General features: G+C 69.5%; 104 protein-coding genes and 2 pseudogenes (2 of these 106 cut by a window edge). 54 read left to right on the forward strand and 52 right to left on the reverse strand.

Annotated elements, in window-relative coordinates; all coding sequences use genetic code 11:
- The 3 genes in view from JNUCC0626_RS19020 to JNUCC0626_RS19030 are tightly spaced (at most 54 nt apart) and all read right to left on the reverse strand, a layout consistent with a single transcriptional unit that may run on beyond the window.
- Window positions 1-114 carry the beginning of an SLATT domain-containing protein gene (locus JNUCC0626_RS19020; protein WP_394621103.1) on the reverse strand. 303 nt of this gene lie to the left of the window's left edge, so 114 of the gene's 417 nt are visible here — the first part of the coding sequence; it begins with the start codon at window positions 112-114; its stop codon lies beyond the left edge, outside the window.
- Window positions 111-1,313: a DUF4231 domain-containing protein gene (locus JNUCC0626_RS19025; protein ID WP_394621104.1), complete on the reverse strand. Its 1,203-nt coding sequence runs from the start codon at window positions 1,311-1,313 to the stop codon at window positions 111-113. Before JNUCC0626_RS19025 ends, JNUCC0626_RS19020 begins: the two co-directional genes overlap by 4 nt.
- Before the next feature lie 54 nt (window positions 1,314-1,367).
- Window positions 1,368-2,063 carry an HAD family hydrolase gene (locus tag JNUCC0626_RS19030; RefSeq protein ID WP_394621105.1) on the reverse strand — a complete coding sequence of 232 codons (696 nt, stop codon included), beginning with the start codon at window positions 2,061-2,063 and terminating at the stop codon, window positions 1,368-1,370.
- Between the two features lie 35 nt (window positions 2,064-2,098).
- Here JNUCC0626_RS19030 and JNUCC0626_RS19035 point away from each other — a divergent pair, with 35 nt between their 5' ends.
- The 4 genes from JNUCC0626_RS19035 (at window position 2,099) to JNUCC0626_RS19050 (ending at window position 7,955) form a co-directional block, all read left to right on the forward strand.
- Window positions 2,099-3,484, forward strand: coding sequence for an SDR family NAD(P)-dependent oxidoreductase (locus tag JNUCC0626_RS19035; RefSeq protein WP_394621106.1), 1,386 nt, complete (start codon window positions 2,099-2,101; stop codon window positions 3,482-3,484).
- A 118-nt stretch (window positions 3,485-3,602) separates the two neighbouring features.
- Window positions 3,603-4,265 carry a Ku protein gene (locus JNUCC0626_RS19040; protein ID WP_394621107.1) on the forward strand — a complete coding sequence of 221 codons (663 nt, stop codon included), beginning with the start codon at window positions 3,603-3,605 and terminating at the stop codon, window positions 4,263-4,265.
- Between the two features lie 63 nt (window positions 4,266-4,328).
- Window positions 4,329-7,199: a bifunctional RecB family nuclease/DEAD/DEAH box helicase gene (locus tag JNUCC0626_RS19045; protein WP_394621108.1), complete on the forward strand. Its 2,871-nt coding sequence runs from the start codon at window positions 4,329-4,331 to the stop codon at window positions 7,197-7,199.
- Between the two features lie 135 nt (window positions 7,200-7,334).
- The gene (locus JNUCC0626_RS19050) at window positions 7,335-7,955 is read left to right on the forward strand and encodes an LPXTG cell wall anchor domain-containing protein (protein WP_394621109.1); all 621 of its coding nucleotides are present in this window, start codon (window positions 7,335-7,337) and stop codon (window positions 7,953-7,955) included.
- Window positions 7,956-8,021: 66 nt separating this feature from the next.
- Here JNUCC0626_RS19050 and JNUCC0626_RS19055 read toward each other — a convergent pair whose 3' ends face one another.
- Window positions 8,022-8,771, reverse strand: a complete 750-nt coding sequence (locus JNUCC0626_RS19055; protein ID WP_394621110.1) for a PIG-L family deacetylase — start codon at window positions 8,769-8,771, stop codon at window positions 8,022-8,024.
- 106 nt (window positions 8,772-8,877) lie between these two features.
- On the opposite strand from JNUCC0626_RS19055, the gene JNUCC0626_RS19060 reads away from it, so the two are divergent.
- Complete coding sequence (locus tag JNUCC0626_RS19060; RefSeq protein WP_394621111.1) at window positions 8,878-10,110, forward strand: glycosyltransferase; 1,233 nt, start codon at window positions 8,878-8,880, stop codon at window positions 10,108-10,110.
- Between the two features lie 51 nt (window positions 10,111-10,161).
- Here JNUCC0626_RS19060 and JNUCC0626_RS19065 read toward each other — a convergent pair whose 3' ends face one another.
- The gene (locus JNUCC0626_RS19065; RefSeq protein WP_394621112.1) at window positions 10,162-11,958 is read right to left on the reverse strand and encodes a S8 family peptidase; all 1,797 of its coding nucleotides are present in this window, start codon (window positions 11,956-11,958) and stop codon (window positions 10,162-10,164) included.
- Window positions 11,959-12,140: 182 nt separating this feature from the next.
- Between JNUCC0626_RS19065 and JNUCC0626_RS19070 the strand changes: the two genes are divergently transcribed.
- Both JNUCC0626_RS19070 and JNUCC0626_RS19075 read left to right on the forward strand, forming a co-directional pair.
- Window positions 12,141-13,067, forward strand: coding sequence for a LuxR C-terminal-related transcriptional regulator (locus JNUCC0626_RS19070; RefSeq protein ID WP_394621113.1), 927 nt, complete (start codon window positions 12,141-12,143; stop codon window positions 13,065-13,067).
- A 73-nt stretch (window positions 13,068-13,140) separates the two neighbouring features.
- Complete coding sequence (locus JNUCC0626_RS19075; RefSeq protein ID WP_394621114.1) at window positions 13,141-13,710, forward strand: hypothetical protein; 570 nt, start codon at window positions 13,141-13,143, stop codon at window positions 13,708-13,710.
- Between the two features lie 55 nt (window positions 13,711-13,765).
- On the opposite strand, the gene JNUCC0626_RS19080 is transcribed toward JNUCC0626_RS19075, so the two are convergent.
- On the reverse strand, window positions 13,766-15,643 hold the full coding sequence (locus JNUCC0626_RS19080; protein ID WP_394621115.1) for a S41 family peptidase: 1,878 nt from the start codon (window positions 15,641-15,643) through the stop codon (window positions 13,766-13,768).
- Between the two features lie 118 nt (window positions 15,644-15,761).
- Here JNUCC0626_RS19080 and JNUCC0626_RS19085 point away from each other — a divergent pair, with 118 nt between their 5' ends.
- Complete coding sequence (locus tag JNUCC0626_RS19085) at window positions 15,762-18,164, forward strand: hypothetical protein (protein ID WP_394621116.1); 2,403 nt, start codon at window positions 15,762-15,764, stop codon at window positions 18,162-18,164.
- Window positions 18,165-18,177: 13 nt separating this feature from the next.
- The gene (locus JNUCC0626_RS19090) at window positions 18,178-18,777 is read left to right on the forward strand and encodes a superoxide dismutase family protein (RefSeq protein WP_394621117.1); all 600 of its coding nucleotides are present in this window, start codon (window positions 18,178-18,180) and stop codon (window positions 18,775-18,777) included.
- Here JNUCC0626_RS19090 and JNUCC0626_RS19095 read toward each other — a convergent pair.
- On the reverse strand, window positions 18,774-20,027 hold the full coding sequence (locus JNUCC0626_RS19095) for a helix-turn-helix domain-containing protein (RefSeq protein ID WP_394621118.1): 1,254 nt from the start codon (window positions 20,025-20,027) through the stop codon (window positions 18,774-18,776). The two genes, JNUCC0626_RS19090 and JNUCC0626_RS19095, sit on opposite strands and share 4 nt — an antisense overlap.
- A 142-nt stretch (window positions 20,028-20,169) precedes the next feature.
- Here JNUCC0626_RS19095 and JNUCC0626_RS19100 point away from each other — a divergent pair, with 142 nt between their 5' ends.
- The 6 genes from JNUCC0626_RS19100 (at window position 20,170) to JNUCC0626_RS19125 (ending at window position 29,132) form a co-directional block, all read left to right on the forward strand.
- On the forward strand, window positions 20,170-22,776 hold the full coding sequence (locus tag JNUCC0626_RS19100) for a type 2 lanthipeptide synthetase LanM family protein (protein ID WP_394621119.1): 2,607 nt from the start codon (window positions 20,170-20,172) through the stop codon (window positions 22,774-22,776).
- Entirely contained in the window at window positions 22,773-22,961 is a 189-nt protein-coding gene (locus tag JNUCC0626_RS19105; protein ID WP_394621120.1) for a hypothetical protein, read from the forward strand. The genes JNUCC0626_RS19100 and JNUCC0626_RS19105 overlap by 4 nt, the downstream gene beginning before the upstream one ends.
- 69 nt (window positions 22,962-23,030) lie before the next feature.
- Window positions 23,031-25,898, forward strand: a complete 2,868-nt coding sequence (locus tag JNUCC0626_RS19110; protein ID WP_394621121.1) for a helix-turn-helix transcriptional regulator — start codon at window positions 23,031-23,033, stop codon at window positions 25,896-25,898.
- A 194-nt stretch (window positions 25,899-26,092) separates the two neighbouring features.
- On the forward strand, window positions 26,093-27,085 hold the full coding sequence (locus tag JNUCC0626_RS19115; protein WP_394621122.1) for an efflux RND transporter periplasmic adaptor subunit: 993 nt from the start codon (window positions 26,093-26,095) through the stop codon (window positions 27,083-27,085).
- Entirely contained in the window at window positions 27,085-27,804 is a 720-nt protein-coding gene (locus JNUCC0626_RS19120; RefSeq protein ID WP_394621123.1) for an ABC transporter ATP-binding protein, read from the forward strand. The genes JNUCC0626_RS19115 and JNUCC0626_RS19120 overlap by 1 nt, the downstream gene beginning before the upstream one ends.
- On the forward strand, window positions 27,804-29,132 hold the full coding sequence (locus tag JNUCC0626_RS19125; RefSeq protein ID WP_394621124.1) for an ABC transporter permease: 1,329 nt from the start codon (window positions 27,804-27,806) through the stop codon (window positions 29,130-29,132). Before JNUCC0626_RS19120 ends, JNUCC0626_RS19125 begins: the two co-directional genes overlap by 1 nt.
- A gap of 102 nt (window positions 29,133-29,234) precedes the next feature.
- On the opposite strand, the gene JNUCC0626_RS19130 is transcribed toward JNUCC0626_RS19125, so the two are convergent.
- The 3 genes from JNUCC0626_RS19130 to JNUCC0626_RS19140 form a co-directional block, all read right to left on the reverse strand.
- Window positions 29,235-30,182 (reverse strand): TIR domain-containing protein, encoded by a 948-nt coding sequence (locus JNUCC0626_RS19130; protein WP_394621125.1) that lies wholly within the window; start codon window positions 30,180-30,182, stop codon window positions 29,235-29,237.
- Between the two features lie 66 nt (window positions 30,183-30,248).
- A complete protein-coding gene (locus JNUCC0626_RS19135) occupies window positions 30,249-31,034 on the reverse strand; it encodes an aldo/keto reductase (protein WP_394622062.1) in 786 nt (261 codons plus the stop codon).
- Window positions 31,035-31,086: 52 nt separating this feature from the next.
- Window positions 31,087-31,851: an SDR family NAD(P)-dependent oxidoreductase gene (locus tag JNUCC0626_RS19140; protein ID WP_394621126.1), complete on the reverse strand. Its 765-nt coding sequence runs from the start codon at window positions 31,849-31,851 to the stop codon at window positions 31,087-31,089.
- Window positions 31,852-31,934: 83 nt separating this feature from the next.
- Here JNUCC0626_RS19140 and JNUCC0626_RS19145 point away from each other — a divergent pair, with 83 nt between their 5' ends.
- Genes JNUCC0626_RS19145 through JNUCC0626_RS19180 form a run of 8 tightly spaced genes read left to right on the forward strand, consistent with a single transcriptional unit; the run spans window position 31,935 to window position 37,549 of the window.
- Window positions 31,935-32,372, forward strand: a complete 438-nt coding sequence (locus tag JNUCC0626_RS19145) for a MarR family winged helix-turn-helix transcriptional regulator (protein WP_382443335.1) — start codon at window positions 31,935-31,937, stop codon at window positions 32,370-32,372.
- A gap of 22 nt (window positions 32,373-32,394) precedes the next feature.
- A complete protein-coding gene (locus tag JNUCC0626_RS19150) occupies window positions 32,395-33,486 on the forward strand; it encodes an acyl-CoA dehydrogenase family protein (protein WP_394621127.1) in 1,092 nt (363 codons plus the stop codon).
- On the forward strand, window positions 33,486-34,091 hold the full coding sequence (locus JNUCC0626_RS19155) for a nitroreductase family protein (RefSeq protein WP_394621128.1): 606 nt from the start codon (window positions 33,486-33,488) through the stop codon (window positions 34,089-34,091). The genes JNUCC0626_RS19150 and JNUCC0626_RS19155 overlap by 1 nt, the downstream gene beginning before the upstream one ends.
- A 10-nt stretch (window positions 34,092-34,101) precedes the next feature.
- Window positions 34,102-34,899, forward strand: a complete 798-nt coding sequence (locus JNUCC0626_RS19160; protein WP_394621129.1) for a thymidylate synthase — start codon at window positions 34,102-34,104, stop codon at window positions 34,897-34,899.
- The gene (locus JNUCC0626_RS19165) at window positions 34,896-35,351 is read left to right on the forward strand and encodes a dihydrofolate reductase (RefSeq protein ID WP_394621130.1); all 456 of its coding nucleotides are present in this window, start codon (window positions 34,896-34,898) and stop codon (window positions 35,349-35,351) included. The genes JNUCC0626_RS19160 and JNUCC0626_RS19165 overlap by 4 nt, the downstream gene beginning before the upstream one ends.
- 40 nt (window positions 35,352-35,391) lie before the next feature.
- On the forward strand, window positions 35,392-35,820 hold the full coding sequence (locus tag JNUCC0626_RS19170) for a MarR family winged helix-turn-helix transcriptional regulator (RefSeq protein WP_394621131.1): 429 nt from the start codon (window positions 35,392-35,394) through the stop codon (window positions 35,818-35,820).
- Window positions 35,817-37,004, forward strand: a complete 1,188-nt coding sequence (locus JNUCC0626_RS19175; RefSeq protein ID WP_394621132.1) for an MFS transporter — start codon at window positions 35,817-35,819, stop codon at window positions 37,002-37,004. Before JNUCC0626_RS19170 ends, JNUCC0626_RS19175 begins: the two co-directional genes overlap by 4 nt.
- The gene (locus JNUCC0626_RS19180; RefSeq protein ID WP_394621133.1) at window positions 37,001-37,549 is read left to right on the forward strand and encodes a cysteine hydrolase family protein; all 549 of its coding nucleotides are present in this window, start codon (window positions 37,001-37,003) and stop codon (window positions 37,547-37,549) included. Before JNUCC0626_RS19175 ends, JNUCC0626_RS19180 begins: the two co-directional genes overlap by 4 nt.
- Before the next feature lie 27 nt (window positions 37,550-37,576).
- Here JNUCC0626_RS19180 and JNUCC0626_RS19185 read toward each other — a convergent pair whose 3' ends face one another.
- From JNUCC0626_RS19185 to JNUCC0626_RS19195, 3 genes and pseudogenes are all read right to left on the reverse strand, one after another.
- Window positions 37,577-38,089 carry a YciI family protein gene (locus tag JNUCC0626_RS19185; RefSeq protein ID WP_394621134.1) on the reverse strand — a complete coding sequence of 171 codons (513 nt, stop codon included), beginning with the start codon at window positions 38,087-38,089 and terminating at the stop codon, window positions 37,577-37,579.
- Entirely contained in the window at window positions 38,090-38,449 is a 360-nt protein-coding gene (locus tag JNUCC0626_RS19190) for an MmcQ/YjbR family DNA-binding protein (protein WP_394621135.1), read from the reverse strand.
- A gap of 11 nt (window positions 38,450-38,460) precedes the next feature.
- Window positions 38,461-39,346 (reverse strand): annotated as a pseudogene (locus JNUCC0626_RS19195) (proteasome assembly chaperone family protein).
- Between the two features lie 213 nt (window positions 39,347-39,559).
- On the opposite strand from JNUCC0626_RS19195, the gene JNUCC0626_RS19200 reads away from it, so the two are divergent.
- The 3 genes from JNUCC0626_RS19200 to JNUCC0626_RS19210 all read left to right on the forward strand — a co-directional run bounded on the left by JNUCC0626_RS19200 (window position 39,560) and on the right by JNUCC0626_RS19210 (window position 42,359).
- Complete coding sequence (locus tag JNUCC0626_RS19200) at window positions 39,560-40,087, forward strand: DUF4230 domain-containing protein (protein WP_394621136.1); 528 nt, start codon at window positions 39,560-39,562, stop codon at window positions 40,085-40,087.
- Between the two features lie 65 nt (window positions 40,088-40,152).
- A complete protein-coding gene (locus JNUCC0626_RS19205; RefSeq protein ID WP_394621137.1) occupies window positions 40,153-41,784 on the forward strand; it encodes a serine/threonine-protein kinase in 1,632 nt (543 codons plus the stop codon).
- 53 nt (window positions 41,785-41,837) lie between these two features.
- Complete coding sequence (locus tag JNUCC0626_RS19210) at window positions 41,838-42,359, forward strand: hypothetical protein (RefSeq protein ID WP_394621138.1); 522 nt, start codon at window positions 41,838-41,840, stop codon at window positions 42,357-42,359.
- Between the two features lie 7 nt (window positions 42,360-42,366).
- Here JNUCC0626_RS19210 and JNUCC0626_RS19215 read toward each other — a convergent pair whose 3' ends face one another.
- From JNUCC0626_RS19215 to JNUCC0626_RS19230, 4 genes are read right to left on the reverse strand one after another with little or no spacing between them, the layout of a single operon-like run.
- Window positions 42,367-44,379 (reverse strand): transglutaminase domain-containing protein, encoded by a 2,013-nt coding sequence (locus JNUCC0626_RS19215; RefSeq protein WP_394621139.1) that lies wholly within the window; start codon window positions 44,377-44,379, stop codon window positions 42,367-42,369.
- A complete protein-coding gene (locus JNUCC0626_RS19220) occupies window positions 44,376-45,482 on the reverse strand; it encodes a DUF58 domain-containing protein (protein WP_394621140.1) in 1,107 nt (368 codons plus the stop codon). Before JNUCC0626_RS19220 ends, JNUCC0626_RS19215 begins: the two co-directional genes overlap by 4 nt.
- Window positions 45,479-46,444: an AAA family ATPase gene (locus tag JNUCC0626_RS19225; RefSeq protein WP_394621141.1), complete on the reverse strand. Its 966-nt coding sequence runs from the start codon at window positions 46,442-46,444 to the stop codon at window positions 45,479-45,481. Before JNUCC0626_RS19225 ends, JNUCC0626_RS19220 begins: the two co-directional genes overlap by 4 nt.
- Window positions 46,441-48,516, reverse strand: a complete 2,076-nt coding sequence (locus JNUCC0626_RS19230) for a hypothetical protein (RefSeq protein WP_394621142.1) — start codon at window positions 48,514-48,516, stop codon at window positions 46,441-46,443. The genes JNUCC0626_RS19225 and JNUCC0626_RS19230 overlap by 4 nt, the downstream gene beginning before the upstream one ends.
- A gap of 258 nt (window positions 48,517-48,774) precedes the next feature.
- Between JNUCC0626_RS19230 and JNUCC0626_RS19235 the strand changes: the two genes are divergently transcribed.
- Window positions 48,775-49,428 carry a hypothetical protein gene (locus tag JNUCC0626_RS19235; RefSeq protein ID WP_394621143.1) on the forward strand — a complete coding sequence of 218 codons (654 nt, stop codon included), beginning with the start codon at window positions 48,775-48,777 and terminating at the stop codon, window positions 49,426-49,428.
- A 179-nt stretch (window positions 49,429-49,607) separates the two neighbouring features.
- Here the strand turns inward: JNUCC0626_RS19235 and JNUCC0626_RS19240 are convergent, their stop codons facing one another.
- A complete protein-coding gene (locus tag JNUCC0626_RS19240) occupies window positions 49,608-50,279 on the reverse strand; it encodes a fibronectin type III domain-containing protein (protein WP_394621144.1) in 672 nt (223 codons plus the stop codon).
- Window positions 50,276-50,878 (reverse strand): hypothetical protein, encoded by a 603-nt coding sequence (locus JNUCC0626_RS19245; protein WP_394621145.1) that lies wholly within the window; start codon window positions 50,876-50,878, stop codon window positions 50,276-50,278. Before JNUCC0626_RS19245 ends, JNUCC0626_RS19240 begins: the two co-directional genes overlap by 4 nt.
- 80 nt (window positions 50,879-50,958) lie before the next feature.
- Here JNUCC0626_RS19245 and JNUCC0626_RS19250 point away from each other — a divergent pair, with 80 nt between their 5' ends.
- The gene (locus tag JNUCC0626_RS19250; protein WP_394621146.1) at window positions 50,959-51,846 is read left to right on the forward strand and encodes a LysR family transcriptional regulator; all 888 of its coding nucleotides are present in this window, start codon (window positions 50,959-50,961) and stop codon (window positions 51,844-51,846) included.
- Here the strand turns inward: JNUCC0626_RS19250 and JNUCC0626_RS19255 are convergent.
- On the reverse strand, window positions 51,749-52,612 hold the full coding sequence (locus tag JNUCC0626_RS19255; protein ID WP_394621147.1) for an EamA family transporter: 864 nt from the start codon (window positions 52,610-52,612) through the stop codon (window positions 51,749-51,751). The two genes, JNUCC0626_RS19250 and JNUCC0626_RS19255, sit on opposite strands and share 98 nt — an antisense overlap.
- Window positions 52,613-52,705: 93 nt before the next feature.
- Here JNUCC0626_RS19255 and JNUCC0626_RS19260 point away from each other — a divergent pair, with 93 nt between their 5' ends.
- On the forward strand, window positions 52,706-53,614 hold the full coding sequence (locus JNUCC0626_RS19260) for an RluA family pseudouridine synthase (RefSeq protein WP_394621148.1): 909 nt from the start codon (window positions 52,706-52,708) through the stop codon (window positions 53,612-53,614).
- On the opposite strand, the gene JNUCC0626_RS19265 is transcribed toward JNUCC0626_RS19260, so the two are convergent.
- Window positions 53,609-54,502 (reverse strand): phosphotransferase, encoded by an 894-nt coding sequence (locus tag JNUCC0626_RS19265; protein WP_394621149.1) that lies wholly within the window; start codon window positions 54,500-54,502, stop codon window positions 53,609-53,611. The genes JNUCC0626_RS19260 and JNUCC0626_RS19265 overlap by 6 nt on opposite strands.
- A 124-nt stretch (window positions 54,503-54,626) precedes the next feature.
- Here JNUCC0626_RS19265 and JNUCC0626_RS19270 point away from each other — a divergent pair.
- Window positions 54,627-55,523 (forward strand): annotated as a pseudogene (locus JNUCC0626_RS19270) (acyltransferase family protein); the annotation flags it as partial.
- Between the two features lie 64 nt (window positions 55,524-55,587).
- On the opposite strand, the gene JNUCC0626_RS19275 reads toward JNUCC0626_RS19270, so the two are convergent.
- Window positions 55,588-58,794: a GH92 family glycosyl hydrolase gene (locus JNUCC0626_RS19275; protein ID WP_394622063.1), complete on the reverse strand. Its 3,207-nt coding sequence runs from the start codon at window positions 58,792-58,794 to the stop codon at window positions 55,588-55,590.
- A 41-nt stretch (window positions 58,795-58,835) separates the two neighbouring features.
- On the opposite strand from JNUCC0626_RS19275, the gene JNUCC0626_RS19280 reads away from it, so the two are divergent.
- The 5 genes from JNUCC0626_RS19280 (at window position 58,836) to JNUCC0626_RS19300 (ending at window position 63,112) form a co-directional block, all read left to right on the forward strand.
- Window positions 58,836-60,098, forward strand: a complete 1,263-nt coding sequence (locus tag JNUCC0626_RS19280; RefSeq protein WP_394621150.1) for a BNR-4 repeat-containing protein — start codon at window positions 58,836-58,838, stop codon at window positions 60,096-60,098.
- Between the two features lie 40 nt (window positions 60,099-60,138).
- The gene (locus JNUCC0626_RS19285; protein WP_394621151.1) at window positions 60,139-60,522 is read left to right on the forward strand and encodes a VOC family protein; all 384 of its coding nucleotides are present in this window, start codon (window positions 60,139-60,141) and stop codon (window positions 60,520-60,522) included.
- 120 nt (window positions 60,523-60,642) lie between these two features.
- Window positions 60,643-61,335, forward strand: coding sequence for a chitinase (locus tag JNUCC0626_RS19290; protein ID WP_394621152.1), 693 nt, complete (start codon window positions 60,643-60,645; stop codon window positions 61,333-61,335).
- A gap of 209 nt (window positions 61,336-61,544) precedes the next feature.
- The gene (locus JNUCC0626_RS19295; RefSeq protein ID WP_394621153.1) at window positions 61,545-62,570 is read left to right on the forward strand and encodes a glycoside hydrolase family 19 protein; all 1,026 of its coding nucleotides are present in this window, start codon (window positions 61,545-61,547) and stop codon (window positions 62,568-62,570) included.
- A gap of 53 nt (window positions 62,571-62,623) precedes the next feature.
- Complete coding sequence (locus JNUCC0626_RS19300; RefSeq protein WP_394621154.1) at window positions 62,624-63,112, forward strand: DinB family protein; 489 nt, start codon at window positions 62,624-62,626, stop codon at window positions 63,110-63,112.
- A 4-nt stretch (window positions 63,113-63,116) separates the two neighbouring features.
- On the opposite strand, the gene JNUCC0626_RS19305 is transcribed toward JNUCC0626_RS19300, so the two are convergent.
- The 3 genes from JNUCC0626_RS19305 to JNUCC0626_RS19315 all read right to left on the reverse strand — a co-directional run bounded on the left by JNUCC0626_RS19305 (window position 63,117) and on the right by JNUCC0626_RS19315 (window position 64,560).
- The gene (locus JNUCC0626_RS19305; protein WP_394621155.1) at window positions 63,117-63,362 is read right to left on the reverse strand and encodes a mycoredoxin; all 246 of its coding nucleotides are present in this window, start codon (window positions 63,360-63,362) and stop codon (window positions 63,117-63,119) included.
- 83 nt (window positions 63,363-63,445) lie between these two features.
- Window positions 63,446-63,934 (reverse strand): LamG domain-containing protein, encoded by a 489-nt coding sequence (locus JNUCC0626_RS19310; RefSeq protein ID WP_394621156.1) that lies wholly within the window; start codon window positions 63,932-63,934, stop codon window positions 63,446-63,448.
- 68 nt (window positions 63,935-64,002) lie between these two features.
- Window positions 64,003-64,560, reverse strand: a complete 558-nt coding sequence (locus JNUCC0626_RS19315) for a DUF2341 domain-containing protein (RefSeq protein ID WP_394621157.1) — start codon at window positions 64,558-64,560, stop codon at window positions 64,003-64,005.
- Between the two features lie 305 nt (window positions 64,561-64,865).
- On the opposite strand from JNUCC0626_RS19315, the gene JNUCC0626_RS19320 reads away from it, so the two are divergent.
- From JNUCC0626_RS19320 to JNUCC0626_RS19330, 3 genes are all read left to right on the forward strand, one after another.
- Window positions 64,866-65,489 (forward strand): DUF4360 domain-containing protein, encoded by a 624-nt coding sequence (locus JNUCC0626_RS19320; RefSeq protein ID WP_394621158.1) that lies wholly within the window; start codon window positions 64,866-64,868, stop codon window positions 65,487-65,489.
- Between the two features lie 51 nt (window positions 65,490-65,540).
- On the forward strand, window positions 65,541-66,182 hold the full coding sequence (locus JNUCC0626_RS19325) for a DUF4360 domain-containing protein (protein WP_394621159.1): 642 nt from the start codon (window positions 65,541-65,543) through the stop codon (window positions 66,180-66,182).
- A gap of 92 nt (window positions 66,183-66,274) precedes the next feature.
- Window positions 66,275-67,507 carry a hypothetical protein gene (locus JNUCC0626_RS19330; RefSeq protein WP_394621160.1) on the forward strand — a complete coding sequence of 411 codons (1,233 nt, stop codon included), beginning with the start codon at window positions 66,275-66,277 and terminating at the stop codon, window positions 67,505-67,507.
- Here JNUCC0626_RS19330 and ilvA read toward each other — a convergent pair.
- Window positions 67,504-68,739: a threonine ammonia-lyase IlvA gene (gene ilvA / locus JNUCC0626_RS19335; RefSeq protein ID WP_394621161.1), complete on the reverse strand. Its 1,236-nt coding sequence runs from the start codon at window positions 68,737-68,739 to the stop codon at window positions 67,504-67,506. The genes JNUCC0626_RS19330 and ilvA overlap by 4 nt on opposite strands.
- 104 nt (window positions 68,740-68,843) lie before the next feature.
- On the opposite strand from ilvA, the gene JNUCC0626_RS19340 reads away from it, so the two are divergent.
- From JNUCC0626_RS19340 to JNUCC0626_RS19350, 3 genes are all read left to right on the forward strand, one after another.
- Window positions 68,844-69,671: a lytic polysaccharide monooxygenase gene (locus JNUCC0626_RS19340; RefSeq protein ID WP_394622064.1), complete on the forward strand. Its 828-nt coding sequence runs from the start codon at window positions 68,844-68,846 to the stop codon at window positions 69,669-69,671.
- An 84-nt stretch (window positions 69,672-69,755) separates the two neighbouring features.
- Window positions 69,756-70,997 (forward strand): RICIN domain-containing protein, encoded by a 1,242-nt coding sequence (locus JNUCC0626_RS19345; RefSeq protein ID WP_394621162.1) that lies wholly within the window; start codon window positions 69,756-69,758, stop codon window positions 70,995-70,997.
- 218 nt (window positions 70,998-71,215) lie between these two features.
- On the forward strand, window positions 71,216-71,623 hold the full coding sequence (locus JNUCC0626_RS19350; protein WP_394621163.1) for a DUF3574 domain-containing protein: 408 nt from the start codon (window positions 71,216-71,218) through the stop codon (window positions 71,621-71,623).
- A 159-nt stretch (window positions 71,624-71,782) separates the two neighbouring features.
- Here JNUCC0626_RS19350 and JNUCC0626_RS19355 read toward each other — a convergent pair whose 3' ends face one another.
- Window positions 71,783-72,172, reverse strand: a complete 390-nt coding sequence (locus JNUCC0626_RS19355; RefSeq protein ID WP_394621164.1) for a hypothetical protein — start codon at window positions 72,170-72,172, stop codon at window positions 71,783-71,785.
- A 200-nt stretch (window positions 72,173-72,372) separates the two neighbouring features.
- Here JNUCC0626_RS19355 and JNUCC0626_RS19360 point away from each other — a divergent pair, with 200 nt between their 5' ends.
- From JNUCC0626_RS19360 to JNUCC0626_RS19380, 5 genes are read left to right on the forward strand one after another with little or no spacing between them, the layout of a single operon-like run.
- A complete protein-coding gene (locus JNUCC0626_RS19360; RefSeq protein WP_394621165.1) occupies window positions 72,373-72,810 on the forward strand; it encodes an XRE family transcriptional regulator in 438 nt (145 codons plus the stop codon).
- A gap of 3 nt (window positions 72,811-72,813) precedes the next feature.
- Window positions 72,814-73,326, forward strand: coding sequence for a hypothetical protein (locus JNUCC0626_RS19365; protein ID WP_394621166.1), 513 nt, complete (start codon window positions 72,814-72,816; stop codon window positions 73,324-73,326).
- A complete protein-coding gene (locus JNUCC0626_RS19370) occupies window positions 73,327-74,436 on the forward strand; it encodes an MAB_1171c family putative transporter (protein ID WP_394621167.1) in 1,110 nt (369 codons plus the stop codon).
- A gap of 15 nt (window positions 74,437-74,451) precedes the next feature.
- Entirely contained in the window at window positions 74,452-75,516 is a 1,065-nt protein-coding gene (locus tag JNUCC0626_RS19375; RefSeq protein WP_394621168.1) for an ATP-dependent DNA ligase, read from the forward strand.
- A complete protein-coding gene (locus JNUCC0626_RS19380; RefSeq protein ID WP_394621169.1) occupies window positions 75,513-76,121 on the forward strand; it encodes a YigZ family protein in 609 nt (202 codons plus the stop codon). The genes JNUCC0626_RS19375 and JNUCC0626_RS19380 overlap by 4 nt, the downstream gene beginning before the upstream one ends.
- 4 nt (window positions 76,122-76,125) lie before the next feature.
- Here the strand turns inward: JNUCC0626_RS19380 and JNUCC0626_RS19385 are convergent, their stop codons facing one another.
- The gene (locus JNUCC0626_RS19385; RefSeq protein ID WP_394621170.1) at window positions 76,126-76,905 is read right to left on the reverse strand and encodes an alpha/beta hydrolase; all 780 of its coding nucleotides are present in this window, start codon (window positions 76,903-76,905) and stop codon (window positions 76,126-76,128) included.
- Window positions 76,906-76,996: 91 nt separating this feature from the next.
- Between JNUCC0626_RS19385 and JNUCC0626_RS19390 the strand changes: the two genes are divergently transcribed.
- Window positions 76,997-77,566: a TetR/AcrR family transcriptional regulator gene (locus JNUCC0626_RS19390; RefSeq protein WP_394621171.1), complete on the forward strand. Its 570-nt coding sequence runs from the start codon at window positions 76,997-76,999 to the stop codon at window positions 77,564-77,566.
- A 50-nt stretch (window positions 77,567-77,616) separates the two neighbouring features.
- Here JNUCC0626_RS19390 and JNUCC0626_RS19395 read toward each other — a convergent pair whose 3' ends face one another.
- A complete protein-coding gene (locus tag JNUCC0626_RS19395; protein WP_394621172.1) occupies window positions 77,617-80,229 on the reverse strand; it encodes a glycoside hydrolase family 3 protein in 2,613 nt (870 codons plus the stop codon).
- An 855-nt stretch (window positions 80,230-81,084) separates the two neighbouring features.
- Entirely contained in the window at window positions 81,085-82,731 is a 1,647-nt protein-coding gene (locus JNUCC0626_RS19400) for a glutamate--tRNA ligase (protein ID WP_394621173.1), read from the reverse strand.
- Window positions 82,732-82,834: 103 nt separating this feature from the next.
- Between JNUCC0626_RS19400 and JNUCC0626_RS19405 the strand changes: the two genes are divergently transcribed.
- Window positions 82,835-83,455 carry an L-threonylcarbamoyladenylate synthase gene (locus JNUCC0626_RS19405; RefSeq protein WP_394621174.1) on the forward strand — a complete coding sequence of 207 codons (621 nt, stop codon included), beginning with the start codon at window positions 82,835-82,837 and terminating at the stop codon, window positions 83,453-83,455.
- On the opposite strand, the gene JNUCC0626_RS19410 is transcribed toward JNUCC0626_RS19405, so the two are convergent.
- The gene (locus JNUCC0626_RS19410) at window positions 83,456-85,276 is read right to left on the reverse strand and encodes a S8 family serine peptidase (protein ID WP_394621175.1); all 1,821 of its coding nucleotides are present in this window, start codon (window positions 85,274-85,276) and stop codon (window positions 83,456-83,458) included.
- A gap of 238 nt (window positions 85,277-85,514) precedes the next feature.
- On the opposite strand from JNUCC0626_RS19410, the gene JNUCC0626_RS19415 reads away from it, so the two are divergent.
- Window positions 85,515-86,474, forward strand: a complete 960-nt coding sequence (locus tag JNUCC0626_RS19415; RefSeq protein ID WP_394621176.1) for a hypothetical protein — start codon at window positions 85,515-85,517, stop codon at window positions 86,472-86,474.
- 92 nt (window positions 86,475-86,566) lie between these two features.
- Here JNUCC0626_RS19415 and JNUCC0626_RS19420 read toward each other — a convergent pair whose 3' ends face one another.
- Both JNUCC0626_RS19420 and JNUCC0626_RS19425 read right to left on the reverse strand, forming a co-directional pair.
- Window positions 86,567-86,773, reverse strand: coding sequence for a hypothetical protein (locus JNUCC0626_RS19420; protein WP_394621177.1), 207 nt, complete (start codon window positions 86,771-86,773; stop codon window positions 86,567-86,569).
- 28 nt (window positions 86,774-86,801) lie between these two features.
- Entirely contained in the window at window positions 86,802-87,383 is a 582-nt protein-coding gene (locus JNUCC0626_RS19425) for an NUDIX domain-containing protein (protein WP_394621178.1), read from the reverse strand.
- Between the two features lie 120 nt (window positions 87,384-87,503).
- On the opposite strand from JNUCC0626_RS19425, the gene JNUCC0626_RS19430 reads away from it, so the two are divergent.
- Window positions 87,504-88,607 (forward strand): helix-turn-helix domain-containing protein, encoded by a 1,104-nt coding sequence (locus JNUCC0626_RS19430; RefSeq protein WP_394621179.1) that lies wholly within the window; start codon window positions 87,504-87,506, stop codon window positions 88,605-88,607.
- On the opposite strand, the gene JNUCC0626_RS19435 is transcribed toward JNUCC0626_RS19430, so the two are convergent.
- From JNUCC0626_RS19435 to JNUCC0626_RS19460, 6 genes are all read right to left on the reverse strand, one after another.
- On the reverse strand, window positions 88,604-89,071 hold the full coding sequence (locus JNUCC0626_RS19435; RefSeq protein ID WP_394621180.1) for a DUF6346 domain-containing protein: 468 nt from the start codon (window positions 89,069-89,071) through the stop codon (window positions 88,604-88,606). The genes JNUCC0626_RS19430 and JNUCC0626_RS19435 overlap by 4 nt on opposite strands.
- Window positions 89,071-90,123, reverse strand: a complete 1,053-nt coding sequence (locus JNUCC0626_RS19440) for a hypothetical protein (RefSeq protein WP_394621181.1) — start codon at window positions 90,121-90,123, stop codon at window positions 89,071-89,073. Before JNUCC0626_RS19440 ends, JNUCC0626_RS19435 begins: the two co-directional genes overlap by 1 nt.
- Window positions 90,123-90,419, reverse strand: a complete 297-nt coding sequence (locus tag JNUCC0626_RS19445) for a hypothetical protein (protein WP_394621182.1) — start codon at window positions 90,417-90,419, stop codon at window positions 90,123-90,125. Before JNUCC0626_RS19445 ends, JNUCC0626_RS19440 begins: the two co-directional genes overlap by 1 nt.
- Window positions 90,416-90,928, reverse strand: a complete 513-nt coding sequence (locus JNUCC0626_RS19450) for a YbaB/EbfC family nucleoid-associated protein (RefSeq protein ID WP_394621183.1) — start codon at window positions 90,926-90,928, stop codon at window positions 90,416-90,418. Before JNUCC0626_RS19450 ends, JNUCC0626_RS19445 begins: the two co-directional genes overlap by 4 nt.
- A gap of 128 nt (window positions 90,929-91,056) precedes the next feature.
- The gene (locus JNUCC0626_RS19455) at window positions 91,057-91,950 is read right to left on the reverse strand and encodes a ParB/RepB/Spo0J family partition protein (protein WP_394621184.1); all 894 of its coding nucleotides are present in this window, start codon (window positions 91,948-91,950) and stop codon (window positions 91,057-91,059) included.
- A 79-nt stretch (window positions 91,951-92,029) separates the two neighbouring features.
- Window positions 92,030-92,422: a CoA-binding protein gene (locus tag JNUCC0626_RS19460; RefSeq protein ID WP_394621185.1), complete on the reverse strand. Its 393-nt coding sequence runs from the start codon at window positions 92,420-92,422 to the stop codon at window positions 92,030-92,032.
- 112 nt (window positions 92,423-92,534) lie between these two features.
- Here JNUCC0626_RS19460 and JNUCC0626_RS19465 point away from each other — a divergent pair, with 112 nt between their 5' ends.
- Window positions 92,535-92,960: a YciI family protein gene (locus tag JNUCC0626_RS19465; RefSeq protein ID WP_394621186.1), complete on the forward strand. Its 426-nt coding sequence runs from the start codon at window positions 92,535-92,537 to the stop codon at window positions 92,958-92,960.
- Here the strand turns inward: JNUCC0626_RS19465 and JNUCC0626_RS19470 are convergent.
- Together JNUCC0626_RS19470 and JNUCC0626_RS19475 are read right to left on the reverse strand one after the other, a co-directional pair.
- Window positions 92,954-93,733, reverse strand: a complete 780-nt coding sequence (locus JNUCC0626_RS19470) for a PucR family transcriptional regulator (protein WP_394621187.1) — start codon at window positions 93,731-93,733, stop codon at window positions 92,954-92,956. The genes JNUCC0626_RS19465 and JNUCC0626_RS19470 overlap by 7 nt on opposite strands.
- Window positions 93,734-93,848: 115 nt before the next feature.
- Window positions 93,849-94,769, reverse strand: a complete 921-nt coding sequence (locus tag JNUCC0626_RS19475) for a PucR family transcriptional regulator (RefSeq protein ID WP_394621188.1) — start codon at window positions 94,767-94,769, stop codon at window positions 93,849-93,851.
- A gap of 106 nt (window positions 94,770-94,875) precedes the next feature.
- On the opposite strand from JNUCC0626_RS19475, the gene JNUCC0626_RS19480 reads away from it, so the two are divergent.
- The gene (locus tag JNUCC0626_RS19480; protein ID WP_394621189.1) at window positions 94,876-95,586 is read left to right on the forward strand and encodes a Crp/Fnr family transcriptional regulator; all 711 of its coding nucleotides are present in this window, start codon (window positions 94,876-94,878) and stop codon (window positions 95,584-95,586) included.
- 68 nt (window positions 95,587-95,654) lie between these two features.
- On the opposite strand, the gene JNUCC0626_RS19485 is transcribed toward JNUCC0626_RS19480, so the two are convergent.
- The 7 genes from JNUCC0626_RS19485 to JNUCC0626_RS19515 all read right to left on the reverse strand — a co-directional run bounded on the left by JNUCC0626_RS19485 (window position 95,655) and on the right by JNUCC0626_RS19515 (window position 108,004).
- The gene (locus JNUCC0626_RS19485; RefSeq protein WP_394621190.1) at window positions 95,655-96,659 is read right to left on the reverse strand and encodes a beta-ketoacyl-ACP synthase III; all 1,005 of its coding nucleotides are present in this window, start codon (window positions 96,657-96,659) and stop codon (window positions 95,655-95,657) included.
- A 74-nt stretch (window positions 96,660-96,733) separates the two neighbouring features.
- Window positions 96,734-97,408 carry a helix-turn-helix transcriptional regulator gene (locus tag JNUCC0626_RS19490; protein ID WP_394621191.1) on the reverse strand — a complete coding sequence of 225 codons (675 nt, stop codon included), beginning with the start codon at window positions 97,406-97,408 and terminating at the stop codon, window positions 96,734-96,736.
- A 396-nt stretch (window positions 97,409-97,804) separates the two neighbouring features.
- Window positions 97,805-100,477 (reverse strand): ATP-binding protein, encoded by a 2,673-nt coding sequence (locus tag JNUCC0626_RS19495; protein ID WP_394622065.1) that lies wholly within the window; start codon window positions 100,475-100,477, stop codon window positions 97,805-97,807.
- Window positions 100,477-103,074: a LuxR C-terminal-related transcriptional regulator gene (locus tag JNUCC0626_RS19500; RefSeq protein ID WP_394621192.1), complete on the reverse strand. Its 2,598-nt coding sequence runs from the start codon at window positions 103,072-103,074 to the stop codon at window positions 100,477-100,479. Before JNUCC0626_RS19500 ends, JNUCC0626_RS19495 begins: the two co-directional genes overlap by 1 nt.
- Before the next feature lie 152 nt (window positions 103,075-103,226).
- Window positions 103,227-103,676 (reverse strand): hypothetical protein, encoded by a 450-nt coding sequence (locus tag JNUCC0626_RS19505; protein ID WP_394621193.1) that lies wholly within the window; start codon window positions 103,674-103,676, stop codon window positions 103,227-103,229.
- Window positions 103,677-104,358: 682 nt separating this feature from the next.
- Complete coding sequence (locus JNUCC0626_RS19510) at window positions 104,359-107,097, reverse strand: helix-turn-helix transcriptional regulator (protein ID WP_394621194.1); 2,739 nt, start codon at window positions 107,095-107,097, stop codon at window positions 104,359-104,361.
- Window positions 107,098-107,284: 187 nt separating this feature from the next.
- Window positions 107,285-108,004: a LysR family transcriptional regulator substrate-binding protein gene (locus JNUCC0626_RS19515; RefSeq protein ID WP_394621195.1), complete on the reverse strand. Its 720-nt coding sequence runs from the start codon at window positions 108,002-108,004 to the stop codon at window positions 107,285-107,287.
- A gap of 73 nt (window positions 108,005-108,077) precedes the next feature.
- On the opposite strand from JNUCC0626_RS19515, the gene JNUCC0626_RS19520 reads away from it, so the two are divergent.
- Window positions 108,078-108,440: a DUF5997 family protein gene (locus JNUCC0626_RS19520; protein WP_394622066.1), complete on the forward strand. Its 363-nt coding sequence runs from the start codon at window positions 108,078-108,080 to the stop codon at window positions 108,438-108,440.
- 26 nt (window positions 108,441-108,466) lie between these two features.
- Here JNUCC0626_RS19520 and ccrA read toward each other — a convergent pair whose 3' ends face one another.
- From ccrA to JNUCC0626_RS19540, 4 genes are read right to left on the reverse strand one after another with little or no spacing between them, the layout of a single operon-like run.
- Window positions 108,467-109,789: a crotonyl-CoA carboxylase/reductase gene (ccrA, locus tag JNUCC0626_RS19525; protein WP_394621196.1), complete on the reverse strand. Its 1,323-nt coding sequence runs from the start codon at window positions 109,787-109,789 to the stop codon at window positions 108,467-108,469.
- A 59-nt stretch (window positions 109,790-109,848) separates the two neighbouring features.
- A complete protein-coding gene (locus JNUCC0626_RS19530) occupies window positions 109,849-110,481 on the reverse strand; it encodes a hypothetical protein (RefSeq protein ID WP_394621197.1) in 633 nt (210 codons plus the stop codon).
- A 22-nt stretch (window positions 110,482-110,503) separates the two neighbouring features.
- Window positions 110,504-111,148: a maleylpyruvate isomerase N-terminal domain-containing protein gene (locus JNUCC0626_RS19535; RefSeq protein WP_394621198.1), complete on the reverse strand. Its 645-nt coding sequence runs from the start codon at window positions 111,146-111,148 to the stop codon at window positions 110,504-110,506.
- 10 nt (window positions 111,149-111,158) lie between these two features.
- Window positions 111,159-111,878 (reverse strand): thioesterase II family protein, encoded by a 720-nt coding sequence (locus JNUCC0626_RS19540; protein WP_394621199.1) that lies wholly within the window; start codon window positions 111,876-111,878, stop codon window positions 111,159-111,161.
- A gap of 60 nt (window positions 111,879-111,938) precedes the next feature.
- Between JNUCC0626_RS19540 and ligD the strand changes: the two genes are divergently transcribed.
- On the forward strand, window positions 111,939-112,349 hold the start of the coding sequence (ligD, locus tag JNUCC0626_RS19545; protein WP_394621200.1) for a non-homologous end-joining DNA ligase. It continues 534 nt past the right edge of the window; 411 of the gene's 945 nt are visible here — the first part of the coding sequence; it begins with the start codon at window positions 111,939-111,941; its stop codon lies beyond the right edge, outside the window.

The following is a 112,349-nucleotide window of genomic DNA, read 5'->3' on the forward strand; positions in this document are numbered from 1 at the left end:
CGTGCGAGCGCGGGAGTAGCGCTTGCGGGCCCGTTCGAAGTGGTCGAGCCGGTCCTGGAAGCGGTGGCGCAGATAGGCATCCACGAACTGGGCTTGGCGCAGCTTGTCGCTCATGTCCTGACCACCTCGTGCTTGCGGTTGCTGACCGCGGCTTCCAGATCGGCGACCTTGTCCTGACGCTCCTCAACGGAGGCTGGAGCGACGGACGCGAGGTGCGCGAAGTACAAGGCGCGCAAGCGTTCCGCCCGGGAGCGCGCGGTGAGGTACTTGTCGAGCGACTCGCGCTTGCGCGCGACGATCGTGATGGCCGCGGCGAACGCGCCGCCCGCCACGACGAGCACGCCGGGCCATGGCGTGTCCTTCAGCCAGATCTGCAACGCGGCGAACACCGTCGTCGTCAGGCCGCCCGCGATGGCGAGCACGGCCGTGAGCCGGTAGCGGTTCTGCTCGACGTCGGCTTCGGCGTCGAGTTCCTGGAACGTCGGCGCGACGACCTGGTTCGCGTCGTGGATGGCGTCGGCGAGCGTCGGGTACGCGACGACGAAACCGGGGTCGACCAACGGCCGCGCTTCGGGGGCCTTGTACCGGACCTTGGGCCAGATCCTCGGCGGCTTGACGGGCTTCTCCTTGCCCAGCAACCGTTCCAGGGCGGTGACGGCCTTACCGGCGCCCTCGTCCACGTGGATGATGAAGATCTTGCCGCTGCGCACCAGCACCGCGAGGTCGCCGGTGAGGTCACCGGTCGCGATGCGGTCGGCGAGCCCGCCCGTGCCGGCGAGCACCAGCAACGGGTTGTCGCCGCTGAGGTGGTCGATCACCTCGCGTTCGTTCTCGCCGCCGACAACGAGCGCGACGACGGGCTTCTTGTGGCGCACGGCGTCGATCGTGCGGAACAGCACCGGGGTCGCGTCCGTCCACTCCGAACCGGGGACGATGACGGCGACGCTGTGGTGGGGTTCCAGCGCGACCTGACCGTTGGTGGAGCTCTCGGTGAGGTCGTGGACCTTGCTGCTCGGCGCGACGCCGATCACGACGGGCCAGCGCTGTTCGCACGCCTGCAAAGCCATGCCCAGCAAGTGGACAACGCCTCGGTCGGTGCCTTCGGTGACGAACACGGCGCCGTTGCGGGCCGCGGTCACGACGACGGATCTCAGCACCGGCAACAACTTCGCGGCGAGATCCGTCTCGATGTCTTGGGTGGAGCCGAAGACCGAGATCACCGTTCGACCTCGGGGCAGGCCGAGGGCTTTGGGTTTGATGTCGGCGTCCGGCTGGGACAGCCGTTTGACTGTCGGGCCGCCTGCTGTGGGCATGCCGGGCACCATAACGGTGTGATCGAGGCCTGACCAGGGCCGAACAGCGGCGTGTCAGCCGGTGTGCACGCTCCTGATCAGCAGTTCGAGGTCGCTCAGGTCGTCGATCACGATCTGGGCTCCAGCTCGGTGGAGATCCTGTCTCGAACTGCGGCCGGTGGCGACGGCGATGAGCCGCACCCCCGCCTTCGTCGCCGCGCGCACGTCGTGCGGGGTGTCGCCGATGATGACGATCTCGTGGTCCGCGAACCGGCGGATGTGCCCGGCGCGTTCGCGGGCGACCGCGACGAGGTCGGCGCGGTCCAGGTGGTCGTCGCCGAACGCGCTGACGTCCCAGTCGACGAGGTGCGCGAGGCCGAACTCCTCCAGCTTGACCAGCGCGACGCTGGCGAGGTTCGCGGTCAGCACGGCCTGGTGCACGCGCGGGTCGTCCGCGAAGTGCTCGAGCGCCTTGAGCGCCCCGGGCAGCACCTCGCCGTGGTCCGGCAGTTCGGTGCGGCGGTGCTCGAACGACGTGCTGAGGGCGTTGCTGAGCAGCTCGCGCGCTTCGGCCGTGGTGTCGATGTCGTGCTGCCGCAGGATCTCCTCGATCACGTCCCGCTCGGTGCGCCCGCCGAGGTCGACGGGCCCTTCGAGCGGCCTGCCGAACGCGCTGTGGAAGGCGTGGCTGTACATCAGCCCGCCGAATCCGCGCGCCGAGATCAGCGTGTTGTCGATGTCCCACAGCACCAGCACCTCCGGCCCGGTCACCGGACCACCCCCCAACTCCCGTAAAATGCCTGTTCATGACCTCGATCGACCCCGCAGAGCTGGAAGTCTGCCTGCGCGTGCTTGCCCAGGTCGAGGACCTGCCGGCGGAACACGACGACGCCGTGCGCGTCCGCCGGGCCACCGCGAAGATCTTCAAGGCCGCGAAGAAGTTCCGGAAGTCCGAGCGCAAGGCCGCCATCGTGGCCAACGACCGCGCCGTGACCGCGCTCACCGCCACCGGCTCGCCCGACCGCATCGACGACGAGACGCAGGGCCTGCCCCTCGTGTCGACGGCGTCCGGCGCCACGGCCGGCACGTTGCTGCGCGCGCGTTCCTGCTACACGTGCCGCAAGAGGTTCGTCGAGGTGGACGCCTTCTACCACAACCTCTGCCCGGACTGCGCCGCGTTCAACCACGGCAAGCGCGACGCCCGCACCGACCTGACCGGCCGCAACGCCCTGCTGACCGGCGGCCGCGCCAAGATCGGCATGTACATCGCGCTGCGCCTGCTGCGTGACGGCGCGCACACCACGATCACCACCCGCTTCCCGAAGGACGCGGCCCGCCGCTTCGCCACGATGCCGGACGCCGACGAGTGGATCGACCGCCTCAAGATCGTGGGCATCGACCTGCGCGACCCGTCCCAGGTCCTCGCGCTGGCCGACGAGGTCGCGTCGCGCGGGCCTTTGGACGTCCTGATCAACAACGCCGCGCAGACCGTGCGCCGGTCCGCCAACGCCTACGCGCCTCTCGCGCACGCCGAGCACTCCGAGCTGACCGGCGACGCTCGGCGCCCCGAGCTGATCTCGTTCGGCGGCCACGGCCAGCTCGCGCTGCCGGGCACCGCCGTGCCCGAGGCGCACTCGGTGACGACCCTGGCGTTGATGGCGGGCTCGAAGGACATCGACGCCGGTGGCCTCGTGCCGGACACCGCTCACACCAACTCGTGGATCCAGAACGTCGACGAGGTCGACCCGGTGGAGCTGCTGGAAGTCCAGCTCTGCAACTCGACGGCGCCGTTCCTGCTGATCTCGCGGCTGCGCGCGTCGATGGCGAAGTCGTCGTACCGGCGCAAGTACGTGGTGAACGTGTCGGCGATGGAGGGCCAGTTCTCGCGCGCCTACAAGGGTTCCGGGCACCCGCACACCAACATGGCCAAGGCCGCGCTGAACATGTTGACGCGCACCAGCGCCGAGGAGATGCTGCAGGCGGACGGCATCCTGATGACCGCCGTCGACACGGGCTGGATCACCGACGAGCGCCCGCACCCGATGAAGCTGCGGCTGGCCGAGGAGGGCTTCCACGCCCCGTTGGACCTGGTCGACGGCGCGGCTCGGGTGTACGACCCGATCGTGCGCGGCGAGGCGGGCGAGGACCTCTACGGGTGCTTCTTGAAGGACTACGCGCCTTCGCCCTGGTAGGCCTTTGAGGTGACTTTTGTCGGATACACGCGTCCGAGACACCTTTCGGACGCGTCCTTCCGAGGGCTTTGAGCTGGCCTTATGACTACTAGAACATCTGTTCGAGTAGTCATTTGTCATGAGAACTGTGTGGCGGGGAGCACTCCGGTTCGGGATGACGACCATGACGGTGCGGCTGGTCTCGGCGGCCACCGAGCACCGCAGCAAGGTGCACCTCGTGCACCGCGAGGACAGCGGCCGCGTGCGCCATCAACAGGTGTGCGGTGAATGCTCGCTCCGGCTGACCCCGGAGGACATCGGCCGCGGCTACGAACTCGACGACGGCCGCATCGTGCAGATCGACCCGGGCGACCTGCCGGCGCCGGAGGACGGCGTGATCGACGTGCAGCAGTTCGCGCCGCAGACCGACGTGGACCCGGTCGCGTTGCATCGCAGCTACTACGTGGAGCCGGACGACCTGGCTGTGCGCTCGTACGTGCTGCTGCGGGAGACCCTGGAGCGTACGAAGGCCGCTGCCATCGTGAAGTTCGCCTTGCGGGGCAAGGAGACTTTGGCGGCGTTGCGGCCCCAGGCCGGGGTGCTCGTGCTGCACACGTTGTTGTGGCCGGACGAGGTGCGGGAGCCGCACTTCGCGTTCCTGCACCGCGACACCGAGGTGCGGACCGGTGAGCTGGCGGCTGCGGCGGCTTTGGTGCGGGCGCAGACGCGTCCGTTCCGGCCGCACGACTACCCGAACACGCGGCACGAGGCCTTGCTGCACCTGGTGGAGGCGAACGTCTAGTCACCGGCTCGCCGGGGCCTGGGTTCCCAGGACTGTCGGTGTGGCTGACTAGCATCACGTCCCATGCTCGCCAGCCCGTCCGATCTCGTCGACCTGCTCGAGTGCGAACACCGCAGCTACCTGGCGCGGGACGAGCGGCGAGGTGATCCCGCCGAGCTGGCCAGGGCCGCCGAACGCACCGCGGCGTCGATGCGGTCCGGGGCCGATCTGATCGAGAACGCCGTGTTCTTCGACGGCGTGTTCCACTGCTCCGCCCAGACCCTCGTGCGCACGGCCGACGGGTACGAGCCGTGCGACGAGGCCGCGGACGCCACTCCCCTGGCGGTGTTGTCGCTGGTGACGGCGGCGGAGGCGCTGGGGGCCGAGCGGGCGCACCTGGTCGTGGACGGGCGGCGCAGCACGTTCCGGGTGGCCGACTTCCTGCCGTTGGTGGCGCGGTTGCGGATGCGGCTCGCGAAGCCCGGACCTGCGCCGACGCGGTCGTGGGGTGACGTGCGGGCGGCGTGCGTGGGGTGTCGGTTCGCCCGTCATTGCGCTTCTGGTCGTGAGGAGGCGCGGGACCTGTCGCTGGTGGCCGGGTTGCGGGCGGATCAGCGGCGGAAGCTGGTTTCGGTCGGCATTGACACCATCGACGCGCTTGCGGCGACCGAGGAGCGGCCTGCCACGCTGTCGCCGGCGTCGTTCACGGCGCTGACCGCGCAGGCCCGGCTTCAAGTGGAGCAGGAACGCACCGGCGTCATCCGGTACGAGGTGGTGGCGCCCGAGGCGTTGGCGAACCTGCCGGAACCGGCCGAGGACGACGTGTTCCTGGAGGTCGACGGCGACACGTTCCGCACGCCGGGCTGGGAAGGCACGTTCGCGGAGTTCGTGGCGCGCACGCCGGAGGGCACGGTCTACCACTTCACGCCGCACGACCTGGCCGGGCGGGCCGCCAGGAGCGCCACGCTGGAGTCCGAAGTGGACGAACTCGTGCGGCGGACGGTCGACCTCGGGGCGTTGACGCGGCGGGTGTTGCGGGTGTCCACGCGGGAGTACACGTTGCCCGCGCTGAAACCGTTGGTGGACGACGAGAACCCGACTCGCGGGCTGCGGGATCTGTTGCACCGCGTCAAGGTCGAGCGCGAGATCGAGACCGCGGTGCGGGAGGAACGGGACGAGGCGGCGCTCGAGAAGGCCGCCGAGCGGGCCCGGCGGATGGCGGCGTTGACCGAGCCGTTGCTGGCCGAGGGGCACGCGTTGTTCGCGGCGACCGTCGGATATCACCGGCGGGAGGCCAGTCCGGCGTGGGGTGACTTCTTCCGGCAGGCGCTGGCGCCGATCTCCGACCTGGAGACCGATTCCAACTGCGCGGTGCCGATCACGGTGCGGGCGGAGGACTGGGTGCCGCCGTCGGGGCGGATCCGGACGCACAAGCGGCAGGTGCACGCGCGGATCGATCCTGAGCGGCCACACCCGTTCGGGGCGGGGGAACAGGTCCGGCTGCTCTACCCCGGCAACGTCACGCGGAACGCCGCGGTGTCCGACGACAACCCGTACGAGCTGGTGCTGACCGAGAGCAACGCCGTCGAGCACGGGGACGTGCCGATCGCGGTGCTGCCGGGGAGTCCGGTGCCCGCGTCGCCCAAGGACGAGGCCGTCGCGGAACTGGCCGAGCAGGCGGTGCAGATCCTGCCGTTGCTACCGCGCAACCCCGGTATCGACCTGATGCTGCGCACGCCGCCCGCGCAGCCGTTGCCGCAGCACGACGACGTGGTGCAGGCGGTGATCAAGGCCGTCGACCAGCTCGACGGCGGGACTCTCGCCGTGCAGGGGCCGCCCGGCGCGGGCAAGACCTACCTCGCCACCAAGCTCATCCGGCACCTCATCGACCAGGGCAAGACGGTCGCGGTCACGTCCACCTCGCACAAGGCCGTGGAGAACGTGCTGTCGAGCGTCGACCCGGACGTGCCGATGGCCAAGCGGTCCAAGGAGAAGAAGCCGGAGGAGGGGCTGGCGTGGGACCAGCCCAAGGACAACGGCGCACTGGCGCGGTGGCGGGAGGAGCACCCGCAGGGTCACCTCGTCGGAGGCACGGCGTGGACGTTCTCCAACAACGTCATCAAGGCGCAGCCGTTCGACGTGATGATCATCGACGAGGCCGGGCAATTCGCACTCGCGGACGCGGTGGCGGTGGCCACGGCGGCACGCAACCTCGTGTTGCTGGGCGATCCCCAGCAACTCCCCCAGGTCGTGCAGGGCGTGCACCCGCCGGGGTCGGACGCGTCGGCGCTGGGCCATTTGCTCGGCGACGCCGACGTGATTCCGCCGCATCTGGGCTATTTCCTGGCGGAGACCCGGCGAATGCACCCGGCGGTGTGCCGGCCCGTGTCCGAACTTTCTTATGCCGGACTGCTCCATTCGCACGAATCGGCGGCCAACAGGTCGATCTCCGGCGTCGAGCCCGGGATCTACCTGCGCGAGGTGGATCATCGCCACAACATCACGTCGTCCCCCGAGGAAGCCGACGCCGTGGTGGACACGGTGCGCCAGATCGTGGGTCGCACGTGGACGGACAACGGCAAAACGCGCGAACTGACCGATGCGGACGTTCTCGTTGTGGCGCCGTACAACCTGCAGGTGCGCGTGATCCGGCGGCGGCTGGCTGATGCGGGGTTCAGCGAAACTCGCGTGGGCACCGTGGACCGGTTCCAGGGACAGGAGGCACCGGCCGTCATCATGTCCATGACGTCGTCGTCCACCGTGGACCTGCCGCGTGGCCTGGACTTTCTTTTGTCACGCAACAGATTGAACGTGGCGTTGTCGCGTGCGCAGGTGCTCGCGGTGATGATCTGCTCCCCCCGTTTGCTGGACGCGGACGTACGCGGAGTGGAGCAGATGCGGTTGGTCGCGGGCACGATCGGCCTAACAGAAAACATGAGGATCTATCCGTGGTGACACCAAGGCGTTGTCATACGGTGACCTTCTGACCTCTCTGTGTTGTTAGCGTGACGCGGTTCACCCAGTCGGGTGATTCAGATCATGAATGATCGCTCGATCCGCCACGCATCAATGCAGAGCAGGAGAGATTCGTTGGCAAGGAGAGTTCTGGGCGCGTTCGCGGTGACGGTCACCGCGGCGCTGACAACGTTGGCGCTGACGGGCACGGCGCAGGCGCACACGCCCACCCTGAACAAGGGTTGTGACGAGAAGACCGGGAAGTCCTGGTTCACGGTGTCGCTGAAGGACTACGGCCGCGAGAAGGACAACTTCCTCGAGGTCACGATCGACGGCAAGGCACAGCCGAAGATCTCCTTCAAGGGCAAGCTCGACGAGAAGAAGTACGAAGAAGACGGCAGCGCCAAGCACACCTACGAGGTCAAGGTCACCGCGTACGACGACCCGAACTTCGAGAAGAAGTGGAGCTTCACGGCGAGCCGCACGACTGAGGCGTGCGTGAAGACGCCGCCGACCACGACGACGAAGCCGACGACGACCACCACGACGCCGCCCGCCACGTCTCCGGAGGTGCCCTCGTCCTCCGAGGTCCCGCCGACGACCACCACCACCGAGGTCGCCCCCGGTGGCAGCGCTCCGGAACCGCCCCTCGCGGCGACCGGCGCGTCCCCGATGTGGCTGCTGCTCTCGGGCCTCGGCCTGGTGGGCGCCGGTGCCGGCACCCTGCTGTTCCTGCGCCGCCGCCGCAGCGCGTGAAGTAGCTGAACGAAAGAAGAGGGGACGGTCCGAAGTGGACCGTCCCCTCTTCCGCGTCCACAGGGTCTACAGGTCCAGGGAAGTAGCCGGACCGTGGCCGGCGCGGATGAACGTCTCGGTGCCGAACGCGTGCGCGAACGTGGGTTCGTCGAGCGCCAGGAAGAACGACTCCTCGGTGATCTGCGAGGCGTGCGCGCGCATCGCCTTCCGCTTGAGCCCCAGGTACTCGGTGACGTCGACGCCGACGTTGATCTCCGACTCCGGCACCGCGCCGTCGCCGAGCGGCGGCGGTTCCCCGATGCCGCCCATCCGGAACGCCTCGCGGAACTTCGACTCCCGCACTATCGCCTGGTAGACGACGGGGGTGCCGGCGATCTCCGCCGCGCGCATGCCGACGCGGTGCACCTGGATGTGGTCCGGGTGGCCGTAGCCGCCGAAGCTGTCGTACGTGGTGAGCACCCGCGCGTCTTCCTCGCGCAGGATCGCCGCGAGCTTCTGGGCCGCTTCCTCGACGTCCGCGGTCCAGAACGAACCGGGCTGGTCGTTGAGCTCGTCGCCCATCATCCCGGAGTCGCGGTAGCCCAGGAACTCCACGCGCGCGACGCCCAGCAGGTCCGCTGACGCGTGCGTCTCCACGACGCGGCGCTGCCACAGCTCCTCGCCCTCGGCCAGGTCGTCCGGCACCTCCCCGGCCTCGCCGCGGGTCGCGACGACGAGCACGACCCGGTGCCCCTCGTCGTGCGCCTTGCGCATCACGCCGCCCGTCACGATGCACTCGTCGTCGGGGTGGGCGTGGAACGTCACCAATGTGGCCATGGCTTCGACGTTACCCGGCGGTGGAACTGCGCCATTCCCCCGCGCGCCCGTGGTTTCTTAGGGTGGATACGAAACTTGGGACGCACAGAGGCACGAGGAGGAAATCGTGCGCGTGCTGTGCACTGTCGCGTTCTCGGCCGCCCACGCCCGGACCGCGCTGCCCCTCACCGCCATGCTCTCCTCGCTCGGTCACGAGGTTCTGGTGGCGGGCCCGGGGTCGGTGTTGCGGGGCTTCGCCGACGAGCCGGTGAGCGTCGCCCCCGTCTTCCCCGACGTCGCCGACCAACTCGCCGACCTGTTGCAGGGCGAGGTCCTGACGCTGCCGCCGGACTACGACCCGTTCTCCGACGAGATGATCGTCGAGCTGGCGGCGGGCCCGCACATCGCGGCGGCCGTCGAGGCGTTGCTGCCGGTGGCCGCGGAGTTCCGGCCGCACCTGGTGCTGCGGGAGGGCATCGAGTTCGCGGGGCTGCTCGTCGCCGAACGACTGGGCATCCCGCACGTGACGGCGCCGACGGGGGTCGGGCAGTACGTGGACCGCATGACGTTGCTGAACGCTCTGAACGAACGCCGCGCGGAACTGCGGCAGCCGCTGCACGAGTCCCTCGACTCGGCGCACCGGTACGGGCGGCTCGACTCGGTGCCGCCGGGCTACTCGTTCGCCCGCCAGCCGATGCCGCCCGCGTTCGCGTTCCAGCAACCCGCCCAGCGCAGCCCCGGCGAACGGCTGCCGCAGTGGCTCGCCGACCTCGACCCGGCGCGGCCGCTGGTGGTGGCCTCGACCTGCACTTCGGGCGGGGTGTTCGAGTCCGAGACGGCGCTGGGGCTGTTCGACTTCGACGCGTTGCCCGTCCAGGCCCTGGAACGCTCGCCGCTCGCGCACCTGGAGGCGCTGACGCAGGGCTTGTCCACTGTGGATTGCGAGGCGGTGGTGCTGACGGGCGGACTGCCGGTCGAGTCGGCGGCGCCGAACGTTCATCTGGTGGAGGAGCTGCCCCAGGCGTTGCTGTTGCAGGGCGCGGATCTGCTGGTGTCGCACGGCGGGTACGGCTCGGTCCGCGAGGCCATGCGGGCGGGCGTGCCGATCGCGGTCCTGCCGGTGCTGCACGACCAGATGCACAACGCTCATCGCGTCAACGACCTCAAACTCGGTGTCAGGGTTCAGGACTTCCAGGCCTCGGCGGTCGCCAGGGCGTGCGAACACGCGTTGCACAGCGCCGACATCCGGGCCGGGGTGCGGCGCGCGCAACGGCACGTGCTCGGCCTGCCGTCGATCCGCGAGGTGGCGGGTTATCTCGAACGGATCGTGCAGCGCAACCACAGGAAGGTCCGGACGTGAAAGGGCGGCGCCCCCGCAGGGAAGGCGCCGCCCCTCGGCGAACTCGTGGAGCTATCGCAGGGTCAGGTTCCAGGAGTTGATGTACCCGGTGTCACCGGAGTACACGTCCTGGACCCGCAGCTTCCACGTGCCCGCCGCGACCTCGGACGAGGCGTTGACCGTGTAGGTCGCCACCACGTTGTCGGCACTGTCCGAAGAGGACGAGTTCTTCAGCCGGTAGGCGGTGCCGTCCGGCGCGATCAGGTCGATCACGAGGTCACCGCGGTAGGTGTGGACGATGTCCACGCCGACCTTGGTGGCGGAGGAGGCGTTGCCGGTCAGCGTCGAGGTGATCGACGACGTCACGGCCGCGCCGCGGTCCGGGATGGCCACGTCGGTCGTGTTCTCCAGGCCACCGGAGGGCGGCGGCGTGGTGTCGACGGCGGCGACGGTCTTGGCCGCGTCCGCGAGGCCCGCGCCACACCCACCGGAGCAGGTGCCCGGCAGCGGACGGGAGTTCGTCTTGATCAGGTCCTTGATCTGGGCCGGCGTCAGCGAGGGCTTCTTGGCGACGAGCAGCGCCGCGAGGCCCGCGATGTGCGGGGCCGCCATCGAGGTGCCCTGGTAGGGCTTGTAGTTCTCGGCACCGGGGGTGGTGGTGCCCGCGTTCAGCGTGGACCAGATGCCGTTCTCCGGCGTGGTGATGGTGCCGGGGGTGTCGGTGCCGCGACGGGTCTCGCCACCGGGGGCGGCGACGTCGATGCGGGTGCCGAAGTTCGAGTAGAACGCCTTGTTGCCCTCACGGCCGGTCGCCGCGACGGTGATGACACCGCTGCAGTTGGCCGGGGTGAAGTTGGCGACGTTGGCGTTCGAGTTGCCCGCCGCGACGACGACCGTGGTGCCGCGGTTGATGGCGCCGTTGATCGCGTTCTGGTAGGTCGTGGAGCAGGAGGACTGACCGCCCAGCGACATGTTGATGACCTTGGCGACGTTCTGGTTCGCGGGCACGCCGCTCACCGTTCCGCCGGACGCCCAGGTGATCGCGTCGGCGATGTCCGAGGTGGCGCCACCGCACTTGGCGAGCACGCGCAACGGCTGGATCTTGGCGTCGTAGGCGATGCCCGCGATGCCCTTGCCGTTGTTGGTGGCCGCGGCGATGGTGCCCGCGACGTGCGTGCCGTGCCAGGACGAACCCTGGTCGGACGGCGGCACCGGCTGGCCGTTGGCGTCCGTGCCGCACTCACCGCGCGCGGTCCAGTCGCCCTCGTCGGCCGGGTTGGAGTCACGGCCGTTGTTGTCGCGTGCACGAGCCGAGTCGGAAACAAAGTCGTACCCCGCGACGACTTTGGATGCCAGATCGCTGTGCGCGACGTAGCCGGTGTCGATGACCGCGACGGTCACGCCCGCACCGGTGGAGCTGGACCACGCGCCGGGCACGTTCATGCCCGCGGTGGCCTCGAACAGGTCCCACTGCCGGGAGTACTCGGTGTCGTTCGGGTCGGCGAACGGCTGCATCAGCAGGTCCGGCTCGACGTAGGCGACCTTCGGGTCGTTCTTGAACGCCTGGATCGTGTTGTCCGCGTTCGTGGTCTTCGATCCGAGATCGACGACGACCGCGCCGCTCGACATGCGGCGGTGCACGGACTTGCCCTTCTTGCGGGCGTCGTCCGTGGCAGCGGAGTCGGACGAAGCCTCGGCGGTGCCCGGCTTGTAGCCGACGATCAGCCGCTCGAAGGGACGGTTCACCTGGGTCGAGTCCGGTTGGGACTGGATCTGGGCGGGGGCAGCGGTCGCCGATGGGGCGACAACGCTGAGCACGGCGGCGGAAACTGCCGCGGCGCACACACTCGTGCGTCGCAATCCGTTCACGTGAGGTCCTTCCACGCAGGGCCTTCGCGTGCCGTTGAGGGCGTCAGTGTTCTGAACCGGCTGCGGAGGTGGAGGGACCGTAAGTCGCGTCACACCTGCGAAAACAGGTCTAGCCGAGTCCGATAAACGACACTGGCGTGTTCACGACAGGGGTACTGCGCTGAATGGCGCACAATATGGCCGTGTTCGGACACCTGGGCGTTCCGCCGGAGCTGACCACCGTTTACGAGCTTCTGGTAACGGGCGGAAGCCGCACGACGGAAGAAATCGGCGTTTCCTCCGTCGTGCTGGAGCAGATGCGGGAGCTCGGGCTCGTGCGGCACCTGCCCGGCGACGTCTGGCAGGCCGTGGCGCCCGACCTCGCCGTCGAGGCGCTGATCGCGGCGCGGGACGAGGCTCATCGCCGGGCGCGCGCCGACGTCGGCCCGATGATGGAGCTGTACCTGCGCAACCGCGACGAGGAACTGGCGGACAACGCGTTCGTCGAGGTGATCTCCGGCGTGGGCGCGGTCCGCGAGCTGTGGCACACGTTGCTGCGCGGCGCCCGCGAGGAGGTCTGCGTCCTGGACCAACCGCCCTACGTGACGCCGCTGGGCCAGCACGTGGCGCTGGAGGACGAGACGCGGTCCCGCGACGTGCAGTGGCGCGTGGTCTACGACCGCTCGGCCGTCGACCTCCCCGGCCGCGTCACGGAGATCATCGAACTGGTCGCGGCCGGCGAACGCGCGCGCGTCACGCCGACCCTGCCGTTCAAGCTGGCCGTGATCGACACGCACGCCGCCGTGCTGCCGGTGGTGAACGGCGACGTGGTCGACAAGGTGCTGCTGATCCGGCCGTCGGCGTTGCTCGACGTGCTGCGGTCGACGTTCGAGCTGTACTGGGACAAGGGAATCCCGTTCAGTCCCGGCGGGATCTACGCGGCGGCGGCCGACGTGGACCCGAACCTGCTGGGGTTGCTGGCGGCGGGCCTGACCGACGAGTCGATCGCGCGGCAGCTCGGGCTGGCGCCGCGGACCGTGCAGCGGCGGGTGCGGCAGCTGATGGACCGGTGCGGGGCGCAGACGCGGTTCCAGGCCGGGGTGCAGGCGATGCGGCGGGGTTGGTTGTAGATCGTTGGCAACCTTGGGTGATCTTGCGGCGTCTCACTCTCTGCAAGCAAGTACTCACCAGGGGGATTCAACAATGCGCATGCGCAAGGTGATGGCGGCTGCCCTGACGGGCCTCGCGTTGATCGGGCTCGCGGGGACGGCGTCCGCGTCGGACGAGCTCACGTGGCCGCCGAAGGACGTCACGCCGGTCGTCAAGACCAAGGCGGAGCTGGAGAAGCAGGCGGCCGGGTTCATCGCACGTCAGCAGGAGACCTACCCGAGGATCTTCCGCTCCTCGAACGTCACGCTCTCGCCGTGGGGTGGCGAGTCGCCCGGCTCCATCAGCGACGGGCAGCAGTATCTGACCAGCAACGGCTACTACACCCGCAAGGGTGTGGAGACCCAGGTGTTCGTGCAGGTCAACGCGCCGGGCTTCTTCCAGTCGTCGCCGGAGCAGCTGTGCGAGCGCAACGCCTGCACCGGCAAGGTCCGCGACGGCCGGGGTGGTCTGACGGTGTTCACCGAGGACACCGTGCACGGCATCACCATCGCGTGGAACTACCGCCGCAACGGTGAGGTCGTCTGGGCGCAGAGCTGGGCGCAGGACTCGAAGGCGCAGGTGGCCGCCGTGGCCTCCGACCGCGCCTACACCTTCACCAAGTAGTCGGTGAGAGAGCGGGCGCTTCCGGTCGTGGAAGCTACCGGAAGCGCCCGCTCGGTCAGCTGGCGACCTTGCGCGCGGCCACCAGCCGTCCGTCCGCGAAGCCCTCGACGCGCACCTCCTGCCCGGTCGCGGCCAACGTCGCGGTGTGCGCGCCGTCGGTCACGTCCAGCGAGGTCATCGGGCGGCCGTCGACGTAGACGTCCACCCGGTCGAGGTTCACGGTGTCCAGGGAGACGGTCGTACCCGCGACCGCCACGCCGAGCCGCCGCACCGGCAGCTCTCCCAACAGCTCGCCCGCGCGGGCGAGCAGATCCTTGTTGCCCTCCAACAGGTCTGTGCGCGTCACCTTGTGCTGGTGGGTCGGGCGCACGCCCAGGTCCTCCACCGGCGTGCCGGCGAGCTTGCCGACGCGCAACGTGCGGCGGATCGACACGCGCATGTTCGCCTTGTTGGGCAACGGTTTGTACGGCGACTCGGCGTCGACGGGCGCCGGGATCCGCAGCAGGGTCATGAGAAGCCCGTGCGTCCACACGTTCGCGCCGCCCGCGCCGGTGTTGTCGTCCACGCCGAGGATCGGGCCCAGTTCGTGGTCGGCCCAGCCCGCGGCGAAGATGTCGGTGGCCGAGTAGCAGCGCGCGTCCGTGATCAGCACGACCGGGCCGTGGTAGGTCTGGCCCACCGCGTTCGCGCCCTCGATCGGCGTGATGGTGTGCGAGCAGGAGAACGCCTGGCCCGTTTCCGTTGAGCTGTCGAGGGACGGGAACCACGGGCCGAGGTCGATCTGGCCGGTCGGGTCCTCCGCGTGACGGCGGCAGATGCGCAGGTTCAGCGGCGTGCTGAGGAACTGCACGGGTTCCGGCTGGATCGGGCGCGGCGTCATCGTCTGGAGCAGGAACTCCGACGCGAAGATGTGGCCGCCGCCGTTGTCGCGCACGTCGACGATGAGTCCGTTCTGCGGCAACAAGGACGCGAGGCGGACGAACTCCGCGAGGAACGCGTCCGGGTCGTCGACGCTGAACGTGAAGATCCGCAGGTGCCCGAACGTGCCGGACGGCGTCACGACGGGACGGGCGCGGAACACGCCGGGCATCGTCGTCGGCACGTCCTGCGCGGCCATCGCGACCGCTCCCCCGGCGGCCTCCGCCTGCACGACCTTGGGCGCGTGCAACAACTTCTTCGCGCGGGCCTTCTCGTCGGAGTCGAGGTCGACGCCCTGCGCGGCCGCCGCCGGGCTGAGCGAGTCGACGTCCGTCATCGGCGGCAGGTTCTCGGTGACCTGCCAGTCGACCCGGATCTCCTCCGCCGCACCGGCCTCGGTGCGGTAGCTGACGACGACCCAGTCCTCGTCCGGCGGCAGCTGGATCACCAAGGGGCGCAACGTGAGCGACTCCAGGCCGCGGGCGAGGTTCGCCGCCGTGTTGCTGCCCGCGAAGATCGAGCCGTTCAACGCGACCGCCCGCGCGATCGGCGTGCCGTTCCAGTGCGTCACCTCGGCGCCGACCGCGAGCCCGTCGAACCCCGCGACCGTGCGGGCGATGACGTACTGCTCGGTGCCGTCGGCGGCGAAGCAGCGCTCCAACTGGAACGGCAGGAAGGCGATCTTGCCCGCGAACGGCGCGGGCAGCAGGTAGTTCGTGTGCAGGTCGCGCACCGAGTGGAAGGTGCTCGACAGCTCGCGGTGGAACTGCCACTCGGGCTCGGCCGTCGCGTCGGTCTGCCGTTCGAGTCTGGCTCTGAGCACTCTGAGTCTCTGCACGGGATTCACGGCGTGCATCGCGACTTTCAGAGGCAGGTGCGCGTAGTTCTGCTCCAGCAGGACCAGCGCCTGGTCGACGATGAGCTTGCGCTGCGCCAGCGTGAGCGTGCCCGCGGTGGCGAGGAACTCGGCCAGGCCGACGGAGTTTGCGACGTTCGGGTGAGCGGTTGCGGTCATGGTGGGGCCTCCTTGCTCAGTAGAGGCTTCGAAGGGCTTCTGGATACACCTTTTTCACCCGTTCGGCCGCTAACTGGAGCAGTTTTCGGGACGACAACTGGAGTAAAGGGGAGGCACAGTGACATCCCTGAGCGACCGGTCCTTGGAACTGCGCATCCACGGGGTCAACAACACACCCCCGGACGCGATGCTGGGCCTTCCCGATCATGCCGTGGAACAGTTCCGCGGGGACCGGTTCGGCAGCTTTTGGCGGCCGAAACCGGACAAACTCGCCGAGCTGCCACCGGATCACGCCGGTCAGGTGCCCGCAGACGTGCGGCGCGAGGCGTACTCGTGGGGTGGCATGGCGCGCAGCACCCCTGGAGTGCCGGGCAGCGGGGTGCCGTCGGTGCTCGCGAACGCGCTGGGGCGCGTGGGATGGGCGTTGCTGCTGCCGTTCGGGCTGGCCAACGTCGCTTACTGGTCCCGGAAACTCCCCGACGGCTCGTACACCGGGGCGCGCCGGATGGCGTGGTGGAACGCGGGGCGCGGGGCGGCGTCGACGCGGCTGTTCGGGCTGGGGCTGACGGTGTTGCTGGTGCTCGCCGTGTGCGAGGTGGCCATCGACGTCTTCGCGATCCAGTGCTCGCTGCCGGGCGTCACGTGCAAGCGGGTGCCGGAGTTCCTGGACGTGCTCGGAGATCCCGCGCCGCACGTCCGGGTGCTGGCCGCGTCCGCCGTGCCGGTGTTGCTGTTGCTCGGGTTGCTGGCACTGACGTCGTTGTCGCGCAGCAGGTACGAGTCGGCGCCGGCGCGGATGGAGCCGGAGCGGCGGGACGGCGTGATGCTGAGTCGCAGGTCGATGTGGGAGGGCAGTCCGCGGATCCGGCGGCTGTCGCGGCTGCACATCTCGGCCGGGTGCTGCGTGGTGGTGCTGGTGACCGGCACCTCGTTGTGGCAGCACGGGTTCTTCCTGGTGATGAGCGTGCTGGCCGGTGGAGTGCTCGCGATCGTGATGGCGCGGGTCGTGGTGACGACGGCCGACTGCCCGGACGTGCCGACCCGCGAGAAGGGCGGGCTGTGGTCGTGGCTGCTGATGGTCGCGGCCGTGGTCGTGCTGGTGGCACACGGGTTCGGGTTGTACCTGGCCGAGCCGGTGTTCACCGGACCGCTGTGGCTCACGTCGTGGGGACCGCCGGTGGTCGTCGTGGCGTTGCTCGGGTCGGTGATGGCGGCGTGGTCGTGGCGGCGCAACGACGCCAAGGGGCCGTTGGTGCTGCTGGTGTTGTTCGTGGCGTTCATGGTTGCCACGTACTGGGTTTCGCCGGCCTGGGTCGGTGCCCTGGTGTTCGGCGGGGCGTTGGTGTGGCGGGCACGGCCGCGGGCCGGGGACGAGTGGCAGGCGTGGCGCGGGGCCGGGCCCGGTGTGCTGCTGGGGTTGTCGTTGTTGTCGTCGGTGATGCTGTCCTCGGTGCTGGTGTTGACTTTCCGGGGTTGGGTGGGCACCGGGCTGGTCGTGCCGTCGTTCTACTCGTGGTTCTCCGCCGCTTTCGCGTGTGCGTTGGTGCCGTTGGTCTTGCTGGTGCTGGCGCAGGCCTTTGTGTTGCTGTCACGGCTGATCACGCCCGCGGTGCTGGACGGCGAGGCCGACGCTTTGGTCGTGCGGGTGCGGCACGTGGTGGCGGTGACGCACCGGGCCGAGAACGTGGCGGGCGCGTTGTCCGTGCTGGGCGTGCTTTCCTTGCTGCTGACGACCTATCTGACGTTCGCCGCGCCGTCGTGGGCGTCGTGGTGGGGCGTCGCGTGGGTGGTCGGCAAGGGCGACTGGGTGACCGGGCTCGCGGGTGTGGCGGTGGTCGGGTCGTTCGTCGGGGCCGGGATGCTGACGAACCGGCGGCCGCTCGGGCTGGTGTGGGACCTGATGTGCTTCCTGCCGCGCACGGCACATCCGTTCGCGCCGCCCTGCTACGCGGAACGCGCGGTGCCGGAGATCGCCGATCGGTCGCGGGAGTTCCTGGACGAGTCGCCGGACAACCGGGTCGTGCTGTCGGCGCACAGCCTGGGCGCGGTGCTCGCGGTCGCGGCCCTGTACGCGTTGCCCAGCGGCTACTTGCGACGGATGCAGCTGCTGACGTACGGCGTGCAGCTGCGGCCCTACTTCGGGCGGATCTTCCCGGAACTGCTGGGACCGGCGGTGCTCGGCGTGCCTTCTGTGCGGGCGGGCGCGATGTTCTCGTGCGACCCGTGGGGACGCGCCCCCGGGGCGTCGGTGGAGGGCGGGCTCTCGGAGTTGCTGGGGCCGAGCTGGCTCAACCTGTGGCGCCGCACCGACTACCTCGGGTTCCCGGTGCACGGCTGGGCCGACAACCCGCGCGACCGCCGGGCCGGTGAGACCGACGGAGCACCGGACACAGTGGAGACTCACGGCGGCTACCACCTGTGCGCGGCCTACCGGCAGGCGTTCGCGGACCTCGTCTCAATTGATCTGAACCAGTCGCCCGATCGTGGACGTGGAGGGGGTGGGAACCTGGAACGCAGTTGAACCAAGGAGAGACATGCGCACGTCTGTGGCGACCCTCGCGGGTGCCGTTCTGCTCATCGGCGGGCTGGCCGCCTGCTCGTCACCCGCCACTCCCCCGTCCGCGCCGTCCGGCCAGACGGCTCCAGCGATCAAGCCGATCGCCGAGACGGCGGTGGCCGCACCCGCCGCGACCGGGAACCAGCCGACCGGCGTGACCTACGACGTGGCGCGCATCCCGTTGGGCGCCAAGCTCTCCACCGGCTCGTCCGTCACGAATGGACAGACCGCCGTCGAGCTGACGGTCTCCGGCCTGCTGCCGAACACCCAGTACGGCGCGCACGTGCACACCAAGCCGTGCGGCGCCAAGGGAGCCGACGCGGGCCCGCACTACCAGAACGAGAAGGACCCGGTGTCGCCGAGCGTCGACTCGAAGTACGCCAACGCGGAGAACGAGATCTGGCTCGACTTCACCACCGACGGCTCGGGTGCCGCGACCGGCAAGGCGAGCGTGAAGTGGGAGTTCCGCAAGGGCGAGGCGAACTCCGTCATCGTGCACGCCACGCACTCCAGCACCGAACACGGCAAGGCGGGCACCGCCGGTGACCGCCTCGCCTGCCTCACGGCTGCTTTCTAAACGGGCCAGGTCAGGGCCACTCCTGCGGTGAGGTGCGGCCCTGACACCGGTTCCCGCACCGCCGCGCGGACGAGGTTCAGCACCTCGTATCGGGGCCCGGCACGGCGGACGAGTCCTCGCAGGCACAGCTCCCGCATGGGCCCGCTGTGCCCGGCGTCCTCCCCGTCGGCCAGCCGCGCCAGCAGCGCGCGCCCGTCTTCGTCCAAAGTGGACAGCGAGCGGCGCAGCGAGTCGCGCAGGTGGGCCGAGGTGGGGTCGAGCGGGTTGGTCCGCAGGCGTTCCAGCAGGTGCTGCGGCGAGTAGACCATGAACCACCCGGCCGCGAACTCCAGTGCCGACGGCAGGCCGTCCAGCTCGTGCACCAGTCCCGTGAGGGCAGCCTGGTTGGCGGGTTCCGGCCGGAACGCGGGCCGCACCCGGTGCACGTGCGTGAGCAGCAGCTTGACGGCGGCGTCGTCGCCGAGCGCGCCCAGCGGGAACAGGTGCTCGCCGGGCAGGCCGGTGGGTTCCAGGGCCGTCACGACGATCCGGAGTCGCGGGTGCGCCTCCAGCAGGCGCGGGTCGGGCCGCTGGTCGGTGACGAGGACGGTGTTCTGCTCGTCGTCGACGGACGGGGTCGCCTGCGCGGGATGCCACAGCACGGACCAGCCGTGCCGGAAGTGCAGTTCGCCCGCGACCTCCAGGGCGAGCCGGGTCTTGCCCACGCCGCTGACGCCGGTGATGGTGATCAGCCGCCGCGAGACGTCGAAGGGCGCGCCGAACACGACCCCGGCGACGTTCCGCAGGTCGCCCTGGCCACGCTCACCGGCCCGCGCACCACCGACCCCGGCCACACCCCGAACCCCGTCCGCACCACCGCCCGCAACGCGAACGCCGCCCGCGCCACCGCTCACGTCCCGGCCGCCAGGAGCCCCCACCCCTGGCCGTCCCTCCGTGAGCAGCGCCATCAGCGCCGCCGTCTCCGCCTCACGGCCCACGACCACCCCGGACGACCCGGCCGGCGCGGGCGGTGCCACGGCGGTGCGGCCCGCGGCCCGTCCTCCCGCCTGCTGCAGGTCCGCGCGGCTGCCCTCGTCGAGCCTCAGGCCGTCGGCGAGCAGTCTCACCGTCTCCGCCCTGGGCGAGCGGGTGCGTCCGCACTCCAGGTCCCGGATCGCCCGCACGCTCACCATCGCGAAGTCAGCCAGCTGCTGCTGGGTGAGGCCCGCGCCGATGCGATGCGTGCGCAGCAGTTCTCCGAACTCCCTCATCCCGTTCCCCTCCCTCGACATTGAGTCTCGGGCCGATCGGGCGGCAATACATGGGTGGCGATCCCCCATATTCACCTCGCCCACCTGAATCTGGGGGGTTGGTCCCCATGTGCCGCACGCCCGCGCGTGCGAGGTTGGCCGGGTGACCTCCGCGGCCGAGACCAGCACCGGCGAAAGCTGGACAGCGGCTTTCGCGCACGCCCTGCGCCCGCTGATCGACGCGTCCCGCTCCGAGGTCGCGCCGCCGTTCGACGCCGCGTTCGCCGAGCAGCTCGGCAGGCGGTTGGTGGGCATCGCGGCGCGCACGCTCGTGCTCGAACTGCACCGCGCGAAACCGGGGCTCACGAGTCCTACCAGCGCGGAACGGTTCACCGAGTTCACCCGCACGCTGAGCCTGTCGGCGATCTTCACCCGCTACCCGGTGCTCGCGCGGCTCCTCGCGCAGGCCTGCGAGCAGGCCGTGTCGACCCATCACGAGCTGGCGTCGCGGTTCACCCGTGACCGCGCGCGGATCGTGCGCACGATCTTCGCGGGGCTCGACCCCGGCGCGCTGGTGTCCGTCGAGTCGGGGCAGGGCGACGCGCACCAGCAGGGCCGGACCGTGGCGATCCTGACGTTCGAGACCGGCGCGAAGCTCGTGTACCGGCCGCGGCCGGTCGGGCTGCACACGCGGTTCGAGGACCAACTCGACTGGCTTTCCGCGCGGACTGGAATCACGTTCCGGACCCCGAAGCTGCTCCCCCGCGACGGCTACGGCTGGCTGGAACACATCCCGCACGAGCCGTGCGCGGACGTGGCCGGGGTCGCCGAGTTCTACCAACGGCTCGGCGCGCTGCTGGCGTTGCTCTACGCGGTCGACGGCACGGACATGCACTACGAGAACCTCATCGCGTGTGGTGACCAGCCGGTGCTCGTGGACGTCGAAACGCTCTTCCACCCCACGCTCACGCCCGACACCGATCCGGCCGCACGGGCGTTGGTCGACTCTGTGCACCGCACGGCTCTGTTGCCGCACGTGTTGTTGGGCGACAACGGCATCGCGGACGTGTCGGGAGTCGGCGGCGATCGCGGTGTGCTGTCACCGACCGACGGCGTCGACTGGGCCGACCCCGGCACCGATCGGATGCGCCTGGTCCGGCGTCCCAAGACGGCGAGCGGCGCGGCCAACCGGCCACTCCTCGACGGCGTACCGGCCGAGCCCGCCGACTACCAGGACTCGCTGCTGGCCGGGTTCCAGACGGCCTACGACGCGATAGTCGCGCATAGGGACGAGTTGTTGCGGCTCGTCCGGAAGTGCGCCAACGAGGAAGTACGGTTCATTGCGCGCGCGACACGGCAGTACGCGCGACTGCTCGACGAGTCCACGCATCCGTCCGTGCTCGCCGACGCGCTCGACCGCGACCTGGCGTTCGGCGTGCTGGTGGTGGACGATCCACTGCTCGACCGGCTGGTGCCGTTCGAGGTGTCCGATCTGTGGCGCGGGGACGTGCCGCTGTTCACGTGCAGGCCGGGTTCGACCGACCTGTGGACCGCGTCCGGGCTCCGGCTGCCGGGGATGCTGCCGGAGCCCGGGCTGCACGCGGTCACCCGCAAGATCCTCGCGATGAGCGAGATCGACCGGCACGACCAGCAGTGGGTGATCACGGCGTTGCTGGCCTCGCGGCCGCGGCCGGTGTCGCACCACAGCGGCGTCCCGGTCACGGCGCACGCCGCGCCCGTCGACCCCGACCCGGCGCGGCTGCTGTCCGCCGCGTGCGGGATCGCGGACCAGATCCTCGCGCACGCCGTCACCGGTAGGGACCGGGTCAACTGGCTCGGCCTCGAACTCGTCGACGACCGGCACTGGACGGTGCAGCCGCTCGGCGCGAGCCTCACCAACGGCTACACGGGTGTGGCGTTGTTCCTCGCCGAACTGGGCGCGCTCACCGGCGCCGCGCGGTACGTCGACTTCGCCCGCGACGCGCTGCGGCCGCTGCCCGCGCTGCTGGAGGTGTTCGCGGCGGAACCGGAACTCGTCACGGCCGCGGGGGGCGGAATCCACGGCCTGGGCGGCATCTCCTACGGCCTCGCGCGCCTCACGCCGTTGCTCGGCCTCGACCCGGACCTGCTGACGCGAGCGGTGCGGCTGATGCCCAAAGAGGATTCGTCGTGCACGGTCGTGGACGGCGTCGCGGGTTCGCTGGCCGCCATGCTCGCCGTCGGAACGCCCGAAGCGCTCCAACTCGCCGATCACTACGCCTCTACTTTGCGTAGGTCCTTCACCACCGCAAGCGGTTTCGCACGCGGCCGTGCGGGTGTCGGATGGGCGTTGAAACGTTACGCGGCAACGGTTCGTGACGAACCGTCTCAACTGGCCGCTCGAGATTTCCTGGAGTGCGACGCCCTCGATCCGACCGACATCGGCTGGTGCACGGGCCTCGCCGGCGTCGCCCTCGCGCGTCAGGACGAACGCCTGGCCGGGCTGCTCGCGTCCCGGGAACCGTTGCGGGACATGAGTCTTTGCCACGGCGAGCTGGGCGTGGTCGAGGCGCTGGCCGTGCACCACCCGAGCGCCGCGACCCGCCGCACGGCGTTGCTGCTGGGTACGTTGGAAGAAAACGGCCCGCATTGCGCGACACCCGGTGGTGTCCCCTCACCCGGACTGCTGACAGGCCTGGCCGGCATCGGTCACGGCCTGCTGCGGCAAGGGTTCCCGATCCCGTCAGTGTTGTTGCCCCACTCACCCCCAGAAGAGGAGCAATCCCGATGAACGAGTCCCTGCACCGCACCGCCGACCAGCACGAACCGGCCGAGCACGCGATCGGGGAGATGGAGCTCGCACCCAAGACGTTCGCGGGTGCGCGTGCCCGTGCGCTGATGGGTGTGACGATGGCGATGAGCGCGTTCGTCGCGCTCACCCCGGCCATGACGGACACCACGGTGAGCGCCAAGTAAGAAAGTTTCACCCCGAATACGCCTGGGCAGCCGATACGGATCCCGTCCCGGGAACGTTAGGGTCCAGACATGCAGACCCGAGCGCCCCACGTGGTCGGCCGTGATCGTGAGGTCACGGCCGTCACGGGGGCACTCGCCGCCACGCGCGAGTCGCGTGGCGGCGCCGTCTTCCTCACCGGGGAGGCGGGCATCGGCAAGTCACGCCTGGCTCGCCACGCTGCGGGCCAGGCGTACGACGCGGGCATGCGGGTGCTCAAAGGACGCGGCACGACCATCGGCCCGATGGTGCCGTTTCGTCCAATCGCGGAAGCCTTGCTGGGCCTGTTCCGCGGCGATCCGCCGGACGACTCGGCGCTCGGGCCGTACAAACCGGTGCTGGGCACGCTGATCCCCGACTGGCACGACCACAGGTCCACGACCGAGTCGGTCGTCGTGCTCGCCGAGGCGGTGCTGCGGCTGCTCGCGTCGGTGGCGCGCAAGACGCCGTGCCTGCTGGTCCTGGAGGACCTGCACGAGGCCGACGCGGAGACGCTCGCCGTGGTCGAGTACCTCGCGGACAATCTGGAGGACCAGCCGGTCCTGCTGCTGGCGACGATCCGCACCGAGCCCGGCAACGCGCTGGAGCTCGTGCATCGCATGGTGCAGCGCGGGTCCGGCTCGCTGGTCGAGCTGCACCGGCTCTCGCAGGACGAGGTCGGGCAGATGACTTCCGCCTGTCTGGACAGCGAGCTGGTGCCGGCCGAGCTGGTCGATCGCCTGTGGACGGACAGCGCCGGGAACCCGTTCGTCATCGAGGAACTGCTGCACGGCATGGTCAGCGGCGGCCTGCTGGTCGCGGGCGCGCACGGCTGGCAGGTGCTGGGCTCGTTGAAACTCCCCGTGCCGGCGGCGTTCGTGCGCAGCGTCGCGCACCGCACGGACCGGCTGGGGCCGCAGGGCCGTGAGGTGCTGTCGATCGCGGCCGTGCTGGGGCACCGGTTCCCGCTGTCGGTGGTGCAGAAGGTGACCGGCACGGACGACCGGGCATTGCTCAGCCACCTGCACGCCGGAGTGGCCGCGCAGCTAGTGACGCCGGACGAGCCCGCACCGGACTGGTACGCGTTCCGGCATCCGCTGACCGCCGACGCGTTGCTGGCGCAGCTGACCCTGGCTGAACGCGTGGACCTCTCGGCGCGCACGGCGGACTCGATCGAGGACCTGCATCCCGGCCTGCCCGGTGACTGGTGCCCGCTGGTCGCGAAGCTGCGGTTCGACGCCGGTTCCCAGACGCAGGCGGGACTTCTGTTCGCGGAGGCGGGTAGACGCGCGCTGGCCGGCGGCGCCGCCGAGTCGGCCGTGGCGCTGCTCGACCGCGCGCAGGACCTGCTGCACTCCGAGTGCGGCGCGCGGGCCGAGGTGCTCGACACGTTGCTGCCCGCGCTGGCCGACACCGGCGACTTCGAACGCGCGTTCGCCCTCGATGTCAGTGACCTGCAAGGAACTCTGCGCGCGAAGCTCCACACGCGACTGTCCAGGGTGGCCTATCTCGCCGGTTGGTTCACCGAGGGCGTCGAACAGGTGCGGATCGCGCGGACGTTGCTCGGGCCGGATGCCCCGGACGAGCTCGCCGCGCAGCTGGACGTCAACTCCGCTTATCTGGCGCTGAACATCCCGAGCGCGGACCGGATCTCGTCGGCGGCGGGCCTCGCCCGGCAGGCGGCGCTCGCGGCCGACCGCGCCGGGTTGCCGATGGTCGCGTGCGAGGCGTGGCAGCTGCTCGGGATCATCGCGCGCGAGCAGGACATCGACGAGGCGAACGCGTGCTTCAGCAAGGCGCTCGCACTGGCCGACGAGCACCAGCTGCCGATCCAGCACGTCTACGCGCTGGTTCGATTGGCGGGCAACGACTGGCTGCGGCACGGCAGCACGGCGGCACTGGACCGCACACACGCGCAGGCGTGCCGGGTGGGCGCGATCACGGTGGCGCACAACGTGGACGCGATCCTCGCGTTGCAGTCGGTGCTGACCGGTGACTACGCGGTGGCCGCCGGGGAGATCGACCGATGCCTGCGCACGACGACGCGCCTGCGGTTCCACGCCCTGACCCGCTACCTGCTGATGACGAAGGCCGTGCTGGCCGCGCACCAGGGCAACCGGACCGCGACCGACGACGCCATCAGCGAGTTCGAGACCGTGGCGAAGAGCGGCGCGCAGGAGTACCCGCTGTGCTTCGGTCTCGCCCGCGCGTTCTGCGCGTTGCTGGAGGAGAACCACGGCCTGGCGATGACGGAACTCGACCGCGCGCTCGACCTGGAGTCGCAGCACCCCACGACGTTCCACCTGTCCGGCACGCACGGGCTGCGCGTGCTGCTGGGCGTGCTGGACGGCCGGTTCGACTGGCCGGAGTACACGTCGCTGACGGCGCCGTCCGCGTCCGCCATGCGCTGGAACCGTCAGTTCACCGAACTCGCGCACGCGGTGCTGCTGGGCCGCTGCGGCCGGTTCGACGAGGCCCTGGAGGCGTTCGAGCGCGCCCAGGAGGCCGCCGCGCCGTACCCGCTGGCCCGGCACCTCGGGCTGCGGCTGGTGGCGGGATCGGCGGCCGGGTGGGGAGATCCGGTGGCGTGGCTGCGGTCGGCCGAGGAGTTCTTCCACCAGGCGACGGTGCCCGCGGTCGCGTCGGCGTGCCGGGGGTTGTTGCGGCAGGCCGGAGTGCCGGTGCAGCAACGGCGCAGCGGCACCGACTCGGTGCCGGCCCAGCTGCGCGGGCACGGCGTGACGGTGCGCGAGTTCGAGGTGTTCGTGCTGCTGGCTGACCGAATGGGCAACAAGGCGATCGGCACGCGCCTGCACATCTCGCCGCGCACGGTGGAAAAGCACGTGGCGTCCCTCATCGCGAAGACGGGACATCCCGACCGGGAATCCCTTTCCGCGTACGCCGCCGCACTGGGCCGCTGAGGTCAACCCTTTCGTCCAGGGCCAAACCTCGAAGACGTTACCGTGCACCGCGGCAAGCGCATTCACCGGTGCCGGGCTGCCGGAAACCCCTGACCACCAGGTCGATGCGACATCGGCCGAAAGTCCGATGCAACCTCCCCGAGGTATCAGGTGTCCTTATCGGTAGGTTGGCCGAAACGACATGGGGGACATTCGTGCGCAAATTCGTTCTCGCGCCGCTGTGCGCGCTGGTCACGGTGAGCGTGGCTGCGTGCAGTCCGTCAGGTCCGGACCAGGCCAATCCGGAGCTGGCGCCACGCGGCACGCAGATGACCAAGGTCAAGCCCACCAAGCAGGACCTGACGACGAAGCTCAGCATCGCGGGCAAGGTCGAGATGAACCCGACGTTCGGGCTCGTCGCGCCGGCCGACGGCGAGGTCAGGTACTTCGACGTCCCGACCCCGAACGGCACGCCGACCAGGCCGATCCGGGTCGCGACGGTGTGGAAGGGCCAGACGCCGAACTACGTCGAGGCCCCGGCGGGGTCGACGTTCAGCGGCAGGCTGGTGGACGACAAGGCGACGGTGAAGGCGGGCATGCCGATCGCGTCGGCCAAGCACGTCGGCTACGCGATCGTCGGCGACATCGACGGGCAGCAGGCGTACAAGATCAACGGCGCGCTGACCGACGTGACGGTGCAGATCAAGAACGGCCCCGGCCCGTTCCCGTGCACGGTGCTCGGCACGATCGCCGCGCTGCCGTCCGGCACCATCCCGGAGAAGCCTCCGGTGACGCCGGACAACAAGGACGGCGAGAAGAAGGACCAGCCGCAGCAGCCGCAACAACCCCAGCAACCGCAGCAGCAGCCCAGTTCCTCGACGGGTCTTCGGATCGTGTGCACGGCGCCGGCGGACGTGCAGATGATCAACGGCGCCACCGCGTCGATCGAGGTCACCACGGGCAAGTCGGCGCAGGCGCTGGTCGTGCCGGTCGAAGCGGTGGCGGGCCAGCAGGGCAAGGGCAAGGTCGACGTGATCGCGCAGGACGGCTCGCGCCGCACCACGGACGTGACACTGGGCCTGACCGACGGCAAGGTCATCGAGGTCAAGTCGGGTCTCACCGGTGACGAGGAACTGGCCGTGCCGGGTCCGAACCTGCCGGAGGGCCAGCAGCAGGGCGGCGACCAGAGCAAGCCGACGGGACCGTGATGACGCAGTCCTTCGACCAGCCGACCGTGCAGGTGCAGCCCGCCCAACCGGCGCTGCTGCAACTCAGCGGGATCACGAAAGTCCTGAAGGGCCAAGGGGAACCGCGGACCATCCTGTCCGGTGTGGACTTCACCGTGCACGCGGGACAGAGCGTCGCGATCCTCGGCCGCTCGGGCTCGGGCAAGTCGACGCTGCTGTCGTTGATCGGCCTGTTCGACAAGGCCGACGAGGGCCAGTACCTCTTGCACGGCAACGACATCACGAAGCTCGCCGAACGCAGGGCGGCGGCGTTGCGCAGCGCGGAGTTCGGGTTCGTCTTCCAGCGATTCTTCCTGCTCAAGCATCTCACCGCGGCGCAGAACGTGGCGATGGCGCTGGTGAACGGCCAGGGCTGGTCGTCGCGGAGCAAGCGCAAGAAGCAGGTGATGGAGGCACTGGAGCAGGTCGGCATCGCGCACCTGTCGAAGTCCAAGCCCAGCAGGCTTTCCGGTGGTGAGCAGCAGCGCGTCGCGATCGCCCGCGCTCTGGTGCGGCAGCCGCGCATCATCCTCGCCGACGAGCCCACGGGCGCGCTCGACACCGAGACCGGCAACCTCGTCGTCGAGGTGCTGCTCAACACGACCAGGCAGGGCTGCGGCCTCGTGCTGGTCACGCACGACCACGACCACGCCGCCAAGATGGGCCGCGTGATGGAGCTGCGCGACGGGCGGTTCAACTGATGCTTTCCGGCAAGTTCCGGTCCGCCGTGGTCATCGGTGGACAGGGCATCCGCGCCCGCAAACTGCGCACGTTCCTGTCGATGGTGTCGCTGTTCCTCGGCGTCCTCGCGGTCGTGGCGGTACAGGCGGGCTCCGAGATCGCCGAACGGGCGATGCTCACCAACATCGAGCTCCAGGCGGGCAAAGACGGCACGATCATGGGCTACGTCCCCGGCGAGAAGGGCGCGCCCGGCATCGTCGAGTCGACCCTGAAGGGCCGCACCGACGCCGTGGCGATGATCCAGTCGCGGGCCATCATCGGCGAGCCGGGCGTGCGTCCGGTCAACGAGGGCGGCATGCCGTTCGAGTACGCGGGCCGCGGCGGCGACTACGGCGGCCCGATGGTCTACTGCGACGCCAACGGCACCTGCACCGAGCAGAAGCAGCAGGAGAAGAAGCCGGACGGCCAGGCCATCGAGGTCGGCCTGGTGGCGCTGACCGGCGACATCCGCCCGTTCAAGCCGTTCCGCCCGGTCTCCGGCAGCTGGCTCGACTTCAACACCGCCCCGTCGCTGGCCCCGCGGATCGTGCTGAACGAGGAGGCCGCCAAGGGCCTCAACCAGTACCGCGTCCCGGGCGAGATGATGATCGACGGCGCCACGCACCACATGACGCCACAGATCGTCGGCGTCGTCACCGACGGCTACGGCCAGCCGCGCGCCTACATGCGCCTCGACGAACTCCGCACCTGGATGCCGTCCAGCGTCGAACCCAGTGAGGTGGACAAGTTCCGCGGCGGCGGCACGAGCCTCGAGCTCTACCTCAAGCCCGGCACCGACGACCTCCAGCAGCTGCTGAAGTCGAAGATCGTGGCCGCGGGCGTGCCGCAGGAGCAGCTGCACTTCCAGGTCGTGAAGTCCAAGGAGAACATGGAGTCCGAGCTGAGGATCATGCGCCTGATCTTCCTCGGCATGGCCTTCATGGTGCTGCTGATCGGCGTCGCCGGCATCCTCAACGTCGGCCTCGCCACCGTCGGCGAACGCGTCGAGGAGTTCGCGTTGCGCCGCGCGGTCGGCATGTCCCGACTTTTGTTGGCGGGCATCGTGCTCGCTGAGACGTTGCTGACCGGGTTGCTGACAGCGGGGCTCGCGATCGGCACCGGCGTGGCCGGGCTGCACGTGGCGCTGATGATGTTCGGCAGCCGGTTCCCGTCGCTGGAGGGGACGACCTTTCCTTGGGAGGCCGGGGTTGCCGGGGTGATCGCGGGTCTGGTCGCCGGTGTGCTCGGCGGGTTGATCCCGGCGATCCGGGCGGCGCGGATTCCCATCGCCACAGTCATGCGGGCCTGAGTGCTGTGGCCGTCGAACCGGGGGTTCGACGGCCACAGTGCTGTTCGGCTCGTTGCCGGCGAAGCCCCGGACCGCGGAGATGCGGTCCGGGGTTTCGTGTTTCTAGGCTTGTTCCAGGCAGTGGATGATCCTGGCCCAGAGCTTGTCGAAGAGCTCGTCTTTGGTGAGGTTCCACTCCGTCGGCTTGTGGTGTCCGAGGACGCCGGGCGCGGACCGGTCGGTCACCTTCACTCTCGCCTGGCGTGCGTTCACGTCGAAGAACGGGACCGCTGTGGCTACATCGGGTGCGTAGGCATTTCCGACCCGCAGGGTCAGCCACGTGTCGAAAATGTCCTCGTCCACAGAGAGGTGGAGCGAATACACGTTGGCTTGCCAACGCATCACTTCAAACGTCATGAACTGCTTGGACTTCCCGTCGCGGGTAGCCAGGTCGTACTCTCGCACGCTCGCGGGGAATCCGGCCGTTTCCAACTGAGGCGCCGCGTCCCTGAACCGCTCCAGCAGGTAAGCGTAGATCGACTGCAGTTCCTCGCGTTTGTCGTAGTCGCGCGGAATCCGCGGCATCGGCAGCTTCAAGGCCGACCGCACCACCGAACTCACGTCACGCGGCTCCTGACCGGAGTCGGCCGCGGCGCCGACCTTCCTCCGCAGCACCTCGGCGAGCTCTTCCGGCGTGTAGTCGTGCGACTTCAGGTACGCCACGTGCGGATGCAGCAACTCGGCGGGCACCACGACATCGCCCACCAGCACCGGAAGGATGTAGCCGTCTCCCTGCTTCACTGCGGTCAACATCGCCGCGTCGAACTCGTCGCGCGGATAGGGCTTGTTGAAGTACTCGTTCGAGATGAACGGCACGAAGTAGCGCGTACGCGACCCGTACATCTTCCGCTGCTCGACGAGGATGTCCTTCCCCCACCACTCAACGGTCATGTCGCGGTCGTAGAACACCCGGATCCCGGCGGCCTTCGCGGCTGCCACGGTTCGTTCGACGTAGTCGCGGTGCTCGCCTGCGAACGAGACGGCGATGTCGTAATCCTGCTCGTCCGGCATCAAACCATCATACGAGCGCACCGGCCCGCGTCGCCGATGCGACGCGGGCCAGGTGAGAATGCGGAACTAGTTCAGCTCGTCCGGGTTCGGACCGATGCGGCCACCCCGGTCCAGCCCCGCGATCGCCTCCACCTCGGCGTCCGGCAGCTCGAAGCCGAACACGTCGAAGTTCTCCTGAATCCGCGACGGCGTAACAGACTTCGGGATCACGACGTTGCCGATCTGCAGGTGCCAGCGCAGCACGACCTGCGCCGCGGACTTGCCGTGCGCCAGCGCGATCTTCTGCACGACCGGGTCGGTCAGCAGGTCGCCGCCCTGGCCGAGCGGGGACCAGGCCTCGGTCTGAATGCCGTGCTGAGCGTTGAACGCGCGCACCTCGGCCTGCTGGAAGTACGGGTGCAGCTCGATCTGGTTGACCGCCGGCACGACGCCGGTCTCGTCGATCAGGCGCTGCAGGTGTGCGGGCTGGAAGTTGGAGACGCCGATCGCGCGGACCCGGCCCTCCTTCTGCAGTTCGACGAACGCCTTCCAGGTGTCGACGTACAGCGAACGCGCCGGGGTCGGCCAGTGGATCAGGTACAGGTCGAGGACGTCGAGGCCCAGCTTGGACATCGAGGTGTCGAAGGCGCGCAGCGTCGCGTCGTAGCCGTGGTCGTCGTTCCACAGCTTGGTGGTGACGAAGACGTCGTCACGGTCCACACCGGACTGCGCGATGGCCGCGCCGGTGCCCGCCTCGTTGCCGTAGGCGGCGGCCGTGTCGATGCTGCGGTAGCCGGCCTTCAGCGCCTCAGCGACGGCCGGGGTGGCCTCCGCGTCGGGCACCTGCCAGACGCCGTAGCCGAGCTGGGGCATGACGACGCCGTTGTTGAGCTTCACGGTGTTCAAAGCGAAATCCTTACTGTGATCAGGGAATCAGCGTCGGTGCGGTGCCGCCGTCGACGCGCAACGCGGCTCCGGTCGTCGCGGACGACAGGTCCGACGCGACGTAGGTGATGAGGTTCGCGACCTCGTGGGGGCGGATCAGGCGGCCCAGCAGCAGCGTGGGGCGTTCGGTGCGGACGAACTCCGCTTCGCCGCCGTCGCCGACGCGGTCGCGGATGAACTCCTCGACGCCCGGCGTCAGGGTCGGGCCGGGCAGCACCGAGTTCACGGTGACGCCGGTGCCCTTGACCTCCTGGGCCATGCCGCGCGAGATGGCGATCTGCGCGGTCTTCGTCATGCCGTAGTGGACCATCTCGGTCGGCGTGAAGACGCCGGACTCGCTGCTGACGAAGATCACCCGGCCCCAGCCGCGGTCGACCATGCGGGGCGTGTAGTGCCGGGCCAGGCGGACGCCGGACATGATGTTGGTGTCGAAGTAGCGCTGCCACTCGGCGTCGTCGATCTCGAAGACCGGCTTCGCGCCGTAGATGCCCAGGTTGTTGACGAGCACGTCGACGTCGGGCACCTGCTCGACCAGCGTCGCGGCACCGGCCGCGGTGGCGAGGTCCGTCGCGACCCCGCGCACGTCACCGTGCCCGCTGAGCTTGCCGACCGCCTCGGCGACGGTCTCCTCGCTGCGGCCCGTGACGACGACGGCGGCACCCGCCTTGAGCAGGCCTTCCGCCGTGGCGAAGCCGATGCCCGCGGTGGAGCCCGTCACAAGTGCCGTGCGTCCCGACAGATCCATGTCTCTCCCCGGTAGACTTGTTGAAGACGATTACGAGCGTACGCAATAGTTGCACACGCTGTCTATTCGAGAAGGGTTGACCTATGTCACTGGACGACGACGCCGTCCAGGCGCGTGCACAGGGTTGGCGCACACTCGCGGCGCTGCACGCCCGCATCGAGGACCGCCTCGAACGCGCGCTGCAGAAGGCCCACGAGCTCTCCGTCAGCGAGTACACCGTTCTGGACGTCCTCAACCGCCAGGACGGCTTCCACCTTCGGATGAACCAGCTGTCGAACGCCGTCGTGCTCAGCCAGTCAGCCACAACGCGGCTGGTCACGCGACTCGAGGACCGCGGTCTGCTCGCCCGCTACCTCTGCCCCACCGACCGGCGCGGCATCTACACCGAGGTCACCGAGAAGGGCCACGCGCTGCTCGCCGACGCCCGCCCCACGCACGACGAGGTGCTGAGCCAGTCGCTGTCGGAGGCCGGGGACGTCCCCGAGCTGAAGCCACTCGTTGAGGCGCTCGCCAAGCTGTAGTGCCAGGGGCAAGATCGCCCGCATGGATCTCCACGCCCTGATCCGCGCCGAGGCACCCCGGGCCGAGCAGCAGCGCGCCCTCACCGAGCCGGTGCTCACCGCGCTCGTCGACCACGGCGTGCACCGCCTGATCGCCCCGAAGCGCTACGGCGGCGCCGAAACCGGCCTGCCCGAGTGGAGCCGGACTGTCCAGGAGCTGGCCAGGGCGGACGCCTCGACCGGCTGGACCGCGATGACGACCACCACCTCGTCGTCGCTCGCCTGGTACCTGCCGACGGACGCCGCCGACGAGGTGTTCGGCGACCCGCGCGCGTTGATCGCGGGCACCGCCGCGCCGCTGGGCAAGGCGGTCGAGACCGGCGAGGGCTACCGCGTCACCGGCCGTTGGGGCTGGGGCAGCGGCGTCGCGTACTCGTCGTGGGTCATCGGTGGCACGATCACGCCCGTTGGCCCGCGTCTGGCCGTGTACCCGCGTGAGGACGTCACGATCCATGACACCTGGCACGCCGCTGGCCTGCGTGCCACCGCCTCGCACGAGTTCTCGGTGCAGGACGCGTTCCTGCCCCCGAACCGCGCCATCTGGCCGATCGGCATCACGCCCGGCATCGAAGGCCCGATCACGGTCTTCCCGTACTTCAGCTTCCTCGCCGCGGGCGTCGCATCCGTGTGCCTCGGCGTGGCCCGGCGCGCGATCGACGAGATCGAGGCGCTCGCCACCGAGAAGACCCCGCAGCACGCGACCACCCGGCTCGCCGAGCAGACGGGCGTCCAGATCGAACTCGCCCTGATGGAGGCCCGGCTCTCGGCCTCGGCGGCGTTCCTGCACGAGGCTCTCAGCACCGCGTGGGAGTCCGCTCTGAACGGCGATGCCGCCCCCGACTCGGTGAAGGCACGGCTGCGGCTCGCCTGCTCGTTCGTCACCGGCGAGGCGGTCGAGGTGACGCAACGGGCGTTCGCGGCGGGCGGCGGCAGCTCGGTGTTCGAGTCGTCGGCCCTGCAACGCTGCCTGCGCGACGTGAACGTGGCCGCACAACACACGGTCGTGTCACGCCGGATGCTGGAGACCTACTCGATGCTCAAGCTGGGCCTCGAGCCGGACATGACGAGGTTCTGATGGACGCCCTCGAAGCGATCATGACCACGCGCGCCATCCGCCGGTTCACCGACGAACCGGTGTCGGACGACGCCGTGTGGACGTGCCTGCGCGCCGCCCAGCAGGCCCCGTCGGGCGGCAACGTCCAGCCCACCCGCTACCTCGTCGTCACCGACCCCGAGGTGCGCGCGGAGGTCGGCAAGCTCTACCGCCGGGCGTTCACCAAGTACACCGAGATCGCGCCGCCGCTGAAGGACGACGCGGTCGGCACACGCGTCAGGCAGTCCGCGAACCACCTCGCCGACACCCTCGCGTCCGTCCCGGTCATCGTGTTCTTCCTCATGCCGCGACTGCCGTCGCTGGTGGAGGGCATCGACATCGGGCCTGTGCACGCGTCGGTCTACCCGGCCGTCCAGAACTTCTGCCTGGCCGCCCGCGCACTGGGCCTCGGCACCACGCTGACCACGGTGATCAGGGTCCACCAGGCCGAGACGCTGGAGTTGCTGGGCGTACCGGACAAGTGGGAGATCGCCGCGATGGTCCCGCTCGGACACCCGGCGGAGAAGTTCTCGGTGGCGAAACGACGGGACGTGTCACGGCTGACTTCGTTCAACCGCTGGAGCTAGGGTTCGGGGCATGCCCGACACGCAGTACGAAGACCTGCTCCGCCACGTCCTGAAGGAGGGCGTGCGCAAGGAGGACCGCACCGGCACCGGCACGCGGTCGATCTTCGGCCACCAGCTGCGCTACCCGCTCGCCGCCGGGTTCCCGCTGATCACCACCAAGAAGGTGCACTTCAAGTCGATCGCGTACGAACTGCTGTGGTTCCTGCGCGGCGACAGCAACGTGAAGTGGTTGCAGGAGCACGGCGTGTCCATCTGGGACGAGTGGGCGTCTCCCGAAGGCGAGCTCGGCCCCGTCTACGGCGTGCAGTGGCGTTCCTGGCCCACGCCCGATGGCGGGCACGTCGACCAGATCGCCGAGGTCCTGAAGACGTTGAAGACGAACCCGGACTCGCGCCGGATCATCGTCTCCGCCTGGAACGTCGGCGAGATCTCGAACATGGCGTTGCCACCGTGCCACGCGTTCTTCCAGTTCTACGTCGCCGACGGCAAGCTGTCGTGCCAGCTCTACCAGCGCAGCGCGGACCTGTTCCTCGGCGTGCCGTTCAACATCGCCTCCTACGCACTGCTGACGCACATGATCGCCGCGCAGACCGGCCTCGGCGTCGGTGACTTCATCTGGACCGGCGGCGACTGCCACATCTACGACAACCACCTCGAGCAGGTCGAACTCCAGCTCAGCCGCGACGCGCGCGAGTTCCCGACGCTCCAGATGGCCCCGGCCGCGTCCCTGTTCGACTACCGGTACGAGGACTTCACGATCGAGGGCTACGACCCGCACCCCGGCATCAAGGCGCCGGTGGCGGTGTGATCGGGCTGATCTGGGCGCAGGCCGCGAACGGTGTCATCGGCCGCGACAACGCCATTCCGTGGCACATCCCGGAGGACATGAAGCACTTCCGGGAGACCACCTCCGGGGCGGCCGTCCTCATGGGACGCCTGACCTGGGAGTCGCTGCCGCCGCGCTTCCGCCCCCTGCCCGGCCGCCGCAACCTGGTGCTGTCGCGCACGCCCCAGGACGGCGCGGAAACCTTCGACAGCCTGGAAAAGGCCCTCGCCGACGTCACCGGTGACCTGTGGGTGATCGGCGGGTCGGCGGTGTACGCGGCCGCGCTGCAGTTCGCCGACCGGATCGAGGTGACCGAGATCCGCGAGGAGTTCGAGGGCGACACCCACGCGCCGGCCGTCGACCGCGAGCCGGTCGACGTCGGCGAGTGGCTGGAGTCGAGCAGCGGCCTGCACTACCGGTTCGTGAGCTACTGACAGATCGACAGCCCAGACTGTTCAGTCTAGGCTGTCTATCATGGGTGAACCTGCCGCCATCAACCAGCGGCTGCGCGTGCTCGTCGGACGGTTGCGCCGCAGGCTGCAGGACGAGTCGTCGGTGGACGACCTGACCGCGCCACAGGCATCGGCGCTGGCCAGGCTGTTGCTGCTGGACGAGCCGTCGACCGCGAGTCAGCTCGCAGGCGCCGAACGCGTCAAGCCGCAGTCGATGGCCAAGACGCTGACCGCGCTGCACGAGCAGGGCCTCATCCAGCGCGCCGCCGACCCGTCCGACGGCCGCCGCCAGCTCATCACGCTCACCCCCGACGGCCGCGACGCTGCTCAGGGTGCCCGCGCCACCCGGATCGAGTGGCTGACCGACGCGTTGACGCAGCGACTGAGCGAGTCCGAACGGCAGGTGATCGCCGAGGCGCTGACGCTGCTGGAGCGCGTGGTGGAGGAATGACCGCCGCCACGGGGTTCGACCGGCGGCTCATCACGCCGCTGGTCGCGGGCGCCGTGCTGAACCCGATCAACACCACGATCCTGTCGGTGGCGCTGGTGCCGATCGGCGCGTCGTTCGGCGAACCGCCGTCCGCGACCGCCTGGCTGATCACCTCGTTGTACGTGGCCACCGCCATCGGGCAACCCGTGGCGGGCCGCCTGATCGACACGTACGGCCCGCGTCTGCTCTTCCTGCCCGCCACCGCGCTCGTGGGCGTGGCAGGAGTGTTGGGAGCGCTGGCCCCGAACCTGGTCGTGCTCGTCGTCGCGCGCGTGTTGCTGGGCCTCGGCACGTGCGCCGGCTATCCGGCCGCGATGCGCCTGTTGCGAGACGAGGCCGACCGCACCGGCGAGGACAGTCCCGGTGGCGTGCTGACGATCCTCGCGATCGCCACCCAGACGGTCTCGGTGATCGGCCCGCCGCTCGGCGGTCTGCTGGTCGACTTCGGCGGCTGGCGCAGCACCCTGGCGATCAACGTCCCGCTGGCGCTGGCCGCGTTCCTCCTGGGGTGGCGCTACTTCCCGCGCACCCGGCCCGCTGTCACCGAGCGGAAACCGCTGCTGGACCTCAGCGGCCTGAACCGGCCGTTGCTGATCACCTACGGCCGCGCGCTGCTCGCGTACCTGGTGTCGTACAGCTTCGTCTACGGCTTCACCCAGTGGCTGGAGGCGGGCCGCGGCCTCACGGCGGGCCAGGCGGGTCTGGTGATGCTGCCGATGTTCGGCGTGGGCATTCTGGTCTCCGCTCTCACCGGCCGCAGCGAGGCCGTGCGCGGCAAGCTGATCGTGTCGTCGTTCGCCCAGCTCGCCGCCTGCGTCCTGTTGTTCTGGCTTGGTCCTTCGAGTCCACTGTGGATTCTGCTGCTCGTCGTGGTGATCACCGGTGTCCCGCAGGGCCTCAGCAGCCTCGCACTCCAGAACTCCGTGTACCGCCAGGCAGATCCGGCTTCGGTCGGTGCCGCGGCGGGTCTGCTGCGCACGTTCGGCTACGTCGGCGCGATCGTCTCGTCCACCGTGCAGGGACTCGTGTTCGGCGAGAGCGCCGACACCGGCGGCCTGCACGAGCTCGCGGCGTTCCTGGTCGTCGCGTGCGTCCTGTTCCTGCTCGTCAACGTGCTCGACCGTTCCCTGAAAGGTGTTCGATGACCACCGCACTGCTCGTCATGGACTTCCAGAACGGCCTCGTCGGCCGCATCCCGGGCGCGGAAGCGTTGCTGGGCACCGTCTCCACCGCCGTCGAGAAGGTCCGCGCCGACGGCGGCCACGTCGGCTGGGTGCGCGTGGCGTTCACCGACGAGGACTTCGAGGCCATCCCGTCCACGAGCGTGATGGCCCGCATGGCGACGTCCGTGGTGCGCGACTCGATGCACGCCGACGCCGCCAGCACCCAGTTCCACGAGAAGCTCGCCCCGCAGCCGGACGACATCGTCGTGCGCAAGACGCGCATCGGCTCGTTCACCACCACAGACCTCGATGCCCAGCTGACCAACCGTGGCGTCACCTCGCTCGTGTTGGCGGGCATCAGCACGAGCGGCGTCGTCCTCAGCACCGCGCGCGAGGCGATGGACCGCGACTACGCCCTCACCGTCCTGGCCGACGCGTGTGCCGACCCGGACCCGGCCACCCACGAGTTCCTGGTGAACACGCTCTACCCGCGCTATGGCAAGGTGATCACCGTTTCAGAGCTCTAGTGGTGTGGCACGTTCCGAGACGCGCCACTAGCGACGTCCGCCCGGCTCCCACTCGTGCACCTCGACGGCGTCATAGCGGTCCACGCTCAACACCGACGCCGGATCAGCCGACCGCACCAACGCCGCCGTCCCGAGCCAGGCCGTGCCGTCGTCGGACAGCAACGGCCCGTACGCGACCACCCCTTCAGATCGGGACGGCGCGAGGTCGACGGCCTCCCCGGCGCCGAACCCGAGCACCAGGTGCCCACCGCCACCGGGCGAGTCCCACATCGTGCGCCCGAGGACGTTGCGCCACCGCCGCACCAGCACGTCGCGGTAGCCACCGGCCTGGTAGACGGGCTCCTCGAAGGCGAACGCCCGCGCGGCCGCCGCGTCCGGCACCTCGACGACGTGCACGCTGCCGGTCAGGACGCCGGAGGTGAACGTCGGCCCGCGCGCGATGAGCTCGAACCCGTCCATGTACGACCAGTGCGCTTCGAGCAACTGTTGCCGCAACGGCATCGAGCCGGGCCGGTCCCGGTGGTGGCAGAAGAACAGCACCTAACGCCGCCGCGCCCGCGCATGCCAAGCCTCCACGATCAGCTCCTCCAACTCCCCCACCTCGATGTGCTCCAGCAGCACGAGGATCGCCGGGTACCCGTTGAAGTGCGGCGTCGTGAAGTACACCGAGTGGTCCGAGGCCAGCAACGCCTCCTTGGCCCCCAGATCCGGCACCCGAGCAGCCAGAATCGGCCCGGACGGCGCGGCAGAACCCAACGCCGACAGGTCCGTCTTGCGCAGCGGCCGTTCCCAGACGAAGAGCTTCTCCTTGACCCGCCAGTCGACGACGCCCTCCCGGACGCGCTCGGTCACGTCGGGCATGGAGGTGGCGATCCTGCGCACGTCGTCCCAGGTGGCCATGGCGGAAGCTCCTACAGGTGGTCCGGCGGACGCTGCTGCTCGGCGAGGAACCGTTCGAACTCGGCCCCCAGTTCGTCCGCGCTGGGGAGGTCGGTGTTCCCCACAGTCTGGATGAAGGCGTCGTACTGCCGCTCGAGCGCTTCCACGACCTGGGCTACCTCCTCCGACTCCGCCACCTGGCGGTGGATCTCGGCGTCGGCGGCCTGGGCGGCGTCGACCAGCGAACCGATGGGCAGCGCGAGGCCGGACGCGCGCGCCACGGCGTCGAGCAGGGTCACGGCGGCGGTCGGGTACTGCGACTGCGCGAGGTAGTGCGGGACCTGCGCGGCGAAGCCCATCGCGTCGTGGCCCGCCTGGCCGAGGCGGAACTCCAGCAGGCCGGAGACGTTGCCGGGGACCTGGACGCGGTTGAAGAACGGCTGGTACTCCGACACGAGTTCGGGGCGCGTGGCGTGGCCGATGACGGTCAACGGCCGTGTGCGGCACGCCCATCGGGATGCCGTGGTAGCCCACGGTCAGACGCACGCCCCAGCGGTCGATCAGCGACTTCACGGCCTCGACGAACGCCTCCCAGCTGCGGTCCGGCTCGGGGCCGGTGAGCAGCAGGAACGGGTGCCCGGCGCTGTCCCAGAGCAGGTGCACGACCAGTTCGGGGGCGGCGTAGTCCTCCCAGTGGTCGGTCGCGTAGGTCATCAGGGGGCGGCGCGAGCGGTAGTCGATCAGTCCGTCCACGTCGAAACGGGCGACGACGCGGCTCTCCAGCGTCTCCAGCAGGTGTTCGGTCAGCAGACGGCCCGCGGCGCCGGCGTCCATGAAGCCCTCGAAGTGGTGCAGCAGCACCGCACCTGTCAGGTCCGGCACCTCCGAGTCCACCTCGTACAGGTTCTCCGGGTCCACCGCACGCCTCCTGGATCAATCGCTTTCGTCTCGTCCAAGCCAACCACGTGGAGGCGGAACTGATTCCGCTCGGGTCGATTAGCCCATACGGACCGTGTGTGCGCATCACCTCACGGGTACACCAACGCGGTGTACAGGCGCTGGGTGACGCGTGGAGCATTGGTCGCAGCCGTGGTGATTCTCCTCGGCGCGGCGGTTTTCGCCTTCGGTCCAATGACTCCTTTTGGCAACGAATCGATCGACCGCAGCCAGCCCGCGATGCTCAAGTCCGTCCGGGACCTGAGCCAGTACCACGCGGCGGCGGGCGAGTTCCAGGTCGTGCTGGACATCGAGGACGACGTGAAGTGGGTGCCGGCGGCGCTGGCGGGCCAACGCACGTTGTTCGTCGCGGCCGGGTCGGTCAACGCGTACGTCGACTTCGGGACGCTCGCCGACGACGGGCTGGTCGTCTCGCCGGACGGCAAGACCGTGGAACTGCGGCTGCCGAAGCCGCAACTGGACAAGCCGAACCTGCACAACGACCGTTCGTACGTCTACAGCCAGGAACGCGGTCTCATCGACGACTTCCAGGCGTTGGCCGGACCTCCTGACCTGCAACGGTTCTACGTCGCGGCCGAGCAGAAGCTCGCGGAGGCGGCGGACAAGTCCGAGCTGCGCAAGCGCGCCGAGGACAACACGCGCGTGATGCTCACCGGAATGTTGCAGGCACTCGGCTTCCAGGTGAAAGTTCTCGCCGACTGAACCGATGACCCCGATCCGCCCGAACGTCCAGCGGTGACCCCATCACTCCGGGTTAGGATCCGCTGGTGGAAGACGATCTGATGGCCTGGGCCCCCGCTCCGGGGGCCGCTCCGGCGACCGGGATCGCGTTGCCCGGGTTCAGCAACTTCCGCGTGATCGCGCAGGGCGGCGAGGGCACGATCTACCGGGCGCGGCAGGACGGCCTCGGCCGTGACGTCGCGGTCAAGGTCCTGCAGGTGACGGATCCGGCCACGGTGGCGCGGTTCCGCCGCGAACTCGCCATCACCGTCGAACTGGGCCGCCAGCACCCCCACATCGTCACGGTGCTCGACACCGGCACGGTGCCGGACGGCCGCCCGTGCATCGTCATGGAGTTCTACGAGCGCGGGTCGCTGTACGACCGGTTGCGCGCCATGGGGCCGTTGCCGGTCGCCGACGTCGTGGCGGCGGGTGTCGCGGTGGCGGACGCGCTGGCGTTCGCGCACGGCCAGGGCATCCTGCACCGGGATGTGAAGCCGCAGAACGTCCTGGTCCTCCCGACTTCCTACGTGCTGGCCGATTTCGGCATCGCCCGGGGCGCCGACGCGGGGCATTCCGCGTCACTGCAGATGATCAGCTACCGGCACGCTGCGCCGCAGATGCTGGAGGGCGCCGCGCCGTCGTTCGCGGACGACCTCTGGTCGCTCGGCTCGACGCTGTTCACGTTGCTGGAGGGCAAGCCCCCGTTCGCCTCGGACAACCCGGACGAGGACACGATGCTGTCCTACATCGGGCGGGTGAGCAGTGCCGAACCTCGTGCGCTGACCCGGTTCGACGTGCCGGCGTGGCTGGTCGCGGTGATCAACCGCTGTCTGCGCAAGGACCGCGCCGAACGCCACGGGTCGGCGTTGGAACTGCGGGACGCCCTGATGGCGGCCAACTCCGGCACCGCACTGTCCTCTGTGGACCCCGACGCGACGGCGATGCTGGGCGAGCGCCCGGACTTCTACCCGGAGGGCCCGACGGAGGCGCCGGGGTTCGGCCCGCGCGGCTTCCAGCCCGAACCCGAGCGGGCACCGGAACCCGAACCGGAGCCCGACGACTCGTGGCGCGGCCGGTTGGAAGACCTGACGTACCGGCAGCACGACCTGGCCCCGCCGCCTCCGCCGCAGCCGCGCCAGGTACCGCAGTTGCCGAACATCCAGCTGCCGGCCGTGCCGCCGTTGACCGCGGACCTGCCCGTCGAACCGATGACAGGTCCGGTCCGCAAGAGCAAACGCGGTGGTGTGCTGGCGTTGCTGGCCGTGATCGCGGTGACCGGCGGGCTCGCTGCGGGCATCTTCCTCAACCGCGGTGACGGTCAGCAGGCCCAGGCGCCCGTGACGACCACGACCACGCTCCCGGTGCCGACGTCGGACTCGGCCGACCTGGGGCCGTCGCCGAACACCGATCCCCGGTTCGTGCCGGTGCTCAAACGCGCCGAGTACCAGGGCAAGGCGATCGAACTGGAGTGGAGCGACCCGAGCGACGGCCAGGCCGACTTCGTGGTGATCGACGTGACGGCCGAGCAGGGGAACGCTCTCGCGCGCGTGACCGGTGGCGGCACGAAGTACGTCATCGAGGACGGTGGCGGCGACCGGCGGTGTTTCCAGATCGCGGCGTTCGGCTACAGCGGTGAGCGCGGCAGCTCGGCAAAGGTCTGTGCCAACAAGAACTGAACGTTCTGGCCCCCTTGTTGTTGCGGGCGCACGAACTGGCGTACGGTCCCCCGGTGCAAAGCGCTCGTTATGCCGGCCCACCGATGTTCGCTCGTGGACGAAAGCGCCGCACACTCGTTCTGCTGGCGGTGGTTCCGCTCGTCGTCGGCATCGGGATCGGTGTGCTGATCGGCGGCAACCTCCAGTCGCAGTCCACCCAGAACACCGGTGCCACACCGACGTCACCCGCTGTGCCCGATCAGCTCGAATACACGGACATGCCGTGCGATCCCGGTTCGTCCGTTCTCGTCCTGCACTCGCTGGAGGGCGCGATGCGGGAGTCGGACGTCCGCGTGCTGCTCGACTACGAGACGATGTGGGTGCAGCATCGTGAGAGCGCGAACCCGGCGCTGGTCGGCCAGACCGCGCAACTGAGTCGGCGCGACGACGTGTGCCCGGTGATCGTGCCCGAGGACCCGCGCTTCACCCAGTTCATCTGGCTCGGCCCGTTCCCCTCGGACACCGCGCCGGCGTTGTGCGAGGCGCTGCTCAAGGTGACCGGCAGGAACTGCATTCCGGCGCAGGTCGTCCGCTAGTCGTTCGCTAGCGCCGGAACAACGGCCTCGGGTCGACCGACCACACCAGCTTGCGCCACCAGGAAGCCTTGCGCCGCACCGCTTTCTTCACCTGCCGGGCGAGCCGCCAGCTGTGCTCGTCCGGCGCGGGCTGAGGCGCGAACGCGGCCTGGTCGACCACGACCGCGAGCCGTGCGCCCGCTTCTCCCCACTCGCGCCCGACGTCCGGGACGGTGCGGCTGGGTTTCGGCTTCAGCCCGGCGAGCTGCAACGCGTCGAGCACCTCGTTCCACGCTCCCACCGGCCCGGCCGCGCGGAGTCTCACGCGCCGTGACGTGCGGGCGACGTAGAGCGCGAACAGCAGCACGATCGGCGTGAACACCCACAACGGGAACGACTTCGGCGCCGGCTGCGCCGCCACCGCGTCACCCGCGACGGCACTCGGCTGCACCAGCGGCGGCACCGACGCGAGCGAGGTCGGCGTGGGCTTCGCGGTGGTGGACGCGAGCCGGTTCAGCACCTCGCGCTTCGACGCGGCGCTCGGCCCGCTTCCGTTGCCGGACACGGGATCGAACGCCACCCAGCCCCACCCGCTGAAGTACACCTCCGGCCACGCGGTGGCGTCCGCGGCACGCACGATGCGTTCGCCGTTCTGCTCGGGCACCGGCTGGAACCCGACCACCACCCGCGTCGGCAACCCGACGGCCCGCGCGAGCACCGCGTAGGCCGACGCGAACTGCTCGGCTGTGCCGGCGTTCGCCCCGGATTCGCCTTCCGCGCCGAACAGGAACGTCTCCAGCCGCGCGTACGACGACCCGACCGGCGCCTCCGCGTCCGGCCTGCGGTTGAGCCGCACGACCTGTTCCAGCGCAACGGCCTTCTCGTACGGCGTGCGTGCGTTCTGCGTGGCCTGCCGCGCGTAGTCCGCCAACGTGAACGGCAACCGCGGCAACGCCGTGTACTTGGTGACGTCGACGGGCACCTGCGCCTCGGCGAGGTCGTTGTCCGCAGGTGTCTCCACCACCCCGCGCACCGTGTAGCTCAACCCGGTCTTCAGCCCGTCCGCCACCACGAGCGACCCGGTGTCCGGATCCACCATGGCGTTGCTCAACGACACCGCCTGCGGCTTCCCGACCCCCGGCAACCACTCCCCCTGCAACCCGGTGATCTGCAGGTCCACACTCGCGTCCTGGAACTTCCCGCCCAACGGCAGATCCGGCGCCTCCACGACACCGAGCGGCCCGTAGGTAGAGGCCGCCTCCCACGAGGCCCCGGAGTACCGGCTCAACGTCACCAGCCGCACCGGCACCTCGGGCCCGCGCATCCGGAACAACTCGGCCTCCCCCTGCGCCGCCCACGAGGCCAGCTGCGGCAAGGGATTCGAGATGGCGATGTCGGTCACCGGCGGCGTCACGAGCTTGCGCGGCTCGAACCCGTTGGTGGGCAACACGAACGCCAGCAAAGTCAAGGCCGCCAACGTGGTCGCCAACACCGCGGGCGGCACCACGGGCCCACGCCGGTCGATGATCAGCCAGCCCAGCGCCAGCACCACCACCAACGTCAGCGCCACCAGCCCGTAGCTGTCCGCCCGCCCCGTCGTCAGCAACGCGGCCGCCACGTACAGGGTGGCGGCACCGAGAGCGGGCACGAACAACGCCGTCCCGCGCTTGGTCACCGACAACACCGCGCCGGTGGAGATGCCGATGATGAGCAACAGACCCGGTACCAGCAACTCCGGTGTGGCGGGGGCGGGCCGGGCGGCGGTGAGCAGCCGGGGCACGGTGTCGAGCAGGACCCACGTGGGGTCGCGGTCAGGGGACGCGCCGCGAGCCAGGAAGAAGCCGCCGGTCATCGCGACGACCATCACGGCCAGGGCGGCGAGACCCGCCGGGACGAACTTCTTGAGCAGCAGAGCCAGGAAACCAGAGAAGGCGGCGAGTCCGAAGTAGACGAACGCGCCGTCCCAGGCCTGGGCCAGTTGCAGGGAACCGACGAGCAGCAGTGCGGACACCCACGCGAACTTCATCACTTCGCGCTTCACCGCGACACCACCGCGTTCCACGAGTCCACCAGGTCCTCGGCCCTGGCCCCGCTGATCACCAGCACGGACCCGGCAGCGCTCACCGGCTTCTTCTCGTCCACCACCAGCAAGGTCCCGAACGCCGCCCGCCCCGCCTCCAGCACCAGAGCCGGCACCGTCCGCCCGCTGATCACCGCGACCACGTCGAGGTCCCGCACCGGCACGGTCGGGCGGCCGTCCACGTCCTGCAGCTCCAGGTCCGCCAGGGCCGACAGGATCGGCGCCGAGTCCTGCTGTTCCTCCAGGTCCGTGCTGCCCGACGAGGTCAGCAGCCGCACCGGGTGCCCCTGCTCAAGAGCCGAGGTGATCAGAGATGCCGCCACCTCGACGGCTTCCTCGAAGCGTTGCGGGTCGTCATAAGAAGAGGCGCTGTCGTCCAGCAGCACGGCCAGGTGCGGGCGGGCCGGGTCGGCGTCCTCGCGGATCATCAGCGTGCCGGTGCGGGCGGACGTCGCCCAGTGCAGGCGGCGCAGGTCGTCGCCCGGCACGTACTCGCGCAGGCCCACCAGGTCCGTGCCGCCGCGCTCCACTCGTTCGTCGGCTCCCACCTGGCCTCGGCGGGCTCCGGAGGGCAGGCCCCGGACCGGGAGGACGCGCGGGATCACACGCACCTGGACCACCTCGCCCAGCACCGTGCGGGCCTGGGCCAGACCGGCGAGTCCCTTGCGGCGCAACGTCAGCGGGCCCACGTCGAACACGCCTCGGCGTTCGGTCGGGATCGCGTAGTCGGCCGCCTCCACCACGCCGGGCTTGAGCAGCGGCACGTCCACGTCCATGGCGGCACCCGCCACCATGTCCACCGCGTCCAGCGCCACGGGCCAGCGGCCCGACGACGAGAGTTCGAGGCGGCCGGTGCAGCGGGCCAGGCGTGGCACGGTGCGAGGGCGGACCGTGCGGGACACCGTCAGGGGTGAGGCCACCAGGACGGAGATGATCGAGGCGATCACCAGTGCGGTCAGGGCCAGGCCGAACGCCGCCATGCCCGCGTAGCGCCACCACAGGCCCACCCCGAGCATGAGCAGGCCCAGCACCGCCGTTCCGGTGCCGCGCGCGGTGAGTCTCATTGCGCGGCGGGCTTGGGCACCGGCACACGGGAGAGCACGTCTGCCAGCACTTCCGACGTCGTCACGCCCGACAGCACGCTCTCGCGCGTGAGCACCAGGCGGTGCGCCAGCACGGGGTCGGCGATGTCCTGGACGTCCTGCGGCACCACGAAGTGCCTGCCCTTGGACGCCGCGTACACCTGCGCGCACCGCACCAAAGTCCGCAGACCACGCGTCGAGGTGCCCAGACGCAGGCGCTCGTCGGAGCGGGTGCCCACGCCCAGAGCCGAGATGTACTGCAGGATCGGGTCGGCCACGTGCAGCAGGGACAGGCGTGCGCTGAACGAGCTGACCTCGCGCGGTGACGACACCGTGCGCACGTCGGCGATCCTGCCCGCGCCGCTGCCCGGACGCAGCACGTCCAGCTCGTCCTCGACCGACGGGTAGCCGATCGAAGTGCGCAGCATGAACCTGTCGAGCTGCGCCTCGGGCAGGCGGTAGGTGCCGTCGAGGTCGATCGGGTTCTGCGTCGCCACCACGAGGAACGGGTCGGGCACCGTGTGCCCGATGCCGTCGATCGTGACCGTGCGCTCCTCCATGACCTCGAGCAACGCGGACTGCGTCTTCGCGGCCGCGCGGTTGATCTCGTCCGCCAGCACGATGTTCGCGAACACCGGGCCCGGCCGGAACCGGATCTGACCCGTCTGCGGGTCGTAGACCGACGTGCCGGTCACGTCCGACGGCAGCAGGTCCGGCGTGAACTGCACGCGCCGCGACACCCCGCCCAGCGCGCCCGCGACGGCACGGGCCAGCGTCGTCTTGCCCGTGCCCGGCACGTCCTCCAGGAGCACGTGGCCGCCCGCGAACATGGCCACCAGCACCAGGTCGACCACGTCGCGCTTGCCGCGCACCGCGCCCTCGACCGCGTCGCCGAGCCGCGTGTGCAGGTCGCGGAAGGCGGAAACCTCACCGGTGTCGATCACTTGTCCTCATCTCCACGGCGAGTACCGACGCGCAACAGGAACGCGCACGCCAGCAGACCCAGGCCGCCCACGCCCATCGGCGCGGTCCCGGCCCCTGCGGGCGCCATCTTCGGGATGCAGCCCGGCTTGCCCTGGCACTCGTCCAGGATGTAGCTCGCGTTCTTGCCCGCCGACTCGACCTGACCGCCACCCGTCGCCGCGTAGGCGCGCACGACGATGCGGTTCGGCCCTTCCTCCAACGAGATCCGCGCGGTCGTCGCGTTGCACGGGATGCCCACCGCGTACTCCCACGTGGTGTTCACGACCTCGCACCGGCCGGTGTGGTTCGCCCAGTCAGCGGGCGGAGCCATGTTCACCGTGCGCGTCGGAATGCGCGGCCCACCGATGATCGACGTGATCACCGCGGCACCCGCCGAAGGCAGCGAGGGCGGGGGTGGCGGGGGCGTCGTGGTCGTCACCGGGGGTGGCGGCTCGGTGGTCGGCGGAGGCGTGTTGGGAGGCGGAGTGTTCGGGGGCGGGGTGTTGGGCGGAGGCGTGTTCGGCGGCGGCGACACCGTGAACGCGCCCATGCCCGCGGCACCGGCGGTCGACGCCGTGGAGGCGCGCACCGTCACGTCCAGGCGCCCACCGGAGCAGAAAGTCGTTCCCGCACAAGGCACCGAAAGGTCGGCGGACGTCGCGGCCGTCTGCGCGGACACCGACCCACCGCTGAACGATCCGGACCCGGCCACGGTGTACCCGACGATCGGCTCGGCCGACTGCGCCGCACTCCAGCTCACCGTCACGACGAGGGCGGACGCGGTGCGCGACTTCTCCCGCACCGTCACGCCGGCGGGTGCACCAGGAGCCGCACCACCGACCGAAGGCGGGGGCGACTGCGGCGTGGACGACGTTCCCGTCTCCGGCGGGGTGCCGTTGCCGGTGTTGCCAGGGTTGCGCGGCGGCTTCTGCGGCTCGTTCGGGTTCGGCGGCGGAGGCGGCGGCACCGACGGCGGCGGCGAGCGGTCCGGGTCCTTCACCGGCAGCTCGGGGCTGCGGATCGTCAACGACCGGGTCGCGCCGTCGGCGTCCACCAGGACACCGGTCGACGACCCCGGCACGTTCACGAACAACCGGCCGTCGTCGAACACCAGCTCGGGGTCGGCCCCGCCGGACGTCCGCACGTCGTCGCCGCCGCGGCTGCCACCGCGATCCAGCACGACGACCTTGCCCGATCCCTTGCAGGGCACGTAGACCTTGTCGCGGAACACCGCGGGACGCCCCGGCTTCGGGCACCCCATGGCACCGACGTCGACGCGCAGGACCTCACGCCCGACGACCAGCACCACGGTCGAGGACGAAGGAACCGACGCGGGCACCAGGTCGAGCGGCGAGGTCTGGGCGGCGATCACCTCGGCGTCCGAGCGGTCCGTCGACGAGTCGACGTCCTCCCCCGTGCCGTCGCGCACCACGACACCGCCGTCGAGACCGATCAGCGTCACGCCCTGGTCGTGCGGCACCAGAACAGTGCGCGGCCCGGCACCCGTGACCTGCCGCTGCGACCGTTCCTGGAACCGCTCGTCACCATCCGACCAGTCCAGCGACCTCAACGTGCCGCCGTGATCGACCAGCCACAGCACTCCGCGCTCGTCCACGACGGCGTCGGCCAACGGCTGCCCGGCCTGCCACGTCTGTCCGACGTCGGCCAGGGTCAAAGGGTCGGCGGTGTGCACCGTGCCGGCCGCGCGGTCGACGACGAACACCATCCCGTTCGCCACCAGCACCTTGCTCGACGCACCGGGCGGTGCCTGCCGGCGGCCGGAGGCGAGCAACGTGGCCAGGTCGATGACCGTGATCTCGCCGGTGCGGCGGTTCAGCACGATCAACCGGCCGTCTTCCTGAGCGATCTCCAGCTGCGAGTCGGGCCCGCTGACCTGCAACCGGGTCTGCGGCCTGCCCGACACGGGGTTGACCTGCACGACCTCACCGCGCTGGTCGTCTCCCAGCCAGGTGAGCCCGTCCGACACCGCGACCGACGTCCGGGAGATGCCCTGCCCGAGCGCGGCGCCCGCGAGCACCAGCACGCCGAGCAACGCCGCGACGAAACTCGCCGACTCCCGCCCTCCACCGGAGATAATGCGTCTGATCCGGTGCCACCACGACATAAAGCGCCCTCCCTCGCCGCCGGGGATGCTAACCCTCGACTCTGACAACTTCGGACCGGCTCCGGTTCCCGGTTCGGCCCGTCAGCCGCTTGGCAGACATCAGAAACGGTAATCAGAAGGTCTGACAGTTTTGAAAACCGAATGGCGTTCCCCCAAACCGACCAACGCGTAAGGCAGAGTGGACGCATGGAAATCCCCGGCATGGGACTTGCCAAGCAGGCGCTCAACACCGCGCTCGACACGACAGCGGCCGTGGCGGCCGTCCCGAGCCGCGTGCTCGACCTGATCGGCGAGGTCGAACAGCTCGTGCGCAAGGTCAGCAGCACCATCGACGCCGTCGACGGCATCGTCGTGAAGGCGGACGCACTGGTCGACCGCACGGCCAACGTGGTCGCCGACGCCGAGAAGGCCGTGGACGAGGTCCGCGCGATCACCGCGAGCGCCGCCGACGTCTCCGAACGGGCCGCGCAGGTCGTCGTCACGGCGGACCAGACCGCCCACACGGCCAACGAGCTGATCGGCATCTACGAGCCGCTCGCGAAGAAGGCCCAGCCGCTCGCGCAGCGGTTCGTCGACGAGCTCTCCCCGCACGAGGTCGAGGCCGCGATCAAGCTCGTGGACGAGCTGCCGGTCCTCACCGAGCACCTGACCAGCGACATCCTCCCGATCCTCGCCACCCTCGACAAGGTCGGCCCCGAGGTCCACCAGCTGCTCGAGGTCACCAGCGACATGCGCCAGGCGATCCTCGGCATCCCCGGTTTCGGGTTCATGCGCCGCCGCGGCGAGAAAAAAGAAGAAAAAGAGGAAGAAGAAGGTGTGAAGGCGGTCGAGAACGGGTAACCGGGCCGCCATGACGGCCCGCCTGCACGACACCCAACTGACCTGGTGGCTCATCAGCAGCGTGTTCGGACTCCTGTCCGCGACGAACGTCCTGCTGGCGCTCACCGAACGCGCGACCTGGCCCTACGCGCTCGCGGCGTTACTTCTCGCCGCGAGCGCGTGGAGTGCCAAACAGGCGCTCAGACCTTCCCCGTCGTCTGATGAGTCAGGTTCGACGGAGCCCCGAACCGAAACGCCCGCACCCGATAGGTCGCGGTTTTCTCGTCTGGAAGTGTGATCACCCCGTACGAGGTGGTGTCCGGGTCGAGTTGCACGGCGACGCGGTAGTCCGCCGCGCCGGCCGGTTTGACCTCGATCAGGTAGCCGTCCTCGTCCGCCGCCCGGTCCTCCCACGTGAAGAGGATCCCGTTGGCGTGCTTGACCTCCGCCCTCAGTCCGGCCGCGGCCGACTCGGGCGACGACACGGCGTGCGTGCCCCCGCCGCCCTTGACGGCAGCCGTCCAGTCCGGCCCCTCGATCTCCGGCACCTCGTCACCCGGAGGCAACGTGACGTCCACAGTGGCCGACGGAGGCCCCGTGAACGGCCGGACCCGGTAGTAGAACTGGGTTTCCGGGATCAGGTCAGGGTGTTTGTAGGTGTCGCGGGACGAGGGACTGAACTCCAGGATCGTGTACTCGCCGTCCGCCGCGTTCGCGTACTCGACGACCTGTCCGGCCGCCCCCGCCTCTGGACGCCAGTGCAGCGTCACGTCCACGGGCGAGGTCAGCTCGGACGTCAGCACGGGGTCCTGCTGTTCTTGGCCGCAGGCAGCCAAGAACAGCAGGAGCACCAAACCGAAGCGCTTGATCACTTGCGCCAGAAGCGGACGTTGCTCCAGACGACCGTGGCAGGTCCCTGGCCGCTGGACGTCCGGTAGGCGCCGAACTTGTCGTAGAAGCTCGAACCCGAACTCGCGTAGGTGTGCGCACGCGAGCCGTTGATGTACGTGCGGTGTTCCGTGGCCGTGTTGTGCACGGTGTTCACGCGAACAGTCGCCCCCACGGTCGCGCCGGTGGCGATGGTGGCGCCCCCGTGCACGGCGTAGAGCCGGCCGCCGCGTTCCACGGCGAGCATCCAGAACGGTCCCGCGCTGGGAGCTTCCCGGAACGTCTGCTTGAGACTGATGCGGGTGCCGCCGAGACTCGTGATCCGGAAGCTCCCCTCGAACTGGCGCGTGCCGCCGGTGTAAGTGGCGTAACGCCGCTCGGCACGCTGGTCACCGCTCGCGGTGGAGCAGGTGAGCTGGAACGTCAGGTTGTTGACGTTGCCACAGCCGCGTTCCTGAACGGTGAACGACGGCGAGTAGCTGGTCCACGGACCCGTCTCGACCTGAGCCTGTGCCGGAGAGACCGACACGAGCAGACCGGTCGCCAGAGCGATCCCCGCGGCGATGCGGAGTCGTTTGGACATACCGATACCTCCTCAAAACGTGCTGAGGGCAGCACGTTCTCTCAGGGGGCGGTAGCCGGAGACTAGCGGATACTGATCGAATGTTCGACCTCCACCGTCTGCGACTTCTGCGCGAACTTTCCCAAAGGGGGACGCTCGCCGCGGTCGCGCAGGCGTTGAACTACAGCCCGTCGTCGGTCTCGCAGCAGCTCTCCCTGCTGGAGACCGAGGTCGGGGTGCCGTTGCTGGAACCGGTCGGCCGGCGGGTCAAGCTCACCCCGCAGGCCGAAATTCTGGTGCGGCACACCGAAGAGGTGCTCGCCCGGCTGGACCAGGCCGAGTCGGAGGTCGCCGCGTCGCTGCACGAGATCACCGGCACGCTGCGCGTGGCGACGTTCCAGACCGCGGCGCTCGCGTTGATCCCGGCGACGTTGGCACGCATGAGAGATGAGCATCCGTCACTTCGGATCGAGTTCCAGGTGCTCGACCCCGCGGAAGCGCTCTCCGCGTTGCACGCCAGGGACTTCGACCTCGTCTTCGTGGAGGAGTGGCCGGACCAGCCGGAGGCGCGCCTGCCCGGCCTCGAGTACCGGGAACTGACCCGGGACCCGATCCGGTTGGCCGTCCCGCGCGGACTGCCGGTCGAGGAGATCGGCTCCCACCCGTGGATCATGGAGACCGAGGGCTTCCCGCAGCGGATCTTCAACGTGAACTGGTGCCGCCACAACGGGTTCGAGCCGGACGTGCGGTTCTCCTCGACCGACGTGCTGGTGAAGCTGCGGTTCGTGGAGCGGGGTCTCGCGGTCGCGCTGCTGCCCGACCTGGTCTGGTACGACCGCGAGATCACCGTCGACCTGCACGAGCTGCCGGTGCCGCAGTCCCGGCTGCTGTTCACTGCGGCACGGGCAGGACGAGGTCAGCATCCCGCTGTGCGGGCGTTTCGCGAGACTTTGGCACATTCCGTAGCGCCGCTCCGACCCCGGCCGTGATCACGAGCGCCATGCCGCACAACGAGATCACGCTCAGGTGCTGGCCGAGCAGCAACGCCCCGGCGAGCGCCGCCGCGGCCGGTTCCAGGGCCAGCACCACGCCGAACGTGCTGGCCTGCAACGTCTTCAGCGCGCGGATCTCCAGCGTGTACGGGATCGCGGACGCCAGCAGCGCCACCAGCGTGCCGAGCAACAGCATCTTGGGCTCGAACAACGCGGCCCCGGCCGTCGACAACCCGTACGGCAACGTCAGCGCCGCCGCGATCAGGCTCGCCCCCGCCAACCCACCGGTGCCGAGACCGGCCGTCGCGAGCTTGCGCCCGGCCAGCACGTAACAGGCCCAGAACACAGCCGCGATCAACGCCAGCGCCACACCGATCAGATCGAGCTTCGCGCCCGTGTACTCCCGCACGCCCAGGACGACGACGCCCGCGAGCGCCAACCCGACCCACACGAAGTCGCGGGCCCGCCTGCTGAGCACCGCCGCGAGCCCGAGCGGCCCGAGGAACTCGATCGTCACCGCGACGCCGAGCGGGATCCGGTCGAGCGCGAGGTAGAACGTGCCGTTCATGCCGGCCACGGTCATGCCGAGCACGAGGGTCTCCTGGCGGAACTTCGGCCGCACGACCACCGCGAGCATCAGCGCCGCGATGCCGAGCCTCAACGCCGTGGCGCCGGGCGCGCCGATCTGGCCGAAGAGCTGGTTCGCGAACGCCGCGCCGAACTGCAGTGAGATGACCGAGCCGAGGACGAGGAAGACCGACATGCGCTCAGTCTCAGGTCCGCGCTCCGTTCAGTACAGCGAACGTTTCCGAGCGATATCGTTCGGTTTTCCCGAACCTTTAGACTGACTGGTGCGATGAGACGCAAACCCTCCTCCCCTCTCCCCCAGCGCGCGGGCCTGGACGCGGCACGGCTGAAGCTGCCCTCCGAGGGCCCGTGGCTGTCGTTGCGCGACCACCTCGTGGAACGCCTGCCGCGCGTCGCCGCCGACCGCATCGACGAGATGCTGGCGGAGGAGCGGATCTGGGGCGTCTCCGGGCCGCTGGGCCTCGACACGCCGTTCGTGCCGGACTCCTACATCTGGTTCCACCGCGACCTGCCGGTCGAGGTGCCCGTGCCGTTCGAGGTCGGGGTGGTCTACCAGGACGACGACATCGTGGTCGCCGACAAGCCGCACTTCCTCGCGACGATCCCGCGTGGCCAGCACATCATGCAGACCGCGCTGGTGAAGCTGCGCGACTCGCTCGGGCTGCCGGACCTCTCGCCCGCGCACCGGCTGGACCGCGTCACGGCCGGACTGGTGCTGTTCGTCGTGCGCCGCGAGCTGCGCGGCAAGTACCAGACGATGTTCCGGGATCGCCTGGTGTCCAAGGAGTACGAGGCGATCGCGCCGTACGACCCGGAGCTGGAACTGCCCAGGGTCGTGCGGTCGCGGATCATCAAGGAACGCGGCATCATCACCGCGTTCGAGGTCGACGGCGAACCCAACGCAGAGACCCACGTGTCCCTTGTGGAGCATCGCGACGGACTCGGCCGCTACCACCTGAAGCCGGTGACCGGACGCACGCACCAGTTGCGGCTGCACATGTCCGGCCTCGGCGTGCCGATCGTCAACGACGACTTCTACCCCGTGTTGCAGGAGCGTCCGCTCGACGACTTCTCGTCGCCGTTGCAGCTGCTGGCCCGCACGTTGTCCTTTGTGGACCCCGTGTCGGGCGTGGGCCGGTCGTTCACCTCGGAACTGAAGCTCGCCGCCTGGTCATGAGATGTGCGTGCGGCGGGTGTCGATCGGCTGCGGCTCCCACACCTGGTTCATCCGGTCGAGCAACCGCCGGGCCAGCGCGCTCGTCTCGGGATGGGTCTCGGTGAACGTCGCCACGATCGCCGCGCGGAACATCAACCGGCCGCGCGCCGTCGTGCTGTACCAGAACCAGTCAGCCTCGACTGCCCGCGCGAGGTGGTCGGTGCCGTCCCGTTCGGCCCGCTGCACCAGCGCGTCGCCGTTCACGAACCACCGCACGCAGGCGTCCTCGAGCGGCGCGGTGAACCCGCGTTCCTCGAAGTACGCCGCTTCCGCCGCCTCCCGCAGCGCGCGGGGCGTCTCGGAGACGGTCGCGCAGGTCGGGAACCCGATGCGGAGGTAGACGACCTCGGCCAGGCCGTCGCCGAGCGCCGCGCCCTCGAAGTCGACGAACTTCGCGCCGTCGGGTGAGTACATGTCGTTGCCGGGGCAGGGATCGCCGTGCACGAGGTCGAACTTCCCGGTGTCCTCGAACACGAGTTCCTGCTCCGCGCCACCGATCTCGACGCCCAGCGCGTGCACGAACCGCAGGAACGGCTCGGGGTCCGGCACGGGCTGGCGCGGCAGCAGTCCGGCGTGCTCCGGTCCGGTGGCCTGGTGCAGCTTGGCCAGGCCGCGGGCGTAGGCGATCACCCAGTCCTCGCCGAACGGGTCCGAGCGCAGCCGTTCGAGCACCACGGTCCGCTGTTCGTGGTCGACCTCGATGATCCGCGGCACCACTCCGGTGTGCTGGGCGAGCCGCAGCGCGGTGATCTCCCGTTCGAACGCCACCAGGTCCCCCACCACCTGCTTGACGATCCGATCGCCGTCCGCCCAGACCCGCGACCGCACACCACTCTTCAGGCGTTCCATGCAAAACATCATATTCCATGTCCATAACGAATTCTGTAACAATGGACATGAACCACGCGAATCCACCGTCGTGCAGAATCAGGGGACGGAAGCGAAGCTGGGGCGTTTGCCTTCGCTGACCGGCATGAGATTCATCGCGGCGTTCATCGTGTTCGGATTCCACATCAACTCGGCCGGACTCTGGCCGTATCTGGACATACCGTTCCGTCAAGGCGCCACCGGGGTGAGTTTTTTCTTCATTTTGTCCGGTTTCGTGCTCACGTGGTCCGCGAAGCCGGACACCACCGCACGCACCTCGTGGCGCCGCCGAGCTGCGAAGATCTACCCCAACCACGTCGCCACCTGGCTACTGGTTCTATTGGTGGACGCAGTCACTCCGGGCACCGCGATCGCGAACTTCTCGCTGATCCAGGCGTGGTTTCCGGACGAGTCCGTCTACTTCAGCCTGAACACCCCGGCGTGGTCGCTCTCGTGCGAGATGGCGTTCTACCTCGCTTTTCCGCTGCTGATCAAGTGGCAGATGCGCACACCGTGGCTGATTGCAAGTGGAACGGTGCTCGCGATTTTGACAGTTCCGTTGATCGCGCTGTCAATGCCAGGCCCGCTCGAATACTGGTTCGTATTCGTGTTCCCGCCCGTGCGCGCGTTGGAGTTCCTGCTCGGCATCGCGATGGCGCGGGTCGTGCAGCAGGGCAGGTGGATCGGGCTCGGGTTGTGGCCCGCGACCGCGCTGTTCGCCGTCGCCTACGTCGGGTCGTGGTACCTGCCGGCGTCGTTCCTATACGTCGCGGGCACGGTCATCCCGCTGGCCCTGCTGATCCCGGCGGCCGCCGTCGCCGACCTGAGCGGCAAGTGGTCGCCGTGGCGGTCCAGGGCGATGGTGTGGCTCGGCACGGTGTCGTTCGCGTTCTACATGGTCCACCAGATCGTCATCCGGGTCGCCGAGAAGTTCCTCGACGTGCACGCGTTCCCGCTGGCCGCGGCGTTCGGCATGTTCGCGGTGTCGATGGTGGCCGCCTGGTTGCTGTACCGGGTGGTCGAGGTGCCCGCGGAACGGTTCCTGCGGGCACCCCGGCCAGCGCGGATCAGGCGAGCGTCAACGCGTACAGCTCCACCCGCGGATCGTTCGGCAGCGTCACCGAGCGGACCGTCTTCGCGGGGTCCAGCCGCAGCGACTGACCGAACAGCCGGACCGGCGGCCCGTCAACGCCCTGCCCTGCCTTGATGCGGTGCGGCATCTCGAGCACCGTCGGGCCGCCGCCCGCCCAGTCGGGCACGGTGGCGGCCACCTCGGCCGAGGTGCCGTCGGTGTACCAGACGGTGAACGCGGCGGACACCGGTCCGTTGTGCGACGAGCCCACGACGTGCAGCCACGAGAACTGGCCGGTGGGCAGCAACATGCCCTGGCCGCGTGCCTCCACGAAGTTCGGCGCCGTGCCCGTCGGATCCGGTGCCTGGTAGGTGATGCCGCCCCACGTCACGGGTCCGGCGGGCGGCAGCAGCGCGGCGTCGTAGCTCCAGCCGCCGCCGTCGAAGTTGCCCGCCGCCGAGTCCGCGACCGTGGCCGTGCCGTCGTGGTTGAGCTCCGGCGTCACGTCCACCGAACACGTCGAGAACGCGCACAGGGCCGCCGGTTTGACCTCGACGACGGCCTTCAGCGTCGTCTCCCCGACCTTCACCGAGACGTCGTAGCTGCCGGGAGCCACCCCGGCGGGCACGGTGAACGTCAGCGGCACCGTCTTCTGCGTCGGCTGGTGCCTCGACACGATCACGAACGGCTTGGCACCGCTCACCTTCCAGCCCGCCGGTGCGGTCACCTCCGGCCGCACCGAGGTGGCGGCCGGCGACTGCGCCAGCACGTCGAGCTGCACGGTCAGCGACTGCGCGGTCTCCGAGGTCGGCAGCACGATCTCGGTGCTGCGCAACGAGGCCGACAACGCCCGGCGCGAGTCCGGGTTGCCGTCGTTGAGCGACGGCGGGGCGTCGGACCGTCCGGTGCCCCACGACGACGGCTTCGAGCCCACCTCGTGGGTGAGGTTTCCACCGCGCTGCAACGAGGTCCACGACAGCCAGGTCTTGCGGACGTCCCGGCCGCCGAACGACACGTTCTTGATGTACCGGTTGGTGTCCGAAACGCCACGCGCCGAGACGTTCAGGACACCGCCCTGCGTGCCGTACTGTCCGATTCGGACGGTCGCGGTCTCGAACTGCGGCGACGACAGGGCGAGGAAGTCCGCGCCGTTGAACGTCGGGTAGAGCCCCAGCGACGAGAAGACGTACCAGGCCGACATCGTGCCCAGGTCGTCGTTGCCGGTCATGCCGTCCGGACCGGTGGTGAACAACGTCATCGCCGCCCGCACGACCGTCGCGGTCTTCGACGGCGTGCCCGCCCACAGGTACATGTACGGCGCGAGCAGGTCCGGTTCGTTGTTCGGGTTGTAGGTCGGCTTGCCGTAGTAGTCGTACGGCTCGGTGATCCAGTCGCGCTTCGCGGTACCGGCCGGGTCCATCAGCAGCTTGTCGTAGACGAAGAACGAGTCGAGCCGCTTCTCCGTCTCCTTGCGGCCACCCATCAACGACACCAGGCCGTCCGGGTCCTGCGGCACGAGCCACTGGTACTGGTAGGCGCCGCCCTCGTGGAACTGGTGCGCGGCGTCGACCGGGTTGTACGGCGAGAGCCAGGTGCCCGCGGCGGTGCGCGGCCGGAACTGGCCGATCGAGGAATCCCACAGGTTGCGGTACCACTGGCCGCGATCAGCGAACATCCTCGCGTCCGAACGCTTGCCGAGTCCCTTGGCCATCAGGGCGAGTGACGCGTCGGCCGCCGAGTACTCCAGGGTCGCGGACGCCGGGTGCACGCAGTCGTTGTCGCCGCCCTTGTGCGCGCAGTCCTTGCCTAGTTCGAGACCGGACGGGATGTAGCCGCGGTCCTGGTAGTAGGTGACACCCGACCGTCCGTTGTACGGCGATTCGGCCGGTGGCAACGACGTCGCGTTGGTGCGCAGAAGTTGGTACGTCTCTTCCTCGTACCCCTTCAGCAGCCCCTTCGACCAGGCCTCCACGAGGAACGGCGTGACCGGGTCACCCGTCATGATGTTGGTCTCGGACGACGCCAACGCCCAGCGCGGCAACCATCCCCCGTCCCGCCCACTGGCCACAACGGACAGTGCGACGTCCCGGGCCACCTTGGGTTCGAGGATCTGCAACAGCTGGTTCTGCGGCCGGTACGTGTCCCACAACGAGAAGTTCTGGTACGGCGTGTAACCCGAGGCCGTGCGCACCTGGCCGTCGAAGCCCATGTACTTGCCGTCGACGTCCCCGGCGAGGTTGGGGTGCAGCACCGAGTGGTAGAGCGCGGTGTAGAACGCGACCTGCCGGTCCCTCGTCCCGCCCGTGACTCTCACGGCGTCGAGCTGCTTCTTCCACACGTCCTTGGCAGCGCTGACGGTGGCGTCGAAGTCGAAGGCGGGAGCCTCCGCCGCGAGGTTCTTCCGCGCGCCCTCGATGCCGGTGTACGACAGGCCGAGCTTCAGCACGACGTCACGGTCGGCGGTCGCGTCGAACGTGACCCACGCGCCGTTCCCACCCGTGCCGGCCGCGTCCCGGACCCCCGCCGTCGGAACGCTCCCTCGCCACGCACCGAAGGAGGCGAACGGCCGGTCGAACGTCGCGGTGAAGTAGACGGTGTGCTCGTCCTTGCCCGCGCAGAACCGGCCGTTGCGCACCCGGCCCTCGATCGTGCGGTCACCGACGACGTGGATCTCCGAGTCCAGCACCGTCTGGTTCGACCGTCCGGTGTTGAACAGGACGTTCGCCGCGCCGCTCGAAGGGAACGTGTAGCGCTGCCACCCGGTCCGCTGCGTGGCCGTGAGCTCGGCGTTCACCCCGTACTTCGACAGCCCGACTCTGTAGTACCCGGGCTGGGCGGCCTCGTCCGAATGGCTGAACTCGGACTTGTAGGCGTTGATGTCAACGTTGTCGACGGACCCGACCGTGGGCATCACGGGCAGCTCGCCCATCACGCCGCAGCCGACGCCCGACAGGTGCGTCTGCGAGAATCCGTAGATCGAGTTCGCCTTGTAGTCGTACCCGCCCTGTCCTCCCGTGTCGGGGCTGACCTGCACCATTCCGAACGGCACCGAGGCGCCGGGGAACGTGTTGCCGAAGTTCTGCGTCCCCACGAAGGGGTTCACGAGGGACGAGGGATCTTCCTGCGCCTGTGCTGTCTGGGCAGGAACTGTTAAGGCCAGTAACAGTCCGACTACAACCAGTGTCCGCATGGAAGGCAGTATTGTCTGATCGTCGCCGCCCCGACACCCATCGGAGGTCGGCGATGCGCGTTTTCTTAGCGGTGTTGCTGATTCTTGTCGCATTTTGTCAGCCGGCGCAGGCCGCGCCCGCTCTCGACACGGTCACCACGGCGAGCGTCTACGGGTGCCTGCGCACCAACGGCGCGGGTGTGTACGACGCGACGGTCAACAAGACGTTCGTGACGTACTCGGGGACCCGGCACGACATCTACGTCAAGGCGTTCGACCACGGCGCGAACTCGTGGTCGGCGGCGGTCAAGGTCGCCACACTGAACCTCACGCACGACAACGCCTACCACGACTACCCGGTGCTGACGCAGCTCGGCGACGGCCGGCTCGCGATCTTCCGCGCCACGCACACGGCGTCGATGCAGCTCTACACCGCGCCGACCCCGCGCTCGATCACCGGCACGTGGTCCGCGCGGACGATCAGCACCGACAAGAACACCTACCCCGAGCCGATCGTCACGGGCAACACGATCCACCTCTTCTACAGCCACAACACTGATCTCTCGTACCCGTACCGCACGTTCAAGGTGATCAAGTCGACGGACAACGGTGCCACGTGGTCCGCGCCGCGCACGATCATCGATTCCGGCCGCACCGCCGACAAGTACTCCGAGGTGTACGCGTTCGGCGTGACGCAACGCAACGGCCGCATCTACCTGACCTGGTCGCTGCACGGCGGACCCAAGGGCCACAACGGAGGCGGCAAGAACATCTACGTCGCCTACTTCGACACGGCGTCCGGGAACCTGTTCACGGTCGGCGGCGCGTCACTCGGCACGGTGATCGACTCGGGTGACACCGACAAGACCCGGGTGGTGACCACGAGTCCGACGGACCTGCCCGCCGACAAGGCGTTGCCGGAGGAGAACCCCGTGACGGTGCCGTTGAACGACGGCTCGCTCGTGCTGGGCTACGGCGTGCACACCAGCACCACCAACCGGATCGTGCTCGCCCGGTTCGCCTCCGGCGCCTGGACCTCGACGACGGTGGACAGCTCCACGTCGTTGTTCAAGGACCTCGTCGCGACGGGCAACAGCGTCGACTTCTCCTATGCGAGCAAGGACCGCAAGCGGTTGCTGGTGAAGTCGTGGACGCCGGGCGGATCCGTTGTGGCGAAACACGATCTGACCGTTCCGTATGCGGCCGGCGCCGACACGACGTTCTACGCGAACTTCGTGGAGAACCGGCCGAGCGACCTCGTGGCCAACACGATCGACTACGAGACCCGCAAGACCAACCACACCGGGACCTGGCCGGTGTTCTCCATCCGGGGTTAATGGTGCTGCGCGGGCATGACACCTGCACTAGACAGGTGTCATGCCCGTACAGCTCAACCACACCATCGTCCACTGCTCCGACCAGAACGTCTCCGCCCACTTCCTGACCGAACTCCTCGGCCTGCCGGACGCCGTGCGCTTCGGCCCGTTCCTCGTCGTCGAGGTCGCGAACGGCGTGTCTCTCGACTACATGACCGCGTCCGGCCCGATCACCGGGCAGCACTACGCGTTCCTCGTGACCGAGGAGGAGTTCGACGAGATCTTCGGCCGCATCCAGGAACGCGGCCTCGACTTCTGGGCCGACCCGTTCCACTCCCAGCCCGGCCAGATCAACCGCAACGACGGTGGCCGCGGCGTCTACTGGAACGACCCGGACGGCCACGCCCTGGAGATCATCACCCGCCCGTACGGTTCCGGTTCCTGACGAACCGGTTCACGTATCTAAAAGGTATAGACCACCTCTTGTGCTCGGACTGTCAGGCCTGCCACCGTGAGAGCGGTAACACGCAGTGGCCGCCCTGACACTCCGAGGAGTTGGTCCCCCATGCTCAGGACCCGCGCCGCCGCCCTGCTCGTCGCGCTGATCGGCGTCTTCACGCTCGTTCAGCCGGCGACGGCGGCGCCCTACATCATCAGCGACGCCCAGTTCAACCAGATGTTCCCGTCGCGCAACAGCTTCTACACGCTCGCGGGTCTGCGCAACGCGATCAACTGGTCGGGCCGGTTCGCCAACGAGGGCAGCGACACGATCAAGAAGCAGGAGCTCGCGGCGTTCCTCGCCAACGTCTCGCACGAGACCGGCGGCCTGTACTACATCCGCGAGATCAACCAGAGCGGCGACTACTGCGACGAGTCGAAGCCCTACGGCTGCCCCGCGGGCACCCGGCAGTACTACGGCCGCGGCCCGATCCAGCTGTCGTGGAACTACAACTACAAGGCCGCGGGCGACTACCTCGGCATCTCCGACCTGTTGCAGCGGCCGGACCAGGTGGCCACCAACGCCACCACGGCGTGGAAGACCGCCATTTGGTACTGGATGACGCAGAACGGTCCTGGCACCATGACCCCGCACGCCGCGATGACCGGCTCGCGCGGCTTCGGCCAGACGATCCGCAGCATCAACGGTTCGCTGGAGTGCGGCGGCCGCAACCCGGGCGCGGTGGAGTCCCGCGTGTCGAAGTACCGCCAGTTCACCGGCATCATCGGCGTCGCCCAGGGGTCGAACCTCTACTGCTAGGAAATGAGAGCGCTCCCCCAGGTCGTTCGGCACCGCCTGGGGGAGCCTCTCTACTGTTAGTGATGAAAAAGGTCTAGACCCTTGACTGGTCTGGACCACCGGTGCCAATCTCAGCACTGTTCACATCCTTGATTCCTAGGGCGCGCAGACTCCAGGAGTGGGTGACCTTGCTGAAAAAACGCATCTTGGCGTCTATCGCGGCAGGTGTGATGGCGGCGACCGTGGCCGTCATCGCTCCGACCGCATCCTCACAGGCGGAAGTCTCCGCGCAGGCCTGCACGTTCACCGACTGGGTGCAGGGCGCGTGGTACACGACCGGCTCGATCGTGAGATTCGAAGGCAATTACTACGTCGCGGAGCACGACAACCCGGGCTACAGCCCGACGGTTTCCACCTGGTACTGGGAGCCGACGAGCTGTGACGGCGGTGGTGGAGGTGGCGGCGGCGGTACCTGCACCAGCGCCAGCGACTGGGTGGCGGGCCGTCAGTACTACACCGGCAACATCGTGCGGTACAACGGTTCCTACTACATCGCCGAGCACGACAACCCCGGCTACGACCCGACGGTCTCGACGTGGTTCTGGGAGCCGCACAACTGCGGTGGCGGCGGCGGAGGCGGCGGTGGCAACATCGTCTCCGAGGCCCAGTTCAACCAGATGTTCCCGGGCCGCAACAGCTTCTACACGTACCAGGGCTTCATCGACGCGACGAAGACGATTCCCGCGTTCGGCACGGTCGGCAGTGACACCGTGAAGAAGCAGGAGTTCGCGGCGTTCCTCGCGAACGCCTCGCACGAGACCGGTGGCCTCGTCTACATCGAAGAGATCAACAAGAACAACGACCTCTGCGACGAGAGCCAGCCCTACGGCTGCCCGGCCGGTACCTACGCCTACTACGGCCGCGGTCCGATCCAGCTGTCGTGGAACTTCAACTACAAGGCCGCGGGCGACTACCTCGGCCTGAACCTGCTGCAGAACCCGTACCAGGTGGCGCAGAACTCCACCACCGCGTGGCGCACGGCGATCTGGTACTGGATGACGCAGACCGGCCCCGGCTCCATGACCGCGCACAACGCGATGGTCAACAGCGCCGGCTTCGGTCAGACGATCCGCAGCATCAACGGTTCCCTGGAGTGCGACGGCCGCAACCCGGCGCAGGTCCAGAGCCGCGTGTCGAAGTACCAGCAGTTCACCGGCATCCTCGGCGTGACCCCTGGCGGCAACCTGTACTGCTAGTGGTCCTCCTGACTAGGACTTGAGTGGTCCTAGTTCGGTCATAGCTTCACTGCATGACCATGGAGCTCACCGATCTGCTGCACGAGCTGAACGATCAGCGCAGGACGTTCCGCGTCACGATGAACGGCTTGTCGGAGGCGGACGCCAAGAAGCGCACGACCGTCAGCGAGCTCACGCTGGGTGGGTTGCTCAAGCACCTCGCCCAGTGTGAGCGCGGCTGGACACACATCCTGACCGAGCAGCCCCTCCCGCCGCCCGGGATGCTGGACTTCGACCAGTACACCTGGACGGGCACGGACTTCGAGGACCTGCTCACGTCGTACGACGAGGCGGTGCGCGCGACCGATGAGGCCCTGCGCACCGCCTCGCTCGACAAACTCGTCCCGCTGCCTTCCGCGCCCTGGGACCAGAACCCGCAACCCATGTCGGTCCGGCGGATCGCGCTGCACCTGATCCGGGAGACCGCGCAGCACGCGGGCCACGCGGACATCATCCGCGAGATGCTCGACGGCCAGTCGACGACGGCGTTCCTCTACGAGTAGCCGTTCAGGCCGCGAGCTGTGCCTTGACCTGGGCCAGCGACGGGTTCGTCAGCGCCTGGCCGTTCGGGAAGTGGACGGTCGGCACCGTGCGGTTGCCGCCGTTCACCTCCATCACGAAGTCGGCCGCGCCCGGCGTCTCCTCGATGTTGATCTCGACGTACTCGATGCCTTCGCGGTCGAGCGAGCTCTTCAGGATCCGGCAGTAGCCGCACCACGAGGTCGAGTAGACGGTCAGCTGGTCGGGAGCCATCAGGCGCACTCCTCATCGGGGTTGGACGTGTGTCACCAGTATCAACACCCGGTTCCAGACGCTTCTTCCCAGGGCGGCACAGCTCACTTCGCGTGCCGGACGAGCTTCGACCCGGGCCGTTGTGACTCGAAGTCGAGCTTCGCCCAGTTCTTGTCCTTCGGCACCGAGAGCACCCGCGCCTCGTCCAGCAGGCCGTCGAACGACCGCTTGCGGCTGTTGCCGCCGGCCGTCTTCTCGTTGTTGCCGATGGTCACCGGTTCGGTGCCGGTGGTCTTCCACGCGTTGGTGTCGGTCTTGCCCACTTCGAGCTTGCCGTTGATGTAGTAGTAGGCGTTCGGCTTGTCGAGGACGAAGACGAAGTGGTACCAGGTGTTGTTCTTGACCCTGGTGTAGGCACCGGACGGCAGCGGGCACCAGTCGTAGTTGGCGACGTCGATGCACGGCTCGGTCTGGTCGCCCTCGCCGAAGTAGTGGATGCGGAAGCCCGTCTCCCCCTTGGCGAACATCGCGATGTACGCGGCCGGGTGGGCCTTCGCGTTCGACCAGATCGAGAACGTTCCCTTCGACGGCAAGGGGTTGAACAGCCCGCTGGTCTCGCTGGCGGGCAGCAGGACGTACTCGCTCTTCGCCCGGTTGAGGTTCAGCGCGTTGCCGACGACGCCGGCGCCGGTCGCGTCGCCGGTGATGTTGACGCCCTTGCCGTCGAGGTTGCCGCCGAGTCGCGGTAGCCGTTCGCGGCACCCTTCTCGTCGAGGTGGTGGGCGGTGATCCAGCCGTCGGCCCTCGGGAACACCTTGGCGCCGTCGCTTTCCGATGACGCCTCGGGATTGCCCCACTTCAGCGTGACGGTCTGGGTCGCGTTGCCCCGCACGTCCGCGCGGACCCAGATCGCGGCCTGCTTCGCGGCGGCGTCCCACTTCTCGATCTCGTACGACAACGGCCTGCCCGCCGCGTCGTCGAACCGGAGGTCGGCGCCGCCCGGCTTCGCCTGGGCGAAGTCGAAGTTCGTCGCGTCCAGCCTCACCGGCAGCGGAAAGCCCTTCACATCGCCGGAAACGTGTGCACCTTGGGCCGTCGTGTCGATGGTGATCTTGCGTTGGTGTGCCCAGCCCGCCTGCGCCTCCGACGCCGCGGTCGGCGCCAGAATGCCTGCGAGCAAGGTGGCGGAGAGGGTGAGAGTGCGCCCTGTCGTCTTCATGCGGTCCCTTTTGTCCAGGGCGGCGGACATACTTCGTCTTACTGTAAACCTTGTTACCTGTCATCCTCGCTCACTCGATCGGACCAGCCCGCGGCGATCGTCAGGTAATCGTCAGGTCAATTCTCTGCACGGTGGGTGAGCATAGTTCGCGCACGACCGAAGATTTCGGCCGTGCAATTGGTCGTGCATTCCCCAGAACGCCACCGACTATTTCCGTCACCCAATCGGCGGCCCGTCACCACGCAGGGTTTCCGATATCGTCGTAATTCCGCCGCCACAAACGAAAGCAACCAGAAAGGCTGGCCATGCTGAAAAAGGTGGCGGCTGCTGCCCTCGCGCTGTCCGCGGTCTTCACCGCGCCGGCCGCACACGCAGCACCCGACGTCCCCGATTTCGTGACGATCGACGTCGTCACCGTCAACGGATCCGGTTGCCCCGCAGGCACCGCGGCCGTCGCGGCGGCGGACGACCGCACGGCGTTCACGGTCACGTACAGCCAGTACCTGGCCCAAGCCGGTCAGGGCTCCGGCCCCACCGACTTCCGCAAGAACTGCCAGCTCAACATCAGAGTGTCCTATCCGCAGGGCTTCACGTTCGGCATCGCCCAGGCCGACTACCGCGGATTCGCCCACCTGCAGCAGGGCGCGACGGGCACGGAAAAGGGCAACTACTACTTCCAGGGAATGTCGCAGGGCGCGAGCCGCTCGCACACGTTCAACGGACCGAAGAGCGACAACTGGCAGGCCACCGACCGGGCACAGGTCTCGGAAATCATCTACGCGCCGTGCGGTGAGGTGCGCCACCTGAACATCAACACCGAACTGCGCGTGAACGCGGGAACGGCGTCGAAGGCGAACAGCTTCATGACGATGGATTCCACCGACAGCAGTGTCAGCACGAAGTACCAGTTCTCCTGGAAGCGCTGCTGATCGCAGGCACCGACCGCCGCCGCACGTTCATTCCGACTGGAAAGGTGCCCGATGCTCACCACACTGGCCGCGGCCGCGCTCGCGATGTCGACGATCATCGTCCCGCCCGGCGGCGCCCCCGGTGACACTCCCCCGCCGGACCACATCACCATCGACGTCGTGACGATCAACGGCTCCGGCTGCCGGGCGGGAACGGCCGCCGTGGCCGTCAGCCCGGACAACAAGGCGTTCACCGTCACCTACAGCGAGTTCATGGCGCAGGTCGGCCCGCAGGCCCTGCCCACCGACTTCCGCAAGAACTGCCAGCTGAACCTGCGCGTCAACGTGCCGTCGGGCTTCACCTACGGCATCGCGTCCACCGACTACCGCGGCTTCGCGCACCTCGAACGCGGCGCCACAGCCCTGGAGAAGGCCAACTACTACTTCCAGGGCATGTCGCAGACCGAGTACAAGCAGCACAACTACAAGGGCCCGTTCAGCGACGACTGGCAGGCGACGGACACGACCGACGTGGCCGCCATCGTCTACCACCCGTGCGGCGAGAAGCGGAACTTCAACATCAACACGGAGTTGCGGGTCATGGCCGGCACCTCCGACAAGAAGCTCACGAGCTTCATCGCGATGGACTCGACGGACGGGTCGATCGAGACGACCTACCACTTCGCGTGGAAGGTCTGTCCCCCGAGGCCGTAGTACCTCTCTAGGTGCCGGGCATTCCGCGAACGGGGTGCCCGGCACGCCCTTTTCCTGAGACGATCGTTCCCAGGCGACCGTCTGGGGGGACGATGTCAGCACTGCACGCACTGTCCGGAGTGAACCTGGGACCGGCCTTTCACGCGGTGGTGGACGAGATCGCCGTCGCACTCCCGCTCACGCCCCGCAGGAACCGCTCGGTGTTCCTCGACGACCTGCCGGACTCGTCGGCCCGCGTCGACCTGATGCGGCTGGCCCTGATCGTGGCGCTGGAACGGGCGGGAAGCCTGTACGCGGTCTCCGTCACCGGACACTCCGGCTACCGGCCCGACGACGCTTGGCTGATCTCCCGCGAGCACCCCTCCCCCGGCTTGACGTTCCTCCGGGACGAGGAACAGCCCCCGGAGCGCATCGCGACCGTGACGGAAGACCCGGACGGCGTGCGCGTGACGGCCGGTGCGCTCGAATTCCTGTTCCAGCCCCCGCCCGAGGACGAGTGCCGGCGGCTGCTGAACGCCGGTGTGCGGGGAACGCCGGTGAGGTTCCCGAACTTCCCGAGCCCCGGCCCGTTCCTGCTCGCCCGCGGCGACGGACCGGACGAGGTGCTGCTGTGGCGGCTGGGGCTGCCCACCGCCCGGTTCCGGCTGCCCGGCCCGGTGCTGGCCGCCACCTTCGTGGCGAACCACGTGATGACCGCGCTGGTCACGTTGATCGAGGTCGGCGGCGAACTCCTGGCCCACGTCACCGGCGACGAGTTCGAGAGCATGCTCAAGCTGCACGTCCCGATCGACTTCGGCGTCGAGACGGAGAGCGACCTGTCTCCGCTCTACTTCGACATGGACGAGCCGTGGGACTACGGCGTCTACTTCCGCCGCGGCGCGACGTGGTGGACCCTGCGCTGGTGGCCGAGCAGGGCACTGCTGCGGCCGTCGACCTCGAAGGTCCACCACCCCACGAGCTACCCCTTCCACACCCAGCTCGACGGGGCCGGGCACGTCCTGTTCGGACCGCACTGGACCTACGGGCGGCGCGAGGCGGGGTGGACGGCGTGGGGCTCCAAGGGTGACGACGTGGTCATCCCGATCCCGCCCGGTGAGGACGTGCTGGGCGTGACGGAGATCGGCGACCGGCCGGTGATGCTGACCGGGGAAGGCCCCGTCATCCGGGCCAGGACGCCGGACACCGCGCACACGGTGATCGAGTTCGACGGTCCCGTCGCCCGCCACCACCAGCTGCCGTGGCTGGCGGTGCAGCGCTCACCCCACCTGGTCGAGATCATCGACATCGCGACCGGCGACGTGCTGCACCGCCTCGACACCCGTTAGATGAGGAAGCGGTACGCGGTCGACCCCGGCTCCACGTGCTGGATCTTGAGCGGGGACTCCTTCATCCGGCCCCACAGCTGGTCGTAGTCCTCGCGGCGGCCGAGTTCGATGCAGACGAGCGCGGCGCCGGTCTCCCGGTTGTCGCGCTTCATGTACTCGAACTGCACGATGTCGTCGTCCTTGCCGAGGACGTCGTCGAGGAACCGCCGCAGCGCGCCGGGCTCCTGCGGGAACTCGACCAGGAACCAGTGCTTGAGGCCGCGGTGGATCATCGAGCGCTCGACGATCTCGGCGTAGCGCGACACGTCGTTGTTGCCGCCGGACAGCAGGCACACGACCGTCGAGTCGGGCGCGACCGAGATCTCCTCGATCAACGCGGCCGATGCCAGCGCGCCGGCGGGTTCCGCGATGATGCCGTCGATCTGGTACAGCTCCAGCATCTCCGTGCACACCGCGCCCTCGGACACGGTCAGCAGTTCGGCGCCGGAGTCGCGGACCATCGGGAACGTCACGTCCCCGGCCCGGCGCACGGCCGCGCCGTCGACGAACGAGTCGACGTTCGGCAGCGTCACCGGCTCGCCCGCCTCCATGGCGGCGATCATCGACGCGGCACCGGCTGGTTCCACGCCGATGATCCGGGTCTTCGGGAAGCGCTCGCGGAACCACGTGCCGACGCCGGACAGCAGTCCGCCGCCGCCGATCGGCACGATGACCACGTCGGGTGCGCCGCCGAGCTGCTGGACGATCTCCAGGCCCACGGTGCCCTGACCGGCCACGGTGCGGCGGTCGTCGAAGGCCGGGACCAGGGTCGCGCCGGTCGCCACCGCGTACTCCTTGGCGAGGGCGGCCGCGTCGTCGTAGGTGTCGCCGTCGACGATCAGCTGCACCATGCCCTGGCCCAGGGCGTGGATGCGATCGCGCTTCTGGCGGGGGGTGGTCCGCGGCACGTGCACGCGGCCCTCGATGCCCAGGCGGCGACAGGCGTACGCCATGCCCTGGCCGTGGTTGCCGGCCGACGCGCAGACGGCGCCGCCGAACGCGAACTCGGTCTGGCAGAGCAGGTTGAACGCTCCGCGCAGCTTGTAGGAGCGGCCGACCTGGAGGTCCTCGCGCTTGAACCACACGCGGGCGCCGGTCTTCTCGGACAACCGCTGGTTGACCTCTAGCGGCGTGGTGCGCGCGACTCCACCGAGCCGGGCAGCGGCCGCGGACACCTCATCAGCGAAGGACATGACAGTACATCTTCCGTGAACGACTCGGGTCTGGCACGCGTACCCCTAGAAAGACAGGGGAGGTGCCCGTGTTTCGCCTTTTGGGCGTGCTAACGCTGCTCATGATGCTCTCTGTGGTTCCCGCGCACGCCCATGGTGCGCCCACTGACCCGCCGAGCAGGGCTTTCCTGTGTTCGCCAGGTCAGCCCACAGCATCATCCCCGCCTTGCCGCAGCGCCATCTCAGCGGGGCTGCCGTCCAAGGAGTGGGACAACATCCGGCTGGCGAACGTGCGCGGCCAGGACCAGCAGAAGGTCCCCGACGGCCGTCTGTGCAGCGCGGGGCTCGCGAAGTACACCGGCCTCGACGCGCCCAGCGCCGAGTGGCCTGTGACGAAGGTCAAGGACACCGGCTTCACCTATCGGGCGACCATTCCGCACCAAGGCTCGTTCCGGTTCTACGTCACCCGCGCGGGCTACCAGCCGACCAGATCGCTGACATGGGCCGACCTCGACCTGTTCCAGAACGTGCCCTCTCCCCCGCTCGTGAACGGCGCGTACGAGTTCAAGGTCCAGCTGCCGAAGAACCTCACCGGACGGCACCTGATCTACACGGTCTGGCAGAACACGGACACGCCCGACACCTACTACTCGTGCACGGACGTCGAGCTCGCCGCACCCGCGCCGCCGGTCCAGGCCCAGGCTCAGCAGGTGCCCGCCGCCGCACCACCTGCACGGGTCGCGCCGAAGACCACGCAGTCCGCACCGCCGTCGAAGCCGTCCGCACCCGCCACCACGGCGAAGCAGAGCACGCCCCGGCCCGTTCCCGTTGCGTCGAGCGCCGAACAACCACCGAGCGACGCCACCAGGTTCGGCATGGCGGCCGTGGTCGCAGCGCTGGGCGGGCTGGCGGTCCTCGGCGGCTTCATGTTGTGGCGCAAAAGAATTCTGTGAACGTACCGGTCCCCAGAAGGTCTAGACCTTCTCTACGATGATCTTCGGGCGCGCAACCCCTGCTACACGAAGGTGTGTACCCGAATGGCCAGAAAACTGTTGGCGTTGCTGGCAATGCTCGCCGCCACACTCGTCCCGGTTTCCCTCTCGGCATCGAACACGGCACAAGCGGCACCCTTCAAGGTGCTGGCGTTCTACAACGGCACCTGGGACGCGGCGCACATCGCGTTCGTGAACGAGGCCAACCCGTGGCTGACCCGCGCGGGTCAGGAGAACGGCTTCACCTACGAGTCGACCCGTGACTGGAACCGGCTCAACAACCTCACCCCGGCCCAGGCCCAGGTCGTGATCTTCCTCGACGACGCGCCCACCGGTGCCGCCGCGCGGTCCGGCTTCCAGCGCTACATCGAGGCGGGCGGCGGTTTCTTCGGCTTCCACGTCAGCGCGTTCACCCAGAACGCGAACGAATGGCCCTGGTACCACAACACGTTCCTGGCCAAGGGCAACTTCGTCAGCAACACGTGGGGCCCGACCGTCGCGACGCTGAAGGTCGAGACCCGCACCCACCCGTCCACCGTGCGTCTGCCCGACCGGTTCGTCTCGGCGGTCAGCGAGTGGTACAGCTGGGACCGCGACCTGCGGCAGAACTCGAACATCCAGATCCTGGCGAGCGTCGACCCGGTGAGCTTCCCGCTCGGCACCGACCCGAACCAGCAGTGGCGTTCGGGTTACTACCCGATCATGTGGACGAACAAGAACTACAAGATGATCTACGCGAACTTCGGCCACAACGCCATGGACTACGCGGCGAACCGGCCGTTGTCGTCCACGTTCGCGAGCGCCACCCAGAACAACTTCCTCATCGACAGTCTGCTCTGGCTGGGCGGTGGCGGCACCCCGCCGCCGCAGGGCGAGTGGAAGACGATCACCAACCGCGGCAACGGCAAGTGCGTCGACGCGGCGGGGGCGGGCCTGAACAACGGCACCGTCATCCAGCAGTACGCGTGCAACGGCACCACGGCGCAGAACTTCCGCGTCGTGGCGACGACCGACGGGTTCTCGCGGATCGAGTACCGCAACGACCCGAACAAGGTGCTGGACGTGAGCGGCCCGTCCACCGCGGACAACACCGGCATCCACCTGTGGGACAACTTCGGCTCGACCAACCAGCAGTGGCGGGTCACGACCGGGTCCGACGGCTACTCGACGCTGACGGCACGGCACTCGAACAAGTGCCTGGCGGCGAACGGCGGCAGCGCTGACGGCGTTCAACTCGTGCAGATGACCTGCAACGGGTCGGCGGCGCAGAGCTTCAAGATCGGCTAGTGGTGTGGCTCGGAACGGTGCCGGGGGAATGCGCGGTCAGACGGGTGCGTCGTGGTGCCGCCCCCACGTCCTCGTACTGGTTGTACGGGGGTGTGGGGCGGTGCCGCGAGGCGCCCTGCTGAGCGTGGATTACCTCGCCGCCGTTCCGAGACGCGCCACTGGATCCCAGAGAGCGAAACACGTCCAACCGGCCGGGCTCCGGCCGGTTGGATGTGCTCATGACGACACGACGCGGAACCGTGGCATTGCTGGCCGGCGCTCTCCTGCTGGGCCTCACCTCGGCGGGCACGGCCGCTCCGGCCGCCCCCTCCCCCGGCGAGCAGTACAAGCGCACCGAGCTGTACTTCGGCGGCAACCTGCAGAACGGCACGCCCATCACCCCGGCGCATTTCGAGTCGTTCCTCGACGCGGAGGTGACGCCGGCCTTCCCCGACGGGCTCACCTGGATCCAGGCGCACGGTCAGTGGAAGGGCGGCAAGGAGGACTCCTACGTCCTGATCCTGCTGTACCCGCAGTCCGACCGCGCCGCGAACCGCGAGATCGAGGAGATCCGGCGCGACTACAAGTCCCAGTTCGGCCAGCAGTCGGTGCTCCGCGCCGACAGCACGGACAAGGTGTCGTTCTAGCGGCGTGGCTCGGAAGGTTGCTGGGGGAATTCGCGGTCAGACGGGTGCATCGTGGTGCCGCCCCCACGTCCTCGTACTGGTGGTACGGGGGCGTGGGGGCGGTGCCGCGAGGCGCCCTGCTGAGCGTGGATTACCTCGCCGACGTTCCGAGCCACGCCGCTAGGTCGAGCGTGAGCGGTTCTGCTCGCCCAGGCGGCCGGAACCGCTCACCACGACCCGTTCGCCGGGCAACGGGTCGGTGGGGTGCGGGGCCCCGAGGAACCCGTACATGTCGTTGAGCTGGTGCAACGCCTGCACCGCGTCCCGCCAGACCGGGCAGGGCCACGCGCGGTGCCGCCCGTACCAGGTGTGGCACGACTTGCAGCGGTGCCGCTCGTTCGGCTCGTGCATCCGCAGCAGCCCCCGCCACCAGGGCAGGGCGGCACGAAGCTGCTCGCGCAGTTCGAAGACCTCGTCGGGCGAGTCCGTCTGCGCGAGCTGGTTCATGGTCTTGTAGACGACGTCGATCACCGACTGGTGGAACGACCCTTGTCGCTCAGCAAGCGCCATGTCCCGGAACCTCCGCGAAGTGGCGATCAGGTGGACTTTTGTGACCGTCCCGGACCACGCGGACACCCTCCGCAGTTGAGACAGGCACGGGGGGAGTCTATGTTGGCCATTGGAGGGCTTTCAACTGGTGAAAATCTCGTCACCCAGATAGCCCTTTCCATGGGTGGAGACGCTCACCGCGCGCAACGGGGGAGGCGGCAATGGCGGGGCAACGGTCCCTGGCGGACAAGCTCAACCACCTCTTCGCGAGACATACCGCCAGGTCAGGCCAGGAGTACAGCAACGAACAGGTCGCGGCCGCGATCGCCGACACCGGCGTGACCATCTCGCAGAGCTACATCTGGCAGCTGCGCAAGAGCAAGAAGGACAACCCGACGTTCAAGCACTTGCAGGCACTGGCAGGCTTCTTCGGTGTGCCCGTGAGCTACTTCTTCGACGACGAGGTCACCGATCGCGTCGACGAGCAGCTGAAGTCGTTGCAGGACGAGCAGTCGCGCCTGAACGAACTCGCCTCGGGCAGCGAAGCGCAGCTCATGGCGATGCGTGCGGGGGAGCTGTCGCCGGACCGCCGCCGCCTGGTCATGGAGCTGCTCGACGTGGTCTACCGACAGGAACAGGCCGAGCGCGGCGAAGGATGACTCGTGGCCGAACGAGATTTGCGCAAGCGGTGCCGCCGCCTGCTGAACGAGCTGGACATCCAGCCGCCACTCGACGTGCACGAGCTGTGCCGCCGGGTCGGTGACCAGCGCGGCAAGCCGATCCGGCTGATCGCGCACCCGATCCCGGTGCCCGGCCCGTACGGCGTGTGGATCGCGACCGCCAAGGCCGACTACATCCTGTACCAGCAGGAGACGTCGAAGGCGCACCAGAACCACATCATCCTGCACGAACTCGGCCACCTGCTGGCCGGGCACACGAGCGACGAGCAGGACGACGGCCTGCTCGCGGGCCTCTACCCCGACCTCGAACCGGACGCGGTGCGGCGGGCGTTGCGGCGCACGTCCTACGACTCGGCGCACGAACGCGAGGCCGAGACGGTCGCGACGATCATCCTGGAGTGGGCGTCGGTGCTGGACAAGGTCGCGCCGCGCGCGTCCGAGGGCCCGGCCCGGCGCATGTCGAAGTCGCTCGCGGACCGCCTGGGGTGGTTGTAAGTGGAGTACCTCAAGGAAACACAGGGCATCGTCGCGTTCTCGGCCCTCGCGGTCGTGCTGTACCTGCTGGTGCGCAGACCGTTCGACCCGCGCCTGCGGTCGGTGACCGGCCTGGTGGCGGGCTGGGCGATCGGCTACCCGTTCGGCCGGGCGGCGGCCAACGGGCGGTGGTTCCTCGGGCTCGACCCGATGGTGTGCCAGCTGATCCAGCACGCGATGCTCCAGGTCGGCGTGTACGGCCTGATCTGCTTCTTCATCTTCTCGGCCCTGGACGACGCGCGAGCCAAGCGGCAGGCGTTGGTCCAGCTCGCGCCGTTGGTGCTGTGCATCGCCGTCATGACGTGGGCGGTGCTCGCGATCCCGGACGACCTGAGGGTGGCGGCGGCGCGCGTGCCGAACTCGCTCGGCGGCGGCCCGACCGGAATCCTCGCGATCACGGTCTTCTACGCGCTGGGCAACGGTTACCTGCTCTACGGGTTCGCCACGATGTTCGTGTGGGCCCGCCGGTACGCGCGGGGCGCCGAACCCCGGTTGCGACGGGGCCTGCTGATCACCTCGACGGGCCTCGCGCTGCTGGTGCCGGCCGACGCGATCTTCGTGGCGTCCAACGTCTCCCGCTACTTCGGCGAACCGCTCCCCCGCTGGCTGCTGACCACGGCGGTGTGGTTCCTGCTGCCGGGCGTGCTGTTCTGCGTGGTCGGCGTGATCTACCCGATCGCGGCGATGCGCTTCGCCGCGACCCGGTTGTGGTTGCGGCACTTGAGGGCCTACCACCGGCTCGCTCCACTGTGGACGTTGCTGCACCAGTCGTTCCCCGAGGACGCCCTGCACCGGGTGCCGTCGCGGCGGGACGCGGTGTCGTTGCGGGGCGTGCACCGGCGCTACTACCGGCGGGTGATCGAGTGCCGCGACGGGCTGGTGCGGATCAGCCCGTACGTCGCGGAGACCCCGGAGGAGTTGCCGCTGTCGGAACGGCTGCGGGCCGGGCTCGAGACGCGCCGGTCGGGTGCGGTGACGCTGCGGCGGCCGATCGCGCTGGCGATTCCCGAGGACGACGGCATGGACGCGGACGTGCGGGAACTCGAAAAGCTCGCGGTGTCCCTCCGCTGACCTTATGGTCGCGGGGTGGACCTGCCCGTGCTGCCGCCGGTGAAGCCGATGCTCGCGAAGTCCGTGCCCTCGCTGCCGCGCGGGGACGGGCTCTCCTACGAGCCCAAGTGGGACGGGTTCCGGTGCGTCGTGTTCCGCGACGGCGACGAGGTGGAGCTCGGGTCGCGCAACGACAAGCCGCTGACCAGGTACTTCCCCGAGGTCGTGGAGCTGCTCAAACAGGCTTTGCCGCCGCGGTGCGTGGTGGACGGGGAGATCGTCCTGGTGACGCCGGACGGCCTGAGCTTCGACACGTTGCAGCTGCGGCTGCACCCGGCGGCGTCGCGGGTGCGCAAGCTGTCGGTGGAGACGCCGGCGAGCTTCGTGGCGTTCGACCTGCTGGCGCTGGACTCCGACGACGTCACCGGGTTGTCCTTCGCCGAACGGCGGAAGCTGCTCGAGACGGCCGTGTCCGAGGTGCCCGGTGTCTACCTGACACCGTCCACAACGGACCCGGAGGTGGCGCAGGACTGGTTCACCCGGTTCGAGGGCGCGGGGTTCGACGGCGTGATGGTGAAGGCGCTCGACGGGGTGTACGAGCCGGACAAGCGCGTGATGTTCAAGGTGAAGCACGAGCGGACCGCCGACTGCGTGGTCGCGGGGTACCGGTGGCACAAGGACGGCGAGACCGTCGGGTCGCTGGTGCTCGGGCTCTACCAGGACGGCGAGCTGCACAACGTCGGCGTGGCGAGCAGCTTCACGGCGGCGCGGCGACGGGAGCTGGTCGAGGAGCTGGCGCCGTTGCTGAATCCCGCCGACCACCCGTGGGCGGCGTGGGCGACGTACGAGGGGCCCGGCATGAACAGCCGGTGGAACCCCGAGAAGCAGCTCCAGGTCGTGCTGCTCGATCCGTCGCGGGTCGCCGAGGTGCGGTACGAGCACGTGCAGGGCGGGCGCTTTCGGCACACGGCACGATTGGTGCGGTTCCGCGAGGACAAGACGCCGCTGGAGTGCACGTACGAGCAGCTGGAGGAGGTGCCGCCGGCCGAACTGGACGCCCTGTTCGGTGAAGCCGAGCGCAGGCGCACAATCGAGCCGTGAAGGTGATCAAGCGGGACGGCACGCACGAGATCGAGATCCAGCGGTCGCGGTTCCTGTGCCACGTCGCCCGCGTGGCCACCGACCAGGAAGCCTCGGAGTTCTTCGCCCGGGTTCGCAAGGAGCACTGGCAGGCCTCGCACAACTGCACGGCGTTCCGGACGGCGGACACGCAAAGGTCTTCCGACGACGGCGAACCCGCTGGTACGGCTGGGATTCCGATGCTGGAGGTGCTGACCCGGCGGGACCTCGTGGACACCGCTGTCGTCGTCACCCGCTACTACGGCGGGATCAAGCTCGGGGCCGGTGGCCTGGTCCGCGCGTACGGACGGGCCGTGTCCGAGGCCATCGACTCGCTGGGGACCTTGAGCCGCGAACGGCACGAGAGCGTGCTGCTGGCCGTGGACCACGATCAGGCGGGGAAGCTGGAGAACGCGTTGCGCGCGGCCGGGCACCACGTCGCGGACACCGAGTACGGCCATGACGTCACCTTCACCGTTCTGACGAAGGACCCGGACGACTTCGAGGTCTGGCTCGCCGCTCAGACCGGCGGTGCGGTCACCGCGATCAGGGGCGAGCCGGTCGACCTGGACGTTGCTGATCAGTAGCTGGCTAGAACTTCTCGGCCCAGCCGAGGGCGTAGTCGGCGACCTCTTCCCAGCCCTCGGTGCCCATCACGAAGTGCGGGCGGTTCGGGAACTCCTTGATCTCCGTGACGGTGGGGGTCTTGTAACGGCGGGCGTTCTCGCGGTTCATCGACGCGGGCACGACGTTGTCGCTTTCGCTCGCGATGAACAGCAGCGGCGCGCGGTTCGGGTTCTTGTAGTCGACCTTCGTCGCGTTGTGGGTGGTGAAGTTGGCGGTCGCGGCCTGCCAGAGCGGACGTCCGGGCGCGGTGATGGCCCACTTCTCGCGCAGCGCCTCGGCTTCGTCCTTGGCGAGGGTGTTCGTGAAGGCGTAGTGCCATTCCTCGGCCGACAGGGCGACGTTGCGCTTGGCGTTGGCCGGGTTCTTGAGCACCGGGAACGCGGCCTTGAGCGACGAGAACGGCAGGCCCAGCGTGCCCTTGGCGGGCGCCGAGTGGATCGCGACACCGGCCTTGCCGAGGCCCCGGTCGAGCAGCTTCTGCGTGATCAGGCCGCCGAACGAGTGGCCCATGATGATCGCGTCCTCCGCGTTGTTGGCGCGGATGAACTTCTCGACGTGGTCGGTGATCTCGACGACGCCCAGGCCGTTCGCGATCTCCGGATGGGCCCGCATCTCGGCGACCTCGCCGTAGCCGGGCCAGGTCGGCGTGAGCACCTCGTGGCCGGCGGCCTCGAAGCGTTCGGCGACGTTCTTCCAGCTACCCGCGGTGAGCCACAGTCCGTGAACCAGCACGATCTTCGACATTTCCGTCTCCTTCAGTTGTGGAGAACGCTCGTTCTCCGGCGTGTTTGCTACAGTAGAGAACGAGCGTTCTCCACGGCAAGGGGTAATCGAAGTGACCGCGACCACACAAGGCGATGCTGAAGCCCGCGAGAGGGTCCTGGAAGCCGCTGACCGGCTCTTTTACGCGAAGAGCGCGCACGCCGTCGGCATGGACGAGCTGCGCGCGGAGGCCGGCGTCTCGCTGAAGAAGCTCTACCAGCTCTTCGACGGCAAGGACGCGCTGGTCGAGGAGGTGCTGCGGCGGCGGGAGGAGGCCATCACCGCGGCGACCATGCAGTACGTGCTGCGCGCGTCGTCACCGGAGGAGCAGATCCTCGCGGTCTTCGACTGGATGGCGGACTCGTCGGGGACGACGGACTTCCGCGGCTGCGCGTTCATCAACTCCTACGCGGAGCTGGGGCCGTCCTCCGAGCGCGTGACGGCGGTGGTGCGCCACCAGAAGACCGGCGTGCGGGGCGCGCTCGCGGCGATGGTCGCGGCGACCGGGCGGCCGGAGTGGGTGGCGGACTCGATCTTCCTGCTGTTCGAGGGGGCGATGACGAACACGGCGATCACGGTGTCGTCCGAACCCGCCCGGCAGGCACAGACCGCGGCGCGCTTCCTGCTGGAGAAAACAGCCTGAAGCGCGCCGCGGGTCTAGCGTTCTATTGCATGGTGCTTAGCGTTTAGTGCTTACGTGCAAGGCAAAGCGTCCGGGTCTTCGCCCGCCTTGGGCACCCAGCGGATGTTCGCGAACGAGGCCTGGAACGCGCCGTCGGTGTAGACGAGGAACGGCGTGTTGACGCTCTCGAGGTCCAGCCCCTTGTTCGAGAAGCAGGAGACCGGGATCTTGACGGTCGACTTCTGCCCGACGGGGAGGTCGCGGAACGCCTGCGTGGCATCGATCTCGGCCATGCACGGGTACTGGCAGTGCGAGCTGATGACCGTGCGGTTGGCCGGGGCCTGGTGCACGATCACGTCGAACACGATGGCCGCGTTGGCGTTGCCGTAGCCGCGCAGGTCGCTGACCGCCGGGCTCTGCAGGTACACCTGGCCGGGGCCGGTGCCGGTCCACGTCGTCTTGAGCGCGTCCTGCTGGACGTTGACGTCGGACTGCACGACGTTGATCTCGGCGTGCGAGGCCTGGCCGTCGGGGCCGACGACCGTGCCGCCCCAGTTCTCCGCCGAACCGATCATCGACTGGTAGGGCGCGATGTCGGTGCGGTTGAAGATCTCCAGGTCCTCGGTGGCCGTACCGCCGCCACCGCCGGAGCACAGGACGCCGGGGCTGGTCTCGTCGAGCTTGCCGACGCGGCCGGTCTCCCAGTCGCGCAGGCCGTAGCCGAGCTTGAACAGCGGCTTCTTGGCGGGCTCACCGGGCAGCGCCGGGCAGGCCTCGCCGGGCCACGAGTAGGACAGCTTGCCGCTGAACCCGTTGTGACGGCCGCGGATCAGCAGGTCGGCGATGCCGCCGCCCTCGGAGCCGGGCAGCCACGCCGCGACGAACGCGTCGGAGCGGTTGATCTCCTTGTTCATGTAGAGCGCGCGGCCACCGACGTACACGGTGATGACCGGCTTGCCCTTGCCGGAGACCTTGTCCAGCACGGCGAGGTCCTGCGGCTGGAGGCGGGCGGACTCGAAGGAGCGCTTGCCGAGGTCGCCGACGCCCTCCGCGTACGGGGTCTCACCGATGACGGCGATGACGGCGTCGAACTGGCTGGCGTCCACGCCGTCCGCGGTCTCGGCGAACGTGACGTTGGAGGTGCCCAGCGTGTCCTGAATGCCCTTGAGGATGCTGGTGGCGTTCGGGAAGTCGGCGTTGGTGTTGCCGGTGCCCTGCCACGACAGCGTCCAGCCACCGGTCTGGTTGCCGATGTTGTCGGCGCTCTTGCCGACCACGAGCACCTTGCTGCGCTTGGACAACGGCAGCACGCGCTTGTCGTTCTTCAGCAGCACCGCGGACTCGCGCACGGCCTCGCGCGCCAGTTCCTTGTGCTGCAACGCCTTCGCGTCACCCGCGTGCTCACGCAGCGAGGGCTTCTTGGCGTCGAAGATGCCGGCGCGCAGCTTGACGCGCAGGATGCGGGTCACCGCGTCGTCGATGCGGGCCATGGGGATCTCGCCGCTCTGCACGGACGCGATCGTGTTGGTGATGAACGCCTTCCAGTCGTTCGGCACCATGAAGATGTCGAGACCGGCGTTGACCGCCTGCGGGCAGCTTCCGTTGGTGCAGCCGGTGACCTGGCCGTGGCCGTTCCAGTCGCCGACGAGCAGCCCGTCGAAGCCCATCTTCTCCTTGAGGATGCCGGTCTGCACGTACTTCGAGCCGTGCACCTTGCCCTCGTTGATGACGTCGTTCGTCCAGCTGTTGAACGAGATCATCACCGACTGCGCACCCGCGGCGAGGGCACCGTAGTAGCCCTGGCCGTGCAGGTTGATCATGTCCTTCTCGGAGAAGGCGTTGACGCCCTGGTCCTTGCCGCCGGTCGTGCCGCCGTCACCGAGGAAGTGCTTCGCGGTGGCGATGACGCCGTCTTCGCTGATGCGCTTCTTGGCGTTGTCCTGCAACCCGCGCACGGCCTCGTACCCGTAGGCGCGCGTGATCCGCGGGTCCTCGGAGAAGCCCTCGTACGTGCGGCCCCAGCGGTCGTCCTGCACGACGGCGAGCGTCGGCGAGAACGCCCAGTCCTGGCCGGTGGCGCGAATCTGCTCGGCCGTGGCCGCGTTGATGTCGCGGATGAGGCACGGGTCCTGCGCGGCGCCGAGACCGATGTTGTGCGGGAAGACCGTCGCACCGTAGACGTTGTTGTTGCCGTGCACGGCGTCGATGCCCCAGATGGCGGGGATCTTGGTGCGCGTCTGCTTCGAGGCCTCGAAGAAGGCGTCCGCGAGCGCCAGCCACTCCTGCGGCGTCGCGTTCTTCTTCGCGCCGGGCCAGCTGCCGCCACCGTTGAGGATCGAGCCGAACCCGTACGTCGTGACGTCAGCGGGCGTGATCGCGTTGATCTCGGGCTGCGTCATCTGGCCGACCTTCTCGGCCAGCGTCATGTCCTTGAGGATCGCCTTGATGCGCGCCTCGTCCTTGCGGTCACCGTCGAGCTGGCTCTCGACCTTCGGCCAGCCCTTGAGTTCAGGCAGGGACTTCTCGATGCGGGCACAGCCGTGCTCCGTCTTGGGCTGCCCGATGACCGTCTGCTTAGGCGGCTTCGGCGGCCAGTGCTGCGCGTCCTGCGCGACGGCCGCCGAGGTCGTGCCGGCGGCGAGCGTCAGCCCCAGCACTGCGGCGAGAGTGCTTCTCCAATGCATGCCGCCGATCCTCAACGGCGTGTTACGTCCACGTCAATGGGAACGCTCTCACGACTTTGTTCCGGAAACTTTCAGGACGAAGTTCCCATACCGGGCTGATGGGTTCGGTTGGGCGGGGTTGTGGGGTGTTGGGGGCGTGTTGGGGCAGTCTGTGCGGGTGGGTTTGGGCGGGTTCTGTCACCTTGGTCCGGTGGTTGGGCAGACCTTGACGAGCGTGGTCCATGCATCGCCGCTGGCGCGTCGATAGGGATTGGGGCTTGACTTCGGGGCCCTTGCGAGGCGCTTCACGGACCGGAAAGGCCGGGCTGAAAAGCGCCCGGCCGAGCCACTAGTGGTGGCACCTCGCACCCAAAGTCAAGCCCCAATCCCTTCGGGTGCATGGCTGGGTTGCGTTGGCACGTCACCGATACCGGCTGATCGGTGCAGCCAAGAGGGACGGCTCGCCTTCGGCATTGCGAAGCTCGGGTGCGCGTTGAGCCAAGAAACTCAAGGACGCCTCGCCTGCGGCATTGCCGTTGGGTCTTGGGTGGGCTCGGCTGCGCCATCGCGATCCGCGCGCTCGTTCGGTCTGGCCTTCGGCTGCGTTCTCCCCAAGCCACTGCTTTGCCAAGCTCTCGGCTAGCGAACTCTTGGCTGCCTCGCGCTCGGCTAGTTAGTCTCCCGGCCCGCTGCGCTCCGCGCAGCGGGCCGGGACCGTAGCGCTCGCCACCCCATCCTCGTCACGCCATCCCTTGCCGCGCCGTCCGCCACCGCGCCGTCGTAACACGGTGCTGTTGCTACCGCGCCGCCCGCCTCTGCGTCCGGACAGCACTCGGCCCCGACTCCTGCGGAGCCGGGGGCCGTTGGTGCAGGAGGTCAGCCTGCCAGGGCGCGCACTCGGCGGAGCACCTCGTCGGTGCCCAGGGTGCGGGCCACGGCGTGCAGGTCCGGGCTCGCCTTCGCGCCGGTGAGGGCCACTCGGATGAGCTGCGCGGCCTCGCGGATCGAGCCCGGGTAGGCGTCCGGGTTCTTCTTCTGTTCCTTCGGGTTCGGGGCGAAGCCGTGCTTCGCGGCGAGCTCACGGATCTGGCCGAACCACTCCTGGCCGTCTTCCAGGTCGGCGTAGCCGTCGGCGAAGTCCGCGACGAAGGCCGCGATCAGCTCGGGCGGCAGGTTGCCGAGGCGTTCGTCGGCGCGATCCGAGACGAGCGGGAAGAGGGACGGGAAGAAGAAGCCGTAGGCGGTGCGGAAGTCGGACCACTTGCGGAGGTCCTTGCGCGGGTTGGTGACTTCCGGGCCACGCTCGACCTTCAGGGCCGCCAGGGCCGCGTCCCGCTCGGAAGCCAGGACCTCGACGAGCTCGGGGTCGTAGGAGGCGGCCCACGTCGAGACGCGGTCGACGATCTCCTCGCCGGAGAGGGTGGCCACGTAGTCGGCGCAGATGTCGTCGAGCTTCACGAGGTCGACCAGCGGGCCCGCCACGCCGCACTCGGCGAGGTTGATCGGGGCCTGCAGGGCCTCGGCGAGGGGGAGTTCGGCCAGGCGGGCGTTCACCAGGCCGCGCAGGTAGTACTGGACGGCCTCGGCCGGGAAGCCCGCCTCGATGAAGTACTCGACGGAGGCTTCCGGGTCCTTGCGCTTCGAGAGCTTGCGGCGGGAACCGCCCTGCTGCTTCATCAGCGGGGCGATGTGGGCGTACTCGACGCGGTCGAAGCCCAGGGCGTCGAAGAGCTGGAGGTGGGTCGGGACCGAGGAGATCCACTCCTCGCCGCGGATCACCAGGTTCACGCGCATCAGGTGGTCGTCGACCGCGTGCGCGAAGTGGTAGGTGGGCAGGCGCGGCGACTGGTCGGACGCCTTGAGGATGACCACGTCGTTGCGGTTGGCATCGTGCTCGAGGGTGCCGCGGATGGCGTCGACGAACGACGTGCGCTCCCCCGGCTTGCCCGGCGAGCGGAAGCGGACGACGTACGGCAGGCCGGACGCGAGCGCCTCGGCGACGTCCTCGGCCGTCTTGTCGCGCCAGATCGCCCAGCGGCCGTAGTAGCCGGTGGGGAGCTTGGTGGCCTGCTGGCGCGCGGTGATGTCGGCCAGCTCTTCCTTCGTCGCGAAGCACAGGTACGCGTGGCCGGAACGCACCAGCTCGCGCACGTAGGTCAGGTAGATCTGCTCGCGCTGCGACTGGTGGTACGGGCCGTAGGCACCGACGGAGTCGGCCTCGTCGGGCTCGATGCCGAAGTAGGCGAACGCCTTGTTGAACTGCTCGACGGCACCCGGAACCTCGCGGGCCTGGTCGGTGTCCTCGACGCGCACGATGTACGAGCCACCGGAGTGGGTCGCGATGTCGCGGTCGATCGAGCCGACGTACAGGCCGCCGATGTGCAGGAAACCGGTCGGCGACGGGCCCAGGCGGACGACCTTCGCGCCTTCCGCCAGCCCGCGGGGCGGGTACTGCTCCTCCCAGAAGGACGGCTCAGGCAGGTCCGAGGGGAACAGGGCGTCGACGACGGCACGGTCGAGCATCGCTAAGGGTCTCCATAACCGGGGTGGAAGAAGTCGTCCCAGGTTAGCAACGCGGGCCAGCCGAAATGCTGGCCCCCGCATGATCGGCCTAAGCTGCACGGCCATGGCCAAGTACCTCGACGTCCACCCGGTCAACCCGCAGAAGCGCGCCATCGACCAGGCCGTGCGAATCCTGCAGGAGGACGGCCTGATCGCGTACCCGACCGACTCCTGCTACGCGCTCGGCTGCCGGCTCGGCAACAAGGACGGCATCGACCGCATCCGCGAGATCCGCAAGCTCGACGACAAGCACCACTTCACGCTGATGTGCGAGAACTTCGCGCAGCTCGGACAGTTCGTGGTGGTGGACAACGCGGTGTTCCGCGCGATCAAGGCCTCCACGCCGGGCAACTACACGTTCATCCTGCCCGCGACGAAGGAGGTGCCGCGCCGCATGATGCACCCGAAGAAGAAGACGGTGGGCGCGCGCATTCCTGACCACGTCGTCACGCAGGCGCTGCTCGAAGCGATGGGCGAACCGCTGCTCACCAGCACCCTGCTGCTGCCCGACGAGGCGGAACCGCTGGTCGACGGCTGGGAGATCAAGGACCGCCTCGACCACGTGGTGGACGCGGTGATCGACTCCGGGGAGTGCGGCACCACGCCCACCACGGTGGTGGACTTCTCGAGCGGCGAGGCCGAGATCATCCGCTACGGCGCGGGCGACCCGACCCGATTCGAATAACTAGGAAACGACCAGCGCGTAGTCGGCGTCGGTCGCGGCCGTCTCGACGTGACCGTCCACGTTGACGGCGGTCGCGATCACCTCGATCGTCCAGGTGCCCGCGGCGGTCGTCTGGAGCAGGACGTTCTCCACGGTGTCGACGGTGTTCGCGGACCCGCCCGAGGTGGAGAAGTTGCCGGCCAGCAGGCCGTTGTTGCCCCAGTAGACGGTGCCGTTGGGGGCGGTGACCTTCAACGTCAGGTCGTTGACGGTCGCCTTGGCCGCGGTCGGCGAACCGGCCGGGTCCGTGTAGGCCAGCGTCGCGCGGAGCGGCGTCTGGCCGTTGGACGTGAACGAGTACTTGCGCGACTGACCGGTGGTCAAGAGGTCCGTCTCGTTCACCAACACGGGCAGCTTCCAGCCGCCGGCCTTCGCACGGTCGTACATGTTGCGGACGGACGCGGTGCCCCAACCCTGATGAGTGCGCGTCTGGTCGTGCGTCGTGCCGGAGAACGTGTGCTGGTTGGCGGTGTTGACGAGCAACGCCTTCGCGGTGGCCGCGTGCGGACGCGACGCGAACACGTCACGGCCCTTGCCGGGGCCGCCGTCGAACACGCCGTCCGCCCACATCTGGAACATCAGACCGGCGTTGCCGCAGGTGATCGGCGTGGCGCCGGACGTGCCGCCGAACGACGTGGTGTACGCGGTGTCGTTCGTGGACGTCGTGGTGTCGATGCGGTCGTAGTAGTTGGAGATCTCCGGCTTGATGCGGCCGTCGGAGGCGGGGCCGATCGACGCTCCGCCGTTCCACTTGTCGTCGGCGCGATCGATCGTGTTGTAGTGGTAGTGCCCGCCGACGGACAGCACGTTCTTGGCCCACGCCTGCGGCCGCGAGCTTCTGGTGCCCGCGTTGCTCTGCGACTGGCAGATCAGGATGTCGTGGTCGAACACGATCCGGTCCATCTGCTGCGAGATCGAGTTGTACGACGTGGTGAGCGCGTCACCCCAGCTGTTGGACTGGAACACCGCGCGGTACTGGCCGGACGGGTCGACGAGCTGCTTGGTGTGCGTGTAGCGGTCGCCGGAGCCGTAGATCGCGAAGATGCCCTGCGCCTCGGGCAGCAGGCCGCGGTGCGCGGACGAGACGCCGGACGCGAAGATCTGCCCGTACGTCGACGTGCCGTGCGAGGTGCTCGCGGAGTTGCCGGTGTGCATCAACGGCGGGCGGGCGCGGAACTCCTGGTGCGTGGTGCGCAGGCCGCCGTCCATCACCTCGCCCCGCACGCCCTGGCCCCGGTAGTTGCCGACGCTCTCGATGTAGTTGGCGCCGGACGACTCGCGGGAGATCGCCATGTCGGTCTCCGGCGCGGAGACCGGGTCGATCGCGGCGACGGCGGGCAGCTTCGCGAGCTGCGCGGCCTGGCCCGCGTCCAGGTTGGCGAGGATGTGCTCACGGCTGGCGGAGATGGTGTTCACCTTGCCGCCCAAGGACTTCACCTTGGCGGCGACGGCCTGCTGATCACGCGCGTCCTGTTCGACCAGCGTGATCAGGTAGTCGGACGAGCCGAGCGCCATGATCTGCGGCTGGGCCTGGAACGGCCGGACGTCGCGCACGTAGCTCAGCCGCGAGACGCGCGTGGTGCTCGCCATACGGGCGAGGTAGGTGCCGTTCTCGACGAACGTCCCGAGCCGCACGCCGAGGCCTTGCAGCTGGTGCCGCTGGCCGTCGGACAGGGTCGTGCGGAACTGGAGCAGGTAGGCGCTCTCGGTTGGTGCGGCGACCGCGGGAACGCCGCTGACCAGCGTCAACGCCGTCGCAACCGACAATATTGTGCGCAGCACGAAGAAACCTCCATCGGCAGGGGTGGCGGCGACCGGAGGGAGTCACCGCCCGTGACCAGCACGTTACCGGTAAAGGCCTGGTCAAGGCATCAGTCGTTCGGCGGTGATCATCTCGCTTGGCGGTGTAGCAGAATCCCTTCGCACACCGCCGTTGCGTTCACCCGGATGGTTCATCCGGAGTAACGTCCGATCAGGTAAGCCCGACATGCCCGGCAAAGCATTTCCGCGCGGAGGACGGATGTCTGTCGCACCTGAGCAGCTGATGGAAGAACTGCGCACCCTGTGCCGGGGGCGCGGTGTCCAGACTCCCGGTATCGACTTGCACGTCGGACCGGCGTTGCGCCAGGTGTGCGGCATCGTCGAGACGGACGGCGCGGAGGCGGTGCGCCAGAAACTGCGCGACTGGGTCGCGAACGCCGCGCGGGCTTTCCCCGTCGAGGTCCGCAACGCCGTGCTGGCGCCGCTCGGACTGCACGACGACGCGCAGTTCCGGTTCCTCAACGAACGCATCGAGTGGCTCGCGCGGCAGCAGGACAGGGGCGCGCGCACGGTCCGGCGGCGGATGGACGCCGGACTGCAGCGCCTGGTGGAGGTGGCGCTGCAGCCGGCCCCCTCGACGACGCACGTGGCGCCGTCAGAACTGTGGCACGTCAAGGAGTTCGACGCGCTGCTCAAGCTGGACGGTCCGACGCCCGCGTGCACGGAGCGTCGGACCGTGGTGGCCGACACCGACGGTGTCAACGAGATCGCGTGGTCGATCACGATCCCGTCCCCCACGCCCGACGGGGCTCCAGGTGACCTGGACGTGGAGGTGTTGCACGGGGTCGAGCTCATCGGCCACGAACGTCCGTCTCCGCGGCGGTTCCTGATGAAGCTGCGGTTGCCGCGACCCCTCAACGCGGGGCAGACGCACCAGTTCGCACTGGAAGTGCGCGTGCCACGCGGACAATCGATGCGCCCGACCTACGTGTTCTGGCCGGAGCGGATGTGCGAAGAGTTCCGGTTGCGGGTGCGATTCGACCGGGAAGACCTTCCGGACGCGGTGTGGCGCGTCGAGGAAGCCCTCGCGCGCGACACCGACGACCTGTCCCCTTGGCCGCAAGCCTTGCCGCTGGACGAGATCGGGGAGATCGACGTGACCTTCCCTCATCCGCGTCAGGGCAGGGGCTACGGCGTGCAGTGGACCCCTCGGGACTAGTCCGGCTGTGCTCAGATCATCTCGATGCAGAAGTGCGGTTCCACGGCTGACACCTCCCTCGAAGGCTGGGAGAACCGCAGTCCGAAATGGAGTCAGATCACCGAGACGATGAAGACGCTGCCGACCATGAAGCCCACGAAAAGGCAGATGGCGGCAACCTTCACAACGGTGGCGAGAGAGCAGATCATTCTCATCGAGAAATTCACCTTCTCAATCTGACTGGCATTTCGGCTGCGTTCTCGCCGATGCCTCAAGAATGGCTTTTCGCCAGTCGGATGAGAATGGGTTTCCTGTTTCACACTGAATGAGGAAACCCTGTGGAACGCTTTATTGCAGGCTCTTGCGGCGCAACGCCATCACGAGCAGCGCGTGCGAACTGCCGGCGTGCGGCAGCTTGCCCTGCCCGACCAGGTCGAGCGCGTGGCAGAACGGCATCGTGCGCACCCTCAGGTCGACCTCTCCCGGCCCGAGCGACGGTTCGCCCTGGGTGAGGTCGGTCGCCAGGTAGATGTGGTCGACGTGGTTGCTCAGGCTGTCGGCGCCGTGGATCTGGCCGAGCGGCTCCCACTTCGCCGCGCGCAGGCCGGTCTCCTCGGCGAGTTCGCGGCGGGCGGCGGACAACGGGTCGGGGTCCGCCTCGTCGACGGCGCCGCCGGGCAGCCGCCACTCGGTGCCGCCGTGCGTGTAGATCCACTGCCGGGTCAGCACGACCTCGTCGTCGTCGCGCAGCGCGAGGATCGTGACCGATCCGGGCGCGACCACGTGCGTGTAGGTGTCACGACCGCCGTCGGGTCTCACGACGCTGTCGGAGCGCACCTCGAACCAAGGCGACCGGTGGATCACGTTGGTCGTCAAGCGCTGCCAGACCATCACCACACCAGCCGCCTCGTCGGACCGCGTCATCACCATGACTCACATGGAACCATCGCGAACCGCTTCAGTTAGCCCCAGTTGATCGTCAATCAACGGCCAATAAGTGGACATTCCGCATTGGCAACTTTGTCCACGTCCACACTTCCGGGGGAGGGGGTGAAGTCGTTGTCGCCCACGTTCGCCCAGGAGGTTCGCCGCCTGCGCAACGAGCGCGGGCTCTCGCTCAGTCAGATGACCGGTCTCGTACCGTACAGCAAGGGACACCTCAGCAAGATCGAGAACGGTCAGGTTCACCCGAACCCCGAAATGGCGCGGCTCTTCGACACCGTCCTGCAGGCCGACGGCCACCTGATCGACCTCGCCGACGCCCCCGCCCGCCCCGTCCCGAGCGACCACACGACCCTGCTGGCGTTCGACTCGATGTTCGACAGCCACCGCGCCCTGGGCCACCGCCAGAGCCCGGACATCGTGCTGTCGAGCCTGCGCCCCCAGGTGGACATCCTGAGCTCGATGGCCCGCTCCGCCGACGACCCGAGCCTCGGCCGCGGCCTGTGGCTGCTCGCGGCCCGCTACGCCGAGTACGCGGGCTGGATGGAGCAGGAACGCGGCGACGACGCCTCCGCCGCCGAACTCACCCGCCGCGCCGTCCAGTACGCGACCAAGGGCGGCGACTCCGACCTGGAGGCCTACGCCTCCGTGCGCCAGTCGGAGTTCGCGCTGTACCGGGGCGACGCGCGCGCCACCGTCGCTTTCGCCCGCAGGGCGGGTAAATCCCGGTCGGCAGCCGTGCAAGCCGTGGCCGCGCAACGGGAAGCGCAGGGCTACGCGCTCGCCGGGATCGCCGACCGCTGCCAGGACGCCCTGGACCGCGCCGACGAACTCCAGCGCACGGTCAGCGAATCCCGTTACGGCACAACGAGTCTCGTCGACCAGGTGGCCATCGCGCGCGCCTGGTCGTTCCACGACCTGGGCCGCCACTCCGAGGCCGCCGCCATCCTCGACACGCAACTGCCGCTGATCGCACCGGACTCCCTGCGCGCCCGCACCCGCTTCGGCCTGCGCCGCGCCCTCGCGCACGCGGCGGCGGGCGAGGTCGACCACGCCTGCGCGCTCGTAGTCGACCTGCTGGGCGACATCCGCCAGGTGCAGTCGGCGACCGTCCACATAGACCTGACGGCGTTCAGCAAGTTGTTGTCCCGCTTGCGACCTGCGGCCGGCCGCGAGGTGGCGGCCGAGATCGCCGACATCCTCTTCGCCTAGGGAGCAGGCGGATCAGCCGGCGCGGGCTCCTGCCGGAACCGTTCGGGGAAGGCTGGAACGGCGACGTGCGCGATCACGAACAGGTACAGGATGGCGAAGACGAACGTGCAGAGCCACCCGACGAAGACGTGCGGCCGTTCGTCCGGTGCGACCTGCGCCCGCCGCATGGTGTGGGCGGCGTACTCCTTGCCGATGTCCGACGGGTCGAGCCAGCCGACCACCTTCGAGTAGTTGACGGTGCCGTCGTCGAACCGGCGCTCGATCCTGCACTCGTGGTAGTAGCCGAAACCCCGCCAGGCCACCGGCCCCTTGCGTTCGCAGGACTGCGCCACCGCGATCATGTCGGCGTTCTTCAGGTCTCCCGGCGCCGCCTGGTCCCAGAAGAAATTGAAGATCGTGGCGCCGAGCAGGTAGCCCAGGAACGGAACCAGCAGGAAGGCGAAGATCCGGTGCAGAGCCTTCATCAGCCTTCTGCCTCTTCTTCTTTCTGCTTCTGCGCGAGCTCACGCCAGTCCAGCCAGCCACCGTTGTCCCAGACCTTGGCGACCTCCTTGCGGAACTCCTCGCCCATGGCGGGGCCGATGTCCTTCGGCAGCCCGGTGAGGCCGTCGACCACGACCTTCCTGGTGGCCTGACCGGCTTCCGACGCCATCTGGCCGAGGTCGAACGCTCTGGTCTTGCGGGCGAGGTCCGCGGACTCGGCGGCCCGCAGCACGGTCACGAAGTCGTCGCCGCTCTTGGTGAGGTTCTTGCTCGCGTTCGCGAGGATGTCGTCGAGCTTCTTGAACAACCCACCCGCCTTGCCGAACGCGCTGGTGAGTTTGCGGCACCACTCAAGGCACTTGTTCGCGTAACGCACGGCGGTCGGCACGCATTCGGCGACCGCACCGGCGACGCCCGCGCCGAACGCCGCCATCGCCGGGGCCCAGCGCAGGCAGATGCTGATCAGCTTGCCGACCGCCTCGGTGATCAGGTCGCGCACGATGTCGCGGACGACCTTGAGGATCGTCCGGCAGATCGTGATCAGGATGCCCATGCCACTGGCCGCGGTGCCGACGGCCGCGTAGGTGTCCGCACGGTCGTGGCCGAACGTGCGATAGGCGACGGAGTCATCACCCAGCCACTGGCCGGCGTCCTGGTCGATGGCGCTCTTGAGGTCGGTGGAGATCTCGTCCAGGTAGCTGCCGACGGACTGCCAGGTCCGCGCCATGCCGTCCAGCGTCTGCTGGTCGCCGGTCAGCCAGTCGAGCGGGTCCTTGAGGAAGCTGACGTGCTCGAACAACCAGCCGAGGCCCGAGCTGAACAGGTACGCGAGCGGGTCGGTGGCGAACTTGGCGAAGTCACCGGCGGCGCTCGCCACGTTCAGCAGGCCTTCGGCCCAGTTGCCGTCGGCGAACCCGTTCACCGCCTCGGTGGCGTCGTGGAACATCCCGGCGCCCTCGGTGCCCGCCGTCGGAGCACCTTTGCGGACCAGCGGGTTCGGGGCCTGCGCAGGCCCCACGCTCGCGGTGGTCATCAGTCCTCCGCCCGGAAGCGGTCGCGCTGCGCCTCTTCGTTGTCCTTGACGTCCTCGCGCCACGCGAGCACGCGCTTGTGGTGGTCGGTGGCGGCCTCGGCGGCTTCCTTCAGGACGTTCATCGCCCTGTGCTGCGCCCCGGAGCAGATCGCGGCCAGCGGGATGCCGAGCAGTCCGAACGCCTCGGGGTTGTCCGCCGCGCTGCCGGCGCCGACGGCGGTGTTGACGCGCGCGCCGATCTGGTTGACCCGCCCTGCATGACTCTCCATCTCGCCGAGATCGATGCGGTAGTTCACCGGAGGAAGCCTCCGTCGCTGAAGTCGTCGTCATCGTCGGCGCGGTGCCGGGGCGTCCGCGGCGGTGGCTGCTGCGGCGGTGGCGGCACGCCGTCGTCCTCGATGGCGCCGAGGCGCTGTTCGCTGGGCGCCCAGCCCTCCCGCCCCTGCTCGGGCGGAGGAGGCTGGGCGCTGCGCAACTTGTCCATCATCATGTGCATGGCCTCGGAGTCGGCGCCCAGCAACGGCGCCATGGCCTCCCCGACCGTGTTCGCGACCTTGCTCTGCGCGGCCTGCACCGTGCGCAGGACGTCCTGCGCGACGACGGCAGAGTCCTTGCGCTGCAACGCCTGCCCGAGCTCCAGGCCGACCAGGTTGCCGGCGTCGTTCACCGTCACCGCGATCTGCCCGTCCGGGCTGCGTTCGGTGACCCGCAGGTGTGCGAGGGTCTCGCGGATGGCATCGCCGCGTGCCTGAGCCTCGGCGAGCTTGCCCTCGTACTGGCTCAGCAACTGGTCCGGGTCGATCACGCGTCCCCCAGGATCGCTTTGACGTCGTCGATCCGCAGATTAGCGCAACGTCTTGACCCAAACGGACCATTCGCCCGATCCGGCGACCCGTCCGACACGAACGACCCGCGAACGACCCCTCGAACGACCTAGGAGGCCGCGCGCCCTTCGCGTTCGAGCGCCTCCGCCATCTCCACCCAGGCCTCCGCGCACCCGCGTGCCATGTCCGCCACCAGTTCCCGGCAGTGCGACGGCACCCCGGACACGACGGTCGCCCACTCCCCCTGCGACACGGCGTGCGCCTCGAGCCAGCGCAGCACCAGCCGCCCGTGTTCGTTGAACCGCAACGACGGATCGCGCCGCAGGATCGGCAGCGTCGCGTCCGGGTCCCGGATCTCGCCGCGGGGCGAGGGCAGCACGGCCTCGGCGCGTTCGGCCGCGCGCATCCGCTCCGGCACGGGATCGAGCCCCATGCTCAACCGCCGCCGCACGTCCCGCACGGTGCCGGGTGACACCCCCGCGGCGCGGGCGATGTCGCGCAACGACGCGTCGGGGCGTTCCTCGACCATCCGGCCCGCCAGGCGACGGCCTGCGGCGGAGTTCACCGGGCGGATCTTGCCGTCGCGGCCGATCCGCACCGGCGCCTGGCCGCCGACGGCGCGGCGCAGCACGCCGACGGACTTGGCCGCGAGGCCGGTGGCGGCGGCGATCGCGCGGTCCGACCACTGCGGGTGCGAGCGCAGCAGGCGGCGGGCGGCGGCCTCGCGGTCGGCGGTCGAGAGAGTCGAGAGGTTGAGCGACACGGACAGGCCGAACACGTCTTCTGCCGGTCCGTCGACGTATTCCACCTCGACGGCGCGGCAGCCGCGCAGCACGGCGGCCTTGAGGCGGTGGGTGCCGTCGACGACCTTCATCGTCGGGCGGTGCACCACGATCGGCGGCAGGTGGGCGCCGGACGACGCGAGCGACCGGATGAAGTCGTCGTTGTGGCCGCGCAGCCGCGGCGAGTCAGCGGACCGCAGCGCGGTGATGTCTACGAGCATGCGAAATCGAGCCCCCCAGGCTGATGTCCCCCAGAACCCCCAGGTGTCCGGGTAAGACCAGAGCAGGTTAGCTACTTGTTCAACGGGAGCGCCACTCAATCGCGGGACAGGTGTCCATCACCATGCGTAGTCCGGCCGCACGGGCACGTGCGTACGCGGCGTGGTCGACGACGCCGAGCTGGAACCACACGGCCTTCGCGCCGATCGCCACGGCCTCGTCGGCGAACTGGCCCGCGTCCTCCGAGCGGCGGAACACGTCCACGACGTCGACCGGGAACGGGATGTCGGCGAGCGTCGCGTACCCCTGCTCACCGTGCACGGTCGGCGCGGACGGGTGCACCGGCACGATCTTCCTGCCGCGCTCCTGGAGGAACCTCGCCACGCCGTGCGCCGCCCGCGACGGGTTGTCCGAGAGCCCCACGACGGCCCAGACCTGGCAGTTCTCGAGGATCCAGTCCACGTCTTCGCGCATACCTCCAACACTAACCCTGTGACGCCGGTCACAATTCCCGCGAGCCGGTCGAAACAGCGGGGACCCCGATCGACGCGTGGGTAGAAACGCACCGGACACGAAGGAGATCGAGATGCGGTTCATGGTCATCGTCAAGGCCAACGAGGACTCCGAGAGCGGCAGGATGCCGACGACCGAGGAGCTCACCGAGATGGGCAACTACAACGAGGAGCTGGTCAAGGCCGGTGTGATGCTCGCGGGTGACGGCCTCTACCCGAGTGCGAAGGGCGCGCGGGTCGCGTTCGACGGCAAGGGTGCGACGACGGTCATCGACGGTCCGTTCGCCGAGGCCAAGGAACTCATCGCGGGCTTCTGGATCTGGGAGCTGCCGAGCCTGCAGGACGCCGTGGAGTGGCTGAAGAAGGCGCCGTTCTCCGAGGGCGAGGTCGAGATCCGCCAGATCCACGGCCCGGAGGCGTTCGGCGACGCGCTGACCCCGGAGATCCAGGCGCAGGAGGACCGGCTGCGCGAGCAGGTCGCGGCCCAGCACGGTCAGTGAGTGCGCGGCAGCGGTACTTCCGGCGCTGAGTGAGCGGTGAGCGCGACGCTCAGCGTCAGCAACGCCCGCGGCGAGGTCGGACGGCAGCCGGTGAGCCGTTCGATCAGCCGCAGGCGGTGGTCCAGGGTGCTGCGGTGGACGTCGAGCGTGCGCGCCGCGGCCGTGCGGTTGCCGTCCTCCGCGATGAACGCCCGCAGCGCGTCGAGCAACGCGGGCTGCGCCACCAAGGGTTCGATCATCCGGGCCAGCCGCGCGGCGACGTGCGCCTGGCGCAGCACCGCGAAGTCCGCCAGCACGTTCCGCAGTTCGTAGACGCCGGGCGCGCGGCCGGACGCGATCCGCAGAACGTCCTCGGCCGTCGCGCGGGCGGTGGCGATGTCGTGCCGGGGAGCCCAGGTCACGGCCAGCCAGACGTCCGCGCCCACCTGGTCGTGCAGTGCGCCGGCCAGCGCGGTGTGGTCGTCCTGCGCGCACGGCAGCAACGCGTACCCGCCGCGCGCGCCGTCCAGCACGAGTGCGTCGTGGTTGCCGCGCAACGCTTCCACGACCAGAGCCGCAGTGTCCTCTGTGGACGCGCAGTACGCGATCACCGCGTACGACAGCGCCAGTCCGTCGACACTCCCGTTGTCCTGCCCGGAGAGCAGGGATTCGGCGAGCTCCCGGCGGGCCGCCACGTCCTCGACGGGTGGGAGGTCGAACGGGGCGAGGATGTCCCGCAGCGCGTCTCTCAGCAGCACATCGCCCAGCAGCCCGCTGTCCAGCACGGTGGTCACGCGTCGCCTCCTCGGGTGTCGCTGTGGTCGTCCCACCGAAACGCTAGGGAACTGTCGACAGTCGGCACAGCGGGCTTGAGGGAGGCTTGACGTTGGCCAAGATCGACTGTTCCGGTCAACCCCGGGCGTGCGCGCGGCTCGTGCTGATCGCCGTGCCGAGAACGGCGAGGTCACGCGGGTTGACCGGGCTGAGTCCGGTGAGCTGCTCGACCTGCCAGAGCCGGTAGTCGATGGTGCTGCGGTGGATGAACAGCTTCCTGACAGCTGACGCCCGGTTGCCGTCGGCCTCCAGCAGCGCCAGCACCGTGTCCACCAGAACGGGGTTCGCCAGCAACGGCGCGACGACCCTGTCCAGTTCCTCCCGCACCTCCGGTGTGTCCGTCAGCGCGCTCTCGAACAGCACGTCGTCGATCCGGTACACACCGGGCGGCCTCCCGAGCGACGCCACCAGCGCGTCGATCTCGTCGACCTCCTTGCGCGCCAGCGGAACGCGCGCTGCCGGCCGTTCGGCGACGCACAACCACACCTCGCCGCCGAGCTCGGCGCACACGTCCCGGCACGCGGCGAGCGCGACGGGTTCGGCGACCGGCAGCAGCACGTGACCGGACGAGGAGAGCAGCACCGTCCCACGTCGACGGAAAGCGCTTACCACCCTCTCTGCCAAGGTTCCGCGCACCGAAACGACCGAATAGCACGCAGCGGCGGAGTCCGGCGCGTCCCCGGCGAGGACCGCGTCCGCGAGCCCGTCCTCGCCCACGCAGAACGCGGACATCAGCTCGGCGGCCAGCGCGGTTCCGGCGGCGGCGACGGCACGGGCGTCACCACCGGCGTCGAGCACGGCCTCGGTGAGCGCCCTGTCGGTGTCCCGCAAGGCCGCGACCACCTGGGAGACAGGTGTTTTCGCGGCCCGCAGTCGGGCGCCGACGCGGTGCGCGGCCATGACGGCGGCGGACTCCCAGCCGTCGGCGGCCGCGGCGGCGGCGCGGTAGACGGTGAGGAACTCCTCGTGCAGCAGGAGATTGACGTCGAACGGCACGGGCGCTCCCCTCTCTCACCTCAGGCAAGGGTTCCAGCGGAAGCAGTGGGGAAACGCCCAGCGTTGTCCAGCGCAACGCCAGTGCCGCCAGCAATAGCGTCGGTGCATGGCACCTCAGCTGCTCGCCCCGGCGCGGCCGCCGATCCTCGCCCCCTCCTCCGAGGCGTGGCGCCAGTTCGTGCAGGCGCTGGACCCCGTCGAGTTCGGCCGCGGCGACGTGCTGCTGCGGCTCGGCGCCCCCACCGAGCACCTGTACGTGCTGCGCTCGGGCAAGGCCAAGACGTGCTGCACCTCCCCCGACGGCCGCGAACTCGTGCTCGACTTCCACTGCCCCGGCGACCTGCTGGTGGAACCGACCCTGTTCGACGCGGCGCCGTCGGTGACGACGACGGTCGCGCTCACCGACGTGAAGGCGGGCCGGATCGCGCGCACCGACCTCACGAAGTGGCTCGCGCTGTGCCCGGAGATCACCGAACGGCTGCTGGGCTGCGTCGCCCGCCGCCAGCGCGAGTCGCACCAGATGCGCATGGACGTCGTGCAACTGGACGCCCCCGCGCGGATCGCGAAAGCGTTGCTGCGCCTCGCGGGACGGTTCTCGACGGACCGCCGCACCGCGCCGTTGATGATCGAGGACCTCACCCAGGAGGAACTCGGTCAGTACATCGGGGCGCGCCGCGACACCGTCAACAAGACGCTCGCGGACTTCGCCCAACGCGGGTGGATCGCGATCGAGCGCAAGAGCATCTTCCTCACCGCCCCGGCCCAGCTCGCCCGCCGGGTCCGCGTGGGCATGCCCGCGGTGCCCGCGCAGCGCTGACCCCCACCGGAAAACAACAACGGCCGGGAGGACTGCCCTCCCGGCCGTTCCACGTACTCAGTCCGTGCTCACTCCGCCAGGCTCAGCTCCGGCCACACCAGCGTCGTGGCGCCCCAGGTGAGGCCGCCGCCGAACGCCGTCAGCAGCACCTTCTGCCCGGCGCGCAGCTCACCCGTCCGCACGCCGTGCGCGAGGGCCAGCGGGATCGACGCGGCGGAGGTGTTGCCGACGTCGGTGATGTTGGAGACGAACCTGTCGCGCGGCACGTCGAGCTCGGCCGACACCGCGTCGAGGATGCGGACGTTCGCCTGGTGCGCGATCACCCTGTCCACCTCGGACGCGGCCCAGCCCTGCCGCTTGACGGCGTTGCGCGACGCCTCCGACATGCGGGCGACGGCGTTCGCGAAGACCTGGCGGCCTTCCATCTGGAAGAACTCGTCGCCGGGCGGGGGCACGACGTCACGGGAGGACCGCTGCCGCGACCCGCCGGCCCGCACGGTGATCAGGTCGGCCAGCCGGCCGTCCGAACCGAGGTCGAACGGTCCGAGCGCGCCCGGTTCGTCCGGGGACCCGGCCCGCAGCACCACCGCGCCCGCGCCGTCGCCGAAGATGACGGACGTGGTGCGGTCCTGGGGGTTGAGGATCGTCGAGTAGGCGTCGCCGCCGACGACCAGCAGGCTGTCCGCGATGCCGGCCGTGATCAGCCCGGCGCCGACGCCCAGCCCGTACACGAAACCCGTGCACACGGCGGCGATGTCGAACGCGGGCACGTCGATCAGCCCGAGCCGGGACGCGATCTCCGGCGCCGTCGCGGGACACGGCCGGTCGGGCGTCGTGGTCGCGAGGATCACGCCACCCACGCCGGGCACCCCCGCCGACCGCAACGCCCGTCGCGCCGCCTCGACCGACAGGTCGGAGGTGGCCGCGCCCGGCTCGATCACGTGCCGGGTGACGACCCCGATCCGGGACCGGATCCACTCGTCGGTCGTGTCGAGCCTCGCGATCAGCTCGTCGTTGGTGACCACCCGCGGCGGAAGCCACGACCCGAGTCCAGCGACCACCGCTGCACGCATTCTCCGACCTTCCTCACCATCCGTCCGCCCGCGCCTCCGGCCGGAAGCAGCGGGGAAACACCAGGTTGCGGGCCTTACTTGATGTAGTCGGCGGAGACGACCGGCGGCCAGCTGGCGACGCTCAGCACGCCCAGGCTGTAGGCGCGGGACACCAGGGCGGCGCGGTTGGGGGCCTTGAGCTTCTTCAGCATGGTGCCGACGTGGTACTCGACGCCCTGCCGCGACAGGAAGAGGCGCGACGCGAGGCGCACGGTCGAGACGCCGGTGGCGATGCCCTCGAGGATGCGGGCGTCGAGCTCGGTGAGGATGCGGTTGCGGTCGACGACGACGGCGTTGGGCTGCTCGGCCTTCTCCGGGTTCACGACGACGACGAACTGCACCAGGTCGCCGTGCACGTCGTGGACGGCGATGCCGGTGATGTCGCCGGTGAAGACGGCGTGGTGCGGGCCGATGCCGGCGAGGTGCTCGACGAAGCGCTGGCGGTGGCCGTCGACGAGGCGGTCGAACTGCTTGCGCATCGGGCCGTGCACGCCGGGGTGCAGCAGCTCGTAGAAGCTGGTGCCGAGCAGCGACTCGCGGGAGTGGCCGAACTGCTTCACGAAGTCGTCGTTCGCCTCGACCACGCGCAGCTGGAGGTCGAGCCGGGCGAGGCAGAGTCCGGAGCGTTCGAGCAGGGAGCGGAACACGTCGGCGTCCGGAACGCCGGCGGTGCGGTCAGTGACGAACGGGCCTGCGGCAGCGGTGTACATCGGACTGATTCCCTCTCGATCGCGACGAACTCGGCAATTCCGCGTCCGCGGTGCGGCCGGACGGGCGGAAGAGAAACTTGAGGCGGCTCGAGGTGATCTAGGACTATTTCTCGATTTCGACCTCGATGGAGTGAATCGTAGGAAGAGTCAGCGAGCCGGGTCACCGAGCTTGGAGGGTTGTGCCCCGATGTTGTGGTGGGCGTGGGGCAGGGGTTCGGGGAGGTGTCCGCGTCTTTCGGTACGACGTTTCGGGTGCGTCTCACCTGATGCCTCGATACCGGTCCTGAGCTGCGACGATGGCCAGACGGCCGATCGAGACGCCACAGCGCGGTAACTGAGGTGCAACTCAACTATGACGGATGGACGCACAGAAAACTCGTAGATGTTGCGTCCGGGTTAAGCAGATGGCGGACAGGCCCGCGCGAGTGCGCCCGCCAGTTCCGTCCGGCGGCGAATGCCGAGCTTGCGGAACGAGTTGGTGAGGTGCTTCTCGACCGCGCGGGACGTCACGGCGAGCTCCTGCGCTATTTCCGGGTTGGTGAGCCCGCTGACGACGAGTCGCGCCACTTTGTACTCGGCGCGGGTCAGTACCACCACCATGCCGGGCGAATTACCGTCGAGTTCCCGCGCGATTCGAGACGCGAGCCTTTCCGCGCCGCTCTCCACCGCGAGTTGATACGCCAGTCGAAGGTGCTGCTGCCCCGACGCCGTGCCATCGGCCCGTTCGCGCGCACCGAGCTGGAGCAACGTCTTGGCCCGTTCGAACGGGTTCGCGTGCAGGATCTCCACGGCCTCACGCACCATGCCGAGCCCTTCGGCGCCGGGCGTGTAGCGGCCGAGCATGCACAACGCGCGTCCGATGCCGATCGGCGCGCCCCATTCCACGGCCCGTTCCCAGGCCTGCGCGGCGACGTCCTGGGCGGCCGGCAGATCGCCGAGCTGCGCGTGCAGCCGTGCGGTCAGCACGCACCACGGCAGCAGCACGGGGTTTCGCCAGCCGATGGCGTCGAACACGCGCCCGCAGTCGAGCAGGTGGTCGAGCGCCTGCCGGTAGTCGCCCGCGGTGGCCGCGCCCGCCGCGTGCAGCATCCGGTAGACGGCCTCGACGCCCGGCGGTTCGTCGCGATCGGGCCGGGACTCGACGAGCCGCGCGATCAGGTGGGGTTCGCGCAGGTCGATCGCGACGGCCATGAGCCCGACAGCGGCCGTCGTGGTGTCGCCGCGCCAGTCGAGCACGGCGAGGTCGACCGCGCGTTCGGCCGCCGCGTGCGCCTCCCCCGGCCGGCCGAGGTGCATCTGCACGAACGACTGCTGCGCGAGGATCAACGCCTGTTCGACGCTGCCACTGGCCTGCGCGAACGCCTCCTCGAGCCACGGCACGGTCTCGGCGGCGGCGTCCGCGGTGGCGAGCACCTTGATGAGCAGCGGCAGCGCGGTGTGCATCTGCCGGGGATGCGGTGGTTCCTGCTTCAGCACGGCCAGCGCGATGTCCGCGACCTGCTGCGCGGGCAGCAGCGCGGTGAGCATGGCGGCTTCGAGCAGCACGATCTGGAGTTCGCGTTCGCCGGGGGTCGTGCCGCCGATCTGCTGGAGGCGCCGGGCGGAGTCGGCGAGCAGCGCGGGATCGGAATGCCACGCGTACCGCTGCCGCGCCTCCAGCCGGTACGCGAGTTCCTGGTCGTGGCCGAGGCTCGCGGCGACGTCGTCGATCAGGTCGCGCACGGGCCGGGGCGCGGACCCGAGCGCGGTCGGCGCGATCCGCACGAGCGCGGCGGCCCGTTCCTCGACCGTCCGGAACAGCGGCACGGCGGCCGTGATGTGCCGGACGGACGCCGCCGGGTCGAAGAACCGTTCCGCGGTCGCGAGGTCGACGAGCAGCCGGGCGCGTTGCTCGGACTCCGCGGGCACGTCCCGCAGCGCCCGCCGCAGGTACCGCGCGGCCACCTCGGGAGCGCCCCGGCGCAGCGCGGTCGCGGCGGCCTCGCCGAGCGTCTCGACGGCCCACTGCCCGTGCACGGAACTGGCCGCGAGCAGCCGCCCGGCGACCTGTTCGGCGGGCCTTCCGCAGTCGTGCAACACCTTCACGGCCCGGCGCTGCCAGTCCTCGCGTTCGGCGACCGGCATCGACTCCTCGATCGCGTCCCTGATCACCGGTCGGCGCAGCACGAGCCCGGCCTGGTCGAGCACCCGTTGCGCCTGCACCGCCTGCGCCTCGGTGAGCCCGGCGAGCCGCCCGGCCAGGTCGTCGTCGCCGAGCACGGCCACCGCCCGCGCGAAGTCCTGCGCGTCCTTCGGCTGCGCGGCGAGGTCGCGCACCAGTCGTTCGCGCAGCCGGGCGGGCCGCAGTTCGAGGACGTGCGGCACCTGGTCGGCGGCCGGGCTGGTGATGTGCTGGAGCACCGCGCGCAGGAACATCGGGCTGCCGTCGGTGACCGCGTGGCAGGCGGCCACGAACTCGTCGTCGGGACGGCGGCCGGTCCGCTGCTCGACCAGCGTCGCGATGGCGGCGAGCGACAACGGTTCCGGCCGGATCACCGAGCCCTGGAAGAGGTCGCTCTCGACGTCGCGGGTGGCGACGACGAGCAGGATCGGGTGGTCGTGCAGGGTCGCCGACAACGCGACGAGCCACCGCCGGGACGGTTCGTCGGCCCACTGGAGGTCGTCGATCAGCAGCAGCACCGGCCGGTGCGCGCTCAACGCGCGGGTCAGCGCGATCAGACCGGTGTTCGCCGCGTCCTGCACCGCGAACGCCGAGTCGGCCGCCGTGTCCTCCTCGAACACCGGCCGCGCGAGCCCGGCGGGACCGGTGAGCAGATCCGCGCAGCCACCGGCCAGCGCCGGGTCGAACAGCTGGCGCGCGACGCCGAACGCGAAGTCCCGCTCCAGCAACGAACACGTGGCGGTGAGGACGTGGCAGCCCTCCGCCCGGTCCGCCACGGCAGCGAGCAGCGCGGACTTCCCGGACCCGAGCGGCCCGGCGATGACGATCCGGTCGCCGCTGCCCGCGCGCACGCGATCGAGGGCGCCGGTGAGCAGGCGCAGGTCGTCGGCGCGTTCGAGCAGCGTCATCACGAGGCCAGGTGGTCCGCCAGCTCCGCACGGCTGGAGATGCCGAGTTTGCGGTACGCCCGGGTCAGGTGCACCTCGACAGTCCGCAGCGTCACCGACAGATGTTCGGCGATGGCCCGGTTCGTCGCGCCGGACGCGGCCAGCTCCAGGACCTTGCGCTCGCTCGCGGTCAGCGCCGCCAGTCCATCCACAGTGGACGGCACGCGCATCCGCCCGCCGACGCCGAGCAGCAACGTCCTGGCGGAGTCCGCGAGGGGACGGCTGCCCGCCCGCAACGCGAGCCCGACGGCCGCGCGCAGGTGCGTGCGAGCCTGCTTGGGCTGGTCGAACTCGGTGTGCAGCGTGCCGAGCAGCAGTTCGGTGCGCGCCTGCTGGAGCAGCGACGGCACGGCGGCGAACCCGTCCGAGGCGGCCTTCGCCATGTCCAGCGCGCCGTGCCCCTTCGTCGTGTACGCCCTGGCCAGCAGCGAGAACGCGGCTGCCTCGCGGGACGGCCACCCCTTGGCGAGCCGGTCCACCTCGCGCACGGCGGCCGACGCGTCGTGGCCCGCCTCGGTCAGGACCTGGACGACGTCGATCCACGACGGCAACGCGGTGGGGTCGCTCAGGCCGACGGCCGTCAGCACCGTCTGGCAGGCCGCCATCCGTTCCGCCGCCACCGCGAGGTCGCCCTGCGTGTACGCGAGCCAGGCGGACGTGCGCAGGTACTCGTGGTGGGCCGGCGTCAGGTGCCGGATGTCGTCCTCGTCGATCTCGCCGAGCAGCCGCTCCGCGAGCAGGGTGTCGCCGGTCTGCACCGACAACCAGGCCAGCAGGATCGTTGCCTGGGGCAGCTCCCAGGCGCCGTCGCGGACGGCCTGGACCGCCGCCACCGCGTCCCCGGTGGCCCGCTGGAGATCGCCGAGCGCCAGGTGGGCGAGCGCCCGCTGGTGCAGCGAGCGGCACAGCGCCAGCGAGTCCCCGTTGTGGGAGAAGGCGTCCACGGCCCGGTCGAGGACGGCGAGCGCGTCCGCGGTGTGCCCGGCCGTGCGCAGGACGGTCGCGGCGGACAGCATCGACCAGTCGCTCAGCGCCTCGGCGTCGGCGAGCGCGGCCTGGGCGTAGCCCACGGCCTCGTGCACCTCACCGCCGCGGCGCATGGTGGCCTCCGCGACGACACCGAGCAGGCAGCGCTGGGCGGTCGTGTCGTGCGCGGGCGGTGGCGCGGCTTTCGTCGCGGCGGCCGCGGCGGTGTGCGCGTCGTCGAGGTCGATCGACAGCTGCACGGCGTCGAGCAGCGTGGTGAGGTCCTGGGGCAGCGCGGGATCGCGGGCCAGGCGCAGGAACGTGCGCGTCCGGCCGGTCAGCGCGTGCTTGACGGCGACGGCGGCCCTCAGGTCCGGGTCGGAGGTGCGGTGGAACGCGGCGGCCAGGTGTTCGCACGCCTGGGCGGGGTCGTGCCGGGACAGCTCGGTCGCGAGGTTCACCCGCAGTTCGATGTCGTCCGGGTGGAGCTCCACCAGCCGGCGCAGGTACCTCGACGCGTCCTGCGGCTGACCGCCCGCCGCAGCCTCGTGCAGGACCTGCGACATCCACGGCGCGTCGACGGCGGGCAGGAGCACGAGCTGGTCCGCGACCGCCCGCGCGTCGTGCCCGGACTCGTCGAGCACGACGGCCGCGCGGTGCCGCAGGTCGACGACCTCGGCCGGGTCGAGCACGTCGAGCACGCCCGCCCGGTACCAGGCGCGGACGTGCTCGGGCAGGCCGTCGCCCAGCAGGTGCTGGCGGCGCAGCGCGGAGATGCCGTTCTCGGCGACGCGCTCGGACACCCCGGCGAGCGGGCCGACGAGTTCCTCGCGGTCCACGACGACGAGCGCGGTGGCGATGGCGCGCAGGTGGGCGGGCTGGTCGCGCAACCGCCGGGCGGCGACGAGCTCGACGGACTCCTGGCGCAACGCCTGGGCGGCGCGGAAGTCGGCGAGCACGGTCGTGAGGTGGCTCGGGACGCCGCCGGAAAGTTCGAGGCACAGGCTCGTGAACACGGCGTCCGGCGGGAAGTTCAGGGTCGTGGAGATCATGTCGACGACCTGCGGCGCGGTGAGCGGCGGCAGGTCCACCACGTGCGCGCTGGCGAGATCGGCCTGCACCGCGCGGTTGTGGGACAGCACCAGACTGACCGGTTCGTCGCCGAGCCTGCGGACCACGAAGTCGGCCCAGTGCACGGTCGCGTCGTCGCACGCGTCCAGGTCGTCGAGGACGAGGCAGACGGGCGAGCGTTGCGCCAACGCCACCACGTCGCGCCACATGGCCCGGTACACGCGGTGGAAGGTGGCGGCGGACGGGTCGGTGAGTTCCGGCACCCGCAGCCCGGCCTGGGAGAGCAGTCTCCGCGCGACGGCGAGCGGCCGGCGTTCGCCGCGCCCGCCCGCGCTCAGCACCGTGGTCCCGGCCTTCGTCTCGGTAGCGGCGACCTGGCGCAGCACAGCGGACTTGCCACAGCCGCGGCCACCGCGCACGAGCACGGCCCGCGCACCCCGGCCCCGGCGGGCGGCGGTGGTCTGGTGCGCCACAGCGGTGAGCACGCTCTCACGCCCGATGAGCTCCGGCTGCTCGTCCACCGCCTACCACCTCAGACTCGAAGAATGACCCAGGTCCTCAGGATAAATGCCTCAGGTGACAGGACCGCAAACTCCGCGTGGCAAGTGGCAAAGTCAGGCGCGGTGTTTCGCCTTGTGCCGCTGGCGAATCACCGCCGGTTCCAGTCAGTGAACTAATACGCCACCGCGCGGCCGGGCACAACCCGGTAGAGGCCCGGTTTCTCCGGAAGAAACATGAGTCCGAACCGCGTCAGGAACTCACCGAACGCCGTGTCGACGAAGTCGTCGTCCGGCGGTCCCTCTCCCGTCCCGGCGGCGGCGCGCGCGACCTCGGCCGCGGTGGCCTCGTAGACGACCAGGTCCGGCAGGTCACCCGCGAAGTACCCGCGTGCCAGCGAGATCGGCGACGAGCTGTCGTCGAGGAAGCCCACCACGTCCCACCTGCCCTCGGTCGCCTCGCTCAGCGCGAGACGACCGGCGACCTCGGACGAGGTGGCGTAGGTGACGCGGTAGCCGCGCCGCACCAGTTCCTCGATCACCGCGAGCGCGGGCAGCGCCTGTCCCTGCGCGGGATTGGCGAAGATCGCCACATGTCGCCCTCCCGTGCCGATCTCCTCGGTCATCGGCAATGGCTCCCCTTCTGCTCGTCCGAACCACGTGCTGCCACATGCCGTTGTACGGCATTTCAAGCTCGGGGAATCACTCACTTTCCCATTGTTCGCGGGCTCGTCCCCGCTGCCCGTCTTGTGCCCGAGTTCGCCGGCGGTGATCTTGCCGGTGCAGTTCCTCGGCGGACGTTGCCTGACAGGTCTGTGACGCGGCGGGGAGCGTCCCGGGAATCGTTCGGGAGAGGTCGAGACCCAATCGCACCGAGAAAGGTGAGCGTTCCCAACGGATGGCGGGACACCGGTCCTGCGCAGCCACTTCACCAGCGCGCCGGTTCGGAGAAATGCACCCGATGACGTCGCGCAGACGGCTGGTCACGTTCTCACAGTCCGGGACGGAAAGCCTCGCCGGGGCGGTGACGATGATCGCACCAGGTTTTGAGGACCGCGTCGATGCCTTGCCGCACAGCGCTTTCGACCGCACGAGTCTGGCAGGGGACAGCCAGATTCGACCCCTCGTGGCGTCGGCCCTTTCCTGGGGGCGCTGGTGAAGCCGACGGGGATTCCCGCCGAGGATTGCCCTGGCGGAGTGGAGCGGCCGCGTCTTCCTGCCCGATCGGGCAGCGGACTGCAGCGGGCCGGAACTGCGACCACCGCACGGCATCCACCCGTTCGGATCAGGTATCCATCGCGGATGGAATCAGGCGGTGCTCGGCAGGTACGAGTGCAGGTCCGCCGGCAAGTCCCTGCGGTACTTCACGTTCAGCTTCCGGTACACCCGCGTCAGGTGCTGCTCGATCGTCGACGCCGTGATGTACAGCTTCGACGCGATCTCCCGGTTCGTGTACCCGATGGCGGCCAGCGCCGCCACCCGCCGTTCCGCGACGGTCAGCGTCGCGATCGGGTCCACGGGCTTCTCGTCCACCGCCGCGTCCTCGTCGGCCTTGGCCCGCGACGGCAGCAGCTCCTCGCACAGCTCCGCCGCGTCGCAGACGTTCGCCACGTGCCAGGCCCGCCGCGCCACCGTCCAGGCCCGCCGGTGTTCCCGCAGGGCCTGGTGCGCCTTGGACAGGTCGGCCAGGGCCCGCGCCAGTTCGTACTGGTCCCCGTGCTCCTCCAGGATCGCCACCGCGTCCTGCAGCAGCCGCGGCCTGTTGTGCGGCTGGTTCGTGGCCGCCAGCAAGCGCAGCGCCACGCCCCGAGTGCGCGACGCGTCGGGTCCGAGGCGGGCCAGCTGCTCGGTGATCAGCCGCTTCGCCTCGTCGCGGTTGGCACCGTGCGACAGCCAGGCCTCGGCGGCCGACGTGCGCCACGGCACGAGGCCCGGCTGGTCCACGCCCCACGAGGTCATCAGCTCGCCGCAGGACAGGAAGTCGGCCACCGCCGCGTAGTGCCGGGAGGTGGCCAGGTAGTGGTGGCCGCGCGCGTGCAGGTAGTGCAGGCCGTAGCGCGACTGGAACGTCGCCTCGGGCACCGGCTGCTCCAGGAACGAGGCCGCGTCGTCGTGCCGTCCCATCCTGGTGGCCGCGGCGATCAGGATCCCCAGCGGCATCCCCACCGCGACGCCCCACCCGCCGGCGGGCATGAGGTCCAGGGCGTTCTGCGCGTGGTCGAAGGCCGACGTCAGGTCGCCGCGGCGGAGCGACACCTCGGCCCGCACGCAGGAGAAGAACGCCCTGGCCACCGCGAGGTTCTTGGCCTGGGCCTCGTCGAGCAGCCTGTCGCACCACTGCGCGGCGACGTCGAGCCGGTCCGCGTACACCAGCGCCTGCAACGCGACCATCGCCGACTCCGGTCCCCACCAGCCGGAGTCCGACGGCCGCGCCGCCTGCAGCACGTGCTCGGCGTCGGTGGCGGCCCCGGCGTTGTTGCCGCAGGTCAGCACGCTCGCCAGGGCCGTGACGGCCTTCAGCGTCGGGCCGGAGGTCAGGCTCACGGTCCGGGTCTTCGCCGCGTCGGGGCGGGAGGTGCGCCGGGCCAGCGCCGGGTGCGAGCACGCCAGCCACAGCTCCATCGCCCGCGTGCCGGCGCCCGCGGACGACGCCCGGCGCACCCGGTCCAGCGCCTCGGTGGCCTCGTCGACCTGGCCGTTCCACAGCATCGGCTGCACCAGCGACGTCGCGTCGTGGTCGGAGAGCTGACCGGACCTCAGCGCCGGCACCACGGCACCGAGCCGGCGCCCTGCGGCCGACGGGTTGACCCGCCACTCGACGCGCATCAGCTTCGCCGCGATCGCCGCCCGCCGGTGGACGTCCACGCACGCCCGGTGGGCCAGTTCCAGGTAGCGCAGCGCGGTGTCGACCTGCTCGTCGCGCAACGAGTGTTCGGCTGCCTCCTCGAAGACCGGCACCATCCAGGGGTTCTCGGAGTGGTCGGCCATCATCAGGTAGGGAGCGACCTCGGTCGCGGGCGCGCCTTCGTCGTGCAGCAGCAAGGCCGCGCCGAGGTACATCTCCTTGCGGTCCTGAGTGGACAGATCGTCCAGCACCGCGTCTCTGGCGGCGGGATCGCGGAACCAGCCGTCCACCAGCAACCCGGCCTGGTTCATCACGTCCAGCGCGGACGCCACGGTCTCGGCGTCGGCACGGGCCAGTCGCCCCAGAGAGTCCACTGTGGCCTGTTCCCCGGTCACGGCCAAAGCCCGCGCCACGGGCAACACGTGGTGCTCACTGCGATGCAGACAGCTGACCAGGGCACGCCGATAACCGGGTCCGATCACCAAAGCGCCGTCGTCGCGCGGCTTGCCCAGCCGTTGGTCCTCCAGCAACGCCCGCACCAGCAACGGATTGCCGCCGGACAACGCCATCGCCTCGTCGGCACCGGACTCGAACAGGACGTCCACGGACTCCAGCGGCGCCAGCCGGACCTCCCGGCAATGCGGATGCCGCAACAACTCCGTGTGCAGAGCGGTGTGCGCGGCCCGCGGCGACGCGGTCTCGCTCAGCACCAGCAACACCTTCGCCTGCCCCAGCCGGCGAATCAGGTAGAGCAGCCAGTGCAACGACGCGGGGTCGGCGTGCTGCACGTCGTCGATGCCGATCACCAGCGGCGTGTCGGCCACCAAGTCCAGCAACGCCAGGCAAAGCGCGTGCAGCTGGTGCGCGGTGGGGCCGTCCGCGGCGCGGGCGGCGACGTCCAGCAGGTCCCCCACCGACTCGGGCACGTCCAGCGGGTGGAAGAGCTGACTCGCCACGCCCAGCGGCAGGTCGCGTTCGAACGCCGAGCAGGTCGCCGTCACGAACGGCACGCCGCAGGCCTCGCCGAACGCGTGCAGCAGCTCGGTCTTGCCGGAGGCGACCGGGCCGGCGAGCAGGGCGACCCTTCCGGATCCTGACAGGGAGTCGGCCAGCGCCGTCTCCAGGGCGGCCCACTGGTCGTCCCGCTCGAGCAGGCCCGCGAGCCTCGCCCCGGTCACACCGCTGTCAGACGTCCCGGTCATGATCTCGTACCTCTCGCCGAGAATCCGTCGTGCCGCGGCGCGGCGGGTGCGGTCGAGGCACCACCGCGTTCCCCAGAAACGCGGGCATGACGGGTCGGCACCGAGCGTCGCAGGAGAGCCCAGCCCTCACAACGCACTGCGCGTCGGCTCTAGGTTTTCTCCTGGAGTCCCGGCGCCCGTGGACCGGCTAGCGGCCGCGGCGGGGCTTCGCGCGCTTGGCGGGCTGCTTCTTCTGCGCCGGTGCGGGCCCCCGCCGCTGCTGCTGCTTGGGCGCCTGCTTCTGCTTGGCCTGCTTGGCTTGCTCGGGCGCGGGACCGCGGGTGCTGTTGACCGAGCGGCCGCGGACGATGCCGATCAGGTGCTCGACGAGGTCGGGGTTCTCGTCGCGGATCGGGAACGACAGCGCGACGCGGGACTGCGGCGCGTCCGTCAGCGGCACGTACTTCAGGTCCTTGCGGTGGTGCAGCCGCGCGAGCGACTGCGGCACGACGAGCATCCCGACGCCCGCCGCCACGATCTGGATGGCGTCCGCGGTGGTCTCCGGCCGTTCGACCGGCGCCTGACCCGGGAGCTCGTCCCAGCCGAGCGAGTCGTCGAGCGGCTGCCACAGGACGTGGCCGGCGAGGTCCTCAAGGGACAGTTCGTCGGCCGCGGCGAACTCGTGGTCCTTCGGGAACACGACGACCGTGGTCTCGGTGTAGAGCGGGATCGCGTGCAGGTCCTCCCGGTCGCCGGGCAGCCTGAGCAGCGCGGCGTCGGCCTCGCCGGAACGCACCCTGAAGGCGGCTTCGGCGATGGTCACCTGCACGAGGGTCAGCGGGGTCTCCGGCAGGCGTTCCTGCCAGACTCCCGCCCACTTGCCCGGCGTCACGCCTGGGACGTACGCGAGCGTGAACGATCCGGTCACGCGCTGAGGCTACCGGACGCAGCCGTTGCTCCCTGTGGCATTACCCTTGGGCGTCATGAAGGCCGAGCAGACCATGAAACCCGCCACCGCCGCGAAGAAGCTCGGCGTGTACCTGGAAGCCACTCCCGAGGAGTTCCAGGCGGGTGTCGTGTCGCGCGACGAGCTCAACGCGCTGCAGGCCAACCCGCCGCAGTGGCTCGCGGACCTGCGCAGCAACGGCCCGCACCCCAAGCAGCTGATCGCGCAGAAGCTCGGCATCTCGACCAGCGGCCTGGTGCGCGCCGGCATCACCGAGGCGCTGACCACCGCGCAGATCAACGCCCTGAAGGAAGAGAACCCGGACTGGCTGGTCCGCGAGCGCAACACCTTCAAGGAGTTCAAGGCAGAAGAGGCCCGCCTGGCGGAGAAGGCGCGCCTCGAAGCCGAGTCCGAGTGAGTCCCGTCACCGGGTGAACTGCTCGGTCACCCGGTGGTGCGGAACCGGTTGATCGCGGCGACGTGCCTGCCGCGCAGTTCGTGGTCGCGCACGCCGAGCCCCTCGGACGGAGCGAGGCACAGCACGCCGACCTTGCCCTGGTGGGCGTTGCGGTGCACGTCGAACGCCGCCTGCCCGGTCTCGTCGAGCGAGTACACCCTGGACAGCGTCGGGTGGATCTTCCCCTTGGCCACCAGGCGGTTCGCCTCCCACGCCTCGCGGTAGTTCGCGAAGTGCGACGAGACGATGTGTTTGAGGTTCATCCACAGGTAGCGGTTGTCGTACTGGTGCATGAACCCGGACGTGGACGCGCAGGTGACGATCTTGCCGCCCTTGCGCGCCACGAACACCGACGCGCCGAACGTCTCCCGCCCGGGGTGCTCGAACACGATGTCGGGGTCCTCGCCACCGGTCAGCTCACGGATCTTCGCGCCGAACCGCTTCCACTCGCGCGGGTCCTGCTCGTGCTCGTTCTTCCAGAAGCGGTAGTCCTCAGCGGACCGGTCGATGATCAGCTCGGCGCCCATCGCCCGGCACAGCTCGGCTTTCTCCGGCGACGACACGACGCACACCGGGGTCGCGCCGCCGTTCAACGCGAACTGCGTGGCGTACGAACCCAGTCCGCCCGAAGCGCCCCAGATCAGGACCGTGTCGCCCTGCTTCATGTTGCCGCCGTTGGTCGACACGAGCTGCCGGTACGCGGTGGAGTTGACCAGGCCGGGTGAGGCGGCCTCCTCCCACGTCAGGTGCTCGGGCTTCGGCATCAGCTGGTTCGCCTTCACCAGCGCCACGTCGGCCAGGCCGCCGAAGTTCGTCTCGAAGCCCCAGATCCGCTGCTGCGGGTCGAGCATCGTGTCGTTGTGGCCGTCCGGACGCTCCAGCGGCACGTCCAGGCAGTGCGCGACCACCCGGTCCCCCGGCCGCCACACCGACACGCCGGGACCGACGCGCAGCACCACACCGGCCAGGTCCGAGCCCACGACGTGGTACGGCAGCGCGTGCTTGCCGCCCAGCCGCCGCAGGAACCCGAACGTCGAGACCGGCTCGAAGATCGACGTCCAGACCGTGTTGTAGTTGATCGCGGACGCCATCACGGCGACGAGCGCCTCGCCGGGCGCGAGCTCCGGTGTCGCGACCTCGCGGATCTTCAACGACCGCCGCGGGTCCTTCTCCCGGCTCGGCAGCCCCGAGAACATCTCGGCGTCGCTCTCCTCGACCACGACGGCGCGGTAGCTCGCGGGCACGGGCAGCGCCTCGAAGTCCCGCGCCACCGCGTCGCCGGATTCGATGGCGCTCAGGAGTTCGCTCATGAACCCCAAGGTAGGAGGTCCGGGCCTAGGGAATGCCCGCGAGAACGGCCCCCGCGAGGTCAGGTCGTCCTGATCCCCGACCGGGTGGTGCCGCCGGCCACCTCGACGTGCCTCGTGACCTTCAGCAGATCCCATGCCCGAACACGAGGCTGCACGTAGCCATCGCCCGACCTCATGCGTTGGTGGAGCACGCTTGTGCAGGTGGCGAGCACCTCTTGTTGCTCCGGCGTCAACGGACCGCCGGATGCCAGCGCGGCGGTGACGCACAGTTCCACGTCCGCGAGGGCCTGGTCCTCGGGCTCCGCCTCGCCCTCTCGGGACAGGCGCCAGTACCGCAGCGCGTGCAGCGCCGCCGGCCGGGCCGCGCCGTACCAGAGCGGAGGGAACCCGTTGGGATTGTCGTCGGCGGGACGCGGACTTCGCTGACCGAGTCGCTTGGCCCGCGTCCTCACCACGGCGTACTCACGAAGCGCGGCGTGCCAGCCCGCTCGGCTCGCCGACAGGTCGTCCAACGCGTGCAAGAGCGCTGCTTCGTCGCGGTAATACGGCCCGTTCCGAAGCGCGAGGAAGGTCAGCGACGCGTTGAACCCGATCGGCCGGTACAGCTGCACGCACGAACGCAACGCTGATACCCGGTGCCGGTAAGGCAACCCGGGATCACGAACGTGGCGCGCGTGGTTGGTGAAACTCACCGAGCGAGGCTATCGATCCACGTCACCCCAGCACGAACGGAATTCCCAGCTCCCCCAGGCCCGCGCGCTCCACTTCGGTCGGTGCGCGCCGTCCCGTTCCCACCAGCAGCACGTCGGTGTCGGAGAACCCGGCGGGGAACGTGGTTCCGGCGATCTGTTCGAGCATCTCCCGGCAGCGGGCCACCGCCTCGTCCGACGGACCCGCGTGCTGCGGCAGGTGCGCGACCAGGTCGAGGTGGTGCAGCGTCCACTCCCAGACGTAGGCGCCCAGATAGTCGGCCGCGGTGAGCACCATGTCCTGCGTGGACACATGGGTGTCGGGCGCGGCCAGCGTCGCCGCTCGGTGCGCCGCGCGGCCCACGTCGTCGACGTGGAACTTCAGCATCCACGGTTCTCCGTACGCCTGCGCGAGCCGGACGATCAACGTCGAGAGCGGGTCGTCGGCGGGTTCGTGCGCCACCTGCCAGTACGTGACAGCGTCGTGCGTCGGCTCGTCCGGCGACGGCGTCACGAGCGTGATCAGCACGTCCTGCGCGTCGATCACGAAGTGGCACACCAGGTCTCGCACGAGCCAGCCCGCACATCCCGACGGCTGACCGAAGTCCTCGTCGGTCAGCCGTTCGACCGTGTCGAGCAAGTCCCCCAACGAGCGCGAAAAAAGGTCCACGACCGCCAAACTACCGCGAGGCGGTGATGACGCTCGCGACCGCACTTCTGTTGTCGGACAGGTAGAAGTGGCCGCCGGAGAACACCTTCAACGTGAACTCTCCGGTCGTGCGTTCGCGCCACTGCTCGACCTCGTCCACCGAGGCCTTGGGGTCGGCGTCCCCGGTCAGCGCCGTCAGCGGGCAGCCCAGCTCCGGTCCGGGGCGGTAGCGGTAGGTCTCGGCGGCGCGGTAGTCGTTGCGGATCGCCGGGAGCACCATCCGGACGATGTCCTCGTCGTCGAACACACTCGCGTTCGTGCCGGCGAGCCTGCGCACCTCGGCCATCAGCCCGGCGTCGTCGCGCTGGTGCACCCGGTCGTCGCGGACGATCTGCGGGGCGCGACGGCCGGAGACGAACAGGTGGTCCGGTTCGTGCCGCAGCGCCACCTCGAACGCGATCATCGCGCCCATGCTGTGCCCGAACAGGTGCAGCGGGCGGTCGGTCGGCAGCCTCGGCGCGATCTCGTCGGCCAGCCGTCTGACGTCGTCGATCAACGGCTCTGACCTGCGGTCCTGCCGTCCGGGGTACTGGACGGCGAGGAGTTCGGCCTGGCCCTGGAAGGCTTGAGCGAACGGCTGGAACCAGCTCGCCGCACCGCCCGCGTGCGGGAAGCAGACGAGCCGCGGCGCGTGCGCGGGGGCCTCGGTGAGGCTGCGGAGCCAGAGTCCGGTCTCGAGTGTGGACGCCACGCGTCGATGCAAACACCGTTCGGGCTGAGGAAAAGCCTAGAAGCGGCTAGCGTGGCGGGCATGGGCCAGTCTCCGGCTGTTGAGCTAGAGGTGGAGGACCGCGTCGTGCGGATCTCCAACCCCGACCGCGTCTACTTCCCGGCGCGCGGCGAGACGAAGCTGGATCTCGCGCGGTACTACCTGTCCGTCGGCGACGGCATCGTCCGCGCGTTGCGGGAACGGCCGTGCATGCTGCACCGCTTCCCGTCCGGCGTCACGGGCGAAAAGGTGCACCAGAAAAGGCTTCCTCACGGCGCACCGCCGTGGGTGCGGACCGTGCGGGTGCACTTCCCGCGCTACAACCGCCACGCGGACGAACTGTGCGTCACGCACCTCGCCGACGTGATCTGGGCGGTGCAGATGTCCACTGTGGAGTTCCACCCGTGGAACTCGCGCGCCGCCGACACCGAGAAGCCCGACGAGTGGCGCATC

This window comes from Lentzea sp. JNUCC 0626, from assembly GCF_043632865.1.
Taxonomy (GTDB): Bacteria; Actinomycetota; Actinomycetes; order Mycobacteriales; family Pseudonocardiaceae; genus Lentzea.

What these genes read in the sequence shown, in the direction of transcription:
- JNUCC0626_RS19025 (WP_394621104.1), bottom strand. Translation starts at nt 1,313, where the DNA reads ATGCCCACAGCAGGCGGCCCGACAGTCAAACGGCTGTCCCAGCCGGAC.
- JNUCC0626_RS19035 (WP_394621106.1), top strand. Translation starts at nt 2,099, where the DNA reads ATGACCTCGATCGACCCCGCAGAGCTGGAAGTCTGCCTGCGCGTGCTT.
- JNUCC0626_RS19040 (WP_394621107.1), top strand. Translation starts at nt 3,603, where the DNA reads ATGAGAACTGTGTGGCGGGGAGCACTCCGGTTCGGGATGACGACCATG.
- JNUCC0626_RS19045 (WP_394621108.1), top strand. Translation starts at nt 4,329, where the DNA reads ATGCTCGCCAGCCCGTCCGATCTCGTCGACCTGCTCGAGTGCGAACAC.
- JNUCC0626_RS19055 (WP_394621110.1), bottom strand. Translation starts at nt 8,771, where the DNA reads ATGGCCACATTGGTGACGTTCCACGCCCACCCCGACGACGAGTGCATC.
- JNUCC0626_RS19075 (WP_394621114.1), top strand. Translation starts at nt 13,141, where the DNA reads ATGCGCATGCGCAAGGTGATGGCGGCTGCCCTGACGGGCCTCGCGTTG.
- JNUCC0626_RS19080 (WP_394621115.1), bottom strand. Translation starts at nt 15,643, where the DNA reads ATGACCGCAACCGCTCACCCGAACGTCGCAAACTCCGTCGGCCTGGCC.
- JNUCC0626_RS19090 (WP_394621117.1), top strand. Translation starts at nt 18,178, where the DNA reads ATGCGCACGTCTGTGGCGACCCTCGCGGGTGCCGTTCTGCTCATCGGC.
- JNUCC0626_RS19095 (WP_394621118.1), bottom strand. Translation starts at nt 20,027, where the DNA reads ATGAGGGAGTTCGGAGAACTGCTGCGCACGCATCGCATCGGCGCGGGC.
- JNUCC0626_RS19105 (WP_394621120.1), top strand. Translation starts at nt 22,773, where the DNA reads ATGAACGAGTCCCTGCACCGCACCGCCGACCAGCACGAACCGGCCGAG.
- JNUCC0626_RS19110 (WP_394621121.1), top strand. Translation starts at nt 23,031, where the DNA reads ATGCAGACCCGAGCGCCCCACGTGGTCGGCCGTGATCGTGAGGTCACG.
- JNUCC0626_RS19120 (WP_394621123.1), top strand. Translation starts at nt 27,085, where the DNA reads ATGACGCAGTCCTTCGACCAGCCGACCGTGCAGGTGCAGCCCGCCCAA.
- JNUCC0626_RS19125 (WP_394621124.1), top strand. Translation starts at nt 27,804, where the DNA reads ATGCTTTCCGGCAAGTTCCGGTCCGCCGTGGTCATCGGTGGACAGGGC.
- JNUCC0626_RS19130 (WP_394621125.1), bottom strand. Translation starts at nt 30,182, where the DNA reads ATGCCGGACGAGCAGGATTACGACATCGCCGTCTCGTTCGCAGGCGAG.
- JNUCC0626_RS19135 (WP_394622062.1), bottom strand. Translation starts at nt 31,034, where the DNA reads ATGCCCCAGCTCGGCTACGGCGTCTGGCAGGTGCCCGACGCGGAGGCC.
- JNUCC0626_RS19140 (WP_394621126.1), bottom strand. Translation starts at nt 31,851, where the DNA reads ATGGATCTGTCGGGACGCACGGCACTTGTGACGGGCTCCACCGCGGGC.
- JNUCC0626_RS19145 (WP_382443335.1), top strand. Translation starts at nt 31,935, where the DNA reads ATGTCACTGGACGACGACGCCGTCCAGGCGCGTGCACAGGGTTGGCGC.
- JNUCC0626_RS19150 (WP_394621127.1), top strand. Translation starts at nt 32,395, where the DNA reads ATGGATCTCCACGCCCTGATCCGCGCCGAGGCACCCCGGGCCGAGCAG.
- JNUCC0626_RS19155 (WP_394621128.1), top strand. Translation starts at nt 33,486, where the DNA reads ATGGACGCCCTCGAAGCGATCATGACCACGCGCGCCATCCGCCGGTTC.
- JNUCC0626_RS19160 (WP_394621129.1), top strand. Translation starts at nt 34,102, where the DNA reads ATGCCCGACACGCAGTACGAAGACCTGCTCCGCCACGTCCTGAAGGAG.
- JNUCC0626_RS19170 (WP_394621131.1), top strand. Translation starts at nt 35,392, where the DNA reads ATGGGTGAACCTGCCGCCATCAACCAGCGGCTGCGCGTGCTCGTCGGA.
- JNUCC0626_RS19175 (WP_394621132.1), top strand. Translation starts at nt 35,817, where the DNA reads ATGACCGCCGCCACGGGGTTCGACCGGCGGCTCATCACGCCGCTGGTC.
- JNUCC0626_RS19180 (WP_394621133.1), top strand. Translation starts at nt 37,001, where the DNA reads ATGACCACCGCACTGCTCGTCATGGACTTCCAGAACGGCCTCGTCGGC.
- JNUCC0626_RS19190 (WP_394621135.1), bottom strand. Translation starts at nt 38,449, where the DNA reads ATGGCCACCTGGGACGACGTGCGCAGGATCGCCACCTCCATGCCCGAC.
- JNUCC0626_RS19200 (WP_394621136.1), top strand. Translation starts at nt 39,560, where the DNA reads ATGACTCCTTTTGGCAACGAATCGATCGACCGCAGCCAGCCCGCGATG.
- JNUCC0626_RS19220 (WP_394621140.1), bottom strand. Translation starts at nt 45,482, where the DNA reads ATGAGACTCACCGCGCGCGGCACCGGAACGGCGGTGCTGGGCCTGCTC.
- JNUCC0626_RS19235 (WP_394621143.1), top strand. Translation starts at nt 48,775, where the DNA reads ATGGAAATCCCCGGCATGGGACTTGCCAAGCAGGCGCTCAACACCGCG.
- JNUCC0626_RS19245 (WP_394621145.1), bottom strand. Translation starts at nt 50,878, where the DNA reads ATGTCCAAACGACTCCGCATCGCCGCGGGGATCGCTCTGGCGACCGGT.
- JNUCC0626_RS19250 (WP_394621146.1), top strand. Translation starts at nt 50,959, where the DNA reads ATGTTCGACCTCCACCGTCTGCGACTTCTGCGCGAACTTTCCCAAAGG.
- JNUCC0626_RS19255 (WP_394621147.1), bottom strand. Translation starts at nt 52,612, where the DNA reads ATGTCGGTCTTCCTCGTCCTCGGCTCGGTCATCTCACTGCAGTTCGGC.
- JNUCC0626_RS19260 (WP_394621148.1), top strand. Translation starts at nt 52,706, where the DNA reads ATGAGACGCAAACCCTCCTCCCCTCTCCCCCAGCGCGCGGGCCTGGAC.
- JNUCC0626_RS19265 (WP_394621149.1), bottom strand. Translation starts at nt 54,502, where the DNA reads ATGGAACGCCTGAAGAGTGGTGTGCGGTCGCGGGTCTGGGCGGACGGC.
- JNUCC0626_RS19280 (WP_394621150.1), top strand. Translation starts at nt 58,836, where the DNA reads ATGCGCGTTTTCTTAGCGGTGTTGCTGATTCTTGTCGCATTTTGTCAG.
- JNUCC0626_RS19285 (WP_394621151.1), top strand. Translation starts at nt 60,139, where the DNA reads ATGCCCGTACAGCTCAACCACACCATCGTCCACTGCTCCGACCAGAAC.
- JNUCC0626_RS19290 (WP_394621152.1), top strand. Translation starts at nt 60,643, where the DNA reads ATGCTCAGGACCCGCGCCGCCGCCCTGCTCGTCGCGCTGATCGGCGTC.
- JNUCC0626_RS19295 (WP_394621153.1), top strand. Translation starts at nt 61,545, where the DNA reads ATGGCGGCGACCGTGGCCGTCATCGCTCCGACCGCATCCTCACAGGCG.
- JNUCC0626_RS19300 (WP_394621154.1), top strand. Translation starts at nt 62,624, where the DNA reads ATGACCATGGAGCTCACCGATCTGCTGCACGAGCTGAACGATCAGCGC.
- JNUCC0626_RS19305 (WP_394621155.1), bottom strand. Translation starts at nt 63,362, where the DNA reads ATGGCTCCCGACCAGCTGACCGTCTACTCGACCTCGTGGTGCGGCTAC.
- JNUCC0626_RS19315 (WP_394621157.1), bottom strand. Translation starts at nt 64,560, where the DNA reads ATGAAGACGACAGGGCGCACTCTCACCCTCTCCGCCACCTTGCTCGCA.
- JNUCC0626_RS19320 (WP_394621158.1), top strand. Translation starts at nt 64,866, where the DNA reads ATGCTGAAAAAGGTGGCGGCTGCTGCCCTCGCGCTGTCCGCGGTCTTC.
- JNUCC0626_RS19325 (WP_394621159.1), top strand. Translation starts at nt 65,541, where the DNA reads ATGCTCACCACACTGGCCGCGGCCGCGCTCGCGATGTCGACGATCATC.
- JNUCC0626_RS19330 (WP_394621160.1), top strand. Translation starts at nt 66,275, where the DNA reads ATGTCAGCACTGCACGCACTGTCCGGAGTGAACCTGGGACCGGCCTTT.
- ilvA (WP_394621161.1), bottom strand. Translation starts at nt 68,739, where the DNA reads ATGTCCTTCGCTGATGAGGTGTCCGCGGCCGCTGCCCGGCTCGGTGGA.
- JNUCC0626_RS19340 (WP_394622064.1), top strand. Translation starts at nt 68,844, where the DNA reads ATGCTCTCTGTGGTTCCCGCGCACGCCCATGGTGCGCCCACTGACCCG.
- JNUCC0626_RS19345 (WP_394621162.1), top strand. Translation starts at nt 69,756, where the DNA reads ATGGCCAGAAAACTGTTGGCGTTGCTGGCAATGCTCGCCGCCACACTC.
- JNUCC0626_RS19350 (WP_394621163.1), top strand. Translation starts at nt 71,216, where the DNA reads ATGACGACACGACGCGGAACCGTGGCATTGCTGGCCGGCGCTCTCCTG.
- JNUCC0626_RS19355 (WP_394621164.1), bottom strand. Translation starts at nt 72,172, where the DNA reads ATGGCGCTTGCTGAGCGACAAGGGTCGTTCCACCAGTCGGTGATCGAC.
- JNUCC0626_RS19360 (WP_394621165.1), top strand. Translation starts at nt 72,373, where the DNA reads ATGGCGGGGCAACGGTCCCTGGCGGACAAGCTCAACCACCTCTTCGCG.
- JNUCC0626_RS19385 (WP_394621170.1), bottom strand. Translation starts at nt 76,905, where the DNA reads ATGTCGAAGATCGTGCTGGTTCACGGACTGTGGCTCACCGCGGGTAGC.
- JNUCC0626_RS19395 (WP_394621172.1), bottom strand. Translation starts at nt 80,229, where the DNA reads ATGCATTGGAGAAGCACTCTCGCCGCAGTGCTGGGGCTGACGCTCGCC.
- JNUCC0626_RS19400 (WP_394621173.1), bottom strand. Translation starts at nt 82,731, where the DNA reads ATGCTCGACCGTGCCGTCGTCGACGCCCTGTTCCCCTCGGACCTGCCT.
- JNUCC0626_RS19405 (WP_394621174.1), top strand. Translation starts at nt 82,835, where the DNA reads ATGGCCAAGTACCTCGACGTCCACCCGGTCAACCCGCAGAAGCGCGCC.
- JNUCC0626_RS19415 (WP_394621176.1), top strand. Translation starts at nt 85,515, where the DNA reads ATGTCTGTCGCACCTGAGCAGCTGATGGAAGAACTGCGCACCCTGTGC.
- JNUCC0626_RS19425 (WP_394621178.1), bottom strand. Translation starts at nt 87,383, where the DNA reads ATGGTGATGACGCGGTCCGACGAGGCGGCTGGTGTGGTGATGGTCTGG.
- JNUCC0626_RS19435 (WP_394621180.1), bottom strand. Translation starts at nt 89,071, where the DNA reads ATGAAGGCTCTGCACCGGATCTTCGCCTTCCTGCTGGTTCCGTTCCTG.
- JNUCC0626_RS19440 (WP_394621181.1), bottom strand. Translation starts at nt 90,123, where the DNA reads ATGACCACCGCGAGCGTGGGGCCTGCGCAGGCCCCGAACCCGCTGGTC.
- JNUCC0626_RS19455 (WP_394621184.1), bottom strand. Translation starts at nt 91,950, where the DNA reads ATGCTCGTAGACATCACCGCGCTGCGGTCCGCTGACTCGCCGCGGCTG.
- JNUCC0626_RS19460 (WP_394621185.1), bottom strand. Translation starts at nt 92,422, where the DNA reads ATGCGCGAAGACGTGGACTGGATCCTCGAGAACTGCCAGGTCTGGGCC.
- JNUCC0626_RS19465 (WP_394621186.1), top strand. Translation starts at nt 92,535, where the DNA reads ATGCGGTTCATGGTCATCGTCAAGGCCAACGAGGACTCCGAGAGCGGC.
- JNUCC0626_RS19480 (WP_394621189.1), top strand. Translation starts at nt 94,876, where the DNA reads ATGGCACCTCAGCTGCTCGCCCCGGCGCGGCCGCCGATCCTCGCCCCC.
- JNUCC0626_RS19485 (WP_394621190.1), bottom strand. Translation starts at nt 96,659, where the DNA reads ATGCGTGCAGCGGTGGTCGCTGGACTCGGGTCGTGGCTTCCGCCGCGG.
- JNUCC0626_RS19490 (WP_394621191.1), bottom strand. Translation starts at nt 97,408, where the DNA reads ATGTACACCGCTGCCGCAGGCCCGTTCGTCACTGACCGCACCGCCGGC.
- JNUCC0626_RS19495 (WP_394622065.1), bottom strand. Translation starts at nt 100,477, where the DNA reads ATGACGCTGCTCGAACGCGCCGACGACCTGCGCCTGCTCACCGGCGCC.
- JNUCC0626_RS19505 (WP_394621193.1), bottom strand. Translation starts at nt 103,676, where the DNA reads ATGACCGAGGAGATCGGCACGGGAGGGCGACATGTGGCGATCTTCGCC.
- JNUCC0626_RS19510 (WP_394621194.1), bottom strand. Translation starts at nt 107,097, where the DNA reads ATGACCGGGACGTCTGACAGCGGTGTGACCGGGGCGAGGCTCGCGGGC.
- JNUCC0626_RS19520 (WP_394622066.1), top strand. Translation starts at nt 108,078, where the DNA reads ATGAAACCCGCCACCGCCGCGAAGAAGCTCGGCGTGTACCTGGAAGCC.
- ccrA (WP_394621196.1), bottom strand. Translation starts at nt 109,789, where the DNA reads ATGAGCGAACTCCTGAGCGCCATCGAATCCGGCGACGCGGTGGCGCGG.